The sequence below is a fragment of the Streptomyces sp. NPDC020965 genome (assembly GCF_044333555.1).
GTDB lineage: Bacteria > Actinomycetota > Actinomycetes > Streptomycetales > Streptomycetaceae > Streptomyces.
On record NZ_JBIRRE010000013.1, the window covers coordinates 1 to 115,343 of the forward strand.

Sequence of the window (115,343 nt, forward strand, 5' to 3'; positions counted from 1 at the left end):
GGGGCGGGCGCTAAAGCGCTAAAATTTTGGCCTTTCGGCCAAACAAATACCGCCCGGGAATTCCCCGTTGGGGAATTCTTTTGTGGTTTATGCTGGCCCCTTTCGGGGCCTTGTTTGGCGGCTTTGAATTCCCCCGTTGGGGGAATTCTTGCTTTGTGGTGGGTTTTGAATTCCTTCGGAATTCTGTTTGTGGTTTGTGTTTTGGGTTTTTGTTGGCCCTGTCGGGCCTTTTGGTTTGGTGTTGGGTTTTCAGTTCCTCGCCTTCGGCGAGGTGTTGGTTTGGGGTGCCGCCCGTTCCGGGCGGTTGGGGGTGTGGTGGGGTTGATGGTGGGGCCCTGTCGGGCCTTGGAGTGTGGGGGTGTCAGTTCTGGGTTGTGGGTGGGTGGGTGGGTGGGGCACCTTCGGTGCTGTGGGGGTGGTGGAGGGGTGTGTGAGCTGTTCCTGCTGGTGGTGGGTGTGGGGGGTCTGTCGGGCCTGGGTGTTGGGGTGTGGCCGGTGGTGGTGGATGTGGGGGTGTTGTCGAGAATTGCAATATTCGGAGTTCCGGCGAGGTGTCCTGTCCCTGACCGTTGGTCAGGGGTGGTGCGTGTCGGGTGGGTTGGTGTGCGGGGCGCGTGGCTGCGTGGTTGGCCGGGGGGCCTTTGATGGCTAGGGCTCTGGCGGGCTGGCCTCGGTCATTGGAATGCTGGCGCTGGTCTGTTCCTTTTGTGCCAAGATTCGTAGGAGAGGATCGGTTCTGGGTGTGGGGGTAATGGGGCTCGCATTCCCGTGCGTAGCGGATATAGTTGCCCTCTGTCGGGTCTCTTCTTTTGACGCTTCTCTCTTTGTTATGCGCTGGTTCATATAGGCGGTCGGGGTGGGCGAGAGTGCGCCTTTCGGCGCTTTCCGGGGGTGATGGCAGAATAGATACTGGTTGGCGTTTCGGGTTATTTGCTTCCGGTGCGGGATAAGCGCATGGAGTCGACCGGTAGAGAATGAATAGAAAGGGTCTCTCTTTCTCTTTTGACTCCGGCGTTGCCGGAGAGAATAATTGCACCGTATTTGGTAATACGCGGGTGTTTTCCTTGCCAAGCGGGCTACGGGGCGCGGCAGCCTGGGCCGGCTGCCTTCTGGAGGTGGGTGTGGTGCGCCCGTTGGGCGCACCGGTTCCGGGAACCGGGTGCCTGGGGAGGGTGCGGCGGGCTGTGTGGTGGGCGAGACAGCGGCGACGGCAGGTGAGGTCCGGGCCTGACGGGCCGCAGGTTCGTGGAGCGGTCGGTCAGAGCCGGGCCTGCAACTCGGCGTGCCCTTGGCGGGGTTCTAGACTCCGGCGGGTGGCCAGGGGTGCTTGCCAAGCAAGTCCGGACCGGAAGGGGCAAGATGACCAGCAGTGACAACCCGGAGGCGAGCGGTCCGCGGTACGCCGATGAGCTGACGGCTGGCATGGTGTGGGAGATCGGCGACTGGCTCCTCCCCCGGCTCGAACGGGCAGCAGCCGCCCACCCGCCAGGCAGCGAGGAGAGCATCACCGCCTCCGCACTTGAGGAAGCGGTGGCCACCCTGGTCCTCACCCTGGAATGGGCCATCACCGGCAGAACGCCCGGCCGGGTCCGTGCCCGCATCGGGGTTCCGCCGCCCCCGCCACTTCCGGAGCCAAGCGAGGCTGAACGGCGGGTACGGGCGGAGGAGCGGCTGGAGCGCCGCCGGGAGGACTGGAACACCCTCTGCCGTCTCGCAGGCCACTGGCGCTCCGCACCTGGCTATCAGGGCACCCGCTGGAGCGAGATCCGGTTCCGCGACGCCGAGCGGGAACGCTGGTATAACCAGCAACTGGCCCACCGGCGCCTAGAGAGCCGCGTCATCCAGCAAGCGGAAGAGGGCTGACCACCGTGGTCCCCGCGCGCAGGCACTGAACGCCGGGCGCCGCCCCGGGAGCGGGGCCGGAGGGTCTGTCCCGACCCGGCGGCAGTCAGGAGGGAAGCCCCGGGCGCTCACCACGACGGCGACACCGTCCCTTGGGACAGGCACCCGGTCACCGAACCCCGGGGGGCTGGTCTGATCAGGCAGACCCTGGCCCTGCACCGGGGTGGGCTGTGCCAGACGGCTGGCTGTCCCTTGTCCTGAACGGCGGGTTCGTACGCCCGCGCGATGTAGGCCGGAACGCAACCCCGGTTGTTCACCAGATAGCCGTTCTCCCGCGCCCAGAGGCGCAGCACCTCCCACTCAGCCGGCTCAACCGCCGCATGGAGGCCGGGCCCGTTGTCCGCCATGCTCCACTCCTTCACGATCGAGGGTCTGACGGTGCACGCTAACGGGCCCCACCGGTACAAACACCCACCCCCGTAGACCGGCCCGGGGCGCCAGGAACGGCAACAACGCGCGGGAGCGCAAGCTCCCCGGCGAGCTGGGCGGGCTGCAGGTGTTCACGGGCTGTTCCAGTAGCCCTGCATCGAACCAGCAGATGAAGCGGAGTGGGAGGCGTTCCGGCAGAACCGGCTCGCCGGTCTCCGCTCCTCCACGCCCCCGGGGCACCCCGTCGACGGGGATCGGCAGAGCGCGCGGGGCGCAGCGCGGTCGGATTGCTGCGGGGCCCGGGGTCGAGGCGCTCGGCGCGGGCCCCGGGGTATGTCGACAGCAGCCGACCGGGAGGGGATGCGGGCAGGGGGCGGAGGGCGCGCCGGGAGCAGGCAGGAGAGGTGAGGAACACCATCGGAGCCGGCTGTTCACCGGCGGAGGAGCATCTGGGCGCTGCGCCGGTCACGCCCTGCCGGGACGCGGCGGAGCACACCAGGCAGCCCGGGCTGGGCGCTCCGGGGGTCCTGAAGCCAACCAACGGCCCGAACAGCCGGGACCGGGGCAGCCGATGGGCGCATGGAGGCCGGTTGTCGGGTCGGCACGGGTTCCACAGCGGCGAGCGACGGCCCCGGCAGCCGGTTGCCGGGGCCGCGTGTCCGGCCGCGGGCGCACCAGCACCCCCGGGGCGTGGCACCCGCGCATCGGCTGGGGAACGCCGTGGCCGGCCCACGAGCGGGACCCTCGGCATTCCCGTTTCAAGACCGGAACCCGGACCCGAAAGGCGTGGAATACCATTGCTCAATAAAGAGAAATCCTCCCCGTGGATATACGGGTAACTTCTTCCTCGAATTCGTCCCGGTTCTTGTTTTCGCGGGTTCTTCGGGTGCGACCTCAGAGACAGGGGCGTGCGGAGGTATGAAAGGGCGTGGCCCGACGGCACGGGCGCCGCTCGGTGTGCGCTGGGATGGCTGGATCCAGCCGGTCGGCTGGTGGGGCGTCAACTCGGTTCGTCGTAGCGTGTGTTGAGCATTGCAATATACGAAGTCCCGGCGGAGGCACCATGGCTCGGAGTGCGGTACATGCGGTGTGGATCGCGGTGGGCAAGGGCGTGCCCGAGCGGGTACGGGCAGCAGCCGACGAGCACAAGTCGCGGCGGGTGAAGCTCTCGGCCCAGCCGCGGTGGAGCACTCGCCGGCTGCCGCGGGAACAGGCGGCCGAGGTGCGGGCGGCGTGGCGGGAAGAGGTCCGGCGGCTGCGCACTGAAGGGCTGCTGCTCGACACCCACGACGCGCTGATCGAGTTCGGGGTGCGCGAGGAGATGCGGGTACGGGGCTGGGACCGGCAATGGGATGAGGCGCCGGAAGAGGCGTGGGACCAGGGCCGCTGGCCCGGCTCCCGTGACAGCGGCCACCCCGGCCGCCTCGCGGCCCGCCTCGATGCCGTGCTCGTCGGGCAGGTCGTCGCCGCCTGCTGGCACACCTCCTCCCCCGCTATCCGGGCAATCCGTGTCTGGCGGGACAACCATCCCGGCATCACCCCACCCCGCCACCACCAGGATGGGACCAGAAAGGACGTCGGACCGCTCGCCGAATACGAACATCTCGCCCGGCAGATCACCACCACCGGCACCATCTGGCGCGCCGGCATCACTCACGGCCTCGCGCAGGCCGCAGACACCGGACTGTGAGTAGCAGGCCACGTCAGCCGATGACCGGGGAGGCCGGCAGCGCCACTGGTCACGGTCACCGCTCGGGGCGGACCGGGAGACCGGTCGAGCGGCTCCCACCATCTGCGAATATCGGGGCCTGACCTTCGGATCGCAGGAACGATTGCGCCCTGGCGTCTGCGATCCGAAGGCAGTCAAGGGTGAGAACCCTCCCATCGTCAGGGCGCGGCTGGTGCCCTCAAGTTCGGAGGTGTCCGTCTTCGTCCGGGCGGCCCCTGGCGAACACCTCGCCTGCGATGTTGGGACCACACCCGATACCCAGCACAGTCTCCCGGGGGAGATCCACCGTGAACAGTCCCGCCTTTGTTCTGATCGCCACTGGCCTGGTCGTGGTCGTTGCCACCCTCACCGCAGCCGGAGCGGCCAAACTCGCCCGCCTCGCCGGCGCCGACTACCCCACCGCCCTCACCCGCGCCGCCGCGGCATTCGGCGCCGCCCTCACCCTCGCCGCTGTCATGACCGTCGCCCTCGCGGCCGTCCTGTGAAATCCCGGGACGGGTACCGGGATACGGTCCGGACTGGGACTCGTGACAGCCGGTGCTCAGACCCGGGCCCAGACGCGCGAGCGGCTGCGGGATGCAGAACAATGCAGGGCTACAGAACACATGCCGGGGGCGGACAGGTGAACGTTGTGCGACGCGGGGAAGCTCTCGAGGAACTGCGCCGAAGGCTCACCGACGCCCTTGCGATCAAGGGCTTGGCCAAGACAGCTCTCGCCGCGCGGGCGCGGCGGAGCCGGACGACTGTGCAGCAGGCGTTCCAGAGGGACGGGCCGGTGCCGTCGGCGGAGACGGTCGCGGCCCTGGCTGAGGCCTTGGACCTGCCGGTTGGCGAACTACTGGAAATCCGCCGAACCGCGGCGGAAGGGAGCACCGAAGACGACCACGCCGGTGCCGGGTGCGCTGGGCCGGGACGGCCGGTCGGGGAATGGGATCCGCACGACCTGGAGGTCCACCCAGCCGGCCCTTCAACCGGCTTCCGCCGAGAACGTGCTTTACCCACCTACATCCCCCGCGCTCACGACCGGGACTTGGCCGAAGTGGTCGAGGACGTGCTGGCGGGTCGGAGCCGGATGGTGGTCCTGTCCGGCTCCTCGTCCACGGGAAAAACCCGTGCCTGCTGGGAAGCTCTCCATCTCCTACGCGAGCAGAAAGAGCGATGGCAGTTGTGGCATCCCCTTGTTCCTCTTCCTGTGGAATGCCTGGTGCAGGGACTGCCGGAGGTGCGGCCGTACACGGTTGTCTGGCTCAATGAGACCCAGCAGTATCTGGGCGGAACCCGGGGGGAGGAAGCTGCGGCCGCCTTGCGTGAGCTGGTGCGGACTCCCTCACGTGCCCCGGTTCTCGTGCTCGGCACGCTGTGGGAGGAGCGCTGGCAGGACCTGGTCCGGCCTGTGTTATCCGCAGAAGCTTCCTCGCATGACCAGCGGCGCGCTCTCCTGGACGGGGTGTCCCTGAGTGTGCCGGACCGTTTCTGCCGTGCTGATCTGCACCGGTTACGGGCTGAGGCTGTGCACGATCCACAGCTCGCAGAGGCACTGGAAAAGGCGCGGGAAGGCCAGGTGGCGCAGTACCTCGGTGGCGGGCCGGCGCTGGTGGAACGGTATGTCATCGGGCGGCCGCTGGAGCGGGCGCTTCTCCATTGCGCGATGGACGCGTGCCGTCTGGGGCACAGTCGTGTTCTGCCTCGGAGCCTGTTGGAGGCCGCTGTTCCTCATTACCTGCTGGAGTACCAGCGTGAGGACGTTTCTCCTGAGTCGCTGACGCAGGCGCTCGGCCAGTTGTGCGGGCCGGTGCGCGGAGGGCAGGCGCCGCTGCGCCGGAACCGGTCACCGGTTCCGGGGCACGAGGGAGCGGGCTACAGGCTGGCCGACTACCTGGAGCAGCATGGGCACCGGGTCCGCGGAGGGGTGGCGCCGCCGGGTGGCCTGTGGGAAGCCTTGCTGGCTCATGGCGACGTCAATTCCCTGGTTCCTCTGTCCCTCAGCGCAGAGGAACGCGGATTCCTGCGCTTCGCCGTCCTGATGAGGACCGCTGCCACACGGGCCGGTGTAGCCGGTGCCCGGGAGGAGGTGACCAGCATGCTCCGGGATTACGGGTGGTGGCATGATCTGGAACAGTGGTCCAGGGCCGGGGCGCTGGCAGGGGATGCCGAGGCCATGTCGGATTTGATCCAGGCGCTGTTCCACACCGGCCGGGCCGACGAGGCGATCGAGTGGTGTGACATCGCCGCTGCCCACGGGCACATGGATGCACTCGTCAATCTGGCTGTCACCCTACCCAAAGCGAACCGTCATGAGGACGCCCTGCGTCTGCTGCAGCAGACAGCACCTACGGGAAGCGATATCTCCGCGCTCCTGATCCCCGGGCTGCTGACGGCGCTGGGGCGCGATGACGAGGCCCTGGACGCATACCGGGAACAGGCCGCGGGCGGATGTGACCATTCGGCTGCCGGGGCCGCGAGCCTGCTGGCGGCGCAGCAGCGCTGGGACGACGCTCTGGACCTTCTCCTCTCCCACTACGGCGGCGCCGATGACGGCAGTACGAGGACTTTTGTGGACATCATGACTCTGCTCAGCCGGCGTGACATCTGGATCGACGCTCTTGCCGGGACGATTCAGAGTGCGGAGCAAACCCTCACCACTGCCCCCATCATGGCCGGCATCTACCGTATGGCGGGCCGTGACGAAGACGCTCATCCGTGGACCCGGGTAGCCGCGGAAACAGGCCACAGTTACTCCATGGCGCACCTGGGCAACCAGTTCGCATCAGAGGGATGTTGGGAGCAGGCAGGTTCGTGGTACTCCCGGGCGATCGACGCCGGGCACACGGCCAGCGTGACCAGCCTGGCCCGTATGCTTCAGCGGCAGGGCCGTGCAGAGGACGCCCTTGCCGTCTTCCAGCGTGCGGCGCAGAGTGGCGACGAGGGCGCGCTTGCTCCCATCGCTGAACTGATGACAGGACTTGATAGCCCGGACGCGGCATTCGACTGGCTCATCGCCCACTCCGAGACAGCACATACGAGTCACCGGAGCGCTGTGCTGTGTCTCCTCCAAGAAGCAGACAGAACCGAGCAGGCCCTCGAATGGCTCCACACCTCGGCCCAGGCCGATGACACCGACGTCCACCGAGACATGATCAGTGTTCTCCGCAGAGCTGGACGAGAACAGGAAGCCGACCAGCTCGACCGCTATGGCTGGGAACCCGATGGCACCGTCTCGCCCTGGACCGTGCCCATGCCTTGCGACACTCCGCAACATCGGTAGAGGTTGCGGAGTGTCGGGTCTGGTTTCCCCGGCGGTGACCTCAAGTGGGCAAGGATTTGCAGATCCGGGCCGGACGCGACGCCGTCGTTCTTGAGGCCAGCCCGGGTTGGCCTTCAGCAGAGTCGAGGGCTGAACGGTGAGTTGCCGGGAGAATGCTGTGCGCCACGTTCGCTGTCGCTGGCGCGGCGCGAGCGCCAAGCGGTCAGGGCCGCGATCAAGGAGAGTGCGGTGCGGGCGGTGGTCACTTTCCTTGCTGCTCCGTCTCGACAGGTTCGTCCGTGTGACGGCCGAACGGCTCGGACTCAGTCTCAAGGGGTGGGCAGTGTGGCACAGGGATGAGAGCTGTCGCTTCCTCGACAGCGCTGTCCGGCGTCCTTGCCCTGGCCGCTGCGATCCGGTGCGGCCCGGGGGCCGGTGTCCGGTCATGCGGTCGTTCGCCGCTTTCGATCACTGCGCACAGGATTCGGCCGGGTGGGTGCTGTTCAGTCGTTCGGCGGTTTCCAGGCCCGGATTTCCAGGTGGGTGATTCTGGCGCCTTCGGCGAGGCGGCCGGTCTCGACCATCCAGGCGGTGACGGCCGAGGCGACGTCGCCGCCGTGCTGGGTGACGCGGCTTTGCCATTCCCGTGCGTCGAAGCCGGCGGCTCCGGTTCCCTGTCCGCGGGTGGAGTTGCCGTAGCCGCGTTCTTCGGTGCCGTCGCTGCGCTGGACGACGCCTCGGAGTACTCCTGGGCTGTCGTTGGCGTCGCCGGAGTCGATGAGGAACCGGCCTTTGGAGGCGCGGATGGAGAAGGCGATGACGCCTCCGGCCTGTGCGGCGGCGTCGATGACGGGTTTAAGGCGGGAGGCTCCGGAAGCGATGTGCTGCCTTCCCGCACGGGCGAGAGCGGAGGTCCACTGTTCGTCGTGCCGGATACTGACGGCGTCTTTGGACCGTACGCGGGCGAGTCTGCCGGACTTCGTCCGGCGCCGTTTCACATATGGGGCGGCCAGTTGCCGGAGGGATTCGAGGTCGCGGGGGCCGCCTGACTGTACTTCCTGGACGATGGTGCGCAGTGCTTGCACGTAGGCCTGCCCGGCCCGGGGCCCTCGGGTGGAGAAATGGCTGATGATGGCGGAGTCGCGGCCGAGGATCTGTGCGATCTGCCGTTTGGAGAAGCCTTCGCGCAGTAGTTCGCCGGTCAGTCGGGCAGCTTCGTTCGGCGGTTGTTGTGCGGCGGCTCGGGTGCTTGTTCGCCTGCGCGGAGGCATGGCGCTTCCTCTCATTCGTGGTCGTGGATGCCGGGGCGCGGGCAGTGACGGTTTTGTGGTGGGTGCCTACTGCTGGGCGTCCGTCGCGGGCCGGTTTCGGGCGAGGGCCTGAAGGGAGGAGAACTCCTCCATCGTGTTCGGCGCGGCGACGGGGTGGGGCAGGTGGCCTTTGCGGCGGTATTCGCCGGGTTCGCCGTGGTAGGCCCAGTCGGGTGTGGTGGTGGTGTAGATGGCGTCGGTGCGGAACGCGATGATGCTGCCGGGGGGCAGGTGGAGGGCGCCGACGTGGGCGGGCCGGCCGTCGGCTGTTTTCGCCCGGGTGGACAGGAGAGCGGCGCGGGCGGCGGACCAGACACCGGAAGCCCATTCGGGGTGGGCCCAGGGACTGCGGCTCATGGAGGTGCGTTCCCAGACGATGCTGTTGCCCTCCATACCGGTGACCCGTGCGCCCTGGGGAATGCGGTTCTCCTGTCCGGCGGGGACGCTTCCGGTGGTGATCCGCGGGCGCTGGGCGAAGGAGCCGATACCGAAGAGCAGGATGCTGCGGACCGCCCGGGAGGCGAGCCGGTAGGCCAGGCGCAGTTCGTCGGTTCCGGCGTGCTGGGCGGTGGCGGTGAGGGAGGCCCAGGCTTCTTTAAGTTTCTCCGACCATTCCCGCAGGGGCGTGCCGGCTTCCCACAGGAGGCCGTCGAGGATTTCGATCCTCCAGGGGGTGAGCGGGTTGCGGAGGGCGGCGTTGATCTCGGCTCCTCCGGCCCAGGTGGTGAAGGTGCGGCCGGGTTCGCTCGGGTAGGTCCAGGCTTTTTCGCCCTCGATGGCGGCGGGGAGCAGGCCGATGTGGTTCCAGTTGTCGGGGACGGTCACTCTGACGTGCCAGTGCGAGGGTGCGAACAGGGCGTTGGTCTGCTGCTTCTCGGTCCAGGAGGTGAAGGTGCGGGCGGTGACGCGCTCGGGTGGGCCGACGCCGCTGGCCCAGGTGTGCTTGCCGTAGGCGAGGGTGCGGTCGAGTTCGGTCCACTGCGGGAGTTGTTCGGGGACGCGCGGTGGGGTGATCAGTTCGGTGCGGCCCTGGCCGGAGGTGGCGTGCAGGAGTTGGCGGATCTCGTCCGACATGACGGGGTAGCCGTCCGTCCAGCGTGCGCCCTGTTTGGTGGGGATGGTGCGGGACCACAGGTCGCGGCCGGTCTGGCTCGGGGAGCCCATGAGGACGACGTCGGACCAGTGGCGTTTGAGGGCTTCCCAGGTGAGGTTGAAGGCGTGGCGGACGACGGTGGGGTCGGCTCCGTCGGGGTCGAACCACTCGGTCACGCTGCGGATTTCTGTGCGGACCGGGCCGCGCCGCCAGCGGCCGACCGGGCGGCGTTCGTGGACGAAGTGGCCGGCCAGAGTGTCCTTGCCGCTGCCGGTGTCCACCTGCCAGCCCTCCGGGAGAGGGGCGTCCAGCCAGGCGGTGACCGCGTCTTTCAGGTAGGGGTAGCGGTCGGCGTCACGGTGCCAGGGGTCTCCGGTGGTGATGTAGATGCGTTCCACGCTGTCGGGGACGGTGGCATACACCGCGGTGAGGATTTCAGCGGCGGATCCGGTGGGGAGGTTGAGCTGGTAGCGGTGGTCCCTCCACGCGAGGACGCCGGTGCTCGCGTCGAGGAAGACGGCGAGGGTGATCTTCTGGGGGTAGTTCGGCCGTTCGGAGACGAGTCGCGGTGTCACGGCGAACCAACGATCCCCGTCCGCGCCTTCGGGAATGGAGGGGAGCTCACGGAAGGCGGTCCCGGTGGCGGAGGCCAGCCCGGTGGGGTGCGGCGGCACCGGGATTCCCGGCGCCGGCCGGGAATCGGCTTCGGGCGCAGAGATCGGCTCCTCGCGGTGCGCCGCGACCGGTTCTGCGGTTGGCGGTGTGGTGGCGGTTTCGCCAGTCGGGGCCCCGGCGTTGGTGTCGGGGTGAACCCGGAGCGGGTCGAGGGCGGGGGGTAGCGCTCCGGCCCTGCTGTCGGCGTCACCTCGTACGGCGGCTGTCGTCTCCTGCACGGGTTGGCGGGGTACGGGTACGTCGTCGTCCGGTGAGCCGGGTGCCAGTTCCGGCACCAGGGCAACGATGGCTTTCACCGCGAGGCCCGCCGCGGGGGCGAGGCGCTCGGCCTTGGCCTTGGAGTACGCGCCCAGGGCGGTGATCTGTTTGTCCCGCTGGGCATACAGTCTGGCCAGGGTCTTCTCCAGCGGGCGGATTTCGTCCCGAAGTTCACGCAGCCCGGCGAGGCCGTCGTTGAATGCTCTGGAGTCCATCAGCTGCTCCTGTCCGCGGATGCTGTACGGGTGTGAACGGTGACGGTGTAGTCGGCCGGGATCGACACGGTGAGGTGGCGCCCGCCGTCGCTGCTGACGACGGCCTCACCCAGGATGACCTGCCGTGCGGAGGTGTCGGCGGGAGCGTCGCCCTCCAGGAGGGTGTCCAGTGCGAGGACCTTGACCGGAGTGCCCTCCCCCTGCTTCCAGGTGGGAGCCGGTATGCCGAGTTGCGCGGCGTATCGCACGGAGGGACGGCCGTGGAAGGCGATCCGGGGGCGCGGCTGGTCGCCCACCCAGCGCCAGCGCTTGCCGGCCGTGTCGGGGACGATGTCGTAGACGGCCATAGCCTGCCCGCGGCGGCAGGCGACGATGACGGCGATCCTGTCGGGGTCGAAGAGTTTCTTGGTGGTCGACAGGCCCAGCCAGGGTGACCAGGCCGACAGGACCACGTCCGCCTCCGTGCTGGTGCCGGCCTCGACTTCACTCCAGCGTCTGGACACATTGACCGCCAGTACCTGCAACGGCTGGTTCGGATCAGTCGGCATGCACGGCTCCTGGTTCGGACGTCTGGCGTCGACACCCACCCTAAAGCACTCGCGAGCGCTTCTTCAAAAGTATTCGCAAGTTACCTATCGCCTGAGGAAACGGATCACCGTTCGGCACGGCTGGCGCGCAGTTCGCTGCCGGTGACAGATTTGCCGGACCAGCGCGGTCCCAGGAACAGGAGGCGGGTGGTGTCGCCGGCCAGGATGGTGGAGCACCACCTGCAAGGAGAAGGTTCATGTCAAGGGATGTCGCTCATCGCGGGGCGGCATCCTTCGCAACTGGGCTTGCTGGTGGATGCCTTGTGCCCCAGTGAGCGAGGAGAGCAATACAAGCGGCAAGGGGGCGGGCTGTCGTGTGACGTGACCGAGAACTTCCGGTGCTGCGGAGAAGGTCGGCTGCAGGGTAGGCATGGCCGCGCTGCTGAGTGCCGTCGGGGTTCTCGGCTTCGTGCTGATCGCGGCCGTTATACGGGTGGACGTGGAGGAATGCCGAGTCACCGTGTGGTTGAAGTAGGGGTCGACGGCGGCGAGGACCAGGTGCCGGAGCTCATCCGGCTCCAGCGCCTCCACCTCCCACTGCACCGGCCGGGCGGGGTCGAAGCCGTAGCGGCGGGCCAGCGCGGGTCGCCGCTCATGCCCTCGGTCTCGGGCAGCCCGTACCGCTGCACCTGGCCGTAGGTGAGCAGGACCCGCTCAGTGCGGCTCCAGCAGCCCGTACACGCGACCCAGTCCCGCTCGATGTCCTCGCCGGAACAGTCGAAGTCGCCCACCATTCTTCGGGGCGCCGCGAGCGTGCGGTTCGAATCCACGCAGCTTAGAAGCCGTCGAAGCGAACATAGCTGATGCAACACCTGTGGTGCACGGTGTCGCTGAGCGGTTCACGCACCTGTACGCCACGGCCCCAGCCATGGATGCGCCACACACCCAATTCCACGTCTTCCAGTGCAAGGAAAACGAGATTAGGGGCTTGCATCGCGTGACGCGCAGCGCTCCGTCGCCGCGCTCCACGAGATCGGCCACGCCGTCGACGAGAAGCGCGCCCGGCAGATCCTGCACGACCTCGCCGCGGACAGCATCCTCCAGCGCCTGGACACCGATCGAGCTGTCTACCGCCCTGCTGACGACGCGGAACAGTAGGTCACCGGGAGGCCGAACCCGCCCGGCACCGGCCAACCCTCAGCGCCCTACGGGCTGGCCATGGCCAAGGTGGTGACAAGCCGCCCGGCGTCAAGGTGGTGGATGAGGTCGAGACCGCTGTCGATCAGGGTGAGGACGGCGTGATGCCGGGCGGCGGGGATGGCGGCGATCTGGTTTCCGTCGCGGTTGACGCTGATGGTCGCCGGCTTCTTGCCTGGGTGGGTCAGGGTGACCGGCCCGTCTCCGGTGCCCGGGGCTACCCGTGCAAGAGGGATGGTCACGGGACGGCCTCGCAGCAGTTCGTTGAGCGGGTTGGCTGGCTTGCTCACGTAGTCGAGGAGGTCCTCGACCTCGTACGTGTTGGCCTTGTACGCGGTGATCCAGCCGTCGATCTGCTGATCGGCGAGCCAGGTGCGGAGCTCGCCGGAACTGATGCGGGCATCTACCGCGGCGCGGCCGATCTGGTGGGCCAGGCGGCGGGAGGTGATGCCGGAGGTGAGCAGGGTGATCGCCTGTTCGGTATCGACGCCGTGCCGGATGTGCCAGGCCGTCTGTGCGAACAGGCGGGGTGTGGTGGGTGTCAACAGGGGGTGGGTATTGACGAGATTGACCAAGGCGCCGGCTGTCCAGCTGATCGCGTGCTCGAAGGCCTTGCTGATGCTGTGCACAGCCTGCTCCAGCGGCTTGGGGTCGGACGGCGCGCTGTCGGGCATCCAGGTGCGGGCCAGTTCCGGGATGGAGGTGCCGGAGATCCAGTCCCGGATCGCGCCGCTGATCGGCACGTCGGCGGCGAAGCCCCCGTTGTGTGTCCCGGTGTACTTCCAGCACTTGGAGGTCTCGGGCATCAGCAGAAGGCTCTCGAAGACGTCTTGCTCGGACAGGAAGCTCAGGGTCTGCTCCAGCGGCCATTCGGGCGGCCCGAAGAAGACGCTGATCTCGTCCAGGGTGTCTGCGAGGGCCGCTTGGGCGACCAGTTGCTCCGCGAGGCGCTGGGCGATGCTGTCGAGGAAGCGCGCGGATCCGATGCTGGTACCGGTGCTGGCCCAGCGACGCGCGGAGCCGGGGTCGGTGGTGTCGTAGACCATGACGACCTTCTCCGCGAGCGCCATCCAGCGGTTTGGGACGGACTCGTCATCGGCCTGTTCCATCGCGAGCAGCGACCGCACTGGGTCCAGCCGGTCGCCGGGTGCGGGGAGGGTCTCGGCCTGGGTCTGCAGGACGAGCCACACGAACGCGGCGAAGTCGGCCGCGACAGTCCCCGACACGTCGAAGAGGGCGTCGAGGGAGTGCTGCAGCTGACTCTCAGCAAGTGCCAGGGCTGACAGCGCTTCCTCGCTGAGCAGTTCGGAAGTGACGGTGAGTTGCTCGGTGTCGGGGGTGAATGTCTCGAACTCCTCTGGCCGGGGCGGGTAGGGGCGGGTGAGGATGACCCACCCCTCACTCTCGCGCCCGGCCCGGCCGGCCCGGCCGATGGCGTTGAGCAGTTGAGCGGGTTTGAGGCCGCGCTGGTTCCCACGTGTGGGATCGCCCTCGACCGTGTGATTGATGATGACGGTGCGCACCGGGAGGTTGACGCCGTCGGTGAGGGTGGTGGTGCTGGCGATGGCCAGCAGGTCTCCGTCGCGAAGTCCTTGTTCGACGGCGTGGAGAACGTCGTCGGGGAGGTCGGCGTGGTGGAAGGCGACGCCGTGGCGGGTGCAGTTGACCAGGGGGTGCTGCTCGCCGACGGTCTCGGCCAGGAACTCGGTGAGCGCCGCAGCCTCGGGGCGGACGTCCAAGTGCTTGGCCATGGCGTGCGCGGCGTTCCTGGCGATGTCCTTTTGGGAGACGACCATCAGGACGCTGCCGGCCCGGGTCAGGGCGGCGGCGCCGGCGGCGAACACCTTGTAATCGGGGGTGCTGCCGGTGAGCTTGGTGGCAGCCTTCCACTGCCAGGAGTTGGGGGAGGCGTACACTCTGGTGCCGACACCGGGGAAGGTCAGGCCGAAGGTGCCACTGGTGGCGGTCGGCCGGACGTCGAGCCGGGGGGCCACCGGCACAGTGGCCTGGGTCGTGGAGGGGCGGTTCTTGCTCGGCCTGCGCGGGGTGCGCTCGGCCTGGCCTTTGAGCAGCTGCGGGTACATGAGGCCGTGCAGGCGCCTCGGGCCGCGCCAGTCGTCGGTGAAGTACACCTCCTCCGCCGGCCGCGCCGGGTCCAGCCACGACGCCAGGGCAGCCCGGTTGCCGACAGCGGCGGACAGCAGCACCAGCCTGATGTCGGAGCGGGTCCGCAGAAGGGCGAGCAGGCTCTCCAGCACGAACCCGCGCTGGCCCTGTGCGATGTGGTGGGCCTCGTCGACGACGATGAGGCTGACCTCGTCCAGCGCTGCGCCCGGGTTGTTGCGGATCATGTGCATGAGCCGCTCCGGGGTCACGATGTCCACGTCCCCGGCGAGGGAACCGCTGCCGTCGGCGAGCGGGAAGTCCGGCTGCTCGGCGACCAGCTTGCGTTCCAGCAGCCGCAGCCGGCCCCGCAGCGCGGCCCGCATCTCCCGGCCCAGGCTGCGCATCGGCGACACGTAGACCACGCGGCCGGGTTTCTGCGCCAGGTGGGAACAGATGACCAACTGGGCCATCAGCGTCTTGCCCGCGCTGGTGGGCACGCTGATCAGGCTCCGGCCAGTGGCGGGGTCGACCGGGTTGCCCCGCTCCAGGTTCAGCAACTGGCGCTGCGGGCGCCACAGGGTCATCACCGGCGGATCGGACATCGCGAAGGTCCGGGCGACGGCATCCGGAGTTCCCTCCGGGAGCAGCGTGTACAGGCTGCTGGCGGCCATCTCGTCGCTCAGGCCGAGGAGGTGGGCCGCGACCCAGCGGGCGGACGGGTCACTGCGGCCGGCTCGGCCGTCGAGCACGCTGCCCAGCAGGTCCTGTGCGTCCTGCAGGCGGTCCGGGTCGCCGAACGAGAGGAACAGGCGCAGGAGGTGGACCGCTTCGACGACGGCTTCGGCAGGTCCGTACATCGTGCCCGCGAGCGGATCGCCGTCCATCAGCTCACGGAGCTCCGCGAACTGCCGACGCCAGGCGGACAGGACCCGGTTCAGGTCGGACCGGTCGAAGCCCAGGAACACGACGCCGGCCTCCAGGGCCAGGGTGTCGATGTGCGCCGGGAGCGAGGAGGTGAAGTTCACCAGGGTCTTGACGTGGCGGTAGACGGCGGTGGCGTTGGGCTCCTGCTCGCACCGGCGGTACCCGGCCTGGGCGGCGAAGGCGATCCTCAGCCGCTCGGTGGGGGAGTGTCGCTCGTCGGCCAGGGCCAGGTCCATCACGTGCGCGCTGACCGCAAGGGCCTGCCGGGTCCGCATCGGGTCGAACCCGGGTGTCTCGGGCTCAACCGCGGCCAGTCCGTGCAGGAGCCATGCCGTGGCCAGCACGTCGTCCGGGATCTCCTGGTTCCTGTCGAAGGCGGCGATCTCCAGTTGGGTGATGGCCGCCAGCAGTTCCTGCGCCGAGGGCAGGACCCCGTCGGGGCGGTGTTCGCCGAGGGCAGTCGCGAGAACAGCCGGATCTAGAGTGCGGTCCACACGTACTTCCTCACCTCATGGGCGAAGCCCTCAAGATCGTCGATCGCCACCACCAGGCCCTGCAGCGCGCCAGCGTGCTTGTGGGTGGTGAAATGCTCGTGCGCGAGATGGAAGGCCTTCGTCGGGATCGCCGAGGTGTTCAGCGCGACGCTGACGCCACCGCCGGCCGACTCCTCCTCATCGACCCACTGCTCGGCCAGACTGCCCACGAACTCCCGGGTGTCGTCAGCGAGCAGTCTGTCGCCCCAGGAGAGCATTCCCAGGTAGGTCGCTCCCTTGGTGCTGAGCTGCGTCCAGCCCTTGCGGATCGCCCCATCCGGCTGGTTCGCCGCCCCGGTGTACTTCTTCATCTCCCACAGACGGAAGGAGAAGCCCCGGGCCATTCCGCCTTCCCGGTAGACGATGAGTCCGTCGCCGCCTCCGTCGTTGACGGCGGCCTTCGGCGGTCCGAGGATCTCCACGGCGCGCGCTGGGTCCTCGGGCAGGTCGCGGGTCAGGAGGTACCAGAGCCACTCGCCCACGTACCCGGCCAGCCCGTGGTTGCCCTGCTTCATCGCGGCTGCCGCTTCGAAGACGGGCTCCGCGAATGCCTTCACCAGGACGTGATCCTTCCCGGTCAGCTTCGCCCCGTTCAAGGTGGCCTCGCGCCACTTTCCGTAGGTCCGTGGGCGCCCGCCGGTGCGTTCCCGCATGATCTCGTCGGCGACGATCCACCCGGCGGCCGCCCGGTCCTCGGGGCTGCCGCTGAGGGTCACGACGAGCTCCCAGCGGCACGTCTGGTTGTCTCCTCGGGGCTCCTTTCGTACCAGGTCGGATATCCGCCCACCGACGGCCGTAGCTCGGGCCAGCGCCTGAGCGGGCGATATGTCCGTCACCCGAACCCCCTGCTTGTCCCAGACCACCCGCGCCGTACCGGTTGGGTACAGAGGGCCGAGGCGACCCTCGGCAAGGTCACCCTATCGAGCGGTCCGCGCCGGTCCTGGAGGACGGTCGGCAGACCGTGGGTGATGATCTGCTCGGGGGTGACCGCGACCCCTCGAAGGCCACCTCGGCGCCGGATCCCCGTCTCGGCGAGCCAGCCGGTCAGCTGCTGCCGCAGGGTGTCCTTCTCCGCCGCGACATGCAGGTCGTGGGTCTGGCCCTCGGCGCGGTCGAGGCGGAACCAGCCGGGCATCTGCTGGACGAACGCGTCCGCGCCGTCCCAGGCCGGAAGGGCTCGCGAGTGACCGCCGCTCCCCGCCCTGGTGTCACCGAGCACTGACTGCCCGGTCCGGGCCCCGCCCGACGATGGGAGCACCCACCTGCGCCGTTGGCGTCACCGGGTGTGAATAGACGGCCCCGGTGCCCTGGCTCGGACACGGTTCCCCCGCGTGTTGGCGCGGTGCCTGTCGGGATCGCCCGTCCGGTGCGGGCAGCCCGAGTCGACCAGGAAGCGAATCGCGTCGACAGGGGCTCGATCAGCGCCCACTCGGCTTCCGTGGTGTCCGACGGGTACCGGCGCGCCCGCATCTCTGCCCCCATTCTTCGCTTGGCAGGCGGTGCCGTGCGGTCAGGCGATGAGGTCGAGGGTCGACTCGACCGAGTTGAGCTGGGCGACGACGTGGCGGATCCACCGGTCGTCGGGGTCCAGGGCCGCGTGCGGGAGCACCGTCGAAGTCATCAGCCGGCGGATCTCGGTCAGCCGCTGCCGCACCACCAGCAGCTCATACGCACGTAACAGACTGGGGAGCAGGCAGTGTTTCGACCCTGCGCTATTCGGGTCTGAACAAGCGCACCTTCGAGCCTCTGCCTTCAGGTGGGACCTTGATGATCGTTGGCGGCTCGGCTAGCGTTCGGGGACCTGCCAGCACCGGCATCTTCAGGAAGTCCACATGCCTCGCCGTACACCGGGCGAGATCAGGTCCCAACTGCCGCTTCGGGACACCAGGCACGACAGACGAACCGTCATACCGGGACTGTCTGCGTCAGCAAACCGACAGATCGCCACGTTCGAGCGCGGACGAGGCTTGCCAAGGGGCGATGTCGCACTCGCGTTCCGGCGCTGGGCTCTGCGGGCCGGCCGACCCCGTAGTGCTGAAGAGTGGCACTACGGGTATTCGGATGTTCCAACCGGGCATATCCGCACGCTGCTCGAAGTGGCGGCCTGGAACCTTCGGTCCCGGGGCCGACGAGAACTGCGAGCCGCGCTGGCCCCCATCGACGCCCGCATCCTCCGTAGAACAGTCAACGACCCGTTCGCTCCACAGCACCTGCCGTGGTGGCAACGGTGCATCGAAATCTGAAGTGGCCGGGGCCGGAGGAGGCCCACGGATCGAGCTCGGGCTTATCCGTCCTCCTGGCAGGCCGCGAGGTAGTCGGCCCAGCTGTCCTGTGCGAAGCCGGCCCAGGTGTGAGCGTTGCTGGCGGAGACGCCGAACAGGTCGCTGACGACGATGGGCGGCAGCTCGCTCACCGCTTCGAGCATGGCCGTGTTGCGGGCGGCGAGGACAGGGAGGCCGTGCTGCTTCATCAGGTTGGTGACGCTGGAGGCGCTTCGAGGCTTGGTGGGTGGCCGACCAGGCAGCAGAGGGCCGGCGTCCGAGGCCCGGCGGAGCATGGAGGTGGGGCGAGGCCGGGTGATCTGTTGCTCGATCAGGTGGGCGAGCTTGGGGGCAGCAGGACGGGGTTCCGGTCGAATGTGAAGTAGGCGCCGTCCTCTTCGCGGTGGAACCGGTCGGTGGTCAGCTCGACGGTGCGGGTGATGGGCAGGGCATAGAGCCGGACCAGGGCGCCGACGATGCGTACTTCGACCGGCAGCGTGTCGTCGTTGAGGCAACGGCGGAGCTGTTCGCCGTACTCGTCCTCGGTGAGGAAGTTCGCGGGCAGGCTCTTGCGCTTGGGAGGGACGGAGAGCTTCGCGGTGAGGCAGCGCGCGACCGTCCAGCGGATGAAGGAGGAGAGGCCCCGGCGCCGAGTGGTATGGGCGGTGAGCCAGAGGTCGAGTTCCTCCTGAGCAACGGTGGCGAGGTCAAGCTGGTGGGCATCGAGCCAGGTGAGGAACTCGATGGCGACGCGGATGTCGGTGCGGTCGGCGGACACGGAGCCGGCCGTGTAGCGGCCTCGCTCCGCGCGGCGCCGGGCGTCGCGAACGACGTGCCACTCGGCGAATGGGCGAATGATCCGGGCCTGGTGCGGCGGAAGTTGTTCCAGCACGCTGTCGAGCCAAAGTTCCAACTGGGCGAAGTGCTCCTGCCGACGGGGCAGGACGCCGGTGGCAACAAGGACCGCGCGGACGTAGCGGGTGACCGCGTCCTGCGGCAGCGAGTCCAGGATGTCGTGGGTGATCTCGTCCTGGCGGGTGGCAAGTTGGGGCAGGATCTTCGCCCCGGAGTTCTCCCGTCGCAGCCAGTCGAGGATCGACCAGGCGTTCTCAACCGCGATGAGGGCCTCGGCGAGCGGGAGGAGTTGTGGGGCGATCGTGCCGTCTTCGCCGCTGAGGAGGTCGTGAACCTGATCGTTGACGACACAGCGGGTGCAGTTGCTGTCGGCGTAGATGTCGCCGGGGAAGCCGCATCGGCGACAGGCAAAGTCGATGTCCGGCCGGCCGGCGCAAGGCCCGCAGAGGCCGTGGCCGTCCGGGGTACGGCCGACCAGGACGCGGGTGGTGCCGCACTGCGAGCACGGTTCGGGGTTGCGCTTGCGCCGCTGGTGGCAGGTGCCGCAGAGGGTTCCGAGCGGCCAGACCGCCTTGACCTGTCTGATCGCGCCGCAGTCGTCACAACGACGGGACGGTCGGGGCTGGCAGGAGCGGCAGTAGAAAGCCCATCCCCGCTGGCTGACCCGGACCCCGTGGCGGCGCCGGCCGCAGACGACACACTCGTCGATGGGGCCGCGGTAGCAGCGGTCGCAGGTGTCGGGCCGGTTGTCGGTGGCGCGGACCGTGATCCGGCGGGTCTGGCCGCAGAGCCCGCAGGGCCGGGTCGGCCGCTCATAGCAACGGTGGCAAAGTGCTCCGTCATCGCTGATGGACGAGGCGGGCCCCATGGTCCCGCAGCCGACGCACTGCCGTTCGGGCCTTGGAGCACAGCTCTGACAAAGCACCGTGCCGTCGTCGCGTCGGACGGACGGCGGCTTGAGCCGCCCGCACTCGGCGCACTCTTGAAGGAACTCGGGGTCCTTGCGGTAGCAGCGGCGGCAGATCTGACCTTCTTCACGGCGAAACGGCTCTGCCTATGAGGTCCGAGTTGAAAGCCTTTTGGAACGGCAATTTGCGGGGCCTCACAGTGCGGTCGCTCAACGAGTCCAGCGAGCACTTCGGCCTCGCCCTACACCGCGTCCCGCGCTCGCGGCCACACATCTCCTTCCCCTACGGTCCGGCCCGCGTTCAAGGCAGTGTCGTGATCAGTTCCCGGAGTGGTCCGGTGAGCTCGGGGTGGTCTCCGCGTGAGGTGGACTGGAGGAGGTCGGCCGCGACGATGAGCTGGGCGGTTTGGCCCGCTTCGGTGTTGAGGATGTCGGTGAACGCGGCGTGGATGCGGGCGGCGGTGGCGGGTGCGAGGAGCGTGTAGGCGTACAGCAGGGCGGCGTCCCAGCCGCGGGGTGCCATGCCGAAACCTTCCCAGTCGAGGATCACCGCGCTGGTGGTGATGTTGGCCAGGTGGAAGTCTCCGTGGGCACAGGTCCAGTCGGTGATCTGCGGGGCCGGGCGGCCGGTGAAGGTGGGGACGGCGCGGTCGATCCACTGCTGCCGGACGCTGGTCCGTTCCGTTGGAGTAGCCGCGATGGTCTCGAGGTCCGCACGGATCGCTGTGAACCAGGAATCGTGCAGATCGACTTCCGCGCGGAGGACCGGTTCCGGGGAGAGGGCCGGCTCGTGGATGTACTGGGTGAGTTCGGCGCGGTAGGCGTATTCGGCGGTCGCCGTGTCCCGAATCGCGTGCAGGGCGGGCTTGCGTACAGCCGTGAAGAGGTGGGCAGCCTGTTCGGTGCCTTCCCAGAGTTTCCCGCCCTCTGTGCCGTCCGGGGCTAAGTGGAGGCGGAGCCAGCAGGCGCCGTGCAATGGGTGGTCGGCGCGGCGGCCGAGGGTGCGGCCCTGGTAGCCCCAGACGAGCGGCCCTGCCGGTGTCGCGTCGAGGGCGGCCACTGCCCGGGTGTGGGCGGCGGTCATCCGGTCGGTGTCGGCCTCAGTCGTCGGCGGCGAGTACATCGAGGACCATCCGCAAGGTGTCGGTGGGGACAGGGGGCTTGTCGAGCATGGCGCGTGCGGTCTCCCAGTGTTCCGCATTCGCTGTCGAGATGAGGACGGTGGTGATGCCGGGGCAGGAGGCGACGGCCGTGAGACAGGCTTCGGCGATCGTGGCGCCGGGTCGGATCAGGTGCGCGAGGTCGGCGCCGCCGTCGAGCTGAGTGAGGGCGCCACCGTGGAGTGGGGCGGAGGCGTGTACGTGCCATCCCCGGGCGGTGGCGTGGGTGATCGGGCCCCGGCCGTACAGGGCTTGGTCGAGGGCGGTGTGCTCAACGAGGTTCACCGGGAGTTGGATCGTGCTGAGGTGGTGGTCGCGGGTGCCGGCCGCTTCGGTCGCGATCCGGTCCAGACCCGGGACGGTGAGCTGCCCGGTGGTGAAGCCGGTCCAGGTGGCGATGCCGTAGGAGCTGAGCCTCCTGGCCTCTGCCTGTTCCTCAAGGACGGCGAAGGCGTCGCGTAGCTGTTCGTGCAGATGCCCCTGGTCGGGTGTTCGCTCGGGGTTGTGTACGAAGACCGTGTCGAGGTGGGCGCGGTCGAGTTCGGTGCGGCTCCGCTCTGTCTGCCACTGGACGAACGAGGCGGAGAGACTGTGTCTGGTCGCTGCTTCGGCCGCGTCCAGGACGCCGTCGGCGACTGCTGCCCGGGCTGCTTCTGCGGTGAGGAACCCCGTTTTGGTCGCGACTCGCAGATGTGGGTGTGTTCGGAGTACGGGGGCGAGGAGTAGGTGGGCGCGGCCTCCGCAGTAATGGGGAGCGGTGTCGATCCACGGCACAAGGCTGTTGGCGGCGCGCTCCGCGGCGGCGGGCAAATCTTCTTGGGCGATCCGGTAGGTGCCGAGCGCGAGCGTTGCGGTCATGGGCGGGTCCCGCGGTGCACGGTGGCGATCTGTGCGGCGATGAGTTCCTGGATCACCCGGGCGATGTCGTCGACTGGCAGGCCGGTGGTGTCGGCGAGGGTGCCGAGCGAGATCCATGAGGGGGCGGTGAGGAGGGTGTCGAGGAGCGGTCCGGCTGCCGGGTCGAGGTCGATCTCGTTCCCGGCGCCGGTGAGTCGGAGGATTTTCTCCTTGTCGTCGGTGATGTGTGTGGTGTGGGCACGGGCGGTGGTGAGTCGGACCAGCAGTTCCCGGTCGGCCGGTATGGCGCCCAGGTGCGGTAGGGAGGGCCGCATGCGGCCGGGGTCTTCGGCGTCCCGGGCGGCTGTGTACTGGTCGAGGAGGCGGGGGTCTTTGAGGAGGGCGTCGAGTTCTGCGCGGAGGGCGTTGAGGTAGTCGGCTTGTTCGTCGGCGGGGGTGTGGAGGGGGAGGTCGGTGCGGATGGTCGGGCTGGATCGGAGGCGGTCGGCTGCCCAGGTGATGAGGTCGGCGCCGGTGTGGGGGGTGAGGCCGCATGTCAGGTGGAGGGAGTGGGTGCCCTGGTCAGCGGTGACGGCGTGCCACCAGCCGCGCGGTAGGTACAGCAGGTCCCCCGCGTGGAGGATGATTTCGGCGATTGGGTCGCTGGTGGGTGGTTCGGGGGCGGCGACGTCCCGGTACATCGGCCTGTCGCGGGTGGGTCCGTAGATCTTCCAGCGTTTCGCACCGTCGATCTGCAGCACGATCACGTCATGGTCGTCCCAGTGTGTCCCGAACCCTTCGGTGGCGTTCCAGGAGGCGTAGGCGTTGATCTGGACGTGAGTGTGCAGGTGTCGTTCCAGGGTGGCGGCGAGGGTGGCGGCCGGCTCGTGGAGTTCGTCGATCGCGTCGATGACGAGGGAGGCGCCTTCGGTGAGCCGCTGGTGGAGTTCGCGGGGGTGGAGGCGTTGCCAGACAGTCGCGCGGCGGGTGGTGACGGGCACGGTGTAGTGGTGCTGGGGCAGGGTCTCGCCGTGGGCGGACAGTCGGAGCCGGGGTGACTCGAGGCGGTGGGTGGCCAGTAGGTCGTTGAGGGTGTCGAAGGAGATGAGGCAGCCAGGGGTGTCGAGGACGCCGGGCAGGTGCAGGTGGTCGCGGCCGAGCGTCTGGGCCAGGAAGTCCTGGCCCAGACGCTCCGCGATGAACGAGAGTGTCATCGCTGGTCCTCGTTCAGTCGTTGCTGTCCGAGCGGCCGGTGCCGCCGCCGTCGGACTCCGACAGGCCGGTGCCACGGGAGCGCGCCGTCCGGATCGCCCGACAGGCGCGGATCAAGCCACTCCCCTTCTGCTCCGGTGCGGTGGTGGGCTTCGGTGTCATCGTGTTCCTCCTCGGGGTGGTACGGCCGGGGAGCTTCCCGGTCGTACGGGGGCGCCGGCTGGAGGGCGGGCGCCCCGGTGGATAGGCCTGCCGGCTGGCGGGCCCGCAGGGCGGGCGGTTTCGGAGGGCGAGTGGCTTGCAAGGCTTCAGGGCGTGGGACGGGCTGCGGCGTTGCGGGCGGCATCAGCTCGGTCGAGGGCACGGTGGAGCGCTTGGACGAGCCGGGCGCGGGACTGAGCGTGGGCAAGTGGGCCGGTCAGGCTCCGGTGTACGGAGAGCTGACGGGTGGCTTCGGCTGAGGTGATCCGCCCGAGTACGGCGGCGAGGTGGCTGTGCGGGAGGCGGGAGTATGCGCTCCTGACCTGGTCGGTCAGGAGGCGTGCGTAGCAGGTGAGTTGGAGAGTGATCTGCTCGATGTCGAGCGGTGGTGGTGTGGTGGTGTCGCTCTGGCGCCAGTCCAGTACTGCGTCGGCGAGGTGCTCGTGGGGGGCTCGGTCGAGGCGGATTCCCGTGTGGAGGATGGCTGTCGGATCGTGGACGACGCTGCCGTAGCGGTTCATTTTCACCCGGCCTCGTTCATGGCGGGCTCGCGTGGTCGGGCGGTGCGGTGAGGGGCTGCTGCCGGGGTTGGTGGCCGGGGGCGGCATCGCGCGCTGTGAGGAGGGTGACGGTATTGGTGCGCGAGGGGGCCTGGGTGGGATGAGGGTTGGTGGATTTCCCAAGGGGTCTGTGCAGTCCGATGTAGAAGCAGCTGGTACGGAGCGCGGTGGTCGGCTGCCTCGGAGCCCGCTCGTTCCCGTACGTACAGCTTGTACAGGAGCGTGTGGGGTGCGGGGTACTGCGGTCTTGCTGGTACGCAGAAGCGTGGCGTTCCTGGCGCTGGGGCGGCCGGTCTGATCAGCGGGGGCTGTCGATGTTCCCGAGGCGGGTTCACCGGACGATCGCGAGTGGTGAGGCTTGCGGACTCGTGCACGTCGGCGCCTCCAACTCGGCTCTCGGAAGTGGACGTTCGGATACGGTGTGAACTGCTTGCTTCACCGATCCAAGCCGTTGCCGGGCCTTGGTTGGGAGGCTCGGGATGGGGCCCTGTGCACTGGCTCTCCGGGCCTCATCGGGGCCATGGTGGACGCGTCGTCATCGCCCTGGGCATCGGGGCGGGGTTGTTTGAGAGGGCGTGGGGCGTGGGGCAGCGGCCGAACGAGCTGACGCCCGGAGCCGGCCCGTGGCACCGGTGGGGTCACGAGCTCCGGGAGAGCCGGATCGCGCGTCGACTCTCCCAGCAGGAGTTGGCGATGCTTACGCTGGTTGACCGGTCCCACCTCGGACGCTTCGAGCGCGCCGAGCGGCCGGTCCCCCGCCACGTTGCCGTCGCCGTTGACCAGGTTCTCGATGCTTGCGGGGCGTTGGTCCGGCTGTGGGAACGGGCGGAGAGAGAAGCCCCCCGGGCCTCCGCCGGCAGTGCGCCGGAGGCACAGTCCTGTGGGTTGTCCAGAGGCGGAGCGTGGGGCCATGGGGCCGGTTCCATCGCTGATGGGGCCAGTTCCCCGGCTGAGCTGGCCACTTCCGTGTTCGGGCGGGCAGGCTCAGACGTTGACGACACGGACACGGTCGTCGTCCCCTGTCGCATCCAAGGAAGGATCCTCTTCGTGCCCGTGCCTCGGCGCGTCGTCCTCGCCTCCGGCATCGCCGGACTCTCCGCGATCACGCTCCCGACGCCGGCTGTCGCCGGTGACATGGGCCCGCCCATCGAGCACTACGCGCAGCTCCGCCGCGCGCTGATCCAGACCGACAATCTCATCGGCCCCCGGCATGTCCTGCCCACCCTGCAGCAGCACCTCGCCCGTCTCACCGTCCGCCGCCGCGCGGCCCGCGGCACGGACGCCGTGAAGTTCCTCGCGCTGGAGACCCGATACGAGGAGCTCGCCGGGTGGCTCGCTCAGGATATGGGTGACGAGCGGGCGGCCCGTGGGCACACCGCCCGAGCGTTGGACGCCTCCCATGTGACCGGCGACATGGACTTGACCGCGTACATCCTCGGCCGTAAAGCCCAGCTTGCGGTCGACACCGGCCATCCTGCGGATGCCCTCGGCCTCGCGGCGGCCGCTCGCCGTGCTGCCCGCCCCGGCAGCCGGCTGGAGGTCATCGCTGTTATGCATCAGGCTCATGCGCACGCCGTCCTTGGCGAAGAGTCTTCCGCCTTGGGGGGCTACGAGATGGCGCTCGCCCTCTTCGCTGCGGCGGGCGGTGATGATGTCTGGGGCTCCTGGCTCGATGTGTCGTACCTTCACACCTCCCGTGCCCGCTCCTACGCTGCTCTCGGCCGGTATGAGCAGGCAGCGGGCGGGTTCGAGAGCGCGCTCGCTGTCCTGCCGGTGGCCTACCGGCGCGATCGTGGCGTCTACCTCGCCCGGGCTGCCCGCGCCCACGCCGGTGCCGGTGACCACGCGCGGGCTGCCGCGATCGGCCTGCAGGCCGTCGGGATTGCCGCAGAGACGGGAAGTGCCCGCACCATCGGCCCACTCGGCAAGCTGGACCAGGCCCTCGCGGCCGTCCCTCGCGTGCCCGGTGTGGCGGAGTTCCGGGGCGCGCTCGACCGGATCGTTCTTCACCCCGCCTGATCTCGCCCGTTTCACGCTTCTTCCCTCACTCTGGAGCTGCCCCGTGTCCGCCCGCCCGTACGTTCTGCTGTCCGCCGCTGTGTCCATCGACGGATTCCTTGACACCCGACGGGGCGAGGACCGGCTCATCCTCTCCAATCCGGAGGATTTCGACCGGGTGGATGCCGTCCGCGCCTCCGTCGACGCGATCCTCGTTGGCGCCGGCACCCTGCGTGCCGACAACCCCCGGCTCTTGGTGAACTCCGAGGAGAGGCGCGCGGCGCGGGTTGCGGCAGGTCTGTCCGAGTATCCGCTGAAAGTAACCGTCACCGGCACCGGCGATCTCGACCCGGACTGGAATTTCTGGCACCACGGCGGCGAGAAGCTCGTCCTTGCTGTCGGCAGCGAGGCCGCCGAGAAGGCAGGAAAGGCGCTCGACGGACTCGCCACCATTCAAGGTGTCCCGCAGGGCGCCACATGGCCGGTCGCCCTGGATGTGCTCGGCGACGTCTACGGCATTGAGCGGCTGATGGTGGAAGGCGGCGGGACCATCCACACCCAGTTCCTCGAAGGCCATCTCGCCGACGAGCTCCATCTCGTCATCGCCCCGCTTCTTGTTGGCCAGAGCGATGCCGTGCGGATGCTCGGCCCGGCGCACTACATGGGTGGCCCCGCCGCCCGTCTCCGGCTCCTGGAGACCCGGCGGATCGGTGACGTGGTACTTCTCAGATACGCGCCCAAGGACATCGCCATGGAGCCCCGATGAGTGTCATTCCCACCCCGCCCAGCCTCGGCCGGCCCGGTCTTGGCCACGAGCCCAATGCCGCCGACCGGGCCTGGCTCGCCCTCGCCTGCCGCCTCGCCACCCGCTGCCCGTCGTCCGACACCGCTTTCAGCGTCGGCGCGGTCATCGTCTCCGCAGATGGCACTGAACTGGCCCGCGGCTACTCCCGCGAGCACGACCTCCACGATCATGCCGAGGAAGGTGCCCTCGCCGCACTCGACCCGGCCGAGTCGCGACTGGCGGACGCCACGATCTACAGCTCCCTCGAACCCTGTGCGCAACGCGCCTCACGGCCACGCCCGTGCGCCCAGCTGATCCGCGACGCCGGTATCCCCCGTGTCGTCACCGCCTGGCGCGAACCCGATACCTTCGTCCCCGGCGCCAACGGCACCGAACTCCTCCAGCATGCAGGGGTCACGGTCGTCGAGCTGCCCGAGTACGCCGACACGGCAAGAGCCCCCAACCAGCACCTGCTGTAAGCAGGTGAACCAGGTGCAGAGGTCCTGAGGAGCGTCGCCGCTTTCGCGCAGTACATCGCGCGCAAGGGCGAGGCGACGGTTTCCAGGGCTCACGTCGAGCACGCGGTGAAGCTTGAGGGCGGGAGCAACACCAATCAGAGGCTCGACCGACTCATCGAACACCAGCGAACCGTCTTGCGGGATCCCGGTGTGGAGTGGGCGTGACACCGCCTCCGACCGATTGTTGAACCAGCAGATCAAGCGAAATACACACGAGGCCCTCGGCGTGGAACTACCCGGGGCCACGCGCCGTCAGCTTCCCGACTACTGCAATACGGAGCGCAATACACCCGGCTTCACCGCCGCTGCCCGACGTCTCCGCTGTTCAGAACGGGGGTTCTTCGCTGTATCCGCCGGAAGTCTCCTGCGACTGCCCGGTAGCCCAAAGATCTTCCTGTGAGGAAGTGCCCCAGCCCGTTCGTTGCGTTGGTGGGGATGCCGACGGATCAGAAGCAAGCTGTGGTGGTGGTGCATCCTCATCGTCGTCGAGGTCGATGTCATCGACGGCGTTGTTCCACAGCAGGCGCAGATGCTCGATACAGGTCGAGGGGTCGTCGTCGGATCGATCTTCAGGGTGGGGCCAGCGCCGCCGATCAGGGGCCTGGTTGGCCAGCAGGCACATCGCGCGCAGGACGAGTTCGACGCGTGCCCAGTCGCTCAAGGTCTGTCCTGTCAGCAGCCGGCGCACTGTTTCACGGCTGACCGTCGTATCACTACGGTCGATCCGTTGGGCAGCGGTGGCGATCTTCTGGGGCGACGCCCTTCCGGTCTGGCGGAAGTGATGATGGAGCTCGATCACGAATCTCCGCAGAGGGCCACGCGGAAGATCCTCTTCGCTTGGTATGCGGAGCAGTCTAGGCATCACCCAAACATGCCACAGCTCAACCCAGTTGCACTCCTGTCTACTTAAATATCCATAGGTACGCCTGTGGAAGCTCAGATTCACTCATGGTGGCACCCATCCACTCCACCTGAGAACTCGTGAGCACACATATGAACAGCTACTGCCCCAATGCGCCTTGTACAGACCTGTCTCAGCAACTGACAGCCCTTGAGAACTCTCTTGGACCAGACACTGTTTTTGCTGCTCAGGAGGTCTTCCGAGATGGCTTCGTTGTCGTCGTCCGTCCCGGAGACACACTTTCGTCTCACAGTGTGGAACGGTGGCACGGCCATCATCGGAAACGGCGACGGCCTCCTGGTGTGCAGGGAGCCGTCTACTGAGAACAGGCCCTTCCCCGAACCGAGGAGAAGTCCATGTTCAGGACCGAGAATACGGATACGGGCAACGTCCCGGAACCTCGCGCACCGCACCCGCCAGGCCGCTGGACCGCGAGAGCACGGCGGGTGCGCAACGAGGCTGGTCTCTATCTGCTCCGCGGAGCCGCGACCGCCATCGGCAGCACGATCGTGGCGTACGGGACCCTCTGGATTCAGGCCCGCTAAAGCCGTATTCCTCAGCGCTCAGACGGCACGTGGGCCCGGTCCATCCGGACTAGGCCCACAAAGCCTCGGACGGTTCATCGGTCACGGTCCGTCGATTGGGGACGATGGTCTGGGGGCGTGGGTGGTGCTGATTCTCATGGCAGTGAGCTGAGGGGCTCGCAAGAGACTGCCCGCCCGATCCTCACCCCGTCCCGCCCGAGGTCCGACTACGTCCCCGTCCTGGCGGACACCGAAATGAGCACTAGGACAGCAGAGCGAGAATCAGCACCGTTCTTCGGCGCGGGGCCGGCCTGTGGGGCGAGTCGCCGCGAGGTGACGGCGAGGGCGGTCCTGGTCAGCAGGTCTTGCGGTAGGGCAGGTCAGGGAGGTGGTCCTGCCATTCTGCGGGCGACAGACCTGAGCCTGCTCGTCTGCACACGGTGGCGGCCAGCCGCGGGGGATCGATGTCGTACGTCTCCAGGCCGGCGTACAGGCCCGCCGTGTACAGGGTGTGGCCGTCCGCGTCGAAGGCGAGTGAGAGGACCGGGTCGCCCGGGGTTGGGAGGGGAGAACCCAGGGGGCGGCTGGACGCCACATCCCACAGCTGGACGGTGCCCGAACTGTCCCCCACGGCCAGAAGGCTCCCGTCCGGGGAGAAGGTCAGGGCCGTGACGCCATTGAACTGCATCGCTTGGATCTCGTCGTGGCCATCACGAATGCTGCTGCGGACGATATCGGCTTCTTCGGGACTCGACAGCGTCGCCAGGCGTTTGCGCAGTTCGCCGTCCCAGACGGTGACCTGCCCCCGGTTGTCGCCCACGGCCAGGTACAGGCCGTTGGGGCTGAACGTGATCGCCTCGTTCTCACCATATTCCTGGATTCGCTGTTCCACTCGGCGGGTCCGGAGGTCGGCGAACGCACCGCCCGGGGCTGCGAGACCGGTGCCGTCGCGCCGTACGGCAAGTGCTTTCCCCTCAGTCACGGGGAGCGTCGCGACCCTGCGACTGCGGGCTCTGTCGCGTATGTCCCAAATCTCCACGCGTTCCGTGTCCTGCACGACCCCTGCTATGTAGAGTCGGTGGCCGTCGGCGCTCAAGGCGAAGCTCTCGACGCGGACCGGGTCCTCCTTACCGGGTGTCGGACGCACGCGCGTATGTTCACGGCGCGCGGTCACATCCCATACCGCCAGCCGCTCGGACCCGACGTCCCAGTAGGCGAAGAACCGGCCGTCGGCGCTGAAAGCGGAACGGCCGAAGCAATCCGCAGGAGGCTGTTTCCTGGCCGGCCGGTTCGCCGGCGGGCACGGCTCGCCGGGCGGCTCGCCGACGGTCCGGCCATCACGTGTGTCCAGGAGCCGAAAGCCCTTCTCGCTTCCGGTGTAGGTCACCTGGGCGAGTGTGCGGCCGTCCTCGGCCAATTGCCCGCCGGTGGGTCCCTTCTTGGTCCACTGGTTCGTCGTCACTCGCCCCAGGCTCAGAGACCTCACTGTCGCCTCGTCCCAGTACTTGTACCGGAGCGACCCGTCGGCTACGTCCAGGGCGAAATCGCCCAGCGGTTCATCCTCCAGGGCGTGCCGGAACACTGGCGCTTCGGCGAACGTCAGTCGCCACACGAGGAGTTCGTCGTTGCCGGTGGCCATGAGGTATGCAGCGTCTTCGCTGAATCGGATAGATTCCGGTTTCTGGCTGTTGAGTCTGGCGAGTTCCCGGCCCGAGCCGAGGTCCCAGCGACGGATTCCATCGTCGGTGGCGAAGGCCACCGTCCGGTTGTCCGGGGCTATGGCAAACGACTTCGAAGAGCATAAATAGGTCTTCCCCATCTGTTTTGCCCAGGGCATGGCAAGTCTCTTACCTCGGGCGACGTCCCAGAATTCCGGGGGGCCATCGCCTGTGCACAGGGCCAGCCGGCTCCCGTCCGGACTCAGGGTCATATCCGGCGAGTCGTGAGATTCGTGGTTGGGGATCGGCACGGTGAGTACGCGCCGACGGCTCTTCATCTCCCAGACCTCCACGACGTCCAATGCCCCGTTCACCGCGGCCAGTGAAGCCTCGTTCCGGCTGAGAGCGAGCCCGGTCACTGCCTCCAGAGGGAGCTGCCCGCGCGCCCGTCCGGCTCGTACGTCCCACAGCGTCACGCCGTCGCCCTCTCTCGGAAAAACGAGAATTCGGCCATTGGCTGCGAGCTCGTACCTCGGGTCAAACGGTTTCCCGGGCCCTGGGTAGGTGCGGGCACGGCTCGGGTCACGCAGGTCCCAGGTCTTGATCCGGTCCCGCTGTACGGAGACCAGCGTGCGGCCGTCGGCCGTCAGCCTGAGCTTCGACCCCTTGATGAGACCGCGGTCGGTGGCGTCGCGCTCGGGAACATTGAGCGCTTCGTCCTCGTGCTGGGTCATGGCGCCGAGGAGTGCGGAGCGGGTTTCGGTGGTGTCGGCGAGCCGCCAGGCGGCGACGCTCAGACGCATGGCCCGCTTCGGGTCGGTGTGCCGCATAGCTTGGGCGACGGTGGTGATGCGGCGGGCTTCGACTTCGGCGTGTCTGCGGCCGCTGGTGGTGTTCTGCTGCCAGGCGATGACGCCCGCGATGAGGGCGAGGGCCATCACCAGGGTGAGGGTGGTCAGCAGGGTGCGACGGCGGTGGGTGTCGCGCGTGAGAGCGGTGTGGCTGGCGGTGAGGAAGGCTTGTTCGGACGGGGTGAGGTCAGCGGCCCGTCCGGATGGGGCGAAGTGCTCCTGGGCGGTGGTCAGACGGGTGCCCCGGTAGAGGGCGCCAGGGTCCCGGCCCAGGTCATTCCATGCCTGGGCGGCTTCGGTGAGGTGGCGGTGGGCTCGTATGCGTTCGCGGCCTTCTTCGATCCAGGCGTTGAGGCGTGGCCAGGCGGTGATGAGGGCTTCGTGGGCGAGGTCGATGGTGTCGTCGTCGAGGGTGAGGAGCCGGGCGTGGGCGAGGCGGTCGACGACGAGGAGGGTTTCGGCCCGGTCGCCGAAGTCGAGTTCGGATCGGGTGACCGGGCGCCGGGTGTCCTGGGATCCGTCCCCGGGTGTGATCAGCCGCAGGAGAACCAGCCGGGCCAGCTGTTGTCGTTGGTCTGAGAAGCCGGCGAAGATGTCCTCCGCGGTGCGGGCGATCGCTCCGTGGGTGCCCCCCGCCGCCTCATAGGCGGCCATGGTCAGGGTCCGGCCCCGGCGGCGGCGCCACGTCTCCCGCAGGACGTGGGAGAGGAGCGGCAGCCCGCCCGGCTCACCCTCCACCTCGCTGATCAGCCGGGCGGTCACCTCTCGCTCCACGATCAGCCCGGCCCCCTGGGCCGGGCCGATGATCGTCTCGCGCAGTTCGGCCGGGGTCATCGGCCCGACCAGCAACGCCGCTTCAGAGACGGTGTCCGCGAGATCACGGTGTTCGGCGCAGCGGCTGTAGAAGTCGGCGCGGACGGCGATGATCACGCGTAGTCGGCTGTCGGGGTTCTGTGCGGTGAGGAGTCGGTCGATGAAGGCGGCGCGTTCGGTGGGGTCGGTGCAGAGGGTGAAGACTTCCTCGAACTGGTCGACCAGGAGCAGAGTGTCGCCCTGGGGGGTTCCGTCCGTTCCGGTTTCCTTCGGGGTCAGTGCCGTTGCGTGGGTGCGCAGGGGGTGTTCGCCGGGGGTGAGGATGCGGATCGCGGCCAGACCCCGGCCGTCCTGGCGGAGCGCGGGGACGAGGCCGGCCCGCAGCAGGGAGGACTTGCCGCTGCCGGACGGTCCGAAGACCGCGGCGAAGCGGTTCTCGCGGGCGAGTTCGGTCACTGCCGTGACGAGTCTGGCGCGTCCGAAGAAGCGGTCGTGATCTGCGGGTTCGAAGCGGGCCAACCCCTGATACGGAGACTCGCCGACGTCGTCCAAGGTGGGGGACTGTTCCGCGATCGCGGCCACAGTCTCGTGCCAGCGCCGCTCCCACTCCCCCGGGTCACCACCACACGCCTCGACATAGGCCAGGGTGACCTCCAGCGACGGCAGCTGCTCACCGGCCGCCGCCCGGGACAGCGTGACCGCCGAGTACGAAACCCCGCGCGCCATCGCCCGGTAGGTGGGACCGCCCGCCCCCTCACGCAGCCTTCTCAGCTCGTATGCGAACCGCTGCACCGGCCCGGCCATGGGATCGACGGGCACCTCACGACGTCCCACTCGTCACTCTCCTTTTAGAAACGAACCCTCGGCCGAGGCTAGGAACCCGTCGAACACGTTCACAAGCCCGATTCCAGCCGGGCCCCGGTGCGGCACTGGCCAAGTGCTGTCCGCAGTACCGGGTCGTGGGAGTGCGCCTACCGGACGGTGCCAATCCGATGTCCCCGGCGCAGACCAGCCGGACCACTGAACTGCCGCAGGTCCGCAGGAACTCGGCTGGGCCGAGAAGTCCTGAGTCGGCCCGACCTGCTTTTGATTCACCTGGTCAAGGCGGGATGTGTATCAAACCTGGTCCCCGGAAGCTTGGTGACGAACAGCAAAACGGCAGCCCCGGGGGAACTGCTCGGATCCTGCGGGACGGGGGTCCACAGGAGCAGCCGTCCGTCCAGAACCTCTGTCCTGCCGGGCACCACGATCACCTGAGAGAGGAGCGAGATGACGGTGGCAGAAACACCGCCGCACCGCCCCACACCCGTACAGCGCAGCACAGTCAGTGAATCGCCGGACAGCCTAAAGGGAGAGATCCATGCAACCGCTGAATCTGAAGAGGGCTACGGGGGATACCACATGGTGAAGACAGTGCTCAGGCGTGGAGTTATGATCGGCGCTGCCGCTACCGTGATGGTCGGTTTCGCGGCGGCTCCGGCTTCGGCTGCCGACCTCAGCATCGCGCTCCCGAACGCCCGTGGCTACATGAAGTTCACCGACGATGGGGACAGGTTCACCGTCTGCGACACCAGGGCTGACGGCCACGGCGTCACCGGATATCTGCGGACCATCAACAACGGCCGCATAGTCATCCATGGAACCTGGGACGACGGCGGCGACAGAGGCTGCGACGGAGGGATTCGCGACATTTACCACAACTCGCCGCACGACATGCTCCTGTGCTGGCACGGCGGTGGCTGCGTGGTCTCCCGGGTCTTCCGCGAGAACGAGTAGACCCCCGCGAAGTATCGAAGCTCCGCCCGGGTGCAGACAATCAATCGATGCACCCGGGCGGGTTCGAGCGGCCGTTGCAACACATGCGCGAAATCGATCAGGCCGCGAACAGTTCAGCCAGACGCTCGGCTGGGGAACCCCAGCCGAGCGTTCTGCCTGGGCGGTCTCTCAGCTCAGCGGGTGTCCCGGAAGCCTTAGCCGGAGGTGATCAGCCCGCAGCAGAACAAGCCGGGCCAGGCTCTACCGTTCATCCAAGAGGCCAGTGAAAATTCCTCCGCGGGCGGGCGATCGCCTCGTGGGTGCCGGTCGCGCGGCGGCGTACCGGGCATGCTCGGCGCGCAGGCCCGCCTCAGCGTTCGCGTGCAGGCCAGGCGGCGAGCGGCGGTCCGTGTTCAGGCGCGGACGGTGGGGGGTCGCCGACCCCGTCGAGGGGGCAGCTGTCAAAGGAGCAGCGTCAGGTAACGAGCAGCCCACGGCCGATCTGAGCTTGTCAGTTCCTGGCACTATCAGCGATTGCCCCGGCGAGGGTGCCTGGCTTGGGCAGTATTGCCTCCATGAGTGTCACAGACTTAGGCGTGGTGGTCGCCGCCTTGCTTGCCCTTCCTATTGGCTTCCTGACCGCCTTATGGGCCAGGCGCAGCGGGGAACGCGCAGCAGATGCGACAGTCAGTGCGGGGCTCAGCCAGGCTGGCGCCTCCATAACTGCGGCTCGGGTTCAAACTCACGGGGGACACCAGCTCAGGCATCACGCCGTACTGGCCGGCACAGTGTCGGCCTTTCTCTGCGCGGCTGATGCTCTGGCGCGTTCGGTAAGGCATCTGCCTGGCGTCGCTCACGATCAACGCAGCGCGCAGCTCGCCGTGCACGGCATGGCAGTGCAGACCGCGTTCGGACCGCTGGAGCTTTCGGCTCCGCCAGATTTGCTGCCTCACGCGAAAGCTCTGCTGGAGTACTGCGGGACGCTGGAAGAGCTTGCCTTGGACAGGGCTGTGCTCCGTTCGGCCGTGGAGACCTTGGAATCCGGCTGGTGCCCTCTCAACGCGGAGATCTGCGACGATCAGAGCCACCAAGCGGCGTTTCTGGCGTGGGGGCTCCTGTGCGACTGGCCAGGCAAGGAGGAAGAGGGACGGTGGAGTGATCGGGACTTCCTGAAGTCCTGTCTGCAGGACAGTGACTGCATGCCCAGCGATGAGGCGGCTCGGGTTCTCGCGCTCGCCGACCGTTGCCCGCCGGCCTGGTCTCGGATGATCGGTGGCTTTGTTCGCGACCCGCTCATGGAGGGCTATACGGCCTTGCGCACTCAGTTTGTGGAATCCGCCCGTTCGGCCCGCACGCACGCCGCTTGCCACGGGCCTCACGTGGGTGGGTGAGACCTCCACACATCGTTTACTGACGGCGGCTTTCCCAGCCAGCGAGGATCCCGGTCGCGCCGGCCGTCGAGTGTAGTCCCAAGCCCGGCTGACGTTCCGACCCGCGTCATCGCGTCGCCAGCCCGCTGAAGGCCACGATTGGTGAGCCAGCCCGGCCTGCCCAATTCGGTCGAGTTCCGACGCGGATGCAACTGCCGGATCCAGGAGCCTGTCCGACTCGTTCCCCGTTCCGGGCTCGCCGACCCGATCCGATGTCGGTGTCGGTGTACGTCCGTCCCTGCACCGGCACTGGCGCGCTTGCATCTACGGGGCGACCTGGTACTCCACCAGCGTGTCCGGGCAGGCTGCGGCCAGCTTCTCCAGCGCGGCCTGCTCCGTCTTGTCTGCGCCGAGTTTCCAGCGGAGCTTGGTCGCCGTCCAGTCCGCGGCGTAGACGCAGTGTGCGGATGCGGCCGGAGGAAGCCACTGGGAGGGGTCCTTGTCGCTCTTGCTGCGATTGGACTTCGCCGTCACCGCGATCAGGCTGCGCTCGGAACCGAGATCGTTCGCGTATTGCTCGCGTCGCTGTGCTGTCCAATCGGAGGCGCCCGAGTCCCATGCTTCGGCCAGCGCGACCATGTGGTCGATGTCGAGCTTCTTCGCGTCGGTGACCGCGGCCCCGTCGTAGAACGAGGTCCACGCACCGCCCGTGATGGCACACCGCGCGGCCTGGGTGGGCTTCGTTGTCGCCTCGGCCAGCAGGACCTCCCGCCTGGTGTCACAGCCGTCGCCGTCCTCGTCGATCCAGTGCTGGAACGCATCGCGCTCATACCCGGAACGGCTCTCCTCCCCTACCACGAGCAACGCGATCGCCTCCTTCAGAGGCACCCCGCTACCGCTCGCAGGCGCGCCCGGGGCAGCGGACGCCGATGGGGCCAGGGCTGATGGGGCGGGAGTTGCTTGCTCGTCGTCGGGGTCGGTGTTCGCAGGGCCTGGACTGCATGCGGTGAGGCCTACGAGGAGCACCAGGCTGATCATGGCGTGGCGGTGTGCTGTCACTGCGGGTACTCCGGGTGGTGGCAGGGGCTCGGGGGCATCTCATGGTCGCAGCGTGAGGACGTTCGTGACAGGGCGTCATATGTTCTGGTGCTGGGTGGGTTGATCCGCTGGGTTGTTCATGCGGCTGACGGGCGGGGGCGCGGTCGAGTGGCGTGCCACCGAGGGGCACGCGGGAACGAACCGTCGGCGGTGGAGGTTTCGTGCCATTTCGCGAGGTGCATGCGCACACCAGCACTGTGCGCAATATGGGCGGCGCGTGGCATTCATCACCTGAGCTCTTGCGGACTTTCACCCCATGAGGTCGGTATGTCGGCATGCCGACCTCTAGACCGTCCGTGATCACGCGCTTACTGTCCCTTTAAATTTCCTTAAATTGATCATGTTCAGCACACCTCGGGTGCTCCTGATGGAGGATGTGTCGATTCTGTGAGTGGTAGATGGGGTGCCGGCGCGGCAGGGCTTGCGCTGTCCAGCGCGATGGTGGTGAGCCTGCTCGTCCCGACGAGCGCGCACGGTGCCGTACGGGACAAGGCGCCGGTAGCCCCGGCTGCGGCCCAAGCCGCCGAGCCCACGGTCGCGGACAGCGAGACGGAGGCAGTGGATCTGGCCAGACGCACCGGCCGGCCGGTGGAGGTCGTCTCCAAGAGGGCGGAGAGCAGCGATGTGTTCGCCACTCCCGACGGCCGTCTGGAGGCTCGGGAGTATCTGCGGCCGGTGCGGGCGCGGGTGGACGGTCAGTGGCAGCCGGTGGATACCGGTCTGGTGCGTTCGGGTGCGGGGACGGTGGCGCCGCGGGCGGTGACCGTCGGTCTGGAGTTTTCCGGTGGGGGCGATGTGCCCTTGGTCAGGATGTCCAAGGCGGGTCGTGATCTGACGCTGGAGTGGCCGACGAGTCTTCCGGTCCCCGAGTTGCGTGGTGACACCGTGACGTATCCGGAGGTTCTGCCGGGGGTGGATCTGAGGCTCGGCGCGCAGGTGGATGGTTTCACCCAGCTCCTGGTCGTGAAGTCGGCCCAGGCTGCGGCGCATCCGAGGCTGGCCGAGCTGCGGTTGAGGCTCGGCAGCGGGAGTTTGAGCGTTCGTGAGACCCCGAGTGGTGGGCTGGAGGCGGTGGATGAGGGCTCGGGTGGCGTGGTCTTCGCGGCGCCCCAGCCGGTGATGTGGGACTCCAGCCCGGGGCCGGCGCCGGTCAGCAGAGCGGCGGGGCGGGCCCCGGCGGCGCAGCCGGGGCAGGTTCTGGGCGGGCAGGGGGAGCCGGGGGCCGGGGAGTCGGGCACACTGGCGCCGGTCGGTGTGGATATTCCGGCGGATCAGAGCGCGTTGGTGCTGAGGCCCGATGCCGGTCTGCTGAAGGGGCCGGACACGGTGTATCCGGTCTTCATCGATCCGCAGTGGCATTCGCCGAAGGCGACGTCGTGGACGATGGCGTCGAAGTACTGGGCGTCGTCGCCACAGTGGTTGTTCAACGGTGACCCGGATGCGGGGATGGGGTACTGCGGCTGGGCCTACTGCCAGCCTCAGGACACCAAGCGGCTCTTCTACCAGATTCCGGTCTCTCGGTTCGCGGGCAAGACCGTGCTGTCGGCGGAGTTCGTGGTGCGTAACACGTGGTCGGCATCGTGCAGTGCGCGTGCTGTGGAACTGTGGCGCACCAAGGAGATCAACGACCAGACGACCTGGAACAAGCAGGACGCCGAGGGGTTCTGGATCGAGCGTTTGCGGACGGCGTCGTTCTCCTACGGCTTTGACGGATGCGCCTCGAAGGACGCCGAGTTCGACGTGACGGCGGCCGTGCAGAAGCGTGTGGGCAAGGAGTCGCACATGACGTTCGGCCTGCGGGCCGACAGCGAGAGTGACGCGTACGCGTGGAAGCGGTTCTCGGACGACGCCTACCTGCGCGTGAAGTACAACCGTCCGCCACCGCAGGTCCGGATGTCCCAGTTGACCATGGAGTACGGCGGTGTCTGCAAGAAGCCGGCGGACGCACCGCGTACCCGCAGTCTTGGCGCGATCTACGCGAACAACATCAGTGATCCGGATGGCGATGCGGTGGCGGTGCAGTTCCAGGCCACTTGGAACGATGGCGCGGGTGTGTGGCGGGGTGGGCTGACGAGGTACAAGAAGTCGGGATCCGACTTCGCCATCCTGCTGCCGGCGACGATCCCTCAGAACCGGCAGATCGCCTGGCAGGTCCGTACGTGGGACAGCGCACAGTTCTCGCCATGGTCGTCGGCCGGTGATCCCACCGCCTGCTATTTCGTCTACGACGCCACGGCGCCCAGGTCGCCAGCGATCACCTCGGGGGACTATCCCGCCTCCGACCCGGAGAATCCAGACGATCCCTGGCTGGACGGCACCGGCAAGTACGGCTCGTTCGAGGTGCGTGGCAACAGTACTCAGGTGACGAAGTACTGGTACGGCCTCAACACCGGTGCGACGTCGGCGAACACGGTCACCACGACGGAGGGCGCGGCCAGGACAATCAAGCTGCTTCCGACGAGGGCCGGGCTGAACACCCTCGAAGTGATCTCCTTCGACGCGGCGGGCAACGCCTCCGCGCCGGCCAGCTACCGTTTCCGGATCAAGGCGGGGCAGCCCGAACGGGTGACCTGGGCTCTCGATGAACCGTCGGGCAGCCAGCAGGCCGCGGGCACGGCTGCCGAGCGGACGGCCGATCTGCACGGCGGGGCGACCACCGGGGTGACGGGCGCGCTGGGGAAGGCGGTGCTGTTCGACGGGGTCGACGACTACGCGCGGACTGAGATCCCCACGGTCGCCACCGACACCGGATTCTCCGTCTCGACGTGGGTGAAGCTGTCCAGGAAGCCGGGGAACACCGCGATCGTCGCGGCGCAGCCGGGCAACCACTCCCCCGGGTTCCAGCTGTACTACTCCACCACCTACGACCGCTGGGCGTTCGCCCAGTCCCGGTCCGACACTGCGGGAGCTACGGTTGCGCGCGCCATGCAGGCGCAGGCGGGAGGGGTGCGTGCGGGTGAGTGGGTTCACCTGGTGGGCACCCACAGTTCCACCGAGAACGAGCTGAAGCTGTACGTCGACGGTGAGCTGGCGGGTACCACCGCCTACGACTCGCCGTGGGACGCCCGGCGTGGTCTGCAGATCGGTGCGGGCTCCTCGAGCGGGGTACCGGAGTTGTTCTTCCCCGGCGCGATCGACGAGGTTCAGATCTTCGACAAGCCGCTGGCGCCCGGTGAGGTGACCCGGCTGCACGGAAAGGAGTCCCTGCGCTCGGGGCGTCCCGCGCGGGCCGTCTTCGCGATGGACGAGGCAGCGGGCGCGACGCAGCTGACGGGAGTGCCCGAGGTCCTGCCCGCGGCTCTCCATGGCGGCGTCACGGCCGGGGCCACGGGTGTGGTGGGCAAGGCACTGGAGCTGAACGGTACGTCCGGGTACGCCAGCACGGATCGGCCCATGCTGAACAACCAGCGGGGCTACGCCGTCGCTGCCTGGGCCAGGCTGACGAAGACCAAGCCGAACCATGCCGCCGTCGTCGTGACCCAGGCGGGAGTCAACAGGCCGGGGTTCGAGCTGTATTACTCCAACACGTACGACAGGTGGGGTGTGCGGGCCTACACGGCCGACACCGCGGATGCCCCGCAGGTCCGTGCCCTGCAGACGGAGGGCAGCACGGCACGTGGCGGGGAGTGGGTGCACCTCGTGGGGGTGTACGACACCGTCCTGGACGAGCTCACCTTCTACTTCAACGGACGGAAGGCGGGTTCGACGGCACTGCGCAGCGACTGGTACGCGGGCGGTCCCGTGCAGATCGGGGCGGGTCAGTACGGAGGGCAGCCCGGGTCCTTCTTCCCGGGCCGGATCGACGATGTACGGCTGTTCGACCGGCCGGTGTCGGCCGGTGAGGTGCAGCAGATGTTCCGGCAGCGTCCGCTGGTCAAGGCGCGGTGGACGTTCGAGCAGTCGTCCGGCTCTCCCGCGACGACTCCGGACGCGTCCGCGTCGGGGCATGACATGGCACTGCATGGTGGGGCCCGTGTGGGACGGGACAAGGGCGGCCGGGTCGACGGTGGCATGGTCCTCGACGGTGTCGACGCCTACGCAACGGCCGATATGCCGGTGGACACCACCGCGAGCTTCGCCGTCACCGGATGGGCGCAGGCGGCTGCTGTTCCCGGGAGGCCGGTGACGCTGCTCAGCGCTCCGGGCGCCGCGCAGAATGCCTTCGCCGTGCGGTATGAGCCCAGTACCACGCCGACGACGGATCCGGGGCGGTGGCGGGTCACGACGGCCGACAAGGATGCCTCGAGTGCGTCCGTCACCCAGGTGGAGAACGGTATGTTCTTCGGTCCCACCGAGTGGACGCATCTCGCCCTGGTCTATGACGGCTTCGACAAGCAACTGTCGCTGTATGTGAACGGTGAACTCGAGGAGATCTCGTGTACCGATGCCGACGGTGATGGTGTGGCCGACTCCGCGGAGTGTGCGGAGCGTACGTCGTGGTCCGAGGATGTGCTGACGTTCTCGGCCGTGCAGTCACTGCGGGTCGGCTGTGTGAAGACCGGGGCGACCTGCGGCGGGTTCTGGCCCGGTGTGGTCTCCGACCTGTGGGCCTTCCAGGGCACGTTGTCCGAGGCGCAGATCGCCAAGTTGGCCGTGGGGCAGCGCGGTATGCCGACCGAGGTACCCGGTATGTGATGCCCCCCTTTCTTCTCTGTCGGGGGCGGCCTGCGGGCGCGTCTTTCGCGGCGCCCGGGCCGCCCCCGACGACGTCTGCTCAAGAGTTTGTCTGCCCTGCTCCGCGTGCGACGCGGTGACCGGGGATACGCGGTGGAGGACACGATAGAGATGATCAACGGCAGATCGATGAGACCGTTCCCCGGGATGCGCCGGCGGATAGCCGTGGCTGCGGCCGTGGTGATGGTCGGCACCCTTCTCCAGGGAGTGACACAGCCCGCGGTCGCGGCGGACGACGGTTCGGGCCGTCCCGATCTTCCGGCCGCTGAGAGCCCGGTCGCCGGGTCCAGGGTCGTCGGCGGGCAGCGGGCGGACGCGGTCCGGCCTCACGAACCGAGGCGGATGCCGCACGCGACGTGGCCGAAGGCGGCGACCACCCGTATCCAGTTGACCGCCGGGGCGAGGGGCTTGGCTTCCTCGGAAGCCAAGGACGGTGTGCCGCTGGAGCTGGACACCGGGCTCCGGGCAGGTGTCAAACCCGCCACCGGGGCAGTGGAGGCGCGGGTACTGAGCCGGCAGGCCGCACGGGCGGCCGGGGTGGAGGGCGTGCTGTTCACACTGCGCTCCGAGAAGGCGGGTACGCAGGGCAGTGTGCGTGCCCGCATCGACTACTCCGGCTTCGCCGAGGCGTACGGCGGGGGCTACGCCTCCCGGCTCACGCTGGTCGAACTGCCCGCCTGTGCGCTGACCACCCCGGGCGTGGCGGCCTGCCGCTCCGCGAAGCCCGTCGTGACGGCCAATGACACCGCGCGGCGGACTCTCACCGCCGGGGGGCTCGCCTTGCGAGCCGGTGCGCCGACAGTCCTGGCCGCGGTGGCGGGTGCGTCGAGCGGGAACAGTGACTACAAGGCGACCGCGCTGTCCGCGTCGGCGACCTGGAACACCAACCTCAACACCGGTGACTTCAGCTGGTCGTACGGGATGCCGGTGCCCCAGGTCCCCGGCCAGCTCATCCCCACGGTCGGCCTCTCCTACTCCTCCGGCGGAATCGACGGCCGCACCGGGAACACCAACAACCAGTCCTCCTGGGTGGGCGACGGCTTCAACCTGTGGCCCGGGTCCATCGAGCGCCGCTACAAGCCGTGCGCCGACGACGGCGTCAAGAACGCCCAGGGACACAAACCGGGCGACCAGTGCTGGGCCTATGACAATGCGTTCATCTCGTTCAACGGTAAGGCCGGTGAACTGGTTCCGGTGGGCGCCGACGCCTTCAAGCTCCGTGAGGACGACGGCACCAAGATCGATCGCCTGAGGTCGGCCAACCGCGGCAATGGCGACAACGACGGCGAGTACTGGCGCCTGACCATGCCTGACGGAAGCCGCTACTACTTCGGCTACAACCGTCTGCCCGGGTGGGCCGACGGCAAGGAGACCACCGACTCCACCTGGACCGTTCCTGTCTTCGGCGACGACGCGGGTGAGGAGTGCAACGGGGCGACCTTCGCTGCCTCCTGGTGCCAGCAGGCATGGCGGTGGAACCTCGACTACGCCGTCGATCCGCACGGCAACGCCATCGCCTACTACTACACCAAAGAGAACAACTCCTACGGCCGCAACCTGGAGTCTGCGGACAACACGCGCTACGTCCGGGGCGGCACGATCGACCGCATCGAGTACGGACTGAAGTCCAGCTCCATGTACGGCACCAAAGCACTGGCGCGCGTCGACTTCACCAGCGCCGAACGGTGCCTGCCGACCTCCACCGTCGACTGCTCGTCCATCAGCACACAGGCCGCGCACTGGTACGACACCCCGTGGGACCTGAACTGCGGCACCGGCGAAACCTGCGACCAAGGACGCCTCTCCCCCGCGTTCTTCACCCGCAAGCGGATGACCGAGGTCACCACCCAGGTCCTCGACGGCGCCGCCTACAAGGACGTCGACACCTGGAAGCTGGCACACCACTGGGGCAAGGCCGACACCGACTACCAGCTGCTGCTCTCCTCCATCCAGCGCACCGGACACACCGCCGTCCCGGCCATCACCCTGCCGAAGACCACCCTCGGCTACACCCAGCTCGTCAACCGGCTCGACCGAACGGGCGACGGACACGCCCCCTTCGTCAAGGACCGCCTCTCCACCGTCACCGACGAGTCCGGCGGTCAGCTCGACGTCAACTACACGGCCCCGGCCTGCAGCTGGACCGCACTGCCGACCCCGGAGACCAACACCACCCGCTGCTTCCCCCAGTACATGGGAGGCAGTGACACCGAGGATCCCACCCTCCAGTGGTTCAACAAGTACGTGGTGGACTCCCTCACCGAGACCGACCGCACCGGCGGCGCCCCCGACAAGGTCACCCAGTACGACTACCGGGGCGGCGCGGCCTGGCACTACGACGATGACGACGGCCTCACCAAGGAGAAGCACAAGACCTGGTCCCAGTGGCGCGGCTACGGACACGTACGCGTCCAGACCGGCGGGCAGGGCAGCGGCCCCTCGGTGATGAAGTCGCAGGCCGACTCCTACTTCCTGCGCGGCATGGACGGCGACCGCAAGACCCGGGCCGGCCAGGTCAAGGACGTCACGATCACCCTGGACGAAGGAGAAGGAGCCCCCCTCACCGACCACGAGTCAGCCGCGGGGTTCACCTACAAGACCGCGACCTACTCGGCCCCCGGGGGAAAGGTCCTGGCCAAGACCCTCAACCGCCCCTGGCGGCACGAGACGGCTAAGAAGGTCCGCGACTGGGGAACCGTCACCGCCAACTTCAGCGGCACCGCGGAGGCACGGTCCCTCACCTCGCTCGACGACGGCGCCGGCGTCAAGTGGCGCACCGTCTCGACCGCGACCTCCTACGACACCGTGGCCGGCCGGATCACCGAGGTCGACGACCGCGGCAACCACAGCACGATCGCCGACAACACCTGCACCCGCACCACCTATGCGGCCACCGGCAGCGACACCATCCTGGGCCTGCCCTCCCGGGTCGAGACCGTCGCCAAACCCTGCGGCACCGCACCCACCCGGCCGGCCGACGTTCTCACCGATGTACGCACCGCCTACGACGGCCAGGCGTACGGCGACGTCGCCACCAAGGGACTCCCGACCACCACCGCCATCCTCAAGGAGTACGACGGCACCACAGCCGTCTACCTGGAGTCCGGCGGCACCCATGACTCCTACGGCCGCCCGGTCACAACCACCGATCTGACCGCCGACGTACGCGTCACCGCAGCCGGAGCCGTCACCCGTACGCCCCGTACGGACGGCCGGACCACGAAGACCGAGCGGAGCCCCGCCACCGGCTTCGTCACCACCCTGGAGGTCACCAGTCCGCCGGCCAAGCCCACGGATCCCGCGACCGCGCTGACCAGCACCACGACGCTCGACCCGCTGCGCGGTCTGCCCCGGACCCAGACGGACGCCAACGGCAAGGCCACGAACTTCGACTACGACGCTCTGGGCCGCTCCTCCAAGGTCTGGCTGGCCGACCGGCTCACCGGCCAGACCCCGAACTTCGAGTTCGCCTACAGCACGGCGGCCGACAAACGCCCCATCGCCGTGAGCACCACATCACTCGGGAACAACGGCACCCAGCGCACCTCGTACGCGCTGTACGACGGATTCCTCCGCCCGCGCCAGACCCAGGAGCCCGGCCCCGACGGCGGCACCCTGATCTCCGACACCTTCTACGACGAACGCGGGCTCACCTCCAAGACGTTCGCCTCCTACTACGTCACCGGCGCGCCGAGCACGCGGCTCTTCCAGCCCGACAACGCGCTGAGCGTCGAGACCCAGAGCCGCTACACCTACGACGGACTGGGCCGGCAGACCGAGCACCGCGAGATCGCGGGCAACGGCGACGGCGGCACCGTCCTGTCCACGACCAAAACCATTCACGGTGGCGACCGCACCACCGTGATCCCGCCCACCGGCGGCACGGCGACCACCACGCTCACCGACGCCCGTGGCAAGACCACCGAGTTGCGCCAGCATCACCAGCCCACCGCCGACTCCCCCTACGACACCACCGCCTACGCCTACACGCCGCGCGGAGCACTGCAGAAGGTCACCGATCCCGGTGGCAGCAGCTGGACCCACGCCTACGACCTCCTCGGCCGCCAGACCACCAGCAGCGACCCGGACGCCGGCAGCACCACCAAGACGTACGACGACCGGGGCCAGGTCCTCACCTCGTACAACGACGCCACCAAGGTCACCCTCGCCAGCGTCTACGACGGGCTGGGCCGCAAGACCCAGTTGCGCAAGGACTCGGCCACCGGGCCCAAGCGGGCCGAGTGGACGTACGACACCATCGCCGGGGCCAAGGGCCATCTGGCGAAGACCACCCGTTACGAGAACGGTCACGCCTACTCCTCCCAGGTCGAGCTCCTCGACCGGCTCTACCGGCCGCTGCGTACCTCCGTCACCATCCCGGCCACCGAAGGGAAACTGGCCGGGACCTACGACTCGAGCACGTCCTACAAGGTTTCCGGCGCCGTCCAGGCCGTCGGCTACCCGGCCGCCGGCGCGCTGCCCGCGTCGGTCGTCAGCTTCACCCACGAGGACGCGACTCTGCGCCCGATCGCCATCAGTGACAGCCAGGGCGTTCAGGGCACCACGAGCTACAGCCTCACCGGCAAGCCGCTCCAGCACGAGCTCCTCCGGGACGGGGGCAAGAAGACCTGGGTCACCAACGGGTTCGAATGGGGAAGCCAGCGGCTGTCCACCACCCGTGTGGACCGCCAGGACGTCGCCGGGGTCGACCAGTCCAGCACCTACCGCTACGACGACGCCGGTAACGTCCGGTCCGTCTCGGACGTGTCCCGCTCCGGCACCGACAACCAGTGCTTCACCTACGACTGGGCCCGCCGCCTGACCCAGGCGTGGACCCAGCCCACCACCACCTGCGCCGCCAGCCCGAGCGCCAACGCGATCGGCGGGCCCGCACCCTACTGGCACTCCTACACCTACAACACCGTCGGCGCCCGCAGTACCGAGACCCGCCACGACACCACCGGGAACACCGCCAAGGACCTCACCCGCACCTACGAATACCCCGCCCAGAGCGAGCCCCAGCCGCACACCCTGACCTCGGTGTCCAGCGCCGGGCCGGTTGGCACCCCGAAGGACTCCTTCACCTACAAAGCGGGCAGCATCGTCAGCCGCACCGTCAACGGTGTCACCCAGAACCTCGACTGGGACGCCGAGGGCCACCTCGCCAAGGTGACCGAACCCGTCACCACCGGGCCCGACAAAATCACCCAGTACATCTACGACGCCGAGGGCAGCCGGCTGATCGGCCGCACTCCGACAGAGACCACGCTCTACCTCGGCAGCACCGAGATCACCCTTACCAAGGGGTCCACCACCCCGAAGGCCACCCGCTACGTCGAAGTCGGGGGCGGCCACCAGGCCGTCCAGGAGAACGACGGCAGTTTCTCCTTCACCCTGGCCGACCACCACGGCACCGCCCAGCTCGCCACCGACGCCGCCACACAGCAGCTCACCCACCGCCGGAGCCTCCCGTTCGGCGGCACCCGCGGCACCCAGCCCGCGAACTGGCCCGGCACCAAGGGCTTCGTCGGCGGCACCGACGACACCAAGACCACCGGCCTAACCCACCTCGGCGCCCGCGAGTACGACCCCTCCACCGGCCGCTTCATCAGCGTCGACCCCCTGCTGGAACTCGACAAGCCCCAGACCCTCAACGGCTACACCTACGCCGCCCAGAACCCCCTCACCTTCACCGACCCCACCGGCCTCGGCATCGGCTGCGGCCCCGGCATGATGGCCGACTGCCCCAGCAACGACCCGAACGGTGACGGCGTCGTCAACCCCGGACGCCCCGACACCAACCAGCCCGGCGCCAGCAGCAACACCGGCAGTACCAAACCCTCGGGCGGCGGCGGCGGAAAGGCACCGGTGATCCGCCCCAAGGGGGATTCCATCGAGATCGCCGGCGTGTATCTCCCCACACAAAGTGAACTGATACGCGACTACCCGAACATGTACGACCACGACCGGAGTTACCAGAGCAATCTGCAGAACTGGGCCCGCACCATGAAGTGCAGCGGGTTCGAAAATACCGAAGCTTGCGGCATCATGGGAAAGCTCGGCTGGTTCGGATCAACGCCCGACGCCGACATCCTTGAAATCCTCGGCCTCAGGAACGCTGCCGACTGCGCCCAGGGAGAGGGAGGCGGCAGCTGCAAACGCGCCCTAGGGGACGCCGTCGTCGCGGCAGCGGGCGCCGGAGTGGGCAAAGTCGGCAGCATCATCTTCAAGGGAATCAAAGCCAGTCTGAAGCGTGGGAAGGCCGTCCCTGTCCAATGCCTCGTCGGGGCAGCCGGCAACAGTTTCACGGCAGGCACCCTCGTTCTGATGGGCGACGGAACAACCAAACCCATCGAAGACGTGAAAGCCGGCGACCAGGTCCTCGCCACCGATCCCGAAACCGGCATATCAACCGCACAAACCGTCACAGCCGAATTGGTTCACCTCGACAACGACCTGATCGACCTTCGCGTCCGAGGTGACGACGAAAATCCGGCAGTCCTCAAGACCACGGCACACCACCCCTTCTGGGACACGACCACCCAATCCTGGAAACCAGCGGGCGCCCTCACAGAACAGAGCCGCCTCGCCACGGCGACCGGCCAACCGGCCGCAATTGAGGCTGTCGACCGTCGCGCCGGGTCGGAGCGCATGTACGACCTCAGCGTCGCCGACTTCCGCACGTACTATGTGCTGGCGGGCGAGACGCCGGTCCTCGTCCACAACAGCAACTGCGGAATTGGCCGGGAGCTGATCGGTGACAATAGGTCGGATCACATCCTTGATGGTCACAGATACCCGGGGGCTGGGGGTAAAGACGCTTTCCCGAAGGGGTGGTCTGATGACCAGATTCTGGATGCTGTTGCTGACGTGGTGACGAGTCCAAATAGCCAAAGGACCTGGTACCAAGGATCTGCCGTGCATGCCGAGAGAACCCTGAAGACCAGAAAGGGCGCACCTGCGGTTCAGGATGTGGTCGGGACCTCAGGAGGGGTGAGAATTCTGGTGCGTTACGAACCTCTCACTGGAAAGGTACTCACAGCGTTCCCGAACTGAGGAAATAGTTCAACCGAGTCCGAGTGTTGCATTTTCGATGATTGGAGGATCATGGAGAGAGATGCGAATCTGATGGAAATGTTGCATCGTCTGGACGATCCCGAATGGCTAGAAGCGCCAGCTGACTACAATCCAGCCGACACTGCAGCTTCATTCGACCGTCTCGCTGCGCAGGTTGATTCTCGCTTCTCGACGCGTTGTAGAATCGATCGGGACATCCAGGATTCTGCTCAATACGGACGAATCGAAGTCCCGGGAGAAGCCACGGTTTGCGGAACGAGGATCGTTTTCCTGGCGAGCAGGTTCAAGCCTTTGACGATGGTTGCGGCCGATAACCCTGGCGCCTTCTTGAGTACAGACGAAGCGCGCGCTGAGGGTGAACTCGACGCGAGTGACCTTGAGAAGGCAGAGCAAGCTCTTGCCGAATTGGGGTACGTCGCAATTCCGGAAGAACTTCTCACAAACCGCTACGACGGGGTCACTCGGCTGCGTTTCCATGGCTCTGGGGAGCCTACTTGGTGGGACCGGTTCTTCGGTTCATTCTGAGCGGTCTCCATCATCAGGGCTCATAGCGTCAACCTTGGAACCTTGCGGGCCCTCTGGGATTCGCTCGCCGCCGACTGGCCAGGAAGGCGAATTCAGCAGGAAACATCAGCCCCGCCGAGCTGTGCTTGGCGGGGCTGATGTGGTTTCTGGCAGCAGCAGTTGACGGCAAACGTCAACGGACGGAGACTGCGCAGTTCAACGGGACGTCGCCGGGTCTCGGCGGAGTCGCGGAGCCGACCAGCGAAGTCAACTTGCACCACTGTCTACGCACTCAGATCCCATCCGTCGCTGGACCCGCCTCTGGGGCACCGGTCGCGTCAATCCACTTGGAACGATTTCAGTCACACAGACCAAAGGCACTGCAGATGGACCAGTCAACGGAGGACGTCTTCGCTTTGAACGAGCAGACCGCCGTCGTCTCAGACATCTGCGCCGCCATGCTGATCGTCCCGAGCCTGGCCAGCTCACTGAGGACCGCACTTGCCCAGCGAATCCTGCCGGGGCGGCTCGAGGAACTACTGAGGCACACCCTTTTCGATGGTTAACGTCCATACCCGGCATGAGAGTCGGCGTCAGGACCGAAGCCTGCAACCTAGTAGAGGCCGACAACGACAGCACCTTACCGACCGCTGACCACCTCACCGCCGACACAGGTCTCGCCCGGCCCGCGGTTCGGGGACCTCGATCCGCAGCGATCGGCCCATGCGAACGTCACATACGCCTCCGTCCTGTGACGGAATGGCCTTCGAGTATTGCCTTCAGGTACGGCAGAGGATGCGGGCCCAGACGGTTTTGCCGACGTCGTTGCCGAGAACCTGGTACCCCCATCCGTCACTGAGTTCGGTGATGAGCTGGAGACCTCGGACCGCTTCACTCGCGAGGGCCTGGTTGTGTCGCTGCGGCAGTTTTGTGCTGGGATCGCGGACGGCGCACACGAGCGCGCGATGGATGCCGTGGAGTGCGAGCCAGCCCGATTGGGTGGGGGCCGGGGCCAGGGCGTGTTGGAGTGCGTTGGTGACCAGTTCGCCCGCGACAGCCATGACGCGCGCCTCCCACTCCTGGGTGGCGGTGGGGTACCAGGCGCTGAGGGTGTGGCGGGTGAAGCGGCGGGCCGCGCTGAGGGTCCCGGGGGCTGGGGTGATGCGGTGGGCAGTGAAGAGAGGGACGCCCAGGCCCCTGGGGAGCCCCCAGTCCAGAGGGCTGGGTGTCCGGGAGGGCTTCGACACTGTCAACTCCTGTCGCCCCCGCCAGGGGCAGGCGGTGGGGGCTTCACGGGTATGAGAACGGACCGCAGGAACACTCTTTCGGGGGAGAGTATTTGCGCTGTTCGGACCCTACTATTTCGACTACCCACCGCCCATGCAATTGCATATGGGATTTCACGCACGCTAGAACATGCGTGCGGGCCACCCGTCCCGGGCGAGCCCGGTGGGGCGTCTGGTACGGAGGCGAAAGGGGTCATGATGCAGTACGACAACGGTGTCCCTGCATGCGACATCGCTGATGCGGCATGGTTCAAGAGCAGTGCGAGCACAGCGACGGGCAACTGCCTGGAGGCTGCCGCACTTCCCAACGGGTACGTGGCTCTGCGGAATTCACGCTTCCCGGCTGGGCCAGCACTGGTGTTCTCCCCCGAGGAGATCGCAGCGTTCCTGTCGGGTGTGAAGGGTGATGAGTTCGACCGGCTCGTAGGGCCGGTCAGAGCCTGACTCGTGAGGGGAATCGGCGGACACGCGGGTTCCGTCCTGGAACACTGTCCTGGACCATTGTTCCCTCTCTGGAGCCCGTATGTCTGCGAGCCATCCAGCACCGGTGCCTTCCGATGACGCCGGCGACAAGGATCGTCTGGAAGACCCCCGCCGGGAGGCAGCAAGTCGCATCCTGGGCGAGAGCCTTCGGCGTTATCGCAAGGAGCGAGGTCTGGGGCTGAAGGATGTCGCCCCGGTCATCCGCGCTTCTATCTCGAAGATGAGCCGCCTGGAGCGTGGGGAGAGCCCGCCCAAGCCCCAGGATGTCCTGGATCTGGCCCGGTTCTACCGAGTGACGACCAAACAGCAGCGGGAGATCGACACGCTGCTGCAGCAGTCACAGAGCAGTGCCTGGTGGAACCAGTACACCGACGTGACACCGAGCTGGCTGCGACGGTTGATAGATCTGGAGATCGCGGCAACCGACATCATCATCTACGAAACGCATCTGGTGCCGGGCCTGCTGCAGACGCCGGCTTACGCCCGCGCCGTGGTCCGGGCCGGACTGCCGCAGGCAGACGAGCGCGAGATCCGGATGCGGGTCGAGTTACGGGAGCACCGCCAGCGGCTGCTGCGCGGGAATCAGCGGCCGACGGTCGTCGCGGTGCTTGACGAAGCAGTGCTTCACCGGCCGACGGGCGGTCCGGCGGTGATGGCGGAGCAACTGCGCTATCTGCGGTCGGTGGAGGTGGGCTCTGGGATCCATGTACGGATTCTGCGGTTCGAGCACGGTGCGGATATTGCACCGTCCTACCCGATCACTCACCTGCGGTTCCGTGACGGCGGCCCTGCGGAGATGGTCTATGTGGAACACATGGACAGCGCGTTGTATGTGACCAAGCCTGCCCTGGTCGAGCAGTACCGGCTTGTCCTGACCGAGGCACGGCTGAAATGCGCGCGCTGGGATGACTGTATGACGCTGCTGGACGAATGGATTCAACGGTACGCCGCACAGGCCGCCGCCGGCTGAGGCGGCGGCCCCGATGTTCAGGTTTTAGTCACGCGTCCGAGACCGCCCCATTCGATCCAGTCGTCCACATGCTGGCGGGGTACGACTTCGTTGTCGGGCCGCCAGTGAGTGACGTCTGTGAGGCCAGGGTCTTCTATCACCAAGCCCTCGAAGTACCGTTCGACGTCCTGGCGTTCGCGGACCCTGCCCCACTTTCCGCCCGTGGCCTCCTGCATGAGGCGGGTGGCGTCCTCGCGGACATGCGAATGGTCGCTGACCAGTTGGCAGATGACGATGAAGCTGCCGTGGGGCAGTTTGTTCGCGACTTGGCGGATCAGGGTGGCGGCCTCGTCATCGTCGATGCAGTGCAGTACCGACACGAACAGCGCGGCGATGGGCTGGTCACAGTCGATGAGCCGGCGCACTTCGGGACGATTGAAGATCTGGTCCGTGTCCCGCATGTCCTCGTCAACGACCGTGGTGAGGGCGTTCTCCTCCAGTACGGTGCGCCCGTGTGCGAGAACGATGGGGTCGTTGTCGATGTAGACGACGCGTGCCTGTGGGTCGATGCGCTGGACGATCTCGTGGACGTTGTCCTGGGTGGGGAGCCCGGAGCCATGGTCGATGAACTGCCGGATCCCGTAGTCCTGAGCGAGGATCCTCACGACCCTGCGCAGGAAGCTTCGGTTGTTGAGTGCCAGCGCCTTGGTGCTCGGCGCGATCTTCAGGAGTTCACCGCATGCCTGGCGGTCGGCCTCGTAGTTTTCGATACCGCCCAGCAGCCAGTCGTACATGCGGGCGACGCTGGCGGTGGTGATGTCGATCGCGTGAGAATCGGATTTCTCTCCTCTGTCCATCAGCCCCCCTGCGCACGGGTCACAGACCCGTTCGGATATGGGAAGCCTCCATCTTAGACGGGGCGTCAGTTCTGAGGCCATCCCGCTTTTGAGGGACGCGCAGTGGAGGGAAATCGTCCGCATGGCGCAGAGAAAATGCGCGCTCCGCGCACCTCATGGAGAGGGGCACGCTACGTGGCCGCGCCGCTCTCCCGGGACCGGGCGCACAGGAGTCGCTGGGCGGAGGCGAGACGGACCCGCAGGAGTGAGTCGTCGATGCCCATCACATCGGCGGCTTCTGCCACGGGCATGTCGAGGTGGCCGTGGAGGAGCATGGCGTCTGCCTGTTCGGCGGTGAAGGCGGGGCCGGCCGGTTCGCCGTCACTTGCGCGGGGTCGGCGTTCCACCGCGTGGCGCAGAATGCGCCACGCGAGTGCCGCCGGGCTCGGGCTGCTGAGGATCTCCTTCCAGACGACGGAGAGATCGGTGAACGTCTCGGCGACCGCGGTGGCTGCGGCGGCCGGATCGTCCAGACGGGCACGCGCGTAGCGCAGGTAGCGGTCGTGATGGAACTGGGTGAAGGCTTCGAGGGTGGCTGAGGCCGCTGGACGTTGGTGGTGGGTGGGTGTGCTGAGGAGGTGAAGGGCAAAGGTGGGCAACAGTGTTGTGACGGCCATGGCCGCCTCCTGTTCCGGTGCTGCCGGATTGGGGGGACCTGGTTCAGCTGTGGGGGCGGGGCGGGCCGGTCTGATCGTCTGGGTCGTTCGGTGCCAGGTCCTGGAAGGGGATTCCTCCTGCGGGGAAGACCTCGCGTGAGGCGAGGAAGGCGTAGTGCACGGCCTCCCACAGAGGTTTGATGAGGGCGGGGTCCGCGGTCAGCCGGGTGGCGATGAGGGCGGTGGTCGGCCAGTCGGGTACGTGGTCGCCCTTCAGGACGGCGTCGAGGAGTTCGGCGGACAGGCCCGTCCCCTTGGCGAGGGAGTCGGTGTTGGGTCGGGCTGCGGCGAGGTGCAGACCGCGCAGCGCGGCGTGCAGTCGGCGTACGGCGTTGTCCTCGTCCTGGCGGGTCGGGTGCCGGATGCCGGAGGCGCTTTCCCACAGGGGGCGGACCTCTTCGGGGCTGCCGCCGAGGATGGTCGTGAGCATGTGGGTCACGGGCCATGCCGGTAGCCGTTCCCCGGCGAGGATGCGGGAGAGGTACGAGGGTGAGAGGTCGGCAAGTCGGGCGGCCTCCCCCACGGGTACGTCGGACATGCGCTGGAGGTACGACAGGGCGGAGCCGAGTTTCTTCGTCGGCATCATCGTTTTTGTGGTGGAGTTGTTTTCCGGCTCGGGTGCGCCTTTGCGGCGACGTCCGATCTGGGGGGTCCAGCCGGGGCGTTCTTGCCGGGCGCGGTGTGCGAACAGGCGCTTGGTCCTGTTCTGGCTGAACTGGGCCCGGACCGCGTCCGTGCCTGCTCCCGCCGCTTCTGCGATCTCTTCCCAGGTGTGTCCTGTGGCGCGGGCGTCGTGGACGGCGGCGAGGGCGTAGTAGTCCGCTTCACGGGTCAGTTGGGTGATTTTCGCGAGCACGGCGTGGAGGTCCGCGCCGTTCAGTTCGGCTTCGACCAGTTCCACCGCGATCGCGTGCAGTTCGATGGCCACGTCCCGTCCCCATGGGCAGGCGCGTGGCGGCTTCTGCTGGCCCTCACGGTCTCGTTCACGCTGGGCGCGTCCGCGACACAGGGTGCTGCAGTAAGTTTTGCGTCGTCCGGGTCCGTTGTGCTGTCGAACCTTTTTCCTGCAGAACTTGCAGCGGATGTACTGGGGTTTGAGCTTGGATGATCCCACGTCTTTTCTCTCTCCCGAATGGCGGGAATCCGGGCAGCCCGGACAGAGGAACGCCTACCGCCGTGGTTGCCTGCCGAGTGGCGTCGGGGGTGGGGTGCTGCCGGGGACACGTCCTGTCCGGCAGCACCCCACCCGCTGGCTCAGCGCGATCGAACGCGCAGGTAGGACATCGTCGACCGGGCGGCGAGTCCACCCAGGACCACCAGGGTCAGAGGCTGGGGGAGCTTTTGCTCGCTACCGGTGAGGATCATGGCGATGGCTACGGCCACGATGGCCAGGCTGGCGCACAGCCTGCCACTCCAGACACAGAAAGTCTGGGTATGGGGAGGTGGGGACGGGGGAATGATAATTTCGCGGGAAGCCGACGGAAGGTGTACGCCTTCCGCCCGGCGCGCAGGGTCGAGCATCAGTTCTCCTCAGGAATTGCTTGATCCTCTGGCCCCGGGTGTTGACGGCACTCCGGGGCCAGAATCATTTGCGCACGCGCCCCGGCAAGAAGCCGGGGATCACACATCACAAATGTTAACCACACTTCGCGGTGCGCGTCGCCGCTTTCTTTCCCTGCGAAAATTCAACAACTCAGGCGATCACGCATGCGAATTCATCATTGACAAATTCGTTCAGATCGAGGCACCGAAGCGATCTGGCCTGATCATTTCCTGGCATTGAGCGAAAAGGATTCGTTCGCGTTTGGAGATTTCCGTCCAGGCATGAAGCGGCTGCAAGGGAACCGCAGTTCACGGGGCATGGACGTCAAGGCGGTCACCCGGGGCCTCTCCCTCGTTCCAGGGGGCGGCATTCACCCAGAAGTGGACTCCCACATTCCCCTTAGATGCACGTGCAGATGCAAAAATGCACTTGTCAGGCACCTGTAGAAATGGCGATGAAATCCCAGGCCGGTGACCGGTAGACCGTTTCTTCATGCTCGTGCGCGCCTTGCATTGAACATGATTCAGCAGACTGCACTTCCCTCGGAGCAGCGGGGCTGCTGCGGGACACATAAAGACGCCGCGCGGTGGGTGAACGGTTGCCCCCTGGCCGGAAGCGCCATGAGGACTCATTGCCGGGCTACGGCAGCACGGCGTAGAGGCGGCCTCCGCCCATCCCCATCCGGATCACCGGAACTTTGCCGGCGTCGCCGCTGCCACGAGAGACACCCGCACCCGTCACCGCCGCAGGGACCGGGCGGGTGGCGCGGCGGCCGGAGCCACCCACGGCGCCGATCGCAAGGTGCAACGGTTCACCCTCGGACGGCGGGTGCCTCGGCCCTCGGCTCAAGGCACCCGGAAACGAATCGGGGATCAGTGGACGCGGGGATGCTCAGCTCGTGTGCCCCGGTCGCCAGCGCGAAGCGGAGACATGCCCAGTAGCGCCGGGCCGGGCCGTGCCAGCCGTGAGGGCCGGCTGTCCGCCTCGAGGCAGCGGCGGCGCGGTCCGGCAACTGGGCTGCGGCATCAGCGTTTCGCCCTGGTGCGTTGCCCGTGTGTGCCGCGGATGGTTTCCGCCGCGCTACTGATCTTCGCGGTCCGGGGGGAGATGTCCGTCGGGGTGGTCGTGGATCCAGGACAGGCCGCCGAGGTCGAGGCGGTCGCGGGCACGGGTGACGGCGACGTAGGCGAGGCGCGCTTCGCTGTCGCTGATCGGGCAGGGTCCGGAAGATTGGCCGTTCCCGGGCTGCTGGCGGGAGGGTTTGGGCGGTTCGAAGTCTCCGGCGATCAGGACGGTGGCCCACTCTCGCCCCTTGGCCCGGTGGGCGGTGGAGATCGTGACGTCGGCGTCGGCTTCCGGGGAGAGCCGGTCGACGGCGTGCAGGAGTGCTTCGGGGCCGTGTTGGTCGATGAGGTCGACGAATGGTTTCAGATCGGCGCCTGCGGGATCGTGTTCTGCGTAGTCCTGCAGTTCGCCCCAGTTGGGGAAGAGGAGGAGTTCGGGGTGCCAGGGTCGGCGTCCCGCTGTGAGGTCGCGGGCGGCGATGGCCAGGGTGCGCAGGCTTCCGCCTCCCCCGGCCAAGGACACGTGATGTCCGGCTGCGAGGTACTTCATTACCTGGGTCACGGCTCCGACGTTGGTCCGGCACAACACCGCGTCGGGTTCGTGAACGGGGGCGATTTCGGTCGGGATCGAGGTGGTTCCGGTGAGGCGGATGGGGGCTCGTGCGATCTCGAGCCACCGGTTGGCTTCCTCGGCGAGGCGGGGGCCGAAGCGGAAGGACCGGGACAGGGACAGGTGCTGGCCGTCGAAGCCGGTCATGACGTCGCGGGCGCCGCGCCAGCCGTAGATGGCCTGGGCCGAGTCGCCGACCATGACGAGCTGGGCGTGGTCACGCTGGGCGGTGAAGACCTGTTCGAGGACGGGGTTGGTGTCCTGGGCCTCGTCCAGGAGCAGGAAGTCGGCGTCGATCCTGGGTTCGGTGAGGGCCCAGAGCTTGAGGTAGTGGTCGTGTTCGAAGCGGACCACCCCGCCGTCGGGATCGCTGATGTCGGCCCAGGCCCTGCGGGCGAACGGCAGCACCACGGAGGCCAGCTGGGCGTGCAGGGCGGGGGTGTCGAGGCCGCGGAGGCGCGGGATGTGGTGGCGGTCGAGGGCACGGTCGGCCGAGTGGCAGTAACAGGCGACCGTGCGCAGCACGGTGTCGGAGAGAGCTTTGTGTGTGACGGCGCGGTCGCCGATGCGGATGCCTTGGGTGATGCCGAGGGCTCGGCCGGTTTTCCAGCCGGGCTGGCGGGCGCTGTTCAGGCGGCGGGCGTAGCGGTGGCCGACGGTGGCGAACGCGAGGGCGTGGGCGGTTTTGCAGGCGACGGTGGATGGGAATCGGGTGGCGGCGTCGCGGGCGATGTCTTTGTTGAAGGCGAGGTAGCGGCCGCGGCGGGGGGTTGAGGAGGCCAGCAGGATGAGGGTTCTGGTTTTTCCTGTGCCGGATCCCGCTTGCAGGGCCAGGTGGTGGCCGGCGCGGAAGGCGTCGACGGCGGCGGTCTGTTCGTCGGTGGGGATCAGCACGGTGGTATTCCCAGGAGGTGGAGGGGGTGCTGGTAGAGGGGTGCGGCGCGTTCGGACCAGCAGGGAGTGCCGGGTGGTTCCGCGCCGGGGAACGGTTTGTTCGCGCGGGGGAACGGGCGCGGGGAGTGTGTCAGGGGGTGTACGGGTGTCGTGGGGTGGTGGTTGTGGGGAGGCGGGGGTGGATGTGTCGGTGGTGCAGCAGTGGGTCGAAGGACTCCCAGTCCGCCAGGGCGAGGTCGGCGGCACCGGGTGTGGCCGCGTGCGCCGGGCACCGCTGGGTGCGCCAGCGCCTCTGCTCGTCGTAGGGCAGGTGGGTGAGGTCGTAGACGGCCATGTCGGCTGCGGGGAGCGCCAGCTGTCCGCGGGCGGCTGTGGCCGGCATGAGCTTCCAGACACCGGCTGACGTACCGGGGGTGAGAACCGGCTGGGAGCAGCGGGTGCGTCGGCGGGTTTGGGCGACGCATTGGATGGCGTCGATCGGGTGGGCGGCGAGGTAGCGGCCGTAGAGGATCTGGAGTACGGGCCGGGTAGGTCTGCAGGTCGGATCGGGCGCGGGTGGGGTGTCGTTGGGCGGGGTGAGGGCTCCGGTGTCGAGGAGTGCGCGGGTGCGGGTCGCGAGGTGTCGGCGCAGTTCGGTGAGCTGGGGGGTGAGGTCGGTGGTGGCTTCGTTCGCGGGGCAGAGGGTGGTGTGGAGGATTCGGCACCAGGGGCTGCCGTCTGCGGCGGGGTGGGCGACTCCGGAGGAGACGTGCCAGCGGCAGGATGGGGGGACGGCGGCGGCGGTCAGCTCGCGTGGGTGCAGGCCGATGGGGCGGCGGTCGGGGCGGGTGTACCAGTCGATGGGGTTGCCGCAGTGGCGGCAGCGGCCGGTTTGGGCGGTGCGCAGGAGCCGGCTGGGGCTGTGGGCGGCGATCTGCAGGGTGCGGGGGTGGCGGCGGAGTGCCGGGGGACGGTCCCGGTGGTGGCCGGGGGCGGGGGAAGTGCACATGGCGGTGACGGTGGCAGGCAGGCGCGCCGGTGCTGGGGGGCCTCGCTCCCGGTGTCGCCCGAACAGCCCCATTGGTACGAACGTGTGGGCGGATGCTCGTACGGGCGTGTGGGGCTGGTCGCCGGATCGGGTGGTTCGCGGGGGCGGGTCTTCGTCCGGTCAGCTGGCCGGTTCGGCGGGGGGTTCGTGTCCTTCGCAGAGAGTGAGAAGGAGATGGTCGACCGGGACGTTCAGGGCGTGGGCGAGAGCGTGCCAGGTCTTGAGGGAGCCGATGGTGCGGCCCTGCTCGATTTCGATGAGCGTGCGTCTCGCCAGGCCGCTTCGGCTGGCCAGTTCGTCGTAGCTCCACCCGCGGACGCTCCGCAGCCGCCCGAGCTCCAGGCGGAGCGCGGTGAGGTTCGGGTCGGGCGGGTAGATCGTCACTCCACCATCCGACGGTGCAGAGGCCTGCCCTGTCAGTGCAGACCTCTGCCCTATTTCCGCAGGTGGCCGTCCTGAACGACAGGGCAGAGGTCTGCACTACGGTGTCGGCGATCACCCCGTCTCCCCCGTCCGCGGGAGGCAGAACCGGCTTCGCGCCGTCGTCGGGAGGAACGCGCGTGCCATGAGGCTGTGCACCATCACCCCACCGGTGCCCCGGACCTGGGTCGTGGAGTTACGCCCCCGACCGGGCGGCCCGGTACTCCACTGTCCGCGCTGCGCTCCCGAGGGCCAGGCGCTCCCGGCCGTCTCGGCCCGGCCCGCGGCTCTGGCTCATCTGGCCCGGCACGCCCGCCGCGACATCGTCCCCACCCACCTGCGGGTCTGCCAGTGCCACGAACGCGGCTGCCGCTGGCATCCCCGCCACCGCGGCTGCGCCGGTCCCGTTCTGCTGGTCCTGACGCGCGAGCACGGCGGCCGCATCTGGCGTCTGTCCGACGTCTGTGCCGGCTGCGCCACGGCCACCCCGCACTCGGCTGCCGTCCCCGACACCATCCTCACCGCCGCCCCGGCCGATCCCCCCGCCGGACGCCGGACACGGACCCGGCGTCCACGGGACCCTTCCGCGCAGATCCGGGTGCAGAACACACTCAGTTACCTCGCGGCCGTGCTTCCCCCCACCATCAGCCCGGAGGCACGCCTGCTGGCCCTTCAGTGCGCGCTGCGCTCCGGCCGCCACGGGCAGGTGCGGCTGCCCGCCGGACTGCTGCGCGGCATGCGTCTCGGTCACTCCCCCGCCCCCTGGCGGGAACTGGAGGAGCACCGCTGGCTGTACCGGGTGGACGAGCACACCGCTCCCGGTCGCTGTTTCACCGCACAACTGATCGACGTGATGACGCACCCGCCCGGCCGTCCCGACCGTGTGCGCGCCGCCGACTGGGCCCAGCGCACGGCCTCACAGTTGCCGCTGAGGAACTCCCCGGCCCAGGTCCGGCTGACCGCGCTGGCCGTAGCGGCGCACCACTCCCCCGGCCAGACGCACATCCGCGCCGAGACAGAGCGCCTCAGCCGCGCCTGCGGCATCGCGCCCTCCGCGCTCGGCCCGCTGCTCGACCGGCTCACGGCGACCGCGACGATCGCCCAGTGGTCCTACGACCCGTCCGGGAACGAACTGCTGTGCCAGCCCTCCCGTCCCACAGCATCCATGTCGCCGGAACCTCCCCACCCACCGGCCACTGACCTCCTCCGCGCGCCGCGCCAGCCGGGTTCGTCAGGCAAGGCTTAGTGCCTGTGTCTGAGCCTCGTGTGGATGCTCGCTGGTTGGAATTCGACAGTGGGGTGTCGTTGCTCGGTGAGTCCCGGTTCGTTGAGTGGGCATGGACGTAGAGACAACTCGGGACTTTCCGCCGGTGCATCAGCTTGCGGAGGACGTGCTGCTGGAGTGGTTCCGACGCCAGGTTGCAGAAGATCCGGCGTTGGCGTTCGCGGCGGTCGAGCGGCTGGTGATGGCGGTTCATGAGGTGTCGTGTCCGGCGGTGGAGGCGGCTGCGAAGGCAGGGATCAGCTGGCACCGGATTGGCCGGGCTCTCGCCGTGTTGGAAGGAGGTGGGCTGCTCCTTCGCCAGGGGGTCGCGCTGCTTCTCGGAGCTCCAGCCGCCGACCGTGCCGCCGAGCAGGCCGCGTTCGCCGGGCTTGCAAGCAGGGAGCGTTCTGAAGACGGCGAGGATCAAGAGTCGGAATTGGAGTGGGCCGAGCCTGCCGAGGAACAGGTCTGGTCGGTGGCGGTCGACAGATTCCGGGCTAACACCAGGGTTTCGGTCCCATTCGGCCTTGCGGGGCTGTGGAACGTGGGACAGCCAGGTGTCCGCGGTGGGACAGTGGGACCGGCGGGGACTTCGCCGAGGTAGTCCTCAACACGGCGACCGACGTATTGAAGATGATCAGTCGCGTTGGGCTTCGCGGGTTTACGGATAGGAAAGCTAGGGTCAGAGAAGTCCCGTCAACCGGCCTTCTTGGTGAGGTAGCAATGTCGTCCCCCACTCCGGATCGCACTGACCTGGTGGCTGCCCACTTCGGCCCGGACGGGCTGCGACGGTTCGAACCGGGCCATATCCTGGGCTCTCTTCTTCCGGTGACAGCCAGGACGTTGTTGGAGACAACAGGGGTCCCTCGCACCGTGGCTCCCTATTTCCGCAGCCCCGGACCGGATGAACCGATCGCGCTGGGCGTCGCCGCCGCGCGGTCGTCCCGGCCCGCACCGCCGGCCGCGCTGCAGTCCTGGCCGCGGATCGGATCGGATGGCCTGGCTGACCTCTGTGTGCGTCCCGACGGCGCGGTTCAGGCCGTGGTGCTCGCGGACATGGTGGACGACATGTTCGTCAGCACAGATGTCTCGACGCTCAACGCGTCCCTGCTGGCCCTGGACCGGGCCCAGCCCGTGATCGCGGCCTCGTCAGGGCTGGCGGAAGCGGCCGACGCCTTCCGGACCCTCAATACGGAGCTGCGGCAGATCGACCCGGCGGCGTTCGAGGAACGCGAGGCGTGGTGGCCCCGCGTGCTCGACGACATGCGACACACCCTGAACTTCCCCTTCTCCGCGGCATTTGAGTACGTCGACGGTATCGGCACCCGGCAGGTGGTCACGGAAGCCACCGGGCCGGGACTGGGACATCCGGAGGAGATCATCTGGACCCGTTTGTCCGGCGCCGGCGTGGACCCGGCCCAGGTGCGCCGTGTCTACAGTGAGCTTCAGCCGTGTCTCATGCCGGGCCACTACTGCGCGGTGTGGATGCAGAAGGCCTTCCCGCAGGCGGAGTTCACCCACAGCTTCGACTACGGGGACACGGCCGCCTCCCGTGAGGAGGGATTGAAGCAGTTGATCATCCACGCCGCCGAGCAGGCGAGGAATCACTGATGCGCTGGGATCGCCCCGCCGCCGGCCGGGAACCGGCTGCCGCGGCGCTGCTGGGCTGGCTCGCCGATCCGCACGCCCCGCGCCTGTGTCTGGTCTCCGGGTCGACAGGGTGCGGAAAGTCGACCCTGCTCGCCTGGCTCGTCCAGCACGGCAGCCGGCACGGGGCCGCGACCGAACGCGCCGTCCACGCGGTCGTTCCCTTCGCGGAGGACAGTCTGCGCGGCACTGTGTGGTCCCTCGCCGACCAGCTCGGGGTGGTGGCGCGGGCGCCCGGAGAGCTCGTGGCGGCGCTGGGGAACGACCCGCGCCGCACTGTGATCGTCCTGCCCGGTCTTCCCGGCGAGGACATCGCCGAGTTAGCGCTCGCCCTGGTCCGGTTGCCGCATCTGCGGCTGATTGTCGAGTGCCGTTCCCACAGCCCCGTTCATCGCCTTCTGGCAGCAACCGGGTGCGCGGAACTGGACCTGGACCGTGCGTGGTCGACCGACCGGGCACGGTACGAGCAGTGGCGGGCAGCCCGGCCCGACAGCAGTGACGCGATCACGTCGTCCGCCGACGTCGCGGTCGTGGATCTCTCGGACCCGAGGGCCGTCTGCGAGGCCGACCCGTGGACCGTCACCGTCGCCTACGAACAGGAGCGCGAGCACGGTCACGGAGGGCTCCGTGACGCGTGGCTGCGGGCCGGGCAGGCACTGGGCGGGGAGTCGTCACCAGCCTCGCGGGCTCTGCTCCTCCTGACCGCCCTGGGAGACCACGCGGACCCCCGGCTGGCGCCCGTCCTGTCGGACCTGGCCTCCCAGGCGCCATGGCGTATGGAGTGGAGCCGAGTCCGCGGTGACCTGACCCCGCCCTGGCCCGGACCGGTGACCGGACTGGCCCTGGGGCGGGGGCCGCTGTCGGGCTCTCTCATCGTGGCCGGCCACGACGGCACCGCACGGACGGTTCACGTGGCCGACGCCACCGCACGGGGACGCTGGCCCTGGGAACAGGGACGGCCGGCGGCGATGTCGGTGATGGAAGACGGCACGGTACTGCTGCTCGACCGCAACGGCCGTGTTCACGCGGACACGACCTGGGCCGCCCGGCCCGCCAAATCCGCCATCGAGACAGTCCTCGACGCCAGACCCACCGGCGGCAGCCGTCTCGTGACGATGCTGCGGGGGCAGACAGGTACGTCTCTCGCCTGGGGAACGGCAGAGCGCGGCACCGATATCGTGGCGATCGGCGACGCTCAGGGCACGGTGCGGGTCTTCGGTGACGTGCACGGGAAAGCGGATCTGCACCACGGGCAGGTGACGGCCCTCACCGCGTTCCGCCTGCAGTTGGACCATGACGCGGCGCTGCCGCTCCTCTACAGCGGCGGAGCGGACGGCACTGTCCGAGCCTGGGCACCCGGCCACGCGCCCCAGAGCACACCCGTTGTCCAGCGCTCCCGTTCCGTGGTGTCCCTCGACGCGGCCGACACAGCGCGCGGGCCGGAGCTGGCAGTGGCCTGGGACGACGGCGTGGTGTCCCTCCACGGTCTTGACGACGGCACCCTCCACACGTTCCGCTCGGGCTCGCCCGTCCGAGCGGTCACCCTCATCGGCGACGAACGCGTTCTGATCGGAACGGACGAGGCCCTGATCTGCCTCACTCCCCAGCACGGCACACCACGCGGTGACTCCGCGACCTCCTGAAGCATCCGGGACTGTCTGATTTCACAGCCTCCTCACCCAGACGGAGTTGACGATCATTCAGTGCTCGTCGGAGGCTGGACCGTTGGTCCATGACGGGGGGACACATTGGGGATACGGCTGCCCGACGACCTGGTTGAGGTCCTGGACCTCATCGGCATCGACTGGCCGCAGATCGACGAGGACGAGGTCAAGGCCTCGGCCAAGGACTACAGGAATCTGTCCGAGGGCATCCGGGACGCGGTCAAGGAGGGCAACAACGCCTGCTCGCACATCATCGCGGGCAAGAGCAAGGGTGACACGGTCCAGGCCATCGACCGCCGCTGGGGCGGGCTCACCACGCGGGACCTGGGGACGTTCGCGAAGGGGTGCGACGACCTGGCCGACGCGCTCGACGACTGTGCTGGGCTCATCGCCGGCTGCAAGACCGCGATCATCGCCAAGCTCACCGCCACCGCCGCGACTGCGACCGCCGGCGTCGTGGGCATGTTCTTCACCGCGGGACTCAGCGGCCTGGTGTCGGCCGGAGTCATCGCTGCCGCACGGCTGATCATCCAGGAGGCCATCGACCTGGCCATCGACCGGATCACCTCGATCGTCACCGACAAGATCGAGAGCAAGATCCTCTCAGAGCTCGACAAACTCTTCTCGAACCAGCCCGGCAGCGGCACCTACGACGTCATGGCCTCAGGTAGCGCGGGCACGGCCCAGGACCTGGTCATCGAGTTCGACGAGTTCGAACGCGCGGCAGGGGACTACCAGAAGACCGCCACCAACTTCGACAAGAAGAAGGGCGACTTCACCGGCGGCGGCTCCCAGCGCAAGACATCTGTCCGCAAGGACAGCCGCTTCCACAAACTCGCCACCGTCATGGACAAGGCCGAGGACGCGGTCGAGAAGAAGTCCGACGACATGGTCAAGACGCTCAAGGACCACGGCGGCAAGATCGACGCGAGCAAGGGAAGTCACAAGGACCACGAAGACCGACGCAAGCGCGAGTTCGAGAACTGCCGAGATCACGGCGACAACGAGGTCCGCACCTACCTCCTCAACGCCGACGGCACCGTGGACCGAGTCCTGCCCACCGGAACCATCGAACGGAAGGGCCTCGACGAGACGGACAAACTCAACCTTGCCAACATCTCCACCGACGGCAAGGTATGGAGACCCGTCAATGATTCAGAGAAGCGCAAATGGAACACTCCGGGCGACCACACCGGAACCGTAACGTCAAAGAAGATCGACCCCAATAGCAGCGAGCTCGCCCAAGCCACCCAACTGGCCCGCAAAGCGCACGACTACTACGGCGGAAAGAACTACGCCGCAGGAAAATACGTCGATCCAAAGAACGGGCGGGAGTCGATCCTCGTCGGACGCAGCGATGGCGGATTCCACTCCGAGAAGGCGATCGGCCACCCTCTGCTCCACACGGGCAACGCATCCGGCCTCAAAGAAATGTTCACGGAACGAGAACCCTGCCAGAAGAACCCGCAATGCAACAGATGGCTGGACCACTACTTCAAGTCGGCCAATCCAGACCTCAAGGTGACCCACGCCGCGAACTACGACCAGTTCAGCACTGAGAAGGGCAAGGAACACAAGCAATACATGAATGACCTCAAAAAGGCCCACGGTAAGAGCTAGAGTAGGATGAGAAGCATGAACTACCCGGTGACGCATGCCCACCTGACCGAGCTTTACGGAATTGATGGCGTAGTGATCTACCCCATCCAGGCCCACAGCAGCATGGATTCCGCCACCGCCCAATTCCTCGGGACAGTGGGACTGCCGAACGACAGGGTCTTCACCTCGCGCGCCGGGGTGACAGGATCAGGACGGGACCCCTACGAACTGGGGCCCCTCTTCGACCTCGACAACCGCTACTGCCCGCAGGAGTCGCGCACATGGCACGTGCTCGGATACCTGCCCGCAGCCCTCGTCACCCTGGACCCCTCCTCCGGAGCGGTGTACATCTTCCAGGAGAGCGCACGCGATTACCAACGCGCACACCGGGACACCGCATCACTCGTCCACTGCCTGACCGAGTTCCGAAAGCTCGAAGACGCGTACAAAGCCGCCTACCCCGATGCGGCCGATGTCGAAACCCTGGTCGACACCTTCCAGGAGGCAGTCAACTCCGTCGACCCCACCCCACTGAATGACCCAGAATCAGAATGGAACCGCATCCTCGAAGAAGTACTGGAGGAAATGTGGTAAATCCACAACCTGCCGCCCCCGTCGGATCCGCAGCCGGCGGTTGATCCGCAAGAGCGTTCCTCGACGTGGTCGGATCGGTGGACGACATCGCGGCGGACACGGCCCGGGGCGTCTCCTCTGCATGGCGCAGTGCGTCGACGGACTGCAGGTGACCGTTGGCGAGTTCGACGAAGCGGTGCTGTGCCTGCTCGTCGGTAAGGTCTCCTGGGGAGAAAGCGCCTCGGGAGCGAAGTTGCTGGGAGGAAACGCCCTTTACTCTAGCGACATCCGACTTCCGGCGTTCAGAGACGGTCGTTCCATCGGTTCACTGCCCAGTTCCTCATGCAGCCACATCGGTTGGCCTTCGGGCAGGTAGCGGGTGGCGGTAACGAGGAGCGCGTGGGCCGTTTCCATCGCCTTACGCCGGCCCGTGCCAAAGGTACGGTAGCGGTGCAGGGCCTGGTGTACGCGTGCAACGTCCGGGTGTACGCCCTCGTCCAGAGTGGCGTCCGAATACAGGTCCAGCAGCCGGGCGCCGTCGGACGCGCCGGCGGAATCCGTGTTGAAGAGCACGTTCAGGGCCATTTTGCGGACCCGTAGCTCCGACCCAAGCGCGGGCGGCACGGTCACGCCGTGGGCCTCGTCGAGGGCGCGGAGCGCGCGGGTCAGGGTTTGACTGGCGCTTTCGACGCGGTCGAGGGCCATTTCGAGCGCGCTCAGGTCGATCAGTGCGATCAGCAGGCGTGAGAGTTCGTCGTCATGCGTCCAGTGGTCAACGGCCAGGACACTGAACTCCAGTGCCATCTCCAGGTCGTCGAGCGCTTGAGCCGCACGGGCGCCGCTCTCGCATATGACGGCGGCGTTCCACCACTCGCGCAGGGACGCGTACTGGGCCTGCGCGCGCCGTGCCAGGTCGACCGCCTCGCGATGGTTGCCCGCCCAGACTTCCGCGCGCTGTCTCTCGAACAGGGCCGAGGCCCGCATAGGGGCAGTGCCGTGGCTTTCGGCGAGCTCTCCGGCCTGCTCCCCCAAGCTGCGAGCCTCATCCATGTCGGTGCCCCGGAGTGCCAGCTTGCAATTGTTGATGGCTACCGGGACCGCGGTCGCCTGGTGCCCCAGTGCGACGAGGGACGCGACGGAACGGCGGCCGGCGGCGAGTGCTCCGGGCAGGTCCCCGCATTTCCACAGAAGCAGGGAGACGGTGAAGTCGACCTCGGCGGCGCAGCCCTTCAAGCCGTGCTCAGCAGCTATGCGTTGCGCCCTGATGGCGGACTCCAGGGCGCGGTCCTCAAAGGCGTCACGTAGGGCCGTCACGTTTTCCAAACATGTCTGGACTGCCTCGGCGGGGCGACCCAGACGCAGGTGGAGGCCGATGCGGACGTCATTGGCCGCCACGACGGCGTCGAGTTCACCGCGCGCCGAGTACAGGCTGGACAGGCCCAGCGCCAGCTCGGCGGCCTCGTCAAACCAACCGCGCTCCTCCGCCAGGCGTTCGGCCGCGTGGAAGCGAGCGGGGTCAAGGACGCCGGACAGCTCGGCTTCCGACACTCCCTGGGCGGCTCCGGCCAATTGGTCGCGCAGACGGGCGATGACGCGGGACTGGACATCGTGCACCACCTCGACCGGTTCCTCCTGTTCGAGGCGCTCCTTGGCAAACAGCAGCACGAGGTCGAAGAGCGTGAAGGTGGCCAGCATGACTCCGGTGGCCGAGCGGACGAAGGTGGCGTGCTGGGCGAGGCTGCGGTCGACGAGTCGGTTCAGGTACAGCTCCTGTCGTCGCAGCGGGACGGCCAGGCATGCGTCCAGTTCCTCGCCGGTCGTCACCGCCCCGGGCACTGCGGCAACCAGTCGGAAGGCCTGTTGTGAGTCCGTGTCCAGGTTGTCGTAGCTGAGTCTGATCGCGGTGCGTACGGCCCGGTCCCCGGAGTCAAGGTAGTCGAGCCGGGTGGACTCCTGTCGCAGGAGTTGCAGGAGGTAGTCCAGCGGGAGGTCGGGACGGCTCCCCATTCGGGCACCGATCATGCGCAGGGCCAGCGGTACGTCCGCGCACAGTTCGGCGATTTCACGCAGACGAGCCGGGTCATGATGGCGCTGCGGGTCCAGGGAGGCGAGCACCTGGACCGAGGCCGCGCGTGTCAGCGGTTCCACCCGGAAGACCAGCGGGTGGTCGGCGTAGCCCTGGACGCGGTCGCGGGAGGTCACGATGACCGCACAGCGTGCCGTGGCCTTCGCCAGCGGAGCGACGTGGGCCGCGTCCAGGGCGTCGTCGAGCACCAGCAGCACTCGGCGGCCCTCCAGCCCGGCCGCGAAGGCGGCGAAGAGAGCCCCGTCGTCCCGGGAGTCCGTCCCGATGTCCAGGTCCAGAGCTTCCGCCACCATGCGCTGTGCGGTGCGGGCGGGCCTGCGGGCCTCGGGGACCAGGCCGTACAGATTGACGTAGAAGACGCCGTCGGGAAAGTGCGGCGCGAGTTCACGGGCGGCCGCCACAGCCACGGTGGAGGTGCCGACGCCGGGCTGCCCCGACAGGAACGCCGTTGCCCCGCGGTCGTCGGAGATCGCCGTGCGGATCGCGCGGACGACGTTCGCCACGAGGGTCGAACGGCCGGTGACGACGGGGTCGGGGTCGGGGAGCCGGCACATCTGGGCCGCGACTGACACCAGCCGAATGCGGCGCGTCTCCGCTCGCACATCGGCACCAGCGGCGGATCCGATCCCTGCGGTCGGCGGTGGTTCGCCGGGACCTCCTGTTCTCCGGGCCAGCACACCCCGGCTGGAGCCGGTGCGCAGCTTCGGCAGGCGCGCGGTCAGGGTGGTGAGGAAGGTATCGAGGTAGGGTTCCCGCCCGCCGGTCAACGCCGCCCGGAGGTGTCGCCGGCACGCTGCGGACAGCTCGGCGAACAGCTCCTCCGACAACTCGTCCACCAGGACGCGCCGCAGGGAGGTCAGGAGGGTTACGGGATCGGACCGGTCGGTACCCGGGATGCACGGTCCAGCGCTATCCGGCTGCGGATCGGGGGGCGGGAAGGGGGAATCGAGCGGAGCGGCCCAGCGCCGGAGGGCCTCTTCATGTTCAGGGTGGGCCAGCAGCAGCACCCGGGGGTCGAGGCCGCGCAGCCGGGTGCGGCGGTTCACGTCCCGTACGGTCTCGTTGTCGTGGTTCCCGTGGCCGGCTGCCCTGGAGAGCAGCCACTGCGCCGCGTCCCCGGCCCCGCCGATCCCGCGGTAGGCGTCGTCGAGTGCCGTCAGGGTGCGTTCGGCCTCCAACGCGGCTTCATGTAAGCCACCGACACCTTCATTCGGACTGCGCCCTGGAGCGGGGGCACCGTCCGGCGCGACCCTGGTTGCCAGTGTTCCCAAGGGCCCGTGGACCAAGGTGGTGCCGACAGTGCGCACGGAGAGCACCGTTCCCACCTCGTCGGCCAGGACCAGCCGGCGGCGTACGTCGAGCCCGGGGACGGTGACCAGCAGCGCGGCCAGATCGTCGGTTCGGGCCACCCAGACCGAGTCGCGGAGCCAGCCGTCCGAGCTGTTGTACCGCGCCGATACAACGCCGACCGCCGTGCGGTCCGTCAGGCGCAGCACGGGTGCGCCGCTCATTCCCCGCACGACGCCGGAGGATGTGATGCGCCACAGCTTGACCTCGTCGTCGCGGAGGGCGGCCCCCTGCCACGTCCCGGCGGCGTCCAGGAACTGGTATCCGTGCCCGGGGTCGTCCACTTCGCAGACGCCGGTCACCACGACGTCGGCGTTGGTGTCCACCGGGCGGGTGGAGACGGGGACGGATTCCTCCAGCGGCAGCGCCCGGCGCACCACGGCAAGGTCGCGGGACGCGTCGATCGCCACGACCTCCGCGGGCGCCGCCCCGGCTGTTCCGTTCAGCGCGTCGATCTCCAGCAGCGCGCCCGTCCCGTCACAGCCGACGTCAGCGAGGACGTGGGCCGCGGTCACCAGGACGCCGGGCGACACCTGGAAGCAGGTGCCCACAGGTGCTCCGTCCACGTCGAGGACCCGGCCGAGGAAGCCTGCGACTCTGTCGTCCCACACCGCGCCCACCGCTGCCCCCGTGCCCAGCCGCGTAGTTGTCATGCCCCCGGGGCTGACCCGCGCCAGTCGGGGTGCCCTGGGGATGCCTCGTTCGTTTGGATCAGTGCGCCCGTGTCCCGGCTCGGTCAGCCGGTACCGTTCGGCTGTCCAGTGCCGTTCGGCTGATCGGCGTCGTCGGTTCGAGGACCGTGCTGTGCGTCCCGGAGCCCGGGATAGGTGAGCCGGATGACCAGGGACGCCTCACCTGAAGCGCCGGCGACGAGAACGTTGCCCTGGGTGGAGAACTTCAACCCGAACTCCACCTCCACCTGCTCGGGCCGCGTCGCCTGCTCGGTCAGCCGGCCGATCGCCTCTCCCGTGACCGAGGCGATCTCGACGATCGCGTCCCGGGCGTGATCGAAAGCGTCCACGACCCGGCCGCTCGCGTTCCGCAGGCGCGACGTCGGCTCCGAACCAGCGACCTGGACCGCCTCGACGATGAGGTCCACCTCACCAACACGCAGCGGAAGAAGTCGAGTTGTCATACATACACCCTGTCACAAGGGAACGCCCCCCGGAAGGCGATCAGTGCCAGCCGCGGGTAGTCTCCACCGACCTGCGTCCGCGGCGCACCGCGGGCACCGACACCGCAACGCGCCGCCGAACGTGCTCGCGCTCATCGACTGGAGGGGCCACCGCCGAGTGAGACGACGGCCGGAGGAGCCGAGCCCGCCACCCGATACAAATCGGGCTGTCAACAAGGCCCATCTGGTGGTGTGCGGGCACGTCAACGGCGCAGAGCCCACAGCGGGCGCCGCCAAGTACGGGACCTGAGGGTTGTCTCGTAAATGATCTCCGGATTGCCTCGGGCAAGGCTGGCCGCCGTACGACCCACCACTGAACTCTCCGGCAACGGCAAAGTTGAACATCCGGGCGATACCGAGCGTGTCGTGGTGAACTCACGAGCATGGGGCGCCTGACCCTGGATGCCTCAACAAGATCGCGTGGAGCCGAACACGCGGCCTCGAAGAGCCCTCGGGGGGACCAGTTGCACAGGACCTCGTGGTGTACGTCCAGGTCCCTGGCCATCTGCCAGATTGCCGCTTCACGTTGGCGGCCCGATACGCGGCATCAGCTCACTGCCGCAACCCAGGCGGACACTTCTTTGGGCCCTGTGCATCATGAAAAGCACGTCAGATGGCCTGGTGTGCGTAGCGTCGGGAGACTCGGGTAGGTCCGGGACGGTAGTCCACCGACAAGGTCATCCGTCCGCGATGCCCCCTGTGAGCTGACGCGCGCGGTGCAGGGATCGCTGAGAGGTGAGGATGGCTACCCCGGCCCGTTGTCAGTGCCCGCCCGTAGCCTCGTAGAGGCAATCGTGCTGAAGGGGGCCCCATGGCAGTCCGAGCCTGTTCCAGGTGTGGCGAGAATGAGAGTGCCAATCGCAAAGGCAAGCCAGGACGCTGTGTTGAGTGTATCGATGCGATCTACCGTGCACTCAAGGTAGATCCGGAGGGGACGTTTGTATCTGCTGGGGCCCCGAGGAACTACCGGTGCCAGACCTGTGGCAGGCCCGGGGCGATTCCGTACAAGGAGATCCAGTCGCGAAGTATTGAACTCTGCAACTGGTGCGTCGGTCGCCGCATGTATGAGGACGGTCTGGCGCGGGACCCAGAGCACTGGCTGATGGATCAGAGCGACGTGGCGCGAATGGTCCGCGAAGCAGGTTTTGAGATGGTGGATGGGTCTGGGAGGACGCTTCCCGAGAGGCAAATGTTCAGCCGTATCGAGGAAGTTTGGGAGTCGATCGATGTCGCGTGCGTACTCTGTGCCGCCCCGAACACCTTCAACGCCGTTCACATACTTTCGAGTGCGAGTAAGCCATGGACGCATTGCCATGCATGCTTTACGTCGAAGCTCGCCGGTTGGCAAAACGAGTTCTATGGAAAGTTCGGATTGATTCGAGAGCACGACGGGTATGCGAAGCTATCGGATCCAGTCTCTGCGCACTGTTCTGAGCCCGACTGTGGTGCGAGCAGGAAGGTCTCCATCTGTGCGCTCGCTGCTGGCACCCCTCCTTGCTTGCGGTGCGCAGAGGGGATCGACCCGGATCTCCCTCACTGGATATATCTGATCCACTTTCTACCCCTTGGGCTGATCAAGGTCGGAATCACGCATAGCGAGCCGAGGGTGTATGACCGCATCGCTGCCCACATCTCTCGGGGCGGTGTCCTGATTGATCGGCGCCTCGTTCCGAATCGGGAGGCTGCTCGCACTGTCGAGGATTGTGTATTGGAGTCGATGCGCCAGCATTTACGCTCTGGAGATCCGAGAGACTTCCCTCAAGGAGGGTGGACCGAGACCTGGGTCGACAGTGCTCCCTCCTTGGACCTCGGCGCGATGATTGATGAAATCGCTACCCAGAAGGCCCCTGGATTCGATCGAGTGTCAAGAGTGGAAGACTCCCCTTCTTCGTCGGCAGTGGACAGCGGTATGCACAGTAGGTTCGTGTTATCTGAGGAGGTTTCGGAGAGTGGAGAGGTCACTCATTCCGTGGCCTTTGTTCATCCACTGCTTGAGTGATCAATTTCCGTCTCAGCTTCGCTGTAGTTGGACAGGTGGGGTGGAGTGGTACGAAGTAAGGCGTCAGCATGGGCGTATGACTGATCTTGATCACCAACGAGCGGTGTAGATCGCGAATTCACAGGTCGCGGGTCTGGTGTGAATGACGAGTGGGGTACTCGCGCCGGTCGGCGGCCAATGACCTTGGTGTAGATCATTGGGTGGGTCCGGTTCCGGCGGGATGCCTGGTTCGGCTGCGCCCGCAGCTTGCCCCAGCCTACGATCCGTCGGCAGGTCGGCATGCCACAAGATCGTGGGAGGGCCCGGGATGCAGGAGCGGCTGCCGAAGAGCGCGAGGTGTCGAGCTGGCTGGCCCGTGAGCTGAAGCGACGGCTGAGAGACCGGGCGGCCGTCTTGCGGGAGGTCGAGATCAACCTGCGGCTGGCGGAAACCGACGGCGATATCCCCGGCCTGCTGGCCGTCGCGCACACCACCGGTGCCCAGGCGCTGTCCGTGCCCGGCGAGGTGAAGTGCAGTTGGCACAGACAGGTCGTCACTGCCGTCCGGGACCAGTTCGGCCTTCGCTACCTGCAGGGCCCCCACGGGACAACGGGTGTGTATGTGATCGTCCATTTCGGCGGCAGCGCCTGGGACACCGGGGACAGCCGACGGGCGCAGTCAGCCCGCCTTAGTTTGGACGGGCTCCGGCAAGACCTCCGCCAGGAGGCAACCGATCTGGCCGAGCGAGGCGTCACCCACCCATGTCTGCGTTCTGGATGCCTCGCTCGAAGTCGATGCTCCGTCGGGGTCAGACCCTGGGATGAGCGGGCCACGTTCACATGGTCACCGAGCCTGACCTGTCGGCCGAGTGCGCCAGCGAGCAGCCACATCCTCCTCGCTGGCGCATGCGCCTATGCCAAGACCCGGGCCAAGGAGAACCTTTCACTGCGTCCTGCAGCGCGTAGCGGTAGCCGAAGCGTTGTGGGAGGTATCCCGCAATCCGAGTCGCTGCTGGGGCTGCTGGACACGTAGAGGGGGGTAGACGGGTTCGATGGCCACGGAGCAGTTCACTGCTACGGCTGGTGCCGTCGTCCTCGCGTCTGATAAGACGTGTGCGGGCTGGAGAGCGCTTGAGATGAAGGGCTGCCCATGGGGTCGTGGGTGCGCCGAAGATTGATCCGGTCCCGGTTGCGAGCAGCGTGACTCGCCAGCGAGGTGGTCAGACCTGTCTGCACTCCCGCGCTCGTCGCACGTGTATGCCGACTCGTGCGTTTCGGCTCCAGATCACGCCCGACAGTGATCCGACGTCATTCTGAGATCTCGATGCGAGGCCGGGTGTGGCCACACTCGCACTTCCCCACCTCCGCTGGAACCACTGTTCCGCAGTTCAGACAGGTCCACTGATGAGCGGGCACGGTCAGAGCTTCCTTGAGCACGGGCAGCTCGGGCGTGGGGATGTCGGTGAGGCCGCGGGCGGTCTGCTGACGGACGAGGAGATCGGGGTCGGAGAGCAGTGGGTGAGCGTCGCGGTGTCGCAGACTGTCGGCGAGGGCTGCGGCGCGAGCGTGTGCTGCTCCGGCCCGGATGAGGGCGTCGTCGTCGGGGAGGGAAAGATCGGGCCAGTGGCAGGCGAGGAACTGGGCCGTGCGCAACCGGGTGCGCGGGCCGAGGGTGGGCAGTTCCGTCACCAGGTGTGTGCCGAGGTGGCTGGGAACTTGGGCGGTCTCAGCCAGCGCCAAAGCGAGAGTGACGAGCCAGGTGTTGCCCTGCCGCAGAGCTCGCAGGAGCAAGTAGTCGTCGATGAGGACTGCGGCGTGTCCGGGCGCGGGGGCGCGGGTGCTGGGTTGGTAGAGGAGGCTCCAGTTAGTTCTTTCGGGGTTCTCCTGGCTGAGGCTGCGCAGTTGGGCGCTGATGAGGGTGCTGTCGTAGCCGCAGGCTTTGATGGTGAGGCGGAGAAGGCTTCGGGTCAGGTCCGGCTGCTGTCGTACCGCCGCCGCCGAGATCTTCAATGCCCCGACGGTTCTCATTCCAAGGACGCCGATGAACGCCGCTGCCTCATCGAGGTGCCAGGCCTGCGCCGGCGCGAGCGTGACGGGTTCCTCGTCGAGGCTGGTCAGAAGGTGGAAGAGCGCCGTCATGTCCAGAGCCGACTGGGCCAGCCATGTCAGTGCATCCGAGCTGCCGAGCTGCCGGATGGTCTTGAGGGTGACTGTGTGGCCCAGCCTTGGGAGCTCCACATCCAGCCATTCCAGTGTGTCCAAGGTGATGTGGGTGGCGATGTTTGCGACGGCTGATGCAGTCTCCGGCCGTTGGGGCACCAGGTGGGTGACAGCGGCGCGTATCAGTTCGTCGGAGCCGTGGATGCGCCCCAAATCCGCCTCGGCGTCATCGTCGCCGAGAGCTTCCAGGGCTGCCTGGAGAACGTCGAGTTCGCCATCTGTCAGTTCTCTGCCGCTCCGGTGGGCCTCCTGTTGCAGGCGCAGGGCGGTTACGACGGCTTCCAGCCGAGGGCTCATCGCAGCCGCGGCTGCGCATAGCTGCTCGGTCTGTGCAGCGTTGAGGTCCTCGCCAGCGAGACGGATGATGAACTCGGCGCGCGGGGATTGTCCCTCGCTCAGATCGATGACGTGCTCGGAGGAAGCCGGCGGATAGCGGTCTAGAAAAGTGGTCAGGCGGTCCAGCTGGGCCTGCCGGTAGGTGTGCAGGGCCGCCTCTGGGAACACGGCTCCGTCCTGGATCGCGGCATGGACGAGGTCGAGGGTTCCATCGCCCTGGTCGATGGCGAGGGTGATGAGGGCGTCGGCGGCCAGCGGGGACAGGCTCGCGGCCAGCCGCGCGGACTCTGGCCGTTCGACGGCGGCCCCGTCCATCCACTCGCTCAGGGCTGCTGCGTTCCGCACGGCCCAGCGTGCCTCACCGATCTCGGCGAACAGGCGGGTGCGGGCGGTGAGGGTGCCATGGGGGGTGTCGGAGATAAACACCCCGGCGGTGGCATCCCAGTGCTCCAGGATGTGCCGGGCGGCGGCAGCGGCGGTGCCGGGCGCTTTGCCCCAGTGCTGCTGGAGCCGGTCGCTGACCGCGCTATGGGCGTGTTGCCATGGGGTGCTGCCGTGGGCGGCCACCAGCCGGGCGATGTCGTCAAAGCAGTCGAGGAGAACATCTGCGGTCAGTTCGGGGGCCGTGTCCGGCACGGTCAGGGTGGTTCGGCGCATCTCCCATAGGCGGACGCTGCTGTCGATCACCTCCTGCAGCAGACCGGCGCGTCCCGAGGGGACAGCTCGCGCCAGCTGCTGGGCGATGAGCAGCACCATCAGTGTGGCCAGCAGCGGAACACGCCACAGGTCGGGTTCGGCGTGCCGGGAGTGTGCGATACGCGCTCTGCGCTCCGTCTTCCACCCGGCGTCCGCTGCTTCATCGCCCAGCTGCTCGGCCACGTCAACCAGGAGCCGGTCGAGGGTGCCGGTCAGATGCCAGGGGTCCTGCAGCCGGTATACGGGCAGCCGTAGCAGCCCGGCAGAGTGGAGGCAGGAGTGCCGGGAGGTGACCAGGACATCTAGATCCGCGGGTAGCCGGTCGAGGAGGTCAGCCACAGCTTCCACGACCGGATCCCGGCGCCCCAGGGTCTCGTCGAGCGCATCCAGGACGAGGAGGGCTTGGCCCTGTTCGACGCGGGCTAGCAGCTCTTCGGTCAGTAGAGGCTGGGCGTCGCCGACCGCGGCACCGATGAGATCACGAACCTCCAGCCTGTAGGGGCCGGTGGCGGGCAGGAGCGGGATGAGGTCGCGAAGGCGTAGCCATACGGGGACAGGCGCGCGATCGTTCGCGGCCCAGCGCGCTGCGATCAGCCGGGAAGCCACGGTCTTACCCGCTCCCGGTCGCCCCACCAGAAAGAGTCGCCCCTGGCGGCGTACCGCGTCGACAAGCCTGTCGTCTTTGTTCTCGCGACCGGGCGGTGTTGCGCGAAGGTTTTTGGTCATGCCCGGCGCGGTCATCGACGTGAGTCCCAGCCCAAGGTCAGCGAGAGGCAGGACGTCCTGGTTCTGCGCCCATTCTGCGCGGTAGCGCTTGATGGCCTGATCCCGGGCTTCCAACTGGGCTGCGGCAGAACCGGAGGCATCGGCGGTGAGCGGCAGGTGGGCGTCTGTGAGCCAGCTCCGCCAGATGCCCTGGTTGGAGGTGGCACGTTGCTCTGCCTGGGTGCGGGCTGCGGCGCGCAGGGCGCGGAAGGCAGCCTGCCCGTTTCCTGCGGAAACGACGGCCGCGTTCAGGCACGCGGTGCCCAGCGCCTCGCCGGGGTTGTTGTCCCGGGCGTCCACGACGCGGATCGCGGCTGCGTCCAGCAGACGTTGTATGCCCGAGGCATCGAGACCGTGCCCGGCTGCCAGTCGCCGCAGCTGCTGAAGGTGCTCGGCTGCAGTAGCGGTCGGGGAGGCACCGTCACGTCGGGACACCAGGGCATCACCCAAGCTCTGATAGGTCACCGTGGTTCGGGCGACCACGAGGAGCAGCTCGTCACCCGGCTTGCACTCGCCGGAGGCGACAGCACGGCACCACTGGTCGACTGTGTCCTCGAACGCCTTGCGCCCGGCGCTGAGTTTCGCCTGCATGAAGGCACGCGTGCCATCGCCGAGGTCGACAACGACGTCGTCAACGTGGAGGTCCACCTCCATCCGCAGCAGAACCGGAGGCGCACCAGAGCGCAGCCACGGGACCGGCTCCCCCAGCAACCCGTAGACGGCGAGCAGAGCCGCCACTCCGGCCCGGTGGCTGGCGCCCGCTTCATTGCTCGCCCCGCCGAGCGCGCCGCGCTTCGCTGTCCGCATAAACCGCATTCCTCCCGGCACCGAGCCTTTACCAGGCTGTGCCCCAGGACCGACCTCTTCTTCGCGTTGATGCTATGCCGAACCGGGGCACGCCGATGCCGGAGGCTCAACGCCCCTAGGACCGATCATCGGCCGTAGGACCTCTGCGGCGAGTCGCTACTCGTCGACGCGGACGGCACCCTGCGGCCGCAGATCAAACTGATTCAGGTCACCGATGCCTATCGGCACTAAAGTGTGGGCACCTCGCTCATCCCGGCGCTTGCCCACGACTTTGTCCGCCCTGTCGCGAGGTGTCCTGGTCTGCTCCGATCAGCCGGTCAGGGCGGCACCTCGAACACCAGCTCTCGCCCAGTGGCACTGGGTGCGCTGAATACTCGGAGCGTCGCGGTGGCGCAGAGAGAGCACCGGCAGAGCCGTGTACGAAGGGCGTCACCATCACTGACTCGCCGAGGGAGCGCCGGGCCTGGGAGGCGGCGGGGGCGTCTTGCCCCCGCTGATGCCGCCTGGGTAGGCTGCCCACGGCCATGCGGATCCCGGGCTGAAGCGCCGGGTCTGACAGCGACTCACCTCCGACCCATGCGGACGAGCCAGTAACTCGTGCGACACGTCGGTTGACAGGGTTCCCTCATTCTTCTGCGGCCCAGGCGCGTTTTCGTGTCGGCAACCGCTCCTGAGATGTGATGTGAGACAGAAATGATTCATTCGTTCATCGCGCACACCAGCCCTGGCCGGAGCAGGGTGTTCGCCCTGGTGAAGGGTCCTGGGGACGAACTGGAGACGGTGACCACGCTGGGAGCCGGTGATCTCCACGTGACCGGGGAACTGGTCAGTGCGCTGAACTGTTTTCTGTACGACCGGGACGACCATGCCCTTGGAGAGGTGCTCGACCGGGTGCCCAAGGCGGTCCGCATGGCCGTGCAGCAGTACCTGAAGGACAAGTGCCCTCCGGTCATGGGGGCCTTCACCGAGTGCGGGCCGGTCGAGGTCGTTCGCGAGGCTGTGTATTTCGGAAAGATCGACGAGGAACTTGAGGAGTACCTTGAAGGGGCTTACATGATCGGACTCGGTATCCGCATGTCGAATGAGCGGCAGCGCGATGGGGGCGTCGGGTGGGTCATCCGCCTGCTCAACGACGAGGTTTCCGTACCGGCCAGCGCCGAGCCGCGCACCTGGGCCATCCCTGAGGGCGCGAAGCTCGCGCGGACCTGGACGAGCAAGCAGAGGTTCAGCGGTGCCGGTCCTGTTCGCGGCGCGCTCCAGGTGGCGGCAGACGCAACGGATCAGGACAGGTGGGTGAGGATCCATACGCTGCTGCACAGCCGCTACGACGTCGACTTCGAAGGCAGCGGAACCTCGGAGTCCGTCGTCGACGTCTTCGATGCCCCCATCCCGCTGAAGCAGCGGGGCGAGTAGGACCGGAGGGGGCTTCGGCCCGGCTTAATCGTCGGACCACCCAGAACGGCGCAAGAGGGATTGCTTGCAGCCGGTGCCGCCACGGACGTGGACGAGGGGGCGCCGGCCCGTCCGGCTCTGTCGGTTTCTCAGGCCTCTGCACTGGTGATGCTGCCCACTATCGTTCGGTCCGTACAGACAACGGCGCGCCGGCTGCCGCGGCTCCGCTGGCGGCGCCCCCAACGCATCAGCGGCACCGCCCGGCAACTCCACGGCCAAGAGACCTCCACGCTCGCAGAAATCGTGCGCATCGGCAGTCGTCTATCGCCTGCCCGCACACGTAGAACCACTGGCGCTGTACGTCCGAAGTTGAGAGAGGCGAGATGGGTGCTGATGCGCTCCTCGACCGCATGTAGACCCTGCGAGGGCGTTTCGGTCTGCCGTGTCGCTCGCCGTTACTGGGAACGGCCGCTTTCGGAAGTCCCTAGGGCTCGGATGGTGGAGGCGATATCTGGACGACCGTACCTGTCGATGAGGGTGGCCAGGGTGTCGATCAGATGGAGTCTGGCTTCGTCAGGAAGCTGGTCGGCGAAGGCGTGGAGCATACGGGCAAGAGGCGCCCAGTGACCTTGCGGTGCGTAGGCGGCTGCGGTGCTGTGGAGTTTTTCGAGGCGGGAGAGCGTGTCCTCGTCGATGGTCTGCGGTGCGGTAGCGAACCAGTAGGACAGGGCCAGTGAGGGGTCGCTCATCAGCGTGTCGCGCAGGTCTCGGGCTTCCTTCAAACAGCGGTTCCGCTTGGCGACGCGCTGTTCTTCCTCGTGCAGGTGACGCTGTTGCTGGGCGATTGTGCTCACGGCCTCGGGGTCGGCTGTCAGGCTGGCCTGTGCCCAGGTCAGTCTGACGGGCGCGTTGGGGATGTTTGTGGAGTAGCCGAGGAGGGTGTTGACGCGTGCGGTGGCTGGAGTGATGTCGGTCAGGGCGTGGGTGGAGGTGATGTTGCGGGCGATGGTTAGGGCGTGGTGGGCTGCGACGGCTTCGGGGGTGTGGTGGGGATGGGGCGAGGGGAGTTCTTCCCAGGCTCCGTCAAGGGTGAGGGTGAAGGGGTAGCCGGAAGTTGAGCTGGGGGCCGAGCAGGTGGTGTGGAGGCTGCCTGCGCGGGGTGTGGGCCAGCCACTGTTTTTACGGCGTGGTCGGCGCAGCATGTGGGCGCGTAGGAGCGTTCGGGTCTGCTTCTCGGAGGGCGATGAGGAGTTCGTCGCGCAGGTGGGTGCGTTCGGTGGGCTGTTGTCCTGCGTGCGCGGGTTCCCAGCCGTTGGCCGCGTGATTGAGGAGGATGTAACGCTGTGGGAGGTATGTCCGGTCGGCGTGGGAGCGGAGGATCGCTTCGGTGAAGGTTTCGATAACGGCGGTCCGCAGTCCGGGATGGGCGAGGGCGGCATCGAGCCATGTGTCGACGGCGGCCTGGACTGCGGTTGTCGTGCCGTCGAGGGCGCAGCGCCAGCCCGTGAGGGTCCAGGTGTCGGGTTCGGTGTTGTCTGCGGTCAGGAGGATGGGAATGCCGTTGGGGACGGCCCTGGCCGCGAGATGAAGGAAGGCGCGGCGGGCGGCGGCGGTGTAGTGGGGCTGGGTGGCGTCGAACCAGGAGGTGAGGGTGGTGCGGATCGTTTCCTGGAGCCCTTCTTGGTCCCATAGTTCCATCAGGGCGTCACCGACGGCGTCTGTAACGCGGGGTTCGGTGGTGTTAGCGGCGATTTCGGCGAGTCGTTTCAGAGCGATGTTGGGGTAGGCGGGGCCGAGCTGTGCCAGGGCTCCGGCAAGTGCCTGTTTGAGGGCGACGGGTGTGTGCTTGCTTTTGGTGGCGTCGGTCGTGTCCGGGGCTTTGGCCCAGGCGAGGTATCGAGTGCGGGCGAGTCTGCCGGTCACGGGGTCGATTGCGGCGGCGACGAGGAGGTCCTGGGCGTGGTGCCTGAAGTCACGGGAGTTCGTCCAATGGGTGGCGATCGCGCGCAGGACGGTGAGGTTCTGTTTGGTGAGGGTGTAGCGGGTGACCCACTGGCTGACGCGGTTGGCCAGCGGGGTGCCGAGTTCGCTGGGTAGTGCTGCGGCCTGGTCTGCGGTCCAGCGGGTGAAGGCTTCGACGTGATGGGGGCGGTCGACCCAGAAGTAGTCGACGGTGGCCTCTGCGTATCCGGGCTTCACGAAGCGGATGCGGTTGTCAGATCCCAGCTCCGCGCCGATCGCGTGGGTGAGTTGGATGATGCCTGGGCCTTGTTGCCCCTTGGTGGGTTCGGGGGTGTCGCCGAGTGCAGTGCCGAGCTCGGTGTGGGCTTCGTAGACGGTTCCGGCGGATGCGCCGTCGAGGACGGCGGCAGCGAGTAGGTAGGTGCGGTGGCCGCTGTCCGTGTTCTTGGAGTGCCAATCGAGCAGCTTGGCGCGCCAGTTCTGGACGGACTGGACGACGGATTCGACGAGGTCCTGGAAATCTTTGCGCTCTTCGGTGGAATGGTTGAGCTTGACGGCGGTGTTGATTTTCTCTGCCCAGCGGACGGCCTGGGCGGGTGTCGCGCCTTCGAGGTGCTGTGTGATCTTCCCTTCGCCGAGCCATCTGTCCAGTTGGTCGACAGGGGTTTGCTGAGCATCAAGGTGGGCGCGCAGTACGTGGAGGGCGTCTGGTGGGTTCAGGTGGTGGGCTAGGTCCGGGGCTTCGTCGGCGACACGGGTCCAGTTGTCGGTGTGGGTGATCACGGCGAGGAACGAGCTGGTTTCACGCAGGTGGTCGGTGACTTCTCTCAGATGGAGTCCGAAGCTGGTTGGGAGCACCTCCGCTTCGTCTCTGAGGTCCAGGATCCAGCCCGTGTCGTCGTCTTTGAGTCCTTCGAGCTCCACCTTGTCGTTGGGTTCGCGCCGGACCTGGCGGATGGTCTTCACGTCTTGGGAGGTGAGGACGTGGAGGGCTGTGGTGTAGCGGCCGGTGCCGGCGCGGGCGTGGATGACGGCGACTCGGTGGGCGGCCAGAATTGTGTCGATGGCTTGCGTCGTCTGATCGTTGGCGAGGTAGCAACGGAGGCGACTGTCGATCCACTCTGCGGGCAGGGGTGTTCCCCGCAGGCGTTGGATCTCGCTGTTGTTCTGTACGCCGATGACTGTGCCGTGGTTGACCGGAACGCTCTGCTCGACTCTCGCACCGCGTCCGCCCTCGGCGGCAGTCTCGGCACTGCTGTCTTCGCGTTTGTCTTCGGTTTCTGGAAAGGGGTCGGTGTCGGGCGTGATCGCCGGAGAGGGGGGCGGCGTCCCTTCGGCGGACGGGTTGCTGGCTTCGGGGCCTTCGGCAGTCTGTGCCAGCGTGATCGCAGCGGCTTCGTCTGTGTGCTCCGGTGTGTCATGGGGTGCTGCATTGAGGGTGGGGGTGGTGTTCTCGTCGGCTGCGACGGCCGGTGCGCTGGCAGGGAACGCCGGAACAGTGGCGGAGGCTGGCGGCAGGGAGGTGGCCGGGTGCGGGTCGGTGGGTTCGTTCAGCGTCAACGCTCAGCCCTTCGGGCGGAAGTATTGGGCACGGTCGCACAGTGGGTGGTGGGAGGTGTGCTATCCGCCGATCCGCCGGCCCTTCATGCCGATCAGTTTGGCGCCGGCGTCGACCGTTCCCACGTCCTGGACGACCTGGGCGTTGCCGACGACCTCGTCGGCTTTCATCCCGGTGGCCTCTCCGGTCAGTGTGGAGAGCGTCTGGTGTACGAAGGGCCCGGAGGCGGGGCGGCTTTCACCGGCGAAGGTCAGTCGCTGGCTGTAGACGTCTTCGAGGGCTCCGCGCAGTCGTGCCACGTTCCGCAGGAGTTTCTGGTCTGAGGAGCTGACGGGGACGTCACCGCAGGCGTAGGAGGCGAGGACGTCCCGCAGGATTTCGAGTTCCGCCTGTCGGGCCTGGAGCCTGTCCTCGTCGGGTTGGAGCGGCAGCTGGAGCGTTCCGACGAGGGCGTCGGGTGTGGTGACGTCCGGTTCGGGCTCTCTGCGCCGGGGGCCGAGCAGGTGCTCCAGGCGTTGGAAGGCGAAGGTCAATACGGCGGGCAGGGCGGAACTGATCAGGGTGATCTCGACAGGATCCGGCATGCTGTGCTCCCCCGTTTTCCGGAATGACGGACCGCCTGATTCTTTCCGGGGTCCAGGGGTGCTGGTGGAAGCTTCCCGAAAGGTGACGAAAACCTTTCGCCTTATCGATCTTGAATTGTTCGACCAGAATTGAGCGGTTCCAGATTCGGCCATCTGGCCGGTCAGTGTGGATCGTGCTTGGGATGATCAGTATCGTTCGGCGGCGCGTGGCCATGTTGAACATAGGGGGCTTCGTCAGGGAAGCGGGCTACTCTGACTTGCCGCCAGACCACGTCGAACGAGGTACTCCCATGGCTCTTTCTGAATTTCTGTAAGGCTTGCCAACTTGTGACGGGGTCGAGAATCCAGCGGAGCAGGTGAAGTCGCATGACCACAGCGTCCCCGCGCCTCAGCTAGCGGGGAGGGAGATTCGTGATTCGTCAGGTTATACCTCCGGTTCGTGCGAATATTTTCTGCCACTGCCTCTGCGTTTCCGAAGGGAGATTTGGCAACTTCTGCTTCTGTTGATACTCAAGAGGTTTCGGCTGGGTGGCCACGGGCCCAGGTATCTCAGCCACCGCCTGCCCGCCGACGGGAGCCGGGAGGGCTCTGTTTTTGGCTCTGGCCCTCCCTGGACTGCCGCGAGGAGTCTTCGGGCTGGCGCATGAGGGGGTCGGAAGCCCGTGGTTTGGCCAGCGAGTGTGAGCGTCCCGCAATTTGGGGCTGGATTACCGGTGGCCCTGTGCCAGCCATGGGTGCTTTCCCCTCTTGTCGACTGCAGGACCGGCTGAACGTGAGGATCGCCGTTCACCTGCCCGGTGATCCACAGGCGCCTCGGGGTGTGCGGCATCGTCTCGCCCAGGGTGGCCACGACCGTGTGTTGTCGCGGCGGGGCGACTGCCGCGCCCACGCCGCGTGTCTTGCTCAGTTTTCGCCCGGTGGGGGCGTACCTGATTTCTCTGCCTCCACTCGGGCCTGCGTTTCCCGCTCGGCAGTATCGGACATGGGGCGATCGACGCCGGCTGCTTGAGCAGTCCACGGCTCCACCCTGCTCGATTCGCGGCCCATCGGCGGGAGGGGGACGGCGGACTTCTTCTCGTGTCGGATCGGGTGCTGCTCGCCGTCCCTGCGCGGGTTGGCCTCTCCCGATCTGTTGCTCACCCCTGTCCCGTTCGTCCGGGGAAGACAGGCGGTATGGCCGCGGGCGGATGCGGGAGGGCTGATGATGTCAGCCCCGTGGCGGTGTGTGGCGGGTGGTGGGGTCGAGGCGGCTGAAGGCCCAGCGTACGAGGTCTTTGGTGAGGGTGAGTCCTGGGTTGTCGTCGAGGGCATCGCGGAGGTGGAGGGTGAGTTTGGCCCAGTTACGGAAGGAGCCGTGGCCTGCGTGGTCGTCGGTGTAGAGGACCAGGCCGGGGTCAGCCTGGTTCCAGATGGGGTGATAGGCGGGGATGGTGTTTTCCACTTCGGCGGGGGTGAGGGGGGCGAACTGGTACCAGTCGAGGATGCGGGAGTGCAGGGCCGGGCAGCTGAGGATCTTCTGCCGGGTGTTGCCGCTGCCGACGAGTATGACGGCGGCCCGCTGTTCATCGTCGCCCCACAGGTCGCGGATGTATTCAAGGGCGGTGTGACTGAGCCACTGCACTTCGTCGAGGAGAAGAACGCGTCGGGGTTCTTGTTCGAGGGCCTCTTTGATGTCCCGTCCGCACAGGTCTGCGGAATCGGGCGGGTCTCCGGGCAGCTCCAGGGCGCGCCAGAGGTTTCCGCGGAGTTCGCTCATGTTGGGGGCCTGGCGGAAGCGCAGGCGCAGGGTGGTGTCGGGGGCGTGGCGGCGCAGGGCGGTGTGGACGGCGAAGGTTTTGCCGAGGCCGACGGTCCCGTGGATGCAGACGATGGCGGTGTGCTTGATGGCTTTCTTGATGCGGTCTTCGGTTTCGGCGACGGCTTTGGTTCCCATGGTGTTGGCCTCGGTGAGGCCGAGGTAGTGGTCTTTGGCGGGTGGGGGCAGCTGGCTGGGCCGGCGGGGTGGGGTGGGTGTCGTCTGGGTCATGTCGGGTCCTGTCCGGGGTGGTGGGGTGGGGTGTTGAGGGGGCGGGTCCACTCGTCTGCGGGGGTGGGCAGGGGGATGAAGTCGGGCAGGGCTTCCGCTTGGAGGTTGAAGCCGTCGAGGTCGCGCAGGTGTTGGAGTGCCTGGTCTTCGGGCAGGGCGACCAGCGGGGTGGGGTGCTGGGGTTCGGTTGCGGCGGCGTAGCGGATGCGCCGGTTCTTCTCTGCCTTTTTCAGTCGGGCGCGCAGACGGTCGGCTTCGCGGCGCTGGGCGCGTTTGAGGTCGCGGATCTGTTGGGGGGTTGCTTGGTTGGCCATGAAGGCCGGGCCGAGGTGGTGGCCTGTTCGGGGGTCGTAGAGTTCGACGCGGTGGTCGTGGTGGGGGAGGTAGCGGAGGGTGACTTTTTCGCCGACGAAGCCGTGCATCCAGTCGGCGATGTAGTCGCTCTTGTGCCAGCGCACGCCGGAGTTGTTGATGGTGAGCGGTTTGCCGTGTCGCTCGAGGGTGTAGGTGTGGAGGGCTTCGGCGGTGATGGTTTCGATGAGGGCGGTGTCGTTGTTCCAGGCTTGGGCCGGGGTCTGGTGGTCGAGGTCTTTGATGGTGTGTTCGTGGTTCCACCAGTGGACCCATTCCCGGACCCGGGCGACGAAGGCTTCGAAGTGGATCAGGGGCTGGTCGGGGTCGACGGGCTTGCCGCCGTGCAGGGTGGGGGCGTGGGTGTAGCCGGGCATGCCGGCGAACAGTGTCTTCTTGATGGCTCCATTGACGGCTTCGACGGTGGGTTTACCTTCGGGGGTGTAGGGAGGCAGGGCGATGCGTTCGGTTCCCAGGGCGCCGAGTGCTTCGCCGACGGTGGTGCAGAGGAATTCTTTGCCGCCGTCGACGCGGACGCGGTCCGGGATGCCGCCGAAGGGACCGTGGTGTTCGTCGATGAGGACGGCGTCGCGGATGGCGACGAGGACGGCTTCCCGGCTGGGCCGCTGGGGGGTGATGGCGAATCCGCAGATGGCGCAGGTGGCGCAGTCGACGAAGAAGGTGATCCAGGGTTTGCGGGTGTGGCCGCCGATGGTGATTTTGACGCTTGCCTCGACGTGGTCGGTTTCCCAGGCGTAGTTGCGGTGGTGGCGTTGGCGCTTGCCGCCCACGTCGTAGGAACGGCGGGCCTTTTCGCCGTGTCGCAGGCCTGCGCGGAGTCCGGGTGAGAGGGCCCGGTTAGCGGCTTTGTGAAAGGTGGGGAGAGAGGGCAGCGGGGGGTCGCCGGGCTCGTGGTCGGCTTGGAGTTCGCGCCAGGCGGCGGTGACGTTGCCGCGCCAGCGTGCGACGGCGTCGAGCATGACGGCGTTCAGTTCGAAGCGTTGGCGGGCGGTGGGGGTGTAGATGCCGTTGTTGGCGCGGGCGTTGGCGAGCCAGCGGTCGACAGTGCGGGGGTCTACGCCGAAGGCGTCGGCGACGCCGGTGATTCGGGGGCGGGTGAGTTGGTGGTCGTCCTGGAGTGCGAGGAGGCGGCGTACAGCGACGGTGCGCAGGGCCGTCATGTTCGGGGGTGGCTGCATGGCAGTTCCCTTCGCGGGAGGGTGGGGTCAGGTGGGTGAGAGGGAGAGGAGGCCTGCTCCGTAGGTCTTGCCTTTGCCGATACCGCCTCGCAGGGCGGAGGTCAGGAGGTCGGTGTTGGTGACGCGGGCGATGCCTTCGAACTGAGTGAGCTTGTGGAAGGGCCCGGGGCGGGTGCGGTCCTGGCGGGGGAAGGGACGGGGGGTGGTGTGGCAAGTGAGGACGTCGAGTCCAGCTGTCTGGGCGCGGCGTTGCCACCACTGGAGGGCTGCGGGGCCGGTGAGGGGGGTGGTCTTGCCGCGGCGTTTGCCGGTGACGGGGTGGGGGTGGGGTGTGCCTGCGGAGCGGTCGATGGTGGGTGCGGCGGTGATGCGGTAGTGGGCGGTGATGCCCGGACGCAGGGCCTGGAACATGGCGGTGAGTGTCTTTGTGTGGGCGGTGCCGTACTGGTGGGGCAGCGCGGCCAGGTCGGGCTGTGTGGCGGTCTGGATGAGCACGATGGGTTCGTGTGTGGTTTCGAGGCGGAACAGCAGGCCCGCGGTGGCGCGGGGCGTGGAGCCGAGGTTGTCGGGGACCAGGCGCATGAGGGTTTTGTGGAGGCTGACGGCGTCGGCGAGGTCGGCCCGGACGGCACCGTGGCGGGGGTTGAGGGTGAGGCGGGTGAGGGTGGGGGCGTTCACGCTCGGTCTCCGAGGATGTAGGTGGTGAGAGCGTCGAGGGGGCGGGGGCCGGCGTAGAGGCTGGCGGGGAGGTGTTCGGTGGTGAGCCAGAGGGGGCGGGGCAGGTGGCGGCGGGCGTGGGTGGTGAGGTCGGCCGGTTCGCTGACCGCTTCACGGTCGGGATAGAGGGGGCTGGCGCCGGGCGGGGGGTGCTCCCATACGAAGGTGACGGAGATGGGGTCGGTTGTGCGAGGCGGTGTGGCGCGGGTCAGTGGGACGCGGGTGCGCAGTTCGGTGACGGGGTCTGTGGTGTGGGCGTTGATGATCAGGGGTTCGTCGGGCGGGCAGGATCGCCGGCCGAGGAAGAGGCCGAAGTGCGGTGCGGTGAGGGTGTCGGTGATGTGAGCGATGAGGGCGTCGGGGCCTTCGACGGCGACGGTGAAGCAGGCGCCGGTGAGGTAGTCGCGCCGGGAGACGAGGATGGATGCCTTTTCCGGGCGGCGCTTCCCTTCTGCGGTGTGCAGCTGCTGCTCGCGGAGGTAGCCGCCGCCGACGGTGTGGAAGTCGCGGTAGCGGGTGCCGGGGTCGTCGATACGGATCGTGAAGGTGAGGTCGTGGTGGCTGGGAGTGCCGGGCAGGTGGGGGTAGGAGTCGAGGGCGTGTTCGCGGGTGCGGCCCTGGGCTGCGGCGAACATGCCGATCAGGGCGGAGCGGGTGGGGAAGGCGCTGGTGTCTCGGTTACGGAAGACTCCCCGTTCGCCCCAGGACTGCTGGAGGCCGGCCAGGCGCAGGATGAGGCCGCTCATGCGGGTATGGCGGGGGTGAGGGCTGCGGTGGCGCAGGCTGCGGCGAGGGTGTCGAAGGAGGTGTGGTGGGTGCCGAGCGGGTCGGTGAGGGGGCCGGTGGTTGTGGCGTGGCCGTGGGCGATGCGGCGCCGGGTTCCCATGAGGCGGTTGATGGTGGTCGCGTAGTCGGTGAGGGCTGTGATCGCCGGGGTGCTGTAGCCGCCTCGGGGGGCGGCTTTGACGGGTTGTTCGAAGGCGGCGCCGTAGGAGATGGAGCGGCTGTCGCGGATGGTGTAGTGGACGAGGTCGGGGATGGTGTGGGGTGCGGTGGCGGTCTTCTTGCCGCTCGGCATGGCGGTGATGAAGTGCCAGGTGAACAGTTCGATGAGTTCGTGGATGGTGTCGGCGGGAGTGTCGGCGCCGAGGTTGCGTTGCAGTTCGGTGATGTTGACGGTGGCGAACCGGTAGAAGACGCCGGTGGTCAGGAAGGTGGTCTCCAGATGGGCACTGCCGCTGTCGCCGGGCTGGGGCCAGTCCTCGACGGCGGTGAAGTAGTCCGGTTGCAGGTCGCTTTGGTGCACGGTGAAAGCGGGTGCCATCTGGACGGCGGCTTCAATGTGGCCGGCGGGCAGTTCGGCGAGCATGCGTCCGAAGAGGTTGATGCTGGCGGTTCGGCGGATCAGGTGGCGGGCGACTTCCTTCGCGTTCAGTACCGCTGGGGGCTTCTTCCTCGTACCGGCGGTGTCTTGCTCGGCGAGGGTTTCTTCCAGTTCGGCTCGGTTCTTCTCGCACAGGGTGATCAGGTCGTCGATGACGTCCTTCGGTAGATAGAGCATGGCCTTGGTCTGGTAGTTCGGTTCGTGCTTCAGTCCGTCTTTCTTGGCGGACAGGACGATCTGGGCGGCGGCGAAGGCGGCGAGTTCCTCGGGCCATCCGTTCTGGTGAAGGCGCTTGGCGAGAACGAGGGGAAGCATGCGGGTGCGGGCGGCGGGCTCGTTGAGGTCGTGCTCGACGGCGTGGCGTACGGCGCGTTTCCAGCTCTGGCTGGAGACGAATCCCCGCACGGTGTTGCCGAACTCGATCGTTTTGGGTTCCTGGTGCTCGTTGCGGTTGAGGTTGGCTGCGGTGATGGGCTGCAGGATGTGCAGGTCGAGGAAACGGGCGGGGACGTGCAAGGGGGTGCTCCTGTGGGTGGGGTGGTGACACGGGTGGGGCGCCGTGTTGCCAGGGTTTGAGGCCGCAGCCGGGCGCGGGGCGGGCGAACAAGGCGGGGCCGGATGTCCATGGCCGGGTTCCGGGGGTGGTCGGGGGGCTGATCGCAGTGCGGCGGAGGGATCAGGCGGCGGGCTCGTCTTCGAGCGCCAGGTAGAAGGAGTCACTCCAGCGCAGTGCGACCTTGTCGCGGTGGTAGGAGCGCTGGATGAGGTCGTTCAGCAGCACAGCCCAGTCGGGCGTCAGGCCGCTGCGCAGCAGCCGGGTCACGTCCTGCGGCAGGCGGCGGTGGAGCTGGTCGTCACCGAGGCGGTTGAGGACGTGGAGCCTGTCGCCGGTGCGCTGTTCGCTGTACCCGGCGTTCCGGACCGCGGTGGCGAGGGTGGCTCCCAGATTGGGCCGGGAGAACCAGGGCTGGACGGCGACCGGCCCGGTGGAGTCTGGTGGTGCGGCGCTGGCCGTGCCGACAGTCGGTACCGGGCCGGGTGTCGGCGCGTGGGGGCCAGGGTCGTCAGCGTCGTGGCAGGTGGGGTCGGCCAGGGCGATGAGGGAGGCGGTGGTGTAGAAAGCGCGGCGTCCGGGTCTGCGGATGGTGCGGCGCAGGTAGCTGTGCATGAGGGCGCATTCCTCGATGGGCCGGCCCCGTCCGGTGCTGAGTTTCTTGCGGATACCGGGCTGCCGGCACAGTTCGTGGATCATGTCGACGAACTCGTCGTAACCAGCGTGGTGTCCGGCTGCGGTGGGCATCAGGTGCTGCTCTTTCGGTGTGGGGCAGATTGCCGGCGGAGGTCGCGGACGGCGATCGCGACGGCGCGGGCGGCCGCGGTACTGCGTTGCCGGGCGGTGCGGGTGGTGGTGCGGAGCGCTGTGGCGGCGGCCTCGGTGAATGCCGCCGGTGCGGGGGTGTCCGGTTGATCCAGCAGTCGCCAGAAGACGGCTTCCGCCAGGGGCCAGTAGCGGGTGGCGGCGTCATCGGTCCAGGCGGGGTCGCGCCCGGTTCTCTTCGACCGCGGCTTCGCTGCGGGACTGGTGGTTGCCTGCCATGCCTGCCTGGTGACCGTGGTGAGTCTCTTCGCGACCTCTTCGGCGGCCCGGCAGCAGTCGGCGATGCGCTGTGCAGCGTGCGGGTCGTGTTCCTGTGTCCAGTGCAGCAGGGGCGGCGTGAGGGCGGTGTACCACTGGTGGTCGATGGTTTTGCCGTCCTGGTCGAAGCCGTGGACACGTATGCGCAGGGTGCGGCGCAGGTCAGGGGGAAGGTCGTTGAGGGTGCTGAAGATGTCGGGTCTGCGGGTGGTGCTGTTCTCGTCGGGGGCGAGGAGGAGGGTGTCCAGCTCGCGCCACCAGGCGCGGTCCGCGTCCGCGCGCCGGGTGCTGCGGCGGCGTTCCACCGGTTTGGTGGGGTCGATGGTGTAGGCGAGGTAGGGGTCGGTGGTTTCGAGTCTGGGCTGCCGGGAAGGCACGGCCCAGGTGAGGTAGGCGTCGGTGACGGTGGCGCCGTCGTTGCCGGGTATGAGGAGGATCGCGTGCCGGGAGCGGCCGGTCAGGAGCCGGCCGGGCCAGGTGACCGGGTGCGGTGGATCGAACGGATCAGCCGGCTTAGGGAGTTCCCAGGGGCAGTGGTCATCACTGAGCTGCTCGTCCCCGGTGAAGGAGGGGCATCCGGCCAGGAGGGTCTCGTGCAGAGTGCGGCCCAGTGGGTGGAAGGAGACGGTCGCTCTCAGCGGGCCGCTGCTGAGCTGCTTGCTGGAGATGACGTCTGCGGTGCGGGGGGTACCGGTGCCGGATCGGCCGTAGAAGTGGTGGATGAGCAGGTGCTGCAGTGCCTCGGCGGTGGGAACGGGCTCGGCTCTGAGGTCGTGGTGGGGGCTGAACCAGGCGAAGTTGTTTCCTGCCGGGCGGCCGGTGACGAGCGTGTTGATGCCGGTGCTGTCGTCGCAGTGGGCGCGTAGTGCGGGGTCCTGCAGCCAGGGCCGCACCGGGTCGAAGACATTCCACTGGTGCTGAGCGAAGTACGTGTGCACCTGGTCGGGATCGAAGCGGCCGGCGTCGAGGCAGGAGCGCCGCAGTCGGTTCCACTCGGATGCGCCGAGTTCGGGATCGTCCAGGCCGGTGATGCGGGCGGTGATGGCGACCGCGATGCGCAGCAGGGCGGATGCGGCGGGCGGATGCGGCAGTGCGAGGTCGTCGAAGGTGTGGGCGCGCAGGAACAGGTCCAGCAGCCCGACCCGGTCGTGGCGGAAACCTGTGCGCACCTCGATCCATGGGTCTGTGGCGGCGCTGAAGGAGGTGGGTAACGGTATCGGAGGCATGAGCAGGAGCCTTTGTCGTACGGCGTGAGGGTGCATCGCCCTTGCGGGGCGAACGTGAACGGGTGGTCCGGGGCGTCATGAGCCCGGGGACGGTGGTGTCTGGGTGTTCAGCGCGGGAGGGGCATGCGGCGCCTGCGCGGGGACACGAAATCGCGTGGCGGGCAGTGTGGGGCGCAAAGGTGCTGCAGCCGGTCGGGCAGAGTGAGTGGACGTCCTTGTGGGACGACGCGTCGGGCCGTGCGGGTGGAGCTTCGGCGCTCGCGTGGAAGGAAGCGAATCACGTGGCGCAAGCAGCGCACAAATCGCAAGATTGTTTCAATATTAACCTGTGGCCTGATAGCACCTGGGAGGTGCTTCCTCGTTCCGGATCATGCCTGGTCCTTGCGTTGGACGAGTCCGAGGTCCGGGTCCATCCGCAGGATGTACTGACCGAAACGGTGTTCATGTGGTGGTTGGTTCGTCTCGGTGGGGAGCAGGACCGTGCCGGTGAGCAGAGCGTGCTGCTGCCAGCTGTCGGGCGGCTGGTGGCGTGGGCCTGAGCGGGAGACCCAGGCTGCGGGGACGGGCAGGGTGTGCTCGAGGATGCGCCGGACGTGCTTCGCGCTCAGATGGGGCTGGTCGGGCAGTGGGTGATGGCCGGCCGCGTCGAAGGTCAGAGTGCCGTTGGCGGTGCGGTAACAGGGCAGCAGTCGGCGCGGCAGGGTGCCCAGGCGGGTCGCTGCCTGGGCCGTGGTGAGGTGCTGGCGGTGCAGGTCGGCCAGGGAGGAGACCCGCTGCGGGGCGGGCACGAGGTGGACGGCGCTCAGGTGCTGTTCTGCGGTCATCCGGGTGTGATGGCCGGCCATTAGGGTCCGCAGGCGCGCGGTTTCGGCGGCGAACGGCGAGGAATCACCGTGAATCGCTTCGACCAAGTCCTGGACGTCGTCGGGTAGGGACAGAGGCCCTCCCGCCCGTTGCTTCAGCAGGCGGGCGGTGGCGTGCACGACGGTCGCGGGCTCAAGTTGGCGCCAGCCGGGCGGCAGAGCTGTGGTCCTGCGGCTGTTCACCGGATGCAGGACCGTCAGACACGGGCCCTGCTCGGTGTTCCACCACGCGGGGCGGCGGGCGCCGGCGGCCCACTGGCGGGAGAAACGGCCCAGGCGGCCCGCGCGCTGCAGCAGGCGGGCGACCGAGGCCAGGTCGCTGACCATCAGGTCGACGTCGATGTCCAGACTCATGTCGAGCAGGCTGGTGGTGACGACGACCAGCCGCTCGGGGCGCTGGCCTGTGGGGCCGAGCAGGCGCCGCAACTGCGACACAGTCCTCTCCCGGCGGCGGTCCCCGACCCGGGCGTGGACCAGTAACAGCTCGTCAGATGCCCCGGGCCACGTGCCGTGGAGGTGTTCGTAGGTGTCCTGGGCATCGGCGACGGTCGCGCACACGACCGCCGCGCAGCCGCCATCGTGGAGCACCGGCTCGAGGGCGTCGGCGATCACGGCGAGCCGCTCCCCCGCGCCGGCCGGCCGGCCGGGCTCGAACCGGCGGTGGACGACGTCGCGGATCTCGACGCGGACGGGGCGGCGCTGCCGGTCCATGTGCCGAGCACGGGCACCGCTGTCCATGTGCGTGGTGCGGGCGGTGGCGGCGTCAGCGAACATCCAGCCGGGAAAGGTGGGAGCCAGGATACGTCCGCCCAGTACGCGGGTGGTGTGCCCGGCGCCCGACAGATAGGCGCGCACCAGGTCGGTGCTCGTGGAGGCCGGCAGGGTCGCGGACAGCAGCACGACCGGGCATCGCAGTGCCCCGAGCCAGTTGAGCAGACGGCGCAGCTGGAGCTGGCTGAACGGAGCCAGGGCGTGCGCTTCGTCGATGATGACGGTCTTCCCCGTCATGGCCAGCAGGCGCAGCGCGCTGTGGCGTACCGGGAGCGCGGCCATCTGCGCCTGGTCGACGGTAGCGACGGTGAACTGAGCGAGCAGCGCGTTCTCCCAACCGCGCAGCCACGCGTCCGGCCCGGCCGGACCGGGCCCCTCCTCCCCTTCCACCTCGTCACCTTCCTCCGGAAGCGTCCCGTCGGCGTCGGCGGGCGGTTCGCGGGGGCCGTCGAGGACGGACCCCTCGTCGGAGGCAAGGAGGCCGTCGGTGTACGCCCGGTTCAGCCAGGCGGCACTGTGCACGAGAGTGACCGGGGCCGACTCGGGGCGGTGGGCGCGGACGTACCGGTCGAGGACGTCGTAGGCCGCGTCGGCCGCCGCGGTGGTCGGCAGCAGCCACATCGCCCCCTGCGTTCCGCAGTACTCGCTGAAAATCCGTGCCAGCTCCAGAGCGGTCGCGCTCTTGCCCGAACCGGTGGCATCCGTGACCACCACGATGCCGCTCCCCCGCGCCGCCACTGCGGCCGGCATCTGCCCGAGAACTGATGCCTGCGCCTCATTGGGTTCACCCATACCCCCGTGCGCGGTGTTGAACGCGGTCGGCCCCAGGCCGAACCGGGTCAGGCCTGAGTCCTCCACCGCCTGTCGTGCCTGGTGACGGGCGTGGGTGTAGTGCTCGTGCGCGCCGAAGGCGGGCATGTGGGCGTTCGGCAGCCAGAACCCGCGCCGGCTCGCGAGCCGGTCCGCGAGCATGGTCAGTCCGGTGATCAGTACCGAGGCCTCGGCCGTCATCCGGCCGGGAGCCTTCTCCACACCGAACAGGTACCACAGCAGGCGGGTGTAACGGCGGCGCAGATCCTGCCAGAGCGGCCCGCCCAGTGTGGCGTTCACCCGCCCCGCAGACGCGGCCTGATCCACATCCACCTGCAGGAAACGGCCATGGTGTCCACCCAGACACTGAGCGGCCCTGACAGCCGGACTGTCATTACCCCCCAGAGCAAACCCGAGCTCGACCAACAGCCCCAGCCCCACATGCATCGACGCCCGGGCATGCCCCACCGGCGCCACCGGACCCATATCCGCCAGCAGTTCCTCCCCCACCCGCAGCCGCGCCGACGGCTCACAACACTGAAAGTGCGGGGTCAGCTTCCCGAGGTCATGCATGCCTGCGAGGAAGGCCACCACCCGACGGGCATCCCCCACCGGCATACCCAGCCCGTGAGCGATCACGTCCCGTTGGCTGGCGGTCAGGAACCGGTCCCAGAGCTCGGCAGCGACCGCACCCACATCAACCATGTGGAACAACAGCGCATACGACGCACGTGTAACAGCGTCCCACTTCCCCCACGGACTCAGATCGATTGCACCGTAACGGCCGTCCTCCACAAATCTCACGAGGCCAAATCTGCCATTGTTGAGACAGGTTGATCCCCGGAAAGCTGTAGCGGGACACAAGAAAATTCTACGCTGAACGGTGCCGGCACACCCGCCACACTAACCTCGCCCAAGCGAAGGCGACTCGGGCTCCGGGCACTCCACCGGTCGCATAAGCAGCTCATCTCGCGCAAGCAGGGAACCCAGTGGACCCGCGAAGCCCTTCGACCATGCAGCTGAGGGAAAACAGACCCGCGCGCCTGCTACGCTGCGGCTCAGCAAGCCTCTACCCCTTGTGCAAGCAGGGGGACACCGCGGCCCCTCGCTCCCGCCCGGGATCCGGCACTCCGCCCCGCGCGAGCAGGGGTGACACGCACCAGCTGTGCGGCCCCCTGGAGATCCACGACTCAACCCCCGCGCAAGCAGGGGTGACTCAGCCATCTACTCCAGATTCACCTCGACAATCGGCTCGACGCCGCGCAAGCGGAGGTGACACCTGCTCACTCAGATAAGGACTGCCCTGGTCAGGCTGCTCAATCTTCTCCGCCCCTGCAGAAGCGACACGACGGACACGCACAGTAATCTGCCGACTCACCCTTGTGACGGCCCGGACCCACGCTGTCAACTCGGGCTCCGCGCAAGCAGGGGTGCCACGGTTCCCGGCATCTGGCTGGAGGACCTCTCATCCATCCCTCGCGAGCGGAGGTGACACCCGCGCCACCTCTGTCGGATCACGCGACGTCGACTCCACCCCGCGCAAGCAGGGGTGACACCCGCGCCAACGTCCCGCGCTCCACCGTCTCCACCTCGCCCCCGCGCAAGCAGGAGTGACACCGGGTCCAGCGCCACGCGGTCGAGGGGGCCGTCCTCCGCCCCGCGCGAGCTGGGGTGACACGTCGGTGAGCCAGCCCGGCATGCCCGAGAGATTCTCAACCCTGCGCGAGCAGGAGTGACACGTGGATCGGGTGAGTCGGCGGCTCACCCGGAAGATCAGCCAGCCCAGCGCAAGCAGGGGTAAAGCCAGGTCGCCGATGTCCGCGAAGGCTCCAGGGCCCTCGACCTCGCGTAAACAGGGCCTACTTGTCGGCCAGTGAGCGGTTAGTCTGCAGCGTCGCCGCTGCAGCCGTGTGAGAAGGGGCAACGCGGCAGCTGGCTGGCGGATTGAGCACGCGCTGATCCCGACCCCGCGCGAGCAGGGGTGACACTGATGTGCTCACACACCCTGAGGCAGCGCAGCCCACAAGCCCCGCGCAAGCAGGGGTGACACCTTCACCCAGCAGGACCGCTCGACCGTCTTCCTCTCAGCCCCGCGCGAGCGCGGTTGACTCAAGCTTGCCCTGATCGACGACGACCATCTGCGGCTGGCCAGTGACTCCGCCTCAACCTCCTGCACACGCTGGTGGAACACCTTGGCCCCGCGCGAGCAGGGGTGACACCTGCTGGCTCAAATGGGGACTGCCTTGGCCCATCTCTTACTCCGCTTCAGCAGAGGTGGCTCGAACTTTCCCTGATCGAACCAACTGCGGCGGACTTCCCGCAGAAGCACGAGCGACTCAACTCCGTACAAGAAGACGACTTGACGGACTCGCAGAGCTCGCCGGCCATGCAGAGCTGAAGAAAATAGGCCCACGTGCTCGCTACGCTGCTGGCCAGCAAGCATCCGCCCCGCGCGAGCAGGGGTGACTCGAAGTCGCACAGGGCCCCGAACAGCTCCGGGTCATCCGCCCCGCGCGAGCAGGGGCAACTCCACGCATGTGCCCTCGTGATAGTTCTATTCGGTCCAAGCCCTGCGCGTGCAGGAGTGACACCACCTGTCTGCGTGACATCGAACCTGGTGAAGACCCGAACCCGCGCAAGCGAGGGGTGACATGACGGCATGCAGCACCTTGACCCCGCGCGAGATCAGGATGATCCTGCAAGGTCAGTCATCTGCGACTAATCTCCCACGACAGTAAGACACAGCGGACCGTATGGCATTTTGACCGTACCGAACCGAACGAAAACAGGCCCATGCCCTTGCTGAACTACAAGCTCAGCAAGCCTCAACCCCGCGCGAGCGGGAGTGACACGCACACTGCTTCAACCCCACGCTCACCGATGATCTCGACCCTGCGGAAGCAGGGGTGACACGACATACGGGATCACTGGCGCGCGCGCTGGCATCTCAACCCCGCGCGAGCAGGGATGATCCAAGGTCTCCGCTGCGCACAATCAGATCAGGCTGCTCGGCCTACGAGAGCGGAGGTGACACAAGTGCGCCCTGCCTCACGTCAGCGTCATGGTCTCAACCCCGCGCGAGCAGGGGTGACACGAGTGTGGAGACGTCGATCTCCCAGTGGTCGGCCTCAACACCGCGCGAGCAAGGGTGACGCCACGCTGCTGGAACGCCACGGATCCCCGACCGCACTACCCGGGACGCCCAAGGACATCGAACTCGCCACATAACCCCAAAAACCCCAATCCAACGCAAACCATACCCAGACACCTTGACGAAAGGCATAGCCCCCCGCCCCGCGCAAGCAGGGGTGACACCTGCTCACTCAGATATGGGCTCCCCTGATCAATTCCATATCCATACTCCGCGTCAGTAGAGGTGACACGACGGGCACAATGATCCGCGCGACTTTGGTCGTGCCCACCTCGCGCGAGCGAGGGTGACCGACATCATCTGCGGCTGACCTCCTATGGAAACAGGAGTGACACGTACGAGGGTGGTTCGAGGGAGCCCCTTCACCTCAACCTCGCGCAAGCAGGGGGCCTGGCGGACTCGCAGGCTCTTCGACTGTGCAGAACTGAAGCAGAACGGGCTCACGCGCTCGTTGCGCTGCAGTTCTGCCCCACGCAAGCCAGGGTGACTTGGTCGTCGTCTCGAAGCACCCTCCGCACGGCATCGACCCCGCACGTGGGTGCCAGCTCCACGATCCAGGGCCGGTCGATCCCTCGACGGCGAGCAACCGCCCATTTATAAGGCGAGGTCAACAGACCTATCGTATTGGATTATCGCGTCGCTGAAGAGGCCTCTTACGAGTGTCGGCGGCCAGTGGAGAATCCCCGTGTACGGCCAGCGTGATTCCCCACTGGATTGCCACACTCAGTAGTCGCAACCCTGGGCGGTCTTCGACGACTCGCGCGAGTCCGCCGTGCGGTCATCGCAGTGAAACCCCTCGCCATCGGCGCCTGTTCAAGGGAACACTGCGGCCATGGAGTTCCTCTGCTACCACCGCGATCGCACTGGCTCACTGTCGCTGCGCTACGAACTGAACGATGCACACTCGTCCTACATGGACGGATTCGCGAAGGAGATGATCGCCCGAGGGCCGACCTTCGCTGACGACGGCGAGACCCTCACCGGCAGCGTGCACATCCTCGACCTGCCCGATCCCGCTACCGCCCGCGCGTTCGCCTTCGACGAGCCGAACTACCAGGCCGGCGCCTACCGGGACGTACTCGTGCGACGGTGGCACAACGCCCTGGGGCGCACCATGTGGGACTTCCCCGGCGGCCGGACTGGAGGCAACCGATACCTGGTGCTCGGCCTCGGCACAGGAGAGGCCGCCGACCTCGCGCTGCCGCCCGAGCCGAAGGAGCTGATTGCCTACGGACCGCTGCTGTCCGACGACGGGACTCTCTGGCTGGGCACGGCGGCGTTGCTCCGGGCCCCGGACCCGGCCACCGCACGCGCCATCCTCACACACGACCGGTACGCCGACATCGAGGTGCACAACTGGGAGTCCGGCGGGCGGCCATCATGAACGAGGCGCCCATCGGTGCCATCGCGGGCGCATCACGCTCTGTAGAGGAAGTGGCCACAACGGGGAGCTGAAGTGGCCACGGGCGGGGAGAACCAACTGGCCGCAATCATACGAGCGAGCGCACGGATTGCTCAGCGAGAATTTCCTTGGGCTACGAAGTGAGAGTCAGCAACTGGAACTGCCCGTGACCCCTGGACTGGCAGCGGCACTACCGCGTCCTCGCGGACCTGGTCGACCCCGACGGCGTCCTGCCGACCATCGCACCAGGGGTGCTGTTCGAGGGAGACGACCTGAGCAAGTGGCTCCAGCGACAGAAGAATCCGGGCACCTGGAAGCTGCTGTCGACCGAGCAGCAGGAGCGGCTGTCCAAGCTGGGCGTGAGCCCATCCAGGCACCGTCTCCGGCCCCGTCGGCCCAGGGTGCGGAAGGGCCCGGGCAAGGCGCAGCAGGCGTTCCAGCGCGGCTTGACGGCCCTTGCGCAGTGGGTGGAGTGGGAAGGTCATCGGCCTGTACCGCGCGGCCACGCTGAAGAGATCACGGTCGACGGCCAGACGGAACCGGTGATCGTCAAACTCGGCGTATGGATCTCCAACACCAAGAGCCGGCGGGACTAGGCACTGTTTCTCGGATCTCCGGACGTGAGTGGGGTGTTGGGGTGAGGCTGGCTGTATGGGCCGTGGGGATCTGACGAATGCGGAGTGGGGCCGGCTGGAGTCGTTCCTGCCTCCTGGCGGTGCGCGCGGAGGCCGGTGGAGTGATCACCGGCGAGTGATCAATGGGGTCCTCTATCGGGTGCGGACAGGTGTCCAGTGGCGGGACCTGCCGGAGCGGTTCGGGCCATGGGAAACGGTCTATAAACGGCATCGCCGCTGGTCAGCGGATGGAACATGGAAGATGCTGCTGTCTCGCGTCCAGGCCGGGGAGGATGCTGTGGGTGGCATCGACTGGGATGTGTCGGTGGACTCGACCGTGGTGCGGGCCCACCAGCACGCCGCCGGCGCGAGGAAAGCCCCCCGCGGTGCCTCAAAAGGGGGCCGACCGGGGGACGAACCAGGTCGATCCGGCACTCCGGAAACTGGCCGTCCGTCTGGAGGAGGTGGTCAGATCGGCAAATGCCTGGGACGTTCCCGCGGAGGATTCACCACCAAGATCCACCTCGCCGCCGACGGACGGTGCCGCCCCCTCGCCATCGTCCCGACACCCGGACACTACGGAGACAGCCCCCAGCTCGAGCACGTGCTGGAACAAGTCTCCGTGCCCCGGGCCGGAGTCGGACGGCCCCGGACCCGGCCCGGGCATGTCCTGGCGGACAAGGCCTACACATCACGGAGAAACCGCCGATACCTGCGACGACGCGGAATCCGGCACACCATCCCCGAACGCCTCGACCAGCAAAGACACCGAAAGAACCGAGGGTCCCGAGGCGGACGGCCCACCGGCTTCGACAGCGAGCGATACAAGAAACGCAACACCGTCGAACGCGGCATCAACCGCCTCAAGGGCTTCCGGGCCGTCGCCACCCGCTACGAGAAACGCGCCTACATCTACCTCGGCACCGTCACCCTCGCAGCCCTCATGATCTGGCTCCGCACATGATCCAAGAAACACCGCCTAACTCACCCCCGAACAGCTCCACGCACCACCCACCGCTCCGCGGTCGGCGCCCGAAAGGGTTGGCGACCCGGCGCTGCCTCGGAGGGGGACCGAAGGTTAGTCGGTCTGGGTTCCGGGCGGCCGGCAGTCGAGGACCCGTGCGCGGACTAGCACGTCTTGCTGTGCGGCCAGTTTCTGTTGCTCGTGCTCGATCTGCCGCGGGGTGTGGGCGGGCGAGCAGCGTTTCCGTCGCTCGGAGCGCCACTGGTCGCAGTCGAAGAAGCCGATAAGGAAGATGCCTGCGGTGCGGGGGCGGCGCAGGTAGCGGTTGACCAGCTGATCGGTGAGGGCTGTGTGCAGGGTCCGGTTCCAGCAGCCTTTTGCTTCGATGATCACGGTGAACGGCTCGGTGTTGTGGGAGGGGTCGGCAGCTTGGATGTGAATGTCTGTGCGGCTTCCTCCGGCGCCCGGGCGGTCGACTTGGACCTCGCGGTTGAGGATGATGCGCTGGCCGCTGAGGTTGATCTTGAGTAGGCCCATGACGTGGTCGCTGAAGTCTTCTTCCCATGTCGGCCACATCGCGTTGTAGTCGGTTGCGGCAGCGCGGTTCCATAGCAGGATGGCCATTCCGTTGGGGCCCGAGAGTGCTTCCTGGACGCGGTCGATGGCTTCCATGACGACGTCGAGGAGTTGGGCTTCGTCGGTGATCACGCGCAGGCTGTGATCGGCTGCCAGTTTCCTCAGCCGGTGTGTGGGCAGTGGCGGGCTCTGTCGCTGGGCCGCATGGCGGGTGGTGCGGCGGACCAGGCGCCGCAGCCATGACGTGTGGCGGGTTGTGGAGGCGGCCAGTTGACTCAGTTGGTCGGCAGCTTGTTGGGTGTGTTTGTCCGCGATGAGCTGGGGCAGGGCGTCGGCTAGGTCGTGGAGGGTTTCTTCGCGGGTAACTGTGTAGGCGACTCCGGGCTCGTGCTCGGGCGGGGGCTGGCGCAGTTCCTCGCGTTCGGACAAGCGTGCGTAGAGATCGGCGAGATCGTCTACATCGAGTCCGGCCATTCCTGAGGGCCAGCGGCTGGAGCCCCTGGTGATCAACAACCTGTCGATCACTGCTCGGAACAGCTCGGGATCGTCGAACGCCCGGCGGATCGGCGGCCAGCTTTCCAGGAGGTCGGCATAGGACATGAGGGTGAGGACTGCGGTGACCCAGCGCCCCGAATCAGGTCGTGGGCCTTCATGGGGCGGGGCAGCGGCCACGGTGTCTTTGACCCGGGCGAGAGCAGCGGTGTCACCCAGGTCAGACAGGGGGAGCATCACGGCGGCCCAGGCTGCATCATCGCGGCCTGGTGCAGAGGCCCAGTCCCTCAGAATGACAAGGGTTTCTGCCGCATCCAAGGTGTGCAGGAACCGGGCCAGCTCGGTGAGTGGGTAGGGGTCGAGGCGGTCCAGGCATGCTGCAAGCGCGGCCTCAAACGTGGCGCTGGCGTGACGAGCAGACCGCTTGAAGAGGCTGTGGTGCAGATCCGCCTCCTGTGCGGGAAGTCTCATTGTGGCCAGCGCGAGAGCCCAGCCTGTCCATCGCTCGATCTCTGTTGCGGGCACTACGGCCTGCCAAGAGTCGATAGACACGAACGCGGCCGCGGTCAGCTCTGGTACTTCGATCCACTCAGTGCCCCAATCCGAGACGTCGTGCGGCCTCCATGCGGGGGCGTCGGCCAGGACACGCAGGGCAGCTTGGAGCAGCTTCGCGTGCAGTGGGCTGCCCTCAGACGGGCATGACGGTGCTGCGGCGACTGCGTTAAGGGAGAAAGTTTGTTCGGCGGTCCGGCCGTCGCTGGTGCGGTAAAGGTGGCCAAGGACCGTGAGCCAGGCTGCGCGGACCTCGTCCGGGGCGGCAGTGTGGACTGCCTCCAGCGCTGCGGTGAACTGATCCTCGTCGAAGGTGTTGCGGCGCCGCTGCTCTTCCTCGCGCTTCTGTCTACGCAACTTCCACTCCCGCTCGGGGGGCGGAGAGTCCCACCACGCGGTGGCGTCCCTGAGCTCGTCATCGGCTTGCCGGGCCTGTTCAAGGGCCTCGCGCAGCCGGGCATCGTCCGGCCGCTCCAAGCGGCTGAGGAGCGGTTGTGCTGTACGCCGCATCGCTTGTGGCAGGTTCGGCCAGCGCTCGGCCCAGTACAGCAAGTCCTCCTTCGGGAACAGTCCCACCTCTGGCGTGATGAAAGCGAGTTCGAAGACATGCTCCTGGCGGCCGTGGCGCAGGATGTAGTCCGCAAGGCTGCGGCGCAGAGCGGGCACACCACCCAAGGAGTCGCGCAGGTGCTCGAGCGGGGCGTGAGAGTCGCTGGTATGGGACAGCTCCGGATAGTCCGCCAGAGCGATGAGCGCCTGGCCTGCCCGCTCCTGGCCGGGCGCCGAACTGCCGGGGCCACGGTGGCCAATGTGGTGGATGCACCTCACCAACAGCGCGATAGCGATCAGGGATTTGGAGTTTTGGTCTTTGAGGGTCGTGATGCACCATGCCAGGACCTCGTTGACATGCTCTGCCGTGACCATGTCCATGGCCTTCTCCATCTGCCGTCGGTGGGCGAATGTCCGTCGGGCTGGCAGCAGGTCGAGGTACTCGGTCAGTGGCAAGTGCTGCGGCCATAGGTGATCGAGCGCTGCTGTGGCAATGCTGGTCTTTGCGTCCGCGGCAAGAGCGCGCAGCCGGGCAACAGCCTCGTCGCCGTGGACGGTCTCTTCGGCGATCGCGTGCAGGGCGAAGGAGCGTAGCCGTGTCGGCAGCGTGGTGTCCTCCGCGAACAACAGCAGGGTGGGCGTCAGCTGGGCTAGTCGGCACTGTGCAGCAATCCACAAAGCCAGGTACGTCTGGTCCGGGTCAGCGTCGCGGACCAGGAACGGCTCCAGCTGCCCCGCCAAAGTGGGGTGGGTCAGCCGCTTGAGGAGCGCGAAGTCGAGGCGGTCGAAGCCCTCGTCGGGGGCCGTGTCAAGAAGTGCCTGGGTGGCTCGTTGTCGGCTTTCGGCTGGCTGTGAGGGCAGGTCGGCCAGGAGAAGGACCCGGGGATCGTGGACAAGTAGATCCTCGAACAGCTCCGGGTCGTCGGCCGCCAAGCGGGCGGCGATCTCCTCGTGCTCCGGCACGATATGGCGTGCCGGGCCGCTGCCTGCCCACAAGAGCTCGCTTCGCACCGCCGGCGCGATGAACTCGCGCAGGTACTGCGCCGCCAGGTGTTCCTGGTAGCTGCGGTGGGCGAACACCCAGCCCCGCTGACCCACCGGTGTCAGCAAGGAAGACTCGGTCAAGTGCAGCAGCTCGTGACGGCGGCACTCCAGTTGCGGCACCGGGCCAGGGAGAGCGGGGCCGACCAGGCTGTCGAGGTGTAGTTCGCCCTCTCGCGCCGGCTCCCGGTCGGCGAGGGCTGGCACGCGTCCGAACTGCAGAGCGGAGGCCGCCCAGCGGGCCACATGCAGCAGGTGGTCCACCGGAGGCCGTTCCTGGCGCAGTGCAAACCCCTGCGACCAGGTCTCCGTGCACAGCCTGCGACAGGCCTGGTCGTAGGCGTCTGCCACAGTCCTGGGAAGTTCTTCTCCGTCGGCCCGAGCATCCAGCAGCGGGATCAGCGTGACCGGCTGCTCTGCGAGGGCGGCAAGGCCCCGGTCGCTCACCTCCTGGGTGAACGCTGCCCCGTCCAGGTCTCGCTGCCGGGCGGCGCTCTCCACATCGTGCACGGTCAGGGGCTCCAGCGCCATCAACGCCACCTGGCCCGTATCAGGCCATAGTGCACGCAACCCGCTGTCCAGTGCCTCGGGCCAGCGGGTGGTACGGCAGGTGATCCGCAGACGCAGCCTTTCACGCTGCGGCTCAGACAACGCCCGGAGCTGGAGAAGGAGGACTCTGTCGAGGCCGGGGATGTCGTTCAGGCCCTCATCCAGCCCGTCCAGCAGCACATGCCGCGGCCCATCTCCATGCCCGTACAGATGCTGCTGCAGAGTACTGGTTGCCGTGGCCGTGTCGGCAACATCCCGGCCCAGATGCAGCCATGGCGCAACATCAGCGCCACCGTCGCTGAGCAGACCGTGTTCCTGTTCCAGAGTCACGGACTTGCCCGCACCGCGCTCCCCCAACACCACAACGACCTGTACATCCCGCATCTCGTCCAGCCGCACCGGACTGCCGGCCCTTCCTCCTCGATCAAACGCATCAGGCCGGCTGCCGCTGTCGGCCTGCAGGGGTCGCAAAGACCGTTGCCACGCATATCGCATCGGACCATTCTCACCGCCCTCAGGCAGGCGGGTCAGGGCCTTCCTGCGACCCTCAGCGTCGCCTCGCAGCACCTGAACAGATCGCCGTCGTCGCATACCGAGCACTAGCCTCCGAGAACTCCGATTGGAACAGCCGCCCCCACGACAGCCAACCCGCCCAGCCCCCACTGCTAAACAGCAGCTGGTCACCTCATGACAGCACACCAGCACACGCCCACACCGCATGACCAGCCAATCAACAACCGAACACCGCTGACGCACAACCACTGCCACGCACACCCGCTCACACCGCCCCGGGACAGCATCACCGATTCCGCATACCGGCCCACGGCAGTGACCGAACTCCGAGCCAGTCCCCACCAGCCGGAACATGGGACACTTACGTGCTGTCACTGACCGCGACCCGCTGACACCAAACCAGGACATCAATGCCTTGGTAGGAGCAGCTGGGCAACTCTGCCACGGGGAAGCTTTACCGCTGCCAGTTAGGTCAGCCAGTTAGGTCACTTGAGCAACAGCTGTGGTAGATCGCGCAGGTCTGATGTGACGTGGGCAGTCAAGTGGGGGGCGTGTCTGCGCAGGATGCTGCCCCAGTGCTTTTCGCCGACCACGATGTCGCAGTATGCGGCAGCTGTGCCCAGGGCGGTGATGTCGTTGAGGTCACCGAGATGCCAGCGGAAGTTCTTGTCTTCATGGGCGGACATCCGCATCCGGCAGATTGCTGCTTTCGCGGGCAGAGACATCATGAAGTCGGTGAGTGCGGCCCGGTCGTCGACCAGAGCACGGATGTGGCTGCCTGCCGCTATCTCAGCGTTGAGAGGAGCAATGATGTCGTGAGCTTCCTGAGCCAGTACGAGGCGGTGAGCGCGGTCGCTTGTGTGGCCCCAATGCCTTAGTTTGCGCGCTGTCTCTCGTTCGAAGTCGAGCTGACGTTGGCTGAACTCTCGAGTGGGCAGGGCGATTCCGGCGGCGGGTAGCTGCTCCTCTGGCCCCATGAGCAGGGCCTTCTCGAAGTGGTCGGCCACAGCATCCGCGCCGAACTGTGCGATAGCGCGCCGTTCCGTTTCCGGGTTAGTGAAGTAGCCCTTCATTTGCTTGAAGGCGTGGTTGGCGCCAATTCCGAAGGGCACGGGGGCGTGGTTCGGTGTGGCGCCGGTCAGGACGGAGACTGCGACGTGCACTTCGGCGGCCAAGAGGTCGGGGGCGCCCGCGATCGTGTGGTACCGGGAGATTTCGGCCATGAAAGCACCGAGGCGGCGGCGTCTGTCAGGGTCCCGTTGATGGTAGGTCTCTTGGTAATGGACGGCCGACAGGGGGAACGAGGCATGCCCGGACTCGGAGGCCTCTCGTACCATCGCCAGGATGCCCGCGATCGCGTCGTCATGCGATCGCCCGTAGTGCTGGCGGGCGAGGGCAACCCAGTCCCGCTGGTCCAGATACACCCGCTTGAGAGCCATGCGATCACGCTAGCGGCAGCCACTGACAATGGGCGACGAGTGCGGTCCCCCGGAGCGGAACTCCATGAGGATCGCGCATTGACGGGAAGCGGCACATACGGCCGGCCGCACTGGTGGGGACGTACCGCAATCGGTGTGGCAGCCGCAGTGCCCGGCTACGGGCCACATGGCGTGCTGCCCGTTCGGCCTGTTCCAGCCTTCACATCACCCTTCGTGAACTTGGGGCGCTGACGCGAGCGGGGTGTCCCCGGCCGAGAGACCCGGGCTGGCGTACGTCTGAGCCCCGCGCGAACGGGGGCTCGCCGACGGCCGTCTCATCGGGCACCGCGCTCCCCCACAAGGTCGAAGATCATCGAAGTGAATGAAAGAGCCCTCGCTCTCGCTACGATGCCGGATCAGCCCCCGGCTGAGCCTCGCGCGAGCGGGGGTGACTCGGTGTCCGACGGCCACCGGACCGGTTGCGTGTTCGCGTCCCCAGACCGTCGACGGGTCCGTGCAGGCACCCGTGGAGACGAAAACCACTCCGCTCGCAGGCCTTCCAGCACTGGATCCTCCACGACCCTCCATCAGCCGGAGTCACCTCCGCTCCGTGGGACGACGCTCCCGTCCGGAACTTACGTTCGGTCAGGCCACCGTTCACCAGCGCACAAGACTGCAGGTCAGAGCCCACCCCGTATTGCGATTGTCGCTTCACCGAACAGGCATTTCTCATTGACGCGCTCAAGTAATTCTCACCAAGTACCCAACACGGACACCAAACTTTCCTGGCTTCCCAAGGGATCAACAACCCATGGGCAGAGACATTGGAATGAGAAGCATGCCGGGCAACGGCGTGAGAGTCAGCACCACGTGACGCGGGACGCGGACGGGCAGATCATCCGCACCGGCGAGACGGACGCGGAGGACCAGGAGCAGCAAGACGACGGCAGTCAATCCGCGGTCGAGTCCGCCCTCCTCCACTTCTCGTCTCCGAGGGATCCGGCGACCATCGCCGCATTCCTCCGCACCCGCGTCTACCGACCCGAAAGTCTCGTCTGGCTCGAGGGGTACGAGGCACGGCGGAAATGGCGGTTCGAAAACGGCATCACCGGGCTGGTGGCCACCCCCTACGACACCGAAGTGCCCGTCGGCGTCGTGAACTACCCCCTCGGACGCTGGGAAGCACAGCAGCGCCGCGCGGCCCGCACCGGGGATCTGGAAGACCGGCGCCGGATCCTGCTCGACGAGGAAGGGATGGTCTGGGAACCCGGAGACGAAGCCTGGGAGACGAAGCTCGCGTTCTTCCGCTCCTACCACCGCGCCCACGGCCACCTCGCCCCCCGGCAGGACGCCATCTGGGGCCAGACCGAGGCGGAGGCGCAGCCGGTCGGCCGGCATATGGCCAACCTGCGCAGGAAGGGCGGGCTGGGGAAGGACGTCGAGCGGGCCGAGGCCAGGGCGGCGCAGATGACGGCGATCGACCCGGACTGGGCGTGCCCGTGGCCGCTCGACTGGCAACGCCACTACGCCGTCCTCCGCGACCTCGCTGCCGAGGAGCCGGGCGGAATGCTGCCGCACATCGAGCCCGGTGTGCTGTTCGAGGGCGACGATCTGGGGGCCTGGATGGTGCGCCAGCAGAAGCCGGCCACCTGGGCTCAGCTGACCGAAGAGCAGCGGGAACGGTTGACCGGACTCGGTATCGCACCGGTCGCGCAGCCCGCCCCCGACCCGGCCGGGAAGAACACGACGGAGGCCGGGGTGGAGAAGCTGTCGGCGCCGTTCCAGCGCGGTGTCACCGCCTACGCCCAGTACATCGCCCGGGAAGGAAAAACCACCGTCCCCCGACCCCACACCGAACACATCACCATCGACGGGGCCGAGCACACCGTCAAACTCGGTGCGTTCGCCACCAACACCAAACAGAGACTGGAACGGCTCACCCACCACCAGCGGACCGTACTCCGGGAAGCAGGAGTCGAATGGGCGTGACACCGCCTCCGGCGAGTCGTTGAACCCGACGGTCAAGCGAAGTGCACAGGAACCCCCGGCACGGCGGCGCCCGGGGTTTCGCGCTGTCGGTGTCCTGGATCAGTGCACTGTGGCTCTCGCTGCGTACCTGGTGTGGAGGTGCTGGAGGAGAGCGTGGGTGTGCTGAGCCAGTGGACGGTGCTGCGTCTCATCGATGACCAAGGCCATCATGAAGTTCTCGGGGCCGGTCTGTATGGCGTCGACCGGCGTGGAAGCCCGCAGGCTGGGCCAGTAGCGTCCGTGGGCGAAGCCTGAGGCGGCTCGCCAGACAGCGGTGACCTCGCGGGCTCGGAGGCCGACGTCGTGGGCTGCTTCGCCGATGATCTTCCCTGCCTCGGGCTTGGCAAGGGAGGTGGCGGGAATGCCCAGGGAAATTGCGAGGTTGGTGATGTCCTGTCGGCGCTCGCGGCCGGTTTTTCCGCTTGGGCCCGGAACGTGATCTGTGTCTTCTTCGTGCTGGGCCCGGTTGCGCATGTCCTCACGCCACAGGGCAAGGGTCCGGCGGCGGCGCTCGGTTCGGCCATTGCCGCCCAGGAGCCAGACGGCGGTCGCGAGGTTCTCCAACGCTCCGCGCATCAAGGTCCACGGGCTCTGCGGGTCGACCTCCCCCGCCAGGATCAGTCTGCGCAGTGCGTCGGCGTGCGCCACTCCCGCGCTGTAGGAGTTGCGTATAAGCGTCGACGCCGAGTAGGAGCCCAGTGGCGCGTCGTCGGTCGCGAGACTGCTCGAAGGCTGCGGTGCCGGCAGCTGCCGGTAGGCGCCCTCCCCGCGCAGGCTCTCCACATCCGCGAACAGCGGGTGCAGGTATGCGGCATTGAATCCGGGCTGTGTCATGAAGGGCAGAGTAGGGCCCGTCACTGACACCAAAGGGAAAGAACGCTGCGTGTACGGTCGTGGGGTGAACGCGTCTGCCGGTCCCGACCCGCGTCGTCTGGGAGTTCCGAAGGAGATAGTCGACGAGGGTGCGCGCACCCTTCGCCACGCATGCAGGTCCCTGAACGATTTTCTCGGGAGCCTCGCCGAAGGCGAGACGACTGGGGGAATGTCACCGCTCGATGGTGACTGGGTTGGGGCCTCGCATCACCGGCACCGTACGGCACGCCGTCGGCTGTGGGGATGGTCGGTCTGGAACACGCAGGTCACCCTCGGCAACGTTCTCGACCACGTCCAGACGATCCAGCGAGCCCTGATCGGTGAGCCCGTGACCATTTGGTCCCTCGTCTCGCTGTCCCGCGTGGTGCAGGAGGGCGTGGTCCGTGTCTGCCATCTTTACGAGGCAGGGCTCAGCCCGGAGCAGCGTGCGGTACGGATCGCGGCCGCGTGGCTCAACGGGGCACGGCAGCATCAGGTTGCGGCCAGGGACGTCGGCCCCGAAGCGGTTCCGAAGGCGGACCGGATCTGGGAGGACGCATCGCGCACCGTTCAGCGCGCGGGAATGAGCATCGGGCTGGACGGCAAAGGCCGGCCGAACTCCGCCGTGCTGGGGTCCGTGAAGGCGTCGTTCACGGTGAACCTGACCGAGGCATCGAAGCAGCCGCCCCACCTCCCGGCTTGGTACCGCATATCCTCCGCCGCGTCCCACAGCACCGTCTGGATGGTCGCTCAAGCCTATGGCTTCGACGAAGACGAGCCGGTCATGCGCGCCGACCCGGAGATCGTCACCGCGTCAGTCCTCGCCGTGCTGGGCGCGTTCGAGGAACTCGTCCAGACCCTCGGCACCTACCACGGAAAGGATCCACAGCCTGCAGTACTGACCATCCAGAGACGCACCGTCGCCGTCATCAACCGCCAACACAAATGGCGCAAACAAGCCCGCGAAGACGCACGCCCCCTCCTCGGTGACGACATCTGAACAGCGCGCATGACTGTTGCAACCCGCTCGGCCAGATCGCTGACGCGCCTGGTTTCCGCAGGTCAGGTCTGCAAAGCGAGGGGCTGTTGCACTGGTACGTTGCAGCCACACGGCCCCGGTAGTGCGAGTCTGAGGGGCATCACCCCGCTGGTCGATTGGGCCGCCTGTGGGAACGCACTCCGACTCCGCCATCTGTTGGATAACGTCCCACCATGTACATGAAAATAGATCCTCTTGAGGCGTGGGAGAGGCTGCGGGCCAGCCGATCCAGCCGGCCGGGTAGAGCGAGCGGCGGAGCGCGGGCCAAGACGTACGCCACGGCTCTGGAGCAGGCGCAGCAGATGTTCAGGGCAGCCGAGGTCGTGGGCCCGCAGACCCGCCCCCTGCTTGTGTTCTACGGCCTGAGCCAGGCTGGCAGAGCGATTGCGGCCGCGGCCGTCGGCCTCAAGGGCGAGGAGTGGAACCTGACCTCTCACGGCATCCATGCCTCGGGCTACCACTTGGACTTCGCCGACATCGAGATCCGCACGGATCCTGCTGGCAGTGCTGGCAGCTTCGTGCGGCTCAGCCAGCTGCTGCGGTCACCGGTCTGGGGCAACGACACGGTGGTGCGGCTGGAAGAAGTATGGGACACCCTCCCTGCCAACTTGCAGTACCCGTTGACCGACCGGGAGCGGTTCACGCCCCTGTACGCCAGCGCGGACTCGATCGACGGCACTGACTTTCACCCACTGCTCACCCTGCACGTCGGCGACATTCTGGACCGCGTCGTAGACGACGGCAGTCGCGCGGCACTGGATGAATTCCTGCAGACCTACCCCGGCACCGCCGGGTACGAGGAGTTCGCCCGTCGCCGGACGGGAGCCGATGCCGAGCCGGACTACGTGCGTCATCACCCGGACGCCGGCTGGCTCTACATGCACTGGAAGATGCCCGCAGGGACAGGCACTCGAGAGGAGCGCCTAGAGCGCCTGTCCGCGATGACCCGGAAGTATGCCGGGCATCGCTACTTCTTCCCCGCCGTCACGGGCCTGCCGCGTGAACTCCACCCGTTGATGGCGTGGTGGGCGGTGCTGTACGCGCTCTCGATGCTCGCCCGTTACCAGCCCGCCCAGTGGGCGAACCACATCAACGTGGACGGCAGCCGACATGCGGTGCCCATCGAGAAGATCCTGGAACGGGCCATGGAACACCTGCCCGTACTGATCGCGGACACCATTGAGGAAGTCGCCGCCTGGCCGTAGACGCTGAGCGAAACTCGCTCCCACCTACCTACAAACTCCTCCAGGGCGCGGCGCTGCTGTCCTCGTGGGCGATCTGTCGGGCGAAGACGTCGCGGTCGATGTACGGGGGACGGCGGCGAGGACCAGGCGCCGGAGCTCGGCCGGCTCCAGCGCCTCCACCTCCCACTGCACCGGCCGGGTTGAAGCCGTAGCGGCGGGCGAAGCCGGGCCACCGCGGGTCGCCGCTCTTGCCCCCGGTCGCGGGCAGCCCGTACCGCCGCACCTGGTCGTGGGTGAGTAGCACCCTCTCGGTGCCGCAGCAGGCCGTTGAGCTGGGCGAAGACGCCGTCACGCTGCCACTTGGCGAAGTAGCCGTAGACGCTGTTCCAGTGCGGGAAGTCGTGCGGCAGGTAGCGCCACTGGACGCCGGTGCGGTCCACGTACAGGATCGCGTTCATGATCTCGCGCAGGTCGAGCTCGGCGGGCCGGCCGAAGACCAGCGCCCGGCCGTGGCGCTCATAGCGCCACGCGGACAGCACCGGCTCGATCAACTCCCAGCGGGCATCGGACAGATCACTCGGATACGCGCGACGGTCGGCCATGACCTGGGCATACCGCAGGTCTGGGGCGTGCGCCCAGGCGTGCGTTCGCCCGCATGGAAGCACGGAACAGACTCGGGCGTCCTGGAATGGGACAGGCGCAAGCCGCTCTCTGCCCCAGGCGTCACACCACTCGTCACGACATCCACTACCAACCCGACTACTTCACCGGCACCAGATCGCCGGACGGTAGAAACGCGTCTACATAGCAATCATTCAGGCGAAAACGACCTCGGAGGAACCGCCGGGCGGTACAGGGGGTCAGACCGGGATGAATTCGAAGGTGTCGTTGCGCGACCCGGTGCCGGGGTTGTTGCAGAAGTGGGTGAGCAGGCCCGCGCCGTCACCGGCCGAGGCGTTGTGGACGTGCAGACAGAGCGTGCCCACGTACTCGTCAGGGTCGTCGAAGGAGTGGATCTGCGCCCCATCCCAGGGGTGGCCCTTGCGAAGGGAGTAGGCGATCCGCTTCCAGTACGTGTCGCAACTCGCTGTGAAGATGGTGTCATAAAGAAGAGGAGCGCCATCGATCCCGCGGTTTTCGCCCCAGCACTTTCCGGAGTCGGTGACGATGGCGTAGTGGGCCCACCCATTGAAGCGACCGAAGTACTCCAGGCTGACGCGCTGGGAGGGACGCCCGTCGCAGGGCTGCTGGTGAATGGGCACACCCTCGCCCGTGCTGTCGTCCTGAGGGGCCAGGCACTTTCCGGAGTGGATCGCACGGATGTTGTAGACACCGGCGACGAATCCCTCCGCCGCCCTCGGTGTCGACGGCTGGGCGGCCGGCGTGGGGGCTGCGCTCGCGGAAGGCGTGGTACCCAATCCGAGAACAGCGAGAGCTGCCAGGGCAAGAACACCCCGAACCGCGCGAGAACGGGCAAAAGGCATGGGTTCACTCTCCATCGGGGGGGGAAGGGCGTGGGGGCGCTGTGGCGTACGGGCCGGGGGGAACAAGCCCTGATCGCAGTCGCGTTGAAAGAAGTATGAGGAACAAGGCCCGTTCCGGAACGGGGACGAAGCCCTCCCCTTCGGATGAATTCGAGGACACGCGTCCGATCCGGGGCGGAGCGACTCATCCCTCCACATACTCGGCCGATGACGTTCCCTTCACCGTCACCCGCGCCAACCCGAACGAAGCCCGGCAAACTCTCAGACCGCACCCCTGTCACCTGCGGAGACGGAAGAGGAAAAGCTTCTGAAAGTCCTCACCGTCGGCGCCACACCCGCCTGACCCCATGCCTCCGATACCCGCCCCGGCCTCTGTCCGTCGGCTGGGGCCGGAGCCGTCACAAGGGATACCGGGGCAGCGATCGGGCCGTTGAGGAAGAGCTCCGGCGTCACCGGTCGGGTCATCCGTGCCGGTCTCCCACCCTGCCTCGCCGTACGGGAGCCGGGGCAGGACGGTCGCCCGGTCATGCTCGTGATGCGTGGGCTTCAGCGGTGCGGCTGGGAGTGTCCCGGCCGGCCGTGTCGTGGCCGGCCGGGACACCACGGTGGCAGCAAGCTCGATCTTCCGGCCCGGACCGGGCTGCTCACCGTGCGGGGCGGTGGGGGCGGGGTCAGACGGGCCGGAGTTCGAAGCGCTCCCCCGGCCGGCCGCAGCCGTTGAAGAGGAGACCAGCGCCGTCGTTGTTGCTGCCGCCCTGGACGTGGAGGCACGGCTGCTGGAGTCCGCTGTCGACGGTGGTGATCATCCAGGTGCCGTTGGGCATGGCGTGGAAGTGAAGCCCGACCTGCTGCCACCATTCGCCGCAGTCGACGGTGCGGACGGGCTGGTCGATGTGCCAGCCCCCGGGAAACCCTAGCTCGGTGGCGCCCCAGCAGTAGCCGGTGGAGGTGAAGACGTAGTGGTAGTCCTGTCCCTGGTCCTCGCCCATCCGGGCGATGTAGACGCGCTGGGTGGGTCGTCCGTCGCAGGGCTGCTGCACCAGCAGGATGCCCCACTCGCGCCGGTTGTCCTCAGGACCGAGACACTTCCCGGAATGAGCCGCACGAATCGTGTACTCGCCCTCCGCCGGCCCCTGCACAGCCGCCCGCTGGACAGGAGCGGTGGAGGAAGCGGCACCGGTGGTCGGGGCGGCGCCGAGGGTGAGGGTGGCGAGGGCGGTCAGGGCGAGGGCGGCACGGGCGGTACTCCGGCGGGAACGGACAGGGGGCATGGGCACTCTCCAAGAGGAGGAAGAGATGGGGGATGCGCGCGGCGGCGCTCCGGCCACGAGGGACACCGTCCGGGGCTCCCGCTGAGCTGATACGAAGTATGGCGAGACCCGGGCCGCGGAGTGAGAGAGCGGCGGACAGTCTCCTTCAGGTGAATCCGGGGACGGGCGTACGACATGGCGGAAGACTGCGGCGAACACACACGGAGCAGAACCGCCCGATCCGCACCCGTGCGCAGGACGCCCGGCAGGAGCCCGCCCTTACAGCGGTAGCGGACCAGCGGCAGTCACGGGGTCCGGTCTTGTAGGCCGGGCGTGCCGGAGGTTGGAACGGTCAGAGCGGGAGGAATTCGAAGCTGTCGTTCCGTGCTCCGGTGCCCGGGTTGTTGCAGGGGTGGGTGAGCAGGCCCGCGCCGTCGCCTGCCGAGGCGTTGTGGACGTGCAGACACAGAGGGCTGGGAGCCTCGTACGGATCGACCAGGGTGAGGATCTGCTTCCCTGCCCAGGGGTGCGTCTGGGGAAGGGAGTAGGCGATCCGCTTCCAGTACGTGTTGCAGGACTTCGTGCGGATCACGAGGTCCCTCACGGGGACGGGCCCCACCCAGTCGCTTTCGCCCCAGCACTGTCCGGAGTTGGTGACGAGGGCGTAGTAGACCGTCCCCCTGAAGTCGCCGTAGGACCACAGGCCGACGCGCTGGCCGGGGCGTCCGTCGCAGGGCTGCTGGTGGATGGCGACCCCCTCGCCCGCGCTGTCCCCTTCGGGGGCCAGGCACTTTCCGGAGTGGACCGCGCGGACGTTGTAGGCACCCACGTACACCGGGTCCGCCGCCGCGCGCTGGGCCGGGGCCGGGGCAGGGCCCGCGGGCGCGGCGGCGGTGGGTGTCGCGCCGGCACCGAGGGCCGCGAGAGCGATCAGGGCGAGAACGCCACGGACCGCACGCCGGGAAGAAGAAACAGAAGAGGACACGGGCTCACACTCCGGCACAGGAAGGGCAGAGAGGGGAACTCAACAGCACTCCGGCACACGCGGAACACCGTGCCTCACGCTGCGGAGATATGAAGTATGACGAGCGAAACCCCTGGTGAGAGCACCCGCAGACGGTCTCCTTCGACTGAACCCGGAAACGCGTGTGCGATCCCCACCCGCCGCACCAACACCGGCGCATACCGGACCTGGGTCACCGCCAGGACCAGCGTCTGAACGAAACACCACCGCACGCCCCGCACTGGGCGTCTTCGTCACCGGATGATTGGCCGGTGACGAAGACAACCGTGCCTGTTCCCGTGGGTATCGGTCACGGTTGGTGTGCCAGAGGCGCTCGGCGGCTGGACGCGGTAGTCGGCGCCTCGAGCCGTTCACGCTCGTTCGGGATGTCGGCCAGGATCCTTGTTGTGGACGGTGAACCGCAGCCTGGCCGGCCGGTGCGCGGCCGACCAGCACGAGGCCACCCACCGGTGGGAGCGAACCGCCGAGTACACCAGACCGATGTCCTCGGCGAGCGTACGCTGGGCGAGACGGTCAGACCGGGATGAATTCGAAGGAGTCGTTGCGCGCTCCGGCGCCGGGGTTGTTGCAGAACTGGGTGAGCAGGCCCGCGTCGTCGCCTGTCGAGGCGTTGTGGACGTGCAGACACACAGTGCTAAGACCTTCCGCTTCGCCGTGGGTCTCGATCACCTTCCCTCCCCAGGGGTGATGGCCGTCTTTGAGGCTGAAGGCGATGCTCTTCCAGTACGAGTTGCAGGACGTCGTGCGGATCACGTACTCCAGCATGGGGGCGGGCGCGGGCCCCGTGAAGACGTTGCCGTCCCAGCATTTTCCGGAGCCGGTGATGAATGCGTGGTAGTCGATCCCCTCGACGTTGCCGAAGAGCCACAGGCTGACGCGCTGGGAGGGGCGCCCGTCGCAGGGCTGCTGCCAGATGGCGGCACCCTCGCCCGTGCTGTTCCCCTCCGGGGCGAGGCATTTCCCGGAGTGGACCGCACGGATGTTGTAGACACCGACGACCCCCTTGGCCGCCCTCGGTCCCGACGGCTGGGCGGTCACCGCGGGGGCTGACGCGCTCGCGGAAGGCGTGGTACCGAGCCCGAGGACGGCGAGAGCGGCCAGGGCAAGACCGCCCCGGACCGCACGCGAACGGACAGAAAGCATGGATTCACTCTCCTGCACCAGAGAAGGAGGCACGGCGGCCTGCCGGCCAGGAGGCGGGACGCCCCGCCCGCCACCGCGCTGGTATGAAGTGTGACGAATGAACTCCCCGTGAGAATGGGGATGGAGCCCTCTCCTTCGTGTGAACCCGGGGACACGCGTCCGACCCGGACCACACCGCCAGGAGCAGACCTCCGGATATCCCGCCACCCCACCACCACACATGCCGAACGCTTCACCGTCACCCGGACGCCCACCCGAACGACACGTGACGATCTCTCCCGAACCCAGCCCCGCCACCTGCGGAAACAAGAGAGAAACAGCTTCTGCGAGTGCGATGCCGTGGTCTGTGAGCAGCCGCGTCGTACTGAGGCGCGTATGGGCTGGGAGTCCGGTCCGGTCCTGTCTCCCGTTTCCGGCTGAGCGCTTGGGCGGGGTGTGTCGCCGTGAGCTTCGGCG

74 protein-coding genes and 3 pseudogenes are annotated in these 115,343 nt (G+C 67.6%); 30 read left to right on the plus strand and 47 right to left on the minus strand.

The features are described from left to right. The first annotated feature begins 1,359 nt into the window (after window positions 1-1,359). Entirely contained in the window at window positions 1,360-1,863 is a 504-nt protein-coding gene (locus ACH4S7_RS31340; protein WP_398524739.1) for a hypothetical protein, read from the plus strand. A 107-nt stretch (window positions 1,864-1,970) separates the two neighbouring features. Here ACH4S7_RS31340 and ACH4S7_RS31345 read toward each other — a convergent pair whose 3' ends face one another. Next, window positions 1,971-2,249 carry a hypothetical protein gene (locus tag ACH4S7_RS31345; protein ID WP_398524740.1) on the minus strand — a complete coding sequence of 93 codons (279 nt, stop codon included), beginning with the start codon at window positions 2,247-2,249 and terminating at the stop codon, window positions 1,971-1,973. A gap of 1,085 nt (window positions 2,250-3,334) precedes the next feature. Here ACH4S7_RS31345 and ACH4S7_RS31350 point away from each other — a divergent pair. The 3 genes from ACH4S7_RS31350 (at window position 3,335) to ACH4S7_RS31360 (ending at window position 7,265) form a co-directional block, all read left to right on the plus strand. Next, on the plus strand, window positions 3,335-3,961 hold the full coding sequence (locus tag ACH4S7_RS31350; RefSeq protein ID WP_398524741.1) for a hypothetical protein: 627 nt from the start codon (window positions 3,335-3,337) through the stop codon (window positions 3,959-3,961). A gap of 326 nt (window positions 3,962-4,287) precedes the next feature. Beyond that, the gene (locus ACH4S7_RS31355) at window positions 4,288-4,485 is read left to right on the plus strand and encodes a hypothetical protein (RefSeq protein ID WP_398524742.1); all 198 of its coding nucleotides are present in this window, start codon (window positions 4,288-4,290) and stop codon (window positions 4,483-4,485) included. Window positions 4,486-4,622: 137 nt separating this feature from the next. Beyond that, window positions 4,623-7,265, plus strand: a complete 2,643-nt coding sequence (locus ACH4S7_RS31360; RefSeq protein WP_398524743.1) for a hypothetical protein — start codon at window positions 4,623-4,625, stop codon at window positions 7,263-7,265. A gap of 482 nt (window positions 7,266-7,747) precedes the next feature. Here the strand turns inward: ACH4S7_RS31360 and ACH4S7_RS31365 are convergent, their stop codons facing one another. The 3 genes from ACH4S7_RS31365 to ACH4S7_RS31375 all read right to left on the minus strand — a co-directional run bounded on the left by ACH4S7_RS31365 (window position 7,748) and on the right by ACH4S7_RS31375 (window position 11,343). Then, window positions 7,748-8,515, minus strand: a complete 768-nt coding sequence (locus tag ACH4S7_RS31365; RefSeq protein ID WP_398524744.1) for a hypothetical protein — start codon at window positions 8,513-8,515, stop codon at window positions 7,748-7,750. 66 nt (window positions 8,516-8,581) lie between these two features. Beyond that, window positions 8,582-10,795 carry a Mucin-19 gene (locus tag ACH4S7_RS31370; protein ID WP_398524745.1) on the minus strand — a complete coding sequence of 738 codons (2,214 nt, stop codon included), beginning with the start codon at window positions 10,793-10,795 and terminating at the stop codon, window positions 8,582-8,584. Next, window positions 10,795-11,343, minus strand: coding sequence for a hypothetical protein (locus tag ACH4S7_RS31375; RefSeq protein WP_398524746.1), 549 nt, complete (start codon window positions 11,341-11,343; stop codon window positions 10,795-10,797). The genes ACH4S7_RS31370 and ACH4S7_RS31375 overlap by 1 nt, the downstream gene beginning before the upstream one ends. Window positions 11,344-11,844: 501 nt before the next feature. Here ACH4S7_RS31375 and ACH4S7_RS31380 point away from each other — a divergent pair. After that, complete coding sequence (locus ACH4S7_RS31380) at window positions 11,845-12,021, plus strand: hypothetical protein (protein ID WP_398524747.1); 177 nt, start codon at window positions 11,845-11,847, stop codon at window positions 12,019-12,021. A gap of 506 nt (window positions 12,022-12,527) precedes the next feature. On the opposite strand, the gene ACH4S7_RS31385 is transcribed toward ACH4S7_RS31380, so the two are convergent. The 11 genes from ACH4S7_RS31385 to ACH4S7_RS31435 all read right to left on the minus strand — a co-directional run bounded on the left by ACH4S7_RS31385 (window position 12,528) and on the right by ACH4S7_RS31435 (window position 24,036). Further along, the gene (locus ACH4S7_RS31385; RefSeq protein WP_398524748.1) at window positions 12,528-16,043 is read right to left on the minus strand and encodes a DEAD/DEAH box helicase; all 3,516 of its coding nucleotides are present in this window, start codon (window positions 16,041-16,043) and stop codon (window positions 12,528-12,530) included. Then, window positions 16,028-16,798 (minus strand): hypothetical protein, encoded by a 771-nt coding sequence (locus tag ACH4S7_RS31390; RefSeq protein WP_398524749.1) that lies wholly within the window; start codon window positions 16,796-16,798, stop codon window positions 16,028-16,030. The genes ACH4S7_RS31385 and ACH4S7_RS31390 overlap by 16 nt, the downstream gene beginning before the upstream one ends. 116 nt (window positions 16,799-16,914) lie before the next feature. Continuing rightward, window positions 16,915-17,301, minus strand: coding sequence for a hypothetical protein (locus tag ACH4S7_RS31395; protein ID WP_398524750.1), 387 nt, complete (start codon window positions 17,299-17,301; stop codon window positions 16,915-16,917). Between the two features lie 291 nt (window positions 17,302-17,592). Beyond that, entirely contained in the window at window positions 17,593-17,739 is a 147-nt protein-coding gene (locus ACH4S7_RS31400) for a hypothetical protein (protein ID WP_398524751.1), read from the minus strand. 627 nt (window positions 17,740-18,366) lie between these two features. Continuing rightward, window positions 18,367-18,552, minus strand: coding sequence for a hypothetical protein (locus ACH4S7_RS31405; protein ID WP_398524752.1), 186 nt, complete (start codon window positions 18,550-18,552; stop codon window positions 18,367-18,369). Window positions 18,553-18,674: 122 nt separating this feature from the next. Next, the gene (locus ACH4S7_RS31410) at window positions 18,675-20,066 is read right to left on the minus strand and encodes a hypothetical protein (RefSeq protein ID WP_398524753.1); all 1,392 of its coding nucleotides are present in this window, start codon (window positions 20,064-20,066) and stop codon (window positions 18,675-18,677) included. Window positions 20,067-20,406: 340 nt separating this feature from the next. Beyond that, complete coding sequence (locus ACH4S7_RS31415) at window positions 20,407-21,228, minus strand: hypothetical protein (RefSeq protein ID WP_398524754.1); 822 nt, start codon at window positions 21,226-21,228, stop codon at window positions 20,407-20,409. Further along, window positions 21,206-22,123, minus strand: a complete 918-nt coding sequence (locus ACH4S7_RS31420) for an aldo/keto reductase (protein WP_398524755.1) — start codon at window positions 22,121-22,123, stop codon at window positions 21,206-21,208. Before ACH4S7_RS31420 ends, ACH4S7_RS31415 begins: the two co-directional genes overlap by 23 nt. Continuing rightward, a complete protein-coding gene (locus ACH4S7_RS31425) occupies window positions 22,120-23,316 on the minus strand; it encodes a cupin domain-containing protein (RefSeq protein ID WP_398524756.1) in 1,197 nt (398 codons plus the stop codon). Before ACH4S7_RS31425 ends, ACH4S7_RS31420 begins: the two co-directional genes overlap by 4 nt. 13 nt (window positions 23,317-23,329) lie before the next feature. After that, a complete protein-coding gene (locus ACH4S7_RS31430; RefSeq protein WP_398524757.1) occupies window positions 23,330-23,476 on the minus strand; it encodes a hypothetical protein in 147 nt (48 codons plus the stop codon). 146 nt (window positions 23,477-23,622) lie between these two features. Further along, the gene (locus ACH4S7_RS31435; protein ID WP_398524758.1) at window positions 23,623-24,036 is read right to left on the minus strand and encodes a DUF6415 family natural product biosynthesis protein; all 414 of its coding nucleotides are present in this window, start codon (window positions 24,034-24,036) and stop codon (window positions 23,623-23,625) included. Between the two features lie 621 nt (window positions 24,037-24,657). Between ACH4S7_RS31435 and ACH4S7_RS31440 the strand changes: the two are divergent. The 3 genes and pseudogenes from ACH4S7_RS31440 to ACH4S7_RS31450 form a co-directional block, all read left to right on the plus strand. Continuing rightward, a pseudogene (locus ACH4S7_RS31440) lies at window positions 24,658-24,879 on the plus strand (helix-turn-helix domain-containing protein); the annotation flags it as partial. A gap of 243 nt (window positions 24,880-25,122) precedes the next feature. Beyond that, the gene (locus ACH4S7_RS31445) at window positions 25,123-26,094 is read left to right on the plus strand and encodes a DNA-binding protein (RefSeq protein WP_398524896.1); all 972 of its coding nucleotides are present in this window, start codon (window positions 25,123-25,125) and stop codon (window positions 26,092-26,094) included. Window positions 26,095-26,137: 43 nt separating this feature from the next. Beyond that, window positions 26,138-27,336 (plus strand): annotated as a pseudogene (locus ACH4S7_RS31450) (dihydrofolate reductase family protein). A 364-nt stretch (window positions 27,337-27,700) separates the two neighbouring features. Here the strand turns inward: ACH4S7_RS31450 and ACH4S7_RS31455 are convergent. After that, the gene (locus ACH4S7_RS31455; protein ID WP_398524759.1) at window positions 27,701-28,174 is read right to left on the minus strand and encodes a hypothetical protein; all 474 of its coding nucleotides are present in this window, start codon (window positions 28,172-28,174) and stop codon (window positions 27,701-27,703) included. 458 nt (window positions 28,175-28,632) lie between these two features. Between ACH4S7_RS31455 and ACH4S7_RS31460 the strand changes: the two genes are divergently transcribed. Further along, the gene (locus ACH4S7_RS31460; RefSeq protein ID WP_398524760.1) at window positions 28,633-28,821 is read left to right on the plus strand and encodes a hypothetical protein; all 189 of its coding nucleotides are present in this window, start codon (window positions 28,633-28,635) and stop codon (window positions 28,819-28,821) included. Window positions 28,822-29,155: 334 nt separating this feature from the next. Here the strand turns inward: ACH4S7_RS31460 and ACH4S7_RS31465 are convergent, their stop codons facing one another. Continuing rightward, window positions 29,156-32,956 carry a helix-turn-helix domain-containing protein gene (locus tag ACH4S7_RS31465; RefSeq protein WP_398524761.1) on the minus strand — a complete coding sequence of 1,267 codons (3,801 nt, stop codon included), beginning with the start codon at window positions 32,954-32,956 and terminating at the stop codon, window positions 29,156-29,158. Window positions 32,957-33,391: 435 nt separating this feature from the next. On the opposite strand from ACH4S7_RS31465, the gene ACH4S7_RS31470 reads away from it, so the two are divergent. Beyond that, window positions 33,392-33,898 carry a hypothetical protein gene (locus ACH4S7_RS31470; protein WP_398524762.1) on the plus strand — a complete coding sequence of 169 codons (507 nt, stop codon included), beginning with the start codon at window positions 33,392-33,394 and terminating at the stop codon, window positions 33,896-33,898. A gap of 554 nt (window positions 33,899-34,452) precedes the next feature. Then, the gene (locus ACH4S7_RS31475) at window positions 34,453-35,268 is read left to right on the plus strand and encodes a hypothetical protein (RefSeq protein ID WP_398524763.1); all 816 of its coding nucleotides are present in this window, start codon (window positions 34,453-34,455) and stop codon (window positions 35,266-35,268) included. Between the two features lie 303 nt (window positions 35,269-35,571). On the opposite strand, the gene ACH4S7_RS31480 is transcribed toward ACH4S7_RS31475, so the two are convergent. After that, the gene (locus ACH4S7_RS31480) at window positions 35,572-36,285 is read right to left on the minus strand and encodes an HNH endonuclease family protein (RefSeq protein WP_398524764.1); all 714 of its coding nucleotides are present in this window, start codon (window positions 36,283-36,285) and stop codon (window positions 35,572-35,574) included. Between the two features lie 498 nt (window positions 36,286-36,783). Here ACH4S7_RS31480 and ACH4S7_RS31485 point away from each other — a divergent pair, with 498 nt between their 5' ends. The 3 genes from ACH4S7_RS31485 (at window position 36,784) to ACH4S7_RS31495 (ending at window position 48,621) form a co-directional block, all read left to right on the plus strand. Then, the gene (locus ACH4S7_RS31485; RefSeq protein ID WP_398524890.1) at window positions 36,784-40,980 is read left to right on the plus strand and encodes a LamG-like jellyroll fold domain-containing protein; all 4,197 of its coding nucleotides are present in this window, start codon (window positions 36,784-36,786) and stop codon (window positions 40,978-40,980) included. A 132-nt stretch (window positions 40,981-41,112) separates the two neighbouring features. Beyond that, a complete protein-coding gene (locus tag ACH4S7_RS31490) occupies window positions 41,113-48,075 on the plus strand; it encodes a polymorphic toxin-type HINT domain-containing protein (protein ID WP_398524765.1) in 6,963 nt (2,320 codons plus the stop codon). 51 nt (window positions 48,076-48,126) lie between these two features. Then, complete coding sequence (locus ACH4S7_RS31495; RefSeq protein ID WP_398524766.1) at window positions 48,127-48,621, plus strand: hypothetical protein; 495 nt, start codon at window positions 48,127-48,129, stop codon at window positions 48,619-48,621. 758 nt (window positions 48,622-49,379) lie between these two features. On the opposite strand, the gene ACH4S7_RS31500 is transcribed toward ACH4S7_RS31495, so the two are convergent. Continuing rightward, the gene (locus ACH4S7_RS31500; RefSeq protein WP_398524767.1) at window positions 49,380-49,847 is read right to left on the minus strand and encodes an ATP-binding protein; all 468 of its coding nucleotides are present in this window, start codon (window positions 49,845-49,847) and stop codon (window positions 49,380-49,382) included. A gap of 234 nt (window positions 49,848-50,081) precedes the next feature. On the opposite strand from ACH4S7_RS31500, the gene ACH4S7_RS31505 reads away from it, so the two are divergent. Further along, window positions 50,082-50,330 (plus strand): DUF397 domain-containing protein, encoded by a 249-nt coding sequence (locus ACH4S7_RS31505; RefSeq protein ID WP_398524768.1) that lies wholly within the window; start codon window positions 50,082-50,084, stop codon window positions 50,328-50,330. 103 nt (window positions 50,331-50,433) lie between these two features. Continuing rightward, entirely contained in the window at window positions 50,434-51,339 is a 906-nt protein-coding gene (locus ACH4S7_RS31510; protein ID WP_398524769.1) for a helix-turn-helix transcriptional regulator, read from the plus strand. A gap of 17 nt (window positions 51,340-51,356) precedes the next feature. On the opposite strand, the gene ACH4S7_RS31515 is transcribed toward ACH4S7_RS31510, so the two are convergent. From ACH4S7_RS31515 to ACH4S7_RS31540, 6 genes are all read right to left on the minus strand, one after another. Further along, window positions 51,357-52,175 (minus strand): SAM-dependent methyltransferase, encoded by an 819-nt coding sequence (locus ACH4S7_RS31515; RefSeq protein ID WP_398524770.1) that lies wholly within the window; start codon window positions 52,173-52,175, stop codon window positions 51,357-51,359. A gap of 170 nt (window positions 52,176-52,345) precedes the next feature. After that, on the minus strand, window positions 52,346-52,831 hold the full coding sequence (locus ACH4S7_RS31520) for a hypothetical protein (protein WP_398524771.1): 486 nt from the start codon (window positions 52,829-52,831) through the stop codon (window positions 52,346-52,348). 43 nt (window positions 52,832-52,874) lie between these two features. Continuing rightward, entirely contained in the window at window positions 52,875-53,798 is a 924-nt protein-coding gene (locus ACH4S7_RS31525; RefSeq protein WP_398524772.1) for a helix-turn-helix domain-containing protein, read from the minus strand. 1,695 nt (window positions 53,799-55,493) lie between these two features. Beyond that, window positions 55,494-56,978, minus strand: a complete 1,485-nt coding sequence (locus ACH4S7_RS31530) for a UvrD-helicase domain-containing protein (RefSeq protein WP_398524891.1) — start codon at window positions 56,976-56,978, stop codon at window positions 55,494-55,496. A gap of 133 nt (window positions 56,979-57,111) precedes the next feature. Continuing rightward, window positions 57,112-57,969 (minus strand): DUF6083 domain-containing protein, encoded by an 858-nt coding sequence (locus ACH4S7_RS31535; RefSeq protein ID WP_398524773.1) that lies wholly within the window; start codon window positions 57,967-57,969, stop codon window positions 57,112-57,114. Window positions 57,970-58,128: 159 nt separating this feature from the next. Beyond that, on the minus strand, window positions 58,129-58,392 hold the full coding sequence (locus tag ACH4S7_RS31540) for a helix-turn-helix transcriptional regulator (RefSeq protein WP_398524774.1): 264 nt from the start codon (window positions 58,390-58,392) through the stop codon (window positions 58,129-58,131). Window positions 58,393-58,573: 181 nt separating this feature from the next. Between ACH4S7_RS31540 and ACH4S7_RS31545 the strand changes: the two genes are divergently transcribed. From ACH4S7_RS31545 to ACH4S7_RS31570, 6 genes are all read left to right on the plus strand, one after another. Next, entirely contained in the window at window positions 58,574-59,674 is a 1,101-nt protein-coding gene (locus ACH4S7_RS31545; protein WP_398524775.1) for a hypothetical protein, read from the plus strand. 91 nt (window positions 59,675-59,765) lie between these two features. Beyond that, window positions 59,766-60,296, plus strand: a complete 531-nt coding sequence (locus ACH4S7_RS31550) for a hypothetical protein (RefSeq protein WP_398524776.1) — start codon at window positions 59,766-59,768, stop codon at window positions 60,294-60,296. A 119-nt stretch (window positions 60,297-60,415) separates the two neighbouring features. Next, window positions 60,416-61,303, plus strand: a complete 888-nt coding sequence (locus ACH4S7_RS31555; protein WP_398524777.1) for a nucleic acid/nucleotide deaminase domain-containing protein — start codon at window positions 60,416-60,418, stop codon at window positions 61,301-61,303. Continuing rightward, a complete protein-coding gene (locus ACH4S7_RS31560) occupies window positions 61,303-62,982 on the plus strand; it encodes a hypothetical protein (protein ID WP_398524778.1) in 1,680 nt (559 codons plus the stop codon). Before ACH4S7_RS31555 ends, ACH4S7_RS31560 begins: the two co-directional genes overlap by 1 nt. 105 nt (window positions 62,983-63,087) lie before the next feature. Further along, window positions 63,088-64,623 (plus strand): nucleic acid/nucleotide deaminase domain-containing protein, encoded by a 1,536-nt coding sequence (locus tag ACH4S7_RS31565; RefSeq protein ID WP_398524779.1) that lies wholly within the window; start codon window positions 63,088-63,090, stop codon window positions 64,621-64,623. 15 nt (window positions 64,624-64,638) lie between these two features. Further along, a complete protein-coding gene (locus ACH4S7_RS31570; RefSeq protein ID WP_398524780.1) occupies window positions 64,639-65,196 on the plus strand; it encodes an SUKH-4 family immunity protein in 558 nt (185 codons plus the stop codon). 252 nt (window positions 65,197-65,448) lie between these two features. Here ACH4S7_RS31570 and ACH4S7_RS31575 read toward each other — a convergent pair whose 3' ends face one another. Both ACH4S7_RS31575 and ACH4S7_RS31580 read right to left on the minus strand, forming a co-directional pair. Continuing rightward, window positions 65,449-69,261: an NB-ARC domain-containing protein gene (locus ACH4S7_RS31575; RefSeq protein WP_398524781.1), complete on the minus strand. Its 3,813-nt coding sequence runs from the start codon at window positions 69,259-69,261 to the stop codon at window positions 65,449-65,451. Between the two features lie 83 nt (window positions 69,262-69,344). After that, complete coding sequence (locus tag ACH4S7_RS31580; RefSeq protein ID WP_398524782.1) at window positions 69,345-69,743, minus strand: CU044_2847 family protein; 399 nt, start codon at window positions 69,741-69,743, stop codon at window positions 69,345-69,347. Between the two features lie 2,374 nt (window positions 69,744-72,117). On the opposite strand from ACH4S7_RS31580, the gene ACH4S7_RS31585 reads away from it, so the two are divergent. Beyond that, window positions 72,118-72,792: a hypothetical protein gene (locus ACH4S7_RS31585; RefSeq protein ID WP_398524783.1), complete on the plus strand. Its 675-nt coding sequence runs from the start codon at window positions 72,118-72,120 to the stop codon at window positions 72,790-72,792. 275 nt (window positions 72,793-73,067) lie between these two features. Here the strand turns inward: ACH4S7_RS31585 and ACH4S7_RS31590 are convergent, their stop codons facing one another. Continuing rightward, the gene (locus ACH4S7_RS31590) at window positions 73,068-76,583 is read right to left on the minus strand and encodes an NACHT domain-containing protein (RefSeq protein WP_398524784.1); all 3,516 of its coding nucleotides are present in this window, start codon (window positions 76,581-76,583) and stop codon (window positions 73,068-73,070) included. 738 nt (window positions 76,584-77,321) lie between these two features. On the opposite strand from ACH4S7_RS31590, the gene ACH4S7_RS31595 reads away from it, so the two are divergent. Continuing rightward, window positions 77,322-77,996 carry a hypothetical protein gene (locus tag ACH4S7_RS31595; protein WP_398524785.1) on the plus strand — a complete coding sequence of 225 codons (675 nt, stop codon included), beginning with the start codon at window positions 77,322-77,324 and terminating at the stop codon, window positions 77,994-77,996. Between the two features lie 434 nt (window positions 77,997-78,430). On the opposite strand, the gene ACH4S7_RS31600 is transcribed toward ACH4S7_RS31595, so the two are convergent. From ACH4S7_RS31600 to ACH4S7_RS31650, 11 genes are all read right to left on the minus strand, one after another. Next, a complete protein-coding gene (locus ACH4S7_RS31600) occupies window positions 78,431-79,177 on the minus strand; it encodes a hypothetical protein (RefSeq protein ID WP_398524786.1) in 747 nt (248 codons plus the stop codon). Continuing rightward, window positions 79,155-81,497: a hypothetical protein gene (locus tag ACH4S7_RS31605; RefSeq protein WP_398524787.1), complete on the minus strand. Its 2,343-nt coding sequence runs from the start codon at window positions 81,495-81,497 to the stop codon at window positions 79,155-79,157. The genes ACH4S7_RS31600 and ACH4S7_RS31605 overlap by 23 nt, the downstream gene beginning before the upstream one ends. A 60-nt stretch (window positions 81,498-81,557) precedes the next feature. Continuing rightward, window positions 81,558-82,079, minus strand: a complete 522-nt coding sequence (locus tag ACH4S7_RS31610) for a hypothetical protein (protein ID WP_398524788.1) — start codon at window positions 82,077-82,079, stop codon at window positions 81,558-81,560. Window positions 82,080-83,286: 1,207 nt separating this feature from the next. Then, window positions 83,287-84,105: an AAA family ATPase gene (locus tag ACH4S7_RS31615; protein WP_398524789.1), complete on the minus strand. Its 819-nt coding sequence runs from the start codon at window positions 84,103-84,105 to the stop codon at window positions 83,287-83,289. Continuing rightward, the gene (locus ACH4S7_RS31620; protein ID WP_398524790.1) at window positions 84,102-85,655 is read right to left on the minus strand and encodes a Mu transposase C-terminal domain-containing protein; all 1,554 of its coding nucleotides are present in this window, start codon (window positions 85,653-85,655) and stop codon (window positions 84,102-84,104) included. Before ACH4S7_RS31620 ends, ACH4S7_RS31615 begins: the two co-directional genes overlap by 4 nt. A gap of 27 nt (window positions 85,656-85,682) precedes the next feature. Further along, window positions 85,683-86,333: a type I-E CRISPR-associated protein Cas6/Cse3/CasE gene (gene cas6e, locus ACH4S7_RS31625; RefSeq protein WP_398524791.1), complete on the minus strand. Its 651-nt coding sequence runs from the start codon at window positions 86,331-86,333 to the stop codon at window positions 85,683-85,685. After that, window positions 86,330-87,118 (minus strand): type I-E CRISPR-associated protein Cas5/CasD, encoded by a 789-nt coding sequence (gene cas5e, locus ACH4S7_RS31630; RefSeq protein WP_398524792.1) that lies wholly within the window; start codon window positions 87,116-87,118, stop codon window positions 86,330-86,332. The genes cas6e and cas5e overlap by 4 nt, the downstream gene beginning before the upstream one ends. After that, complete coding sequence (cas7e, locus tag ACH4S7_RS31635; protein ID WP_398524793.1) at window positions 87,115-88,272, minus strand: type I-E CRISPR-associated protein Cas7/Cse4/CasC; 1,158 nt, start codon at window positions 88,270-88,272, stop codon at window positions 87,115-87,117. Before cas7e ends, cas5e begins: the two co-directional genes overlap by 4 nt. 160 nt (window positions 88,273-88,432) lie before the next feature. Next, entirely contained in the window at window positions 88,433-89,056 is a 624-nt protein-coding gene (gene casB, locus ACH4S7_RS31640; RefSeq protein WP_398524794.1) for a type I-E CRISPR-associated protein Cse2/CasB, read from the minus strand. Then, entirely contained in the window at window positions 89,056-90,618 is a 1,563-nt protein-coding gene (gene casA / locus ACH4S7_RS31645; RefSeq protein ID WP_398524795.1) for a type I-E CRISPR-associated protein Cse1/CasA, read from the minus strand. The genes casB and casA overlap by 1 nt, the downstream gene beginning before the upstream one ends. Before the next feature lie 368 nt (window positions 90,619-90,986). Beyond that, a complete protein-coding gene (locus ACH4S7_RS31650) occupies window positions 90,987-93,866 on the minus strand; it encodes a CRISPR-associated endonuclease Cas3'' (protein WP_398524796.1) in 2,880 nt (959 codons plus the stop codon). Window positions 93,867-97,045: 3,179 nt separating this feature from the next. Between ACH4S7_RS31650 and ACH4S7_RS31655 the strand changes: the two genes are divergently transcribed. The 3 genes from ACH4S7_RS31655 to ACH4S7_RS31665 all read left to right on the plus strand — a co-directional run bounded on the left by ACH4S7_RS31655 (window position 97,046) and on the right by ACH4S7_RS31665 (window position 99,193). Beyond that, complete coding sequence (locus ACH4S7_RS31655; RefSeq protein WP_398524797.1) at window positions 97,046-97,597, plus strand: YciI family protein; 552 nt, start codon at window positions 97,046-97,048, stop codon at window positions 97,595-97,597. Window positions 97,598-97,788: 191 nt separating this feature from the next. Further along, window positions 97,789-98,211: a helicase associated domain-containing protein gene (locus ACH4S7_RS31660; RefSeq protein ID WP_398524892.1), complete on the plus strand. Its 423-nt coding sequence runs from the start codon at window positions 97,789-97,791 to the stop codon at window positions 98,209-98,211. 55 nt (window positions 98,212-98,266) lie between these two features. Beyond that, on the plus strand, window positions 98,267-99,193 hold the full coding sequence (locus ACH4S7_RS31665; RefSeq protein WP_398524798.1) for an IS5 family transposase: 927 nt from the start codon (window positions 98,267-98,269) through the stop codon (window positions 99,191-99,193). Between the two features lie 114 nt (window positions 99,194-99,307). Here ACH4S7_RS31665 and ACH4S7_RS31670 read toward each other — a convergent pair whose 3' ends face one another. Further along, window positions 99,308-103,351 (minus strand): hypothetical protein, encoded by a 4,044-nt coding sequence (locus ACH4S7_RS31670; RefSeq protein ID WP_398524799.1) that lies wholly within the window; start codon window positions 103,349-103,351, stop codon window positions 99,308-99,310. Between the two features lie 599 nt (window positions 103,352-103,950). Then, window positions 103,951-104,904 (minus strand): hypothetical protein, encoded by a 954-nt coding sequence (locus ACH4S7_RS31675; protein WP_398524800.1) that lies wholly within the window; start codon window positions 104,902-104,904, stop codon window positions 103,951-103,953. An 849-nt stretch (window positions 104,905-105,753) separates the two neighbouring features. On the opposite strand from ACH4S7_RS31675, the gene ACH4S7_RS31680 reads away from it, so the two are divergent. Then, complete coding sequence (locus ACH4S7_RS31680) at window positions 105,754-106,872, plus strand: helicase associated domain-containing protein (RefSeq protein ID WP_398524801.1); 1,119 nt, start codon at window positions 105,754-105,756, stop codon at window positions 106,870-106,872. A gap of 99 nt (window positions 106,873-106,971) precedes the next feature. Here ACH4S7_RS31680 and ACH4S7_RS31685 read toward each other — a convergent pair whose 3' ends face one another. After that, on the minus strand, window positions 106,972-107,745 hold the full coding sequence (locus ACH4S7_RS31685) for a hypothetical protein (RefSeq protein WP_398524802.1): 774 nt from the start codon (window positions 107,743-107,745) through the stop codon (window positions 106,972-106,974). Between the two features lie 208 nt (window positions 107,746-107,953). Between ACH4S7_RS31685 and ACH4S7_RS31690 the strand changes: the two genes are divergently transcribed. Further along, entirely contained in the window at window positions 107,954-108,763 is an 810-nt protein-coding gene (locus ACH4S7_RS31690; protein WP_398524803.1) for a hypothetical protein, read from the plus strand. A 212-nt stretch (window positions 108,764-108,975) separates the two neighbouring features. Further along, window positions 108,976-110,007 carry a YaaC family protein gene (locus ACH4S7_RS31695; RefSeq protein WP_398524804.1) on the plus strand — a complete coding sequence of 344 codons (1,032 nt, stop codon included), beginning with the start codon at window positions 108,976-108,978 and terminating at the stop codon, window positions 110,005-110,007. A gap of 280 nt (window positions 110,008-110,287) precedes the next feature. Here the strand turns inward: ACH4S7_RS31695 and ACH4S7_RS31700 are convergent. The 5 genes and pseudogenes from ACH4S7_RS31700 to ACH4S7_RS31720 all read right to left on the minus strand — a co-directional run. Continuing rightward, a pseudogene (locus ACH4S7_RS31700) lies at window positions 110,288-110,588 on the minus strand (transposase); the annotation flags it as partial. Window positions 110,589-110,846: 258 nt separating this feature from the next. After that, window positions 110,847-111,404 carry an RICIN domain-containing protein gene (locus ACH4S7_RS31705; RefSeq protein ID WP_398524805.1) on the minus strand — a complete coding sequence of 186 codons (558 nt, stop codon included), beginning with the start codon at window positions 111,402-111,404 and terminating at the stop codon, window positions 110,847-110,849. Window positions 111,405-112,141: 737 nt separating this feature from the next. After that, window positions 112,142-112,741, minus strand: coding sequence for an RICIN domain-containing protein (locus ACH4S7_RS31710; protein WP_398524806.1), 600 nt, complete (start codon window positions 112,739-112,741; stop codon window positions 112,142-112,144). 331 nt (window positions 112,742-113,072) lie between these two features. Further along, the gene (locus ACH4S7_RS31715; RefSeq protein WP_398524807.1) at window positions 113,073-113,705 is read right to left on the minus strand and encodes an RICIN domain-containing protein; all 633 of its coding nucleotides are present in this window, start codon (window positions 113,703-113,705) and stop codon (window positions 113,073-113,075) included. A 552-nt stretch (window positions 113,706-114,257) separates the two neighbouring features. After that, window positions 114,258-114,887: an RICIN domain-containing protein gene (locus ACH4S7_RS31720; RefSeq protein WP_398524808.1), complete on the minus strand. Its 630-nt coding sequence runs from the start codon at window positions 114,885-114,887 to the stop codon at window positions 114,258-114,260. Window positions 114,888-115,343 lie beyond the last annotated feature (456 nt).

Coding starts and splice junctions, on each gene's coding strand:
- ACH4S7_RS31340 (WP_398524739.1), top strand. CDS start 1,360: ATGACCAGCAGTGACAACCCGGAGGCGAGCGGTCCGCGGTACGCCGAT.
- ACH4S7_RS31345 (WP_398524740.1), bottom strand. CDS start 2,249: ATGGCGGACAACGGGCCCGGCCTCCATGCGGCGGTTGAGCCGGCTGAG.
- ACH4S7_RS31350 (WP_398524741.1), top strand. CDS start 3,335: ATGGCTCGGAGTGCGGTACATGCGGTGTGGATCGCGGTGGGCAAGGGC.
- ACH4S7_RS31365 (WP_398524744.1), bottom strand. CDS start 8,515: ATGCCTCCGCGCAGGCGAACAAGCACCCGAGCCGCCGCACAACAACCG.
- ACH4S7_RS31370 (WP_398524745.1), bottom strand. CDS start 10,795: ATGGACTCCAGAGCATTCAACGACGGCCTCGCCGGGCTGCGTGAACTT.
- ACH4S7_RS31375 (WP_398524746.1), bottom strand. CDS start 11,343: ATGCCGACTGATCCGAACCAGCCGTTGCAGGTACTGGCGGTCAATGTG.
- ACH4S7_RS31405 (WP_398524752.1), bottom strand. CDS start 18,552: ATGAAGCAGCACGGCCTCCCTGTCCTCGCCGCCCGCAACACGGCCATG.
- ACH4S7_RS31410 (WP_398524753.1), bottom strand. CDS start 20,066: ATGGGGCCCGCCTCGTCCATCAGCGATGACGGAGCACTTTGCCACCGT.
- ACH4S7_RS31415 (WP_398524754.1), bottom strand. CDS start 21,228: ATGTACTCGCCGCCGACGACTGAGGCCGACACCGACCGGATGACCGCC.
- ACH4S7_RS31420 (WP_398524755.1), bottom strand. CDS start 22,123: ATGACCGCAACGCTCGCGCTCGGCACCTACCGGATCGCCCAAGAAGAT.
- ACH4S7_RS31425 (WP_398524756.1), bottom strand. CDS start 23,316: ATGACACTCTCGTTCATCGCGGAGCGTCTGGGCCAGGACTTCCTGGCC.
- ACH4S7_RS31430 (WP_398524757.1), bottom strand. CDS start 23,476: ATGACACCGAAGCCCACCACCGCACCGGAGCAGAAGGGGAGTGGCTTG.
- ACH4S7_RS31435 (WP_398524758.1), bottom strand. CDS start 24,036: ATGAACCGCTACGGCAGCGTCGTCCACGATCCGACAGCCATCCTCCAC.
- ACH4S7_RS31460 (WP_398524760.1), top strand. CDS start 28,633: ATGTTCAGGACCGAGAATACGGATACGGGCAACGTCCCGGAACCTCGC.
- ACH4S7_RS31470 (WP_398524762.1), top strand. CDS start 33,392: ATGACGGTGGCAGAAACACCGCCGCACCGCCCCACACCCGTACAGCGC.
- ACH4S7_RS31475 (WP_398524763.1), top strand. CDS start 34,453: ATGAGTGTCACAGACTTAGGCGTGGTGGTCGCCGCCTTGCTTGCCCTT.
- ACH4S7_RS31480 (WP_398524764.1), bottom strand. CDS start 36,285: ATGATCAGCCTGGTGCTCCTCGTAGGCCTCACCGCATGCAGTCCAGGC.
- ACH4S7_RS31485 (WP_398524890.1), top strand. CDS start 36,784: ATGGTGGTGAGCCTGCTCGTCCCGACGAGCGCGCACGGTGCCGTACGG.
- ACH4S7_RS31495 (WP_398524766.1), top strand. CDS start 48,127: ATGGAGAGAGATGCGAATCTGATGGAAATGTTGCATCGTCTGGACGAT.
- ACH4S7_RS31505 (WP_398524768.1), top strand. CDS start 50,082: ATGATGCAGTACGACAACGGTGTCCCTGCATGCGACATCGCTGATGCG.
- ACH4S7_RS31515 (WP_398524770.1), bottom strand. CDS start 52,175: ATGGACAGAGGAGAGAAATCCGATTCTCACGCGATCGACATCACCACC.
- ACH4S7_RS31520 (WP_398524771.1), bottom strand. CDS start 52,831: ATGGCCGTCACAACACTGTTGCCCACCTTTGCCCTTCACCTCCTCAGC.
- ACH4S7_RS31535 (WP_398524773.1), bottom strand. CDS start 57,969: ATGTGCACTTCCCCCGCCCCCGGCCACCACCGGGACCGTCCCCCGGCA.
- ACH4S7_RS31545 (WP_398524775.1), top strand. CDS start 58,574: ATGAGGCTGTGCACCATCACCCCACCGGTGCCCCGGACCTGGGTCGTG.
- ACH4S7_RS31550 (WP_398524776.1), top strand. CDS start 59,766: ATGGACGTAGAGACAACTCGGGACTTTCCGCCGGTGCATCAGCTTGCG.
- ACH4S7_RS31555 (WP_398524777.1), top strand. CDS start 60,416: ATGTCGTCCCCCACTCCGGATCGCACTGACCTGGTGGCTGCCCACTTC.
- ACH4S7_RS31560 (WP_398524778.1), top strand. CDS start 61,303: ATGCGCTGGGATCGCCCCGCCGCCGGCCGGGAACCGGCTGCCGCGGCG.
- ACH4S7_RS31570 (WP_398524780.1), top strand. CDS start 64,639: ATGAACTACCCGGTGACGCATGCCCACCTGACCGAGCTTTACGGAATT.
- ACH4S7_RS31575 (WP_398524781.1), bottom strand. CDS start 69,261: ATGACAACTACGCGGCTGGGCACGGGGGCAGCGGTGGGCGCGGTGTGG.
- ACH4S7_RS31580 (WP_398524782.1), bottom strand. CDS start 69,743: ATGACAACTCGACTTCTTCCGCTGCGTGTTGGTGAGGTGGACCTCATC.
- ACH4S7_RS31590 (WP_398524784.1), bottom strand. CDS start 76,583: ATGCGGACAGCGAAGCGCGGCGCGCTCGGCGGGGCGAGCAATGAAGCG.
- ACH4S7_RS31600 (WP_398524786.1), bottom strand. CDS start 79,177: ATGCTGCGCCGACCACGCCGTAAAAACAGTGGCTGGCCCACACCCCGC.
- ACH4S7_RS31610 (WP_398524788.1), bottom strand. CDS start 82,079: ATGCCGGATCCTGTCGAGATCACCCTGATCAGTTCCGCCCTGCCCGCC.
- ACH4S7_RS31615 (WP_398524789.1), bottom strand. CDS start 84,105: ATGACCCAGACGACACCCACCCCACCCCGCCGGCCCAGCCAGCTGCCC.
- ACH4S7_RS31620 (WP_398524790.1), bottom strand. CDS start 85,655: ATGCAGCCACCCCCGAACATGACGGCCCTGCGCACCGTCGCTGTACGC.
- cas5e (WP_398524792.1), bottom strand. CDS start 87,118: ATGAGCGGCCTCATCCTGCGCCTGGCCGGCCTCCAGCAGTCCTGGGGC.
- casB (WP_398524794.1), bottom strand. CDS start 89,056: ATGCCCACCGCAGCCGGACACCACGCTGGTTACGACGAGTTCGTCGAC.
- casA (WP_398524795.1), bottom strand. CDS start 90,618: ATGCCTCCGATACCGTTACCCACCTCCTTCAGCGCCGCCACAGACCCA.
- ACH4S7_RS31655 (WP_398524797.1), top strand. CDS start 97,046: ATGGAGTTCCTCTGCTACCACCGCGATCGCACTGGCTCACTGTCGCTG.
- ACH4S7_RS31665 (WP_398524798.1), top strand. CDS start 98,267: ATGGGCCGTGGGGATCTGACGAATGCGGAGTGGGGCCGGCTGGAGTCG.
- ACH4S7_RS31675 (WP_398524800.1), bottom strand. CDS start 104,904: ATGGCTCTCAAGCGGGTGTATCTGGACCAGCGGGACTGGGTTGCCCTC.
- ACH4S7_RS31685 (WP_398524802.1), bottom strand. CDS start 107,745: ATGACACAGCCCGGATTCAATGCCGCATACCTGCACCCGCTGTTCGCG.
- ACH4S7_RS31690 (WP_398524803.1), top strand. CDS start 107,954: ATGTCACCGCTCGATGGTGACTGGGTTGGGGCCTCGCATCACCGGCAC.
- ACH4S7_RS31695 (WP_398524804.1), top strand. CDS start 108,976: ATGTACATGAAAATAGATCCTCTTGAGGCGTGGGAGAGGCTGCGGGCC.
- ACH4S7_RS31710 (WP_398524806.1), bottom strand. CDS start 112,741: ATGCCCCCTGTCCGTTCCCGCCGGAGTACCGCCCGTGCCGCCCTCGCC.
- ACH4S7_RS31720 (WP_398524808.1), bottom strand. CDS start 114,887: ATGCTTTCTGTCCGTTCGCGTGCGGTCCGGGGCGGTCTTGCCCTGGCC.